The 92,118-nt window shown below is 62.2% G+C and carries 81 protein-coding genes, 1 tRNA gene and 2 pseudogenes; 56 read left to right on the top strand and 28 right to left on the bottom strand.

What is annotated here, in order from left to right:
• Positions 1 to 501 precede the first annotated feature (501 nt).
• Positions 502 to 1,455: a hypothetical protein gene (locus LHU53_RS17290; RefSeq protein WP_227334034.1), complete on the bottom strand. Its 954-nt coding sequence runs from the start codon at positions 1,453 to 1,455 to the stop codon at positions 502 to 504.
• A 287-nt stretch (positions 1,456 to 1,742) separates the two neighbouring features.
• Here LHU53_RS17290 and LHU53_RS17285 point away from each other — a divergent pair.
• The 8 genes and pseudogenes from LHU53_RS17285 to LHU53_RS17250 form a co-directional block, all read left to right on the top strand.
• Positions 1,743 to 1,871 (top strand): annotated as a pseudogene (locus LHU53_RS17285) (integrase); the annotation flags it as partial.
• 195 nt (positions 1,872 to 2,066) lie between these two features.
• Entirely contained in the window at positions 2,067 to 3,308 is a 1,242-nt protein-coding gene (locus LHU53_RS17280) for an ATP-binding protein (protein ID WP_227334033.1), read from the top strand.
• Positions 3,272 to 3,928 carry a TIGR02281 family clan AA aspartic protease gene (locus LHU53_RS17275; protein ID WP_227334032.1) on the top strand — a complete coding sequence of 219 codons (657 nt, stop codon included), beginning with the start codon at positions 3,272 to 3,274 and terminating at the stop codon, positions 3,926 to 3,928. The genes LHU53_RS17280 and LHU53_RS17275 overlap by 37 nt, the downstream gene beginning before the upstream one ends.
• 68 nt (positions 3,929 to 3,996) lie before the next feature.
• Positions 3,997 to 4,920, top strand: coding sequence for an MBL fold metallo-hydrolase (locus LHU53_RS17270; RefSeq protein ID WP_227334031.1), 924 nt, complete (start codon positions 3,997 to 3,999; stop codon positions 4,918 to 4,920).
• Positions 4,921 to 4,978: 58 nt separating this feature from the next.
• On the top strand, positions 4,979 to 6,367 hold the full coding sequence (trkA, locus tag LHU53_RS17265; RefSeq protein ID WP_227334030.1) for a Trk system potassium transporter TrkA: 1,389 nt from the start codon (positions 4,979 to 4,981) through the stop codon (positions 6,365 to 6,367).
• 6 nt (positions 6,368 to 6,373) lie between these two features.
• Complete coding sequence (locus LHU53_RS17260; RefSeq protein WP_227334029.1) at positions 6,374 to 7,834, top strand: TrkH family potassium uptake protein; 1,461 nt, start codon at positions 6,374 to 6,376, stop codon at positions 7,832 to 7,834.
• 15 nt (positions 7,835 to 7,849) lie between these two features.
• Positions 7,850 to 9,238 carry a patatin-like phospholipase family protein gene (locus LHU53_RS17255; RefSeq protein ID WP_227334028.1) on the top strand — a complete coding sequence of 463 codons (1,389 nt, stop codon included), beginning with the start codon at positions 7,850 to 7,852 and terminating at the stop codon, positions 9,236 to 9,238.
• A 79-nt stretch (positions 9,239 to 9,317) separates the two neighbouring features.
• On the top strand, positions 9,318 to 9,977 hold the full coding sequence (locus LHU53_RS17250) for an HAD family phosphatase (protein WP_227334027.1): 660 nt from the start codon (positions 9,318 to 9,320) through the stop codon (positions 9,975 to 9,977).
• A gap of 182 nt (positions 9,978 to 10,159) precedes the next feature.
• Here LHU53_RS17250 and LHU53_RS17245 read toward each other — a convergent pair whose 3' ends face one another.
• Complete coding sequence (locus LHU53_RS17245; protein ID WP_227334026.1) at positions 10,160 to 11,248, bottom strand: AraC family transcriptional regulator; 1,089 nt, start codon at positions 11,246 to 11,248, stop codon at positions 10,160 to 10,162.
• A 149-nt stretch (positions 11,249 to 11,397) separates the two neighbouring features.
• Between LHU53_RS17245 and LHU53_RS17240 the strand changes: the two genes are divergently transcribed.
• The 9 genes from LHU53_RS17240 to LHU53_RS17200 all read left to right on the top strand — a co-directional run bounded on the left by LHU53_RS17240 (position 11,398) and on the right by LHU53_RS17200 (position 20,073).
• Entirely contained in the window at positions 11,398 to 13,020 is a 1,623-nt protein-coding gene (locus LHU53_RS17240; RefSeq protein WP_227334025.1) for a carboxyl transferase domain-containing protein, read from the top strand.
• A gap of 29 nt (positions 13,021 to 13,049) precedes the next feature.
• Positions 13,050 to 13,832, top strand: a complete 783-nt coding sequence (locus LHU53_RS17235; RefSeq protein ID WP_227334024.1) for an enoyl-CoA hydratase/isomerase family protein — start codon at positions 13,050 to 13,052, stop codon at positions 13,830 to 13,832.
• 35 nt (positions 13,833 to 13,867) lie between these two features.
• A complete protein-coding gene (locus tag LHU53_RS17230; protein WP_227334023.1) occupies positions 13,868 to 14,587 on the top strand; it encodes a DUF4126 domain-containing protein in 720 nt (239 codons plus the stop codon).
• Positions 14,588 to 16,633 carry an acetyl/propionyl/methylcrotonyl-CoA carboxylase subunit alpha gene (locus LHU53_RS17225; RefSeq protein WP_227334022.1) on the top strand — a complete coding sequence of 682 codons (2,046 nt, stop codon included), beginning with the start codon at positions 14,588 to 14,590 and terminating at the stop codon, positions 16,631 to 16,633. It begins immediately after the preceding gene.
• A 164-nt stretch (positions 16,634 to 16,797) separates the two neighbouring features.
• Positions 16,798 to 17,718, top strand: a complete 921-nt coding sequence (locus tag LHU53_RS17220; protein WP_227334021.1) for a glyoxylate/hydroxypyruvate reductase A — start codon at positions 16,798 to 16,800, stop codon at positions 17,716 to 17,718.
• Between the two features lie 60 nt (positions 17,719 to 17,778).
• Complete coding sequence (locus LHU53_RS17215) at positions 17,779 to 18,690, top strand: hydroxymethylglutaryl-CoA lyase (RefSeq protein WP_227334020.1); 912 nt, start codon at positions 17,779 to 17,781, stop codon at positions 18,688 to 18,690.
• Positions 18,687 to 19,202: a YbaK/EbsC family protein gene (locus LHU53_RS17210; RefSeq protein WP_227334019.1), complete on the top strand. Its 516-nt coding sequence runs from the start codon at positions 18,687 to 18,689 to the stop codon at positions 19,200 to 19,202. The genes LHU53_RS17215 and LHU53_RS17210 overlap by 4 nt, the downstream gene beginning before the upstream one ends.
• The gene (locus tag LHU53_RS17205) at positions 19,199 to 19,450 is read left to right on the top strand and encodes a DUF1289 domain-containing protein (protein WP_227334018.1); all 252 of its coding nucleotides are present in this window, start codon (positions 19,199 to 19,201) and stop codon (positions 19,448 to 19,450) included. Before LHU53_RS17210 ends, LHU53_RS17205 begins: the two co-directional genes overlap by 4 nt.
• The gene (locus tag LHU53_RS17200; protein ID WP_227334017.1) at positions 19,447 to 20,073 is read left to right on the top strand and encodes a 2-hydroxychromene-2-carboxylate isomerase; all 627 of its coding nucleotides are present in this window, start codon (positions 19,447 to 19,449) and stop codon (positions 20,071 to 20,073) included. The genes LHU53_RS17205 and LHU53_RS17200 overlap by 4 nt, the downstream gene beginning before the upstream one ends.
• Before the next feature lie 110 nt (positions 20,074 to 20,183).
• On the opposite strand, the gene LHU53_RS17195 is transcribed toward LHU53_RS17200, so the two are convergent.
• Entirely contained in the window at positions 20,184 to 21,197 is a 1,014-nt protein-coding gene (locus LHU53_RS17195) for a 23S rRNA (adenine(2030)-N(6))-methyltransferase RlmJ (protein ID WP_227334016.1), read from the bottom strand.
• Between the two features lie 211 nt (positions 21,198 to 21,408).
• Here LHU53_RS17195 and rplM point away from each other — a divergent pair, with 211 nt between their 5' ends.
• From rplM to erpA, 3 genes are all read left to right on the top strand, one after another.
• A complete protein-coding gene (gene rplM, locus LHU53_RS17190; RefSeq protein ID WP_227334015.1) occupies positions 21,409 to 21,837 on the top strand; it encodes a 50S ribosomal protein L13 in 429 nt (142 codons plus the stop codon).
• Between the two features lie 9 nt (positions 21,838 to 21,846).
• Positions 21,847 to 22,239, top strand: a complete 393-nt coding sequence (gene rpsI, locus LHU53_RS17185) for a 30S ribosomal protein S9 (protein ID WP_078366577.1) — start codon at positions 21,847 to 21,849, stop codon at positions 22,237 to 22,239.
• Positions 22,240 to 22,416: 177 nt separating this feature from the next.
• The gene (erpA, locus tag LHU53_RS17180; protein ID WP_227334014.1) at positions 22,417 to 22,782 is read left to right on the top strand and encodes an iron-sulfur cluster insertion protein ErpA; all 366 of its coding nucleotides are present in this window, start codon (positions 22,417 to 22,419) and stop codon (positions 22,780 to 22,782) included.
• Positions 22,783 to 22,843: 61 nt separating this feature from the next.
• Here erpA and LHU53_RS17175 read toward each other — a convergent pair whose 3' ends face one another.
• Together LHU53_RS17175 and LHU53_RS17170 are read right to left on the bottom strand one after the other, a co-directional pair.
• A complete protein-coding gene (locus LHU53_RS17175) occupies positions 22,844 to 23,983 on the bottom strand; it encodes an anhydro-N-acetylmuramic acid kinase (protein WP_227334013.1) in 1,140 nt (379 codons plus the stop codon).
• A 144-nt stretch (positions 23,984 to 24,127) separates the two neighbouring features.
• The gene (locus LHU53_RS17170) at positions 24,128 to 25,465 is read right to left on the bottom strand and encodes a M23 family metallopeptidase (protein WP_227334040.1); all 1,338 of its coding nucleotides are present in this window, start codon (positions 25,463 to 25,465) and stop codon (positions 24,128 to 24,130) included.
• Positions 25,466 to 25,637: 172 nt separating this feature from the next.
• On the opposite strand from LHU53_RS17170, the gene tyrS reads away from it, so the two are divergent.
• From tyrS to LHU53_RS17145, 5 genes are all read left to right on the top strand, one after another.
• Positions 25,638 to 26,882 (top strand): tyrosine--tRNA ligase, encoded by a 1,245-nt coding sequence (tyrS, locus tag LHU53_RS17165; RefSeq protein ID WP_227334012.1) that lies wholly within the window; start codon positions 25,638 to 25,640, stop codon positions 26,880 to 26,882.
• Positions 26,883 to 27,204: 322 nt separating this feature from the next.
• On the top strand, positions 27,205 to 27,663 hold the full coding sequence (gene dtd / locus LHU53_RS17160) for a D-aminoacyl-tRNA deacylase (RefSeq protein WP_227334011.1): 459 nt from the start codon (positions 27,205 to 27,207) through the stop codon (positions 27,661 to 27,663).
• A 28-nt stretch (positions 27,664 to 27,691) separates the two neighbouring features.
• Complete coding sequence (gene rodA / locus LHU53_RS17155) at positions 27,692 to 28,846, top strand: rod shape-determining protein RodA (RefSeq protein WP_227334010.1); 1,155 nt, start codon at positions 27,692 to 27,694, stop codon at positions 28,844 to 28,846.
• A 55-nt stretch (positions 28,847 to 28,901) separates the two neighbouring features.
• Complete coding sequence (gene tldD / locus LHU53_RS17150) at positions 28,902 to 30,362, top strand: metalloprotease TldD (RefSeq protein WP_227334009.1); 1,461 nt, start codon at positions 28,902 to 28,904, stop codon at positions 30,360 to 30,362.
• A gap of 276 nt (positions 30,363 to 30,638) precedes the next feature.
• On the top strand, positions 30,639 to 31,781 hold the full coding sequence (locus tag LHU53_RS17145; RefSeq protein WP_227334008.1) for a 3-deoxy-7-phosphoheptulonate synthase: 1,143 nt from the start codon (positions 30,639 to 30,641) through the stop codon (positions 31,779 to 31,781).
• 91 nt (positions 31,782 to 31,872) lie between these two features.
• On the opposite strand, the gene mpl is transcribed toward LHU53_RS17145, so the two are convergent.
• A complete protein-coding gene (mpl, locus tag LHU53_RS17140) occupies positions 31,873 to 33,330 on the bottom strand; it encodes a UDP-N-acetylmuramate:L-alanyl-gamma-D-glutamyl-meso-diaminopimelate ligase (RefSeq protein ID WP_227334007.1) in 1,458 nt (485 codons plus the stop codon).
• Between the two features lie 84 nt (positions 33,331 to 33,414).
• On the opposite strand from mpl, the gene LHU53_RS17135 reads away from it, so the two are divergent.
• The 6 genes from LHU53_RS17135 to LHU53_RS17110 all read left to right on the top strand — a co-directional run bounded on the left by LHU53_RS17135 (position 33,415) and on the right by LHU53_RS17110 (position 38,588).
• Positions 33,415 to 34,008: a hypothetical protein gene (locus LHU53_RS17135; RefSeq protein ID WP_227334006.1), complete on the top strand. Its 594-nt coding sequence runs from the start codon at positions 33,415 to 33,417 to the stop codon at positions 34,006 to 34,008.
• Positions 34,005 to 34,553, top strand: coding sequence for a TlpA disulfide reductase family protein (locus LHU53_RS17130; RefSeq protein ID WP_227334005.1), 549 nt, complete (start codon positions 34,005 to 34,007; stop codon positions 34,551 to 34,553). Before LHU53_RS17135 ends, LHU53_RS17130 begins: the two co-directional genes overlap by 4 nt.
• A 120-nt stretch (positions 34,554 to 34,673) precedes the next feature.
• A complete protein-coding gene (accB, locus tag LHU53_RS17125; protein ID WP_227334004.1) occupies positions 34,674 to 35,129 on the top strand; it encodes an acetyl-CoA carboxylase biotin carboxyl carrier protein in 456 nt (151 codons plus the stop codon).
• 15 nt (positions 35,130 to 35,144) lie between these two features.
• Positions 35,145 to 36,497: an acetyl-CoA carboxylase biotin carboxylase subunit gene (gene accC / locus LHU53_RS17120; protein ID WP_227334003.1), complete on the top strand. Its 1,353-nt coding sequence runs from the start codon at positions 35,145 to 35,147 to the stop codon at positions 36,495 to 36,497.
• 11 nt (positions 36,498 to 36,508) lie between these two features.
• The gene (prmA, locus tag LHU53_RS17115) at positions 36,509 to 37,396 is read left to right on the top strand and encodes a 50S ribosomal protein L11 methyltransferase (RefSeq protein WP_227334002.1); all 888 of its coding nucleotides are present in this window, start codon (positions 36,509 to 36,511) and stop codon (positions 37,394 to 37,396) included.
• A gap of 34 nt (positions 37,397 to 37,430) precedes the next feature.
• Positions 37,431 to 38,588, top strand: coding sequence for a zinc-ribbon and DUF3426 domain-containing protein (locus tag LHU53_RS17110; protein WP_227334001.1), 1,158 nt, complete (start codon positions 37,431 to 37,433; stop codon positions 38,586 to 38,588).
• A 170-nt stretch (positions 38,589 to 38,758) separates the two neighbouring features.
• Here LHU53_RS17110 and LHU53_RS17105 read toward each other — a convergent pair whose 3' ends face one another.
• The 6 genes from LHU53_RS17105 to LHU53_RS17085 all read right to left on the bottom strand — a co-directional run bounded on the left by LHU53_RS17105 (position 38,759) and on the right by LHU53_RS17085 (position 44,471).
• Entirely contained in the window at positions 38,759 to 39,220 is a 462-nt protein-coding gene (locus LHU53_RS17105; RefSeq protein ID WP_227334000.1) for a histone, read from the bottom strand.
• 446 nt (positions 39,221 to 39,666) lie between these two features.
• Positions 39,667 to 40,275 carry a 1,6-anhydro-N-acetylmuramyl-L-alanine amidase AmpD gene (gene ampD, locus LHU53_RS17100; protein WP_227333999.1) on the bottom strand — a complete coding sequence of 203 codons (609 nt, stop codon included), beginning with the start codon at positions 40,273 to 40,275 and terminating at the stop codon, positions 39,667 to 39,669.
• Positions 40,262 to 41,740 (bottom strand): sigma-54 dependent transcriptional regulator, encoded by a 1,479-nt coding sequence (locus tag LHU53_RS17095; protein ID WP_227333998.1) that lies wholly within the window; start codon positions 41,738 to 41,740, stop codon positions 40,262 to 40,264. Before LHU53_RS17095 ends, ampD begins: the two co-directional genes overlap by 14 nt.
• Positions 41,737 to 43,434, bottom strand: a complete 1,698-nt coding sequence (locus LHU53_RS17090) for an ATP-binding protein (RefSeq protein ID WP_227334039.1) — start codon at positions 43,432 to 43,434, stop codon at positions 41,737 to 41,739. The genes LHU53_RS17095 and LHU53_RS17090 overlap by 4 nt, the downstream gene beginning before the upstream one ends.
• A 15-nt stretch (positions 43,435 to 43,449) precedes the next feature.
• Positions 43,450 to 43,668, bottom strand: a complete 219-nt coding sequence (locus LHU53_RS19755; RefSeq protein ID WP_370632340.1) for a PP0621 family protein — start codon at positions 43,666 to 43,668, stop codon at positions 43,450 to 43,452.
• On the bottom strand, positions 43,665 to 44,471 hold the full coding sequence (locus LHU53_RS17085; RefSeq protein WP_227333997.1) for an inner membrane protein YpjD: 807 nt from the start codon (positions 44,469 to 44,471) through the stop codon (positions 43,665 to 43,667). Before LHU53_RS17085 ends, LHU53_RS19755 begins: the two co-directional genes overlap by 4 nt.
• A 77-nt stretch (positions 44,472 to 44,548) precedes the next feature.
• Here LHU53_RS17085 and ffh point away from each other — a divergent pair, with 77 nt between their 5' ends.
• Positions 44,549 to 45,922, top strand: coding sequence for a signal recognition particle protein (ffh, locus tag LHU53_RS17080; RefSeq protein WP_227333996.1), 1,374 nt, complete (start codon positions 44,549 to 44,551; stop codon positions 45,920 to 45,922).
• Positions 45,923 to 46,001: 79 nt separating this feature from the next.
• On the opposite strand, the gene LHU53_RS17075 is transcribed toward ffh, so the two are convergent.
• The 5 genes from LHU53_RS17075 to LHU53_RS17055 all read right to left on the bottom strand — a co-directional run bounded on the left by LHU53_RS17075 (position 46,002) and on the right by LHU53_RS17055 (position 50,914).
• Positions 46,002 to 46,427, bottom strand: coding sequence for a hypothetical protein (locus LHU53_RS17075; RefSeq protein ID WP_227333995.1), 426 nt, complete (start codon positions 46,425 to 46,427; stop codon positions 46,002 to 46,004).
• A gap of 117 nt (positions 46,428 to 46,544) precedes the next feature.
• A complete protein-coding gene (locus LHU53_RS17070) occupies positions 46,545 to 47,369 on the bottom strand; it encodes a hypothetical protein (protein WP_227333994.1) in 825 nt (274 codons plus the stop codon).
• A 132-nt stretch (positions 47,370 to 47,501) separates the two neighbouring features.
• The gene (gene miaB, locus LHU53_RS17065; protein ID WP_227333993.1) at positions 47,502 to 48,857 is read right to left on the bottom strand and encodes a tRNA (N6-isopentenyl adenosine(37)-C2)-methylthiotransferase MiaB; all 1,356 of its coding nucleotides are present in this window, start codon (positions 48,855 to 48,857) and stop codon (positions 47,502 to 47,504) included.
• 179 nt (positions 48,858 to 49,036) lie between these two features.
• Complete coding sequence (locus tag LHU53_RS17060; protein ID WP_227333992.1) at positions 49,037 to 49,480, bottom strand: hypothetical protein; 444 nt, start codon at positions 49,478 to 49,480, stop codon at positions 49,037 to 49,039.
• A 174-nt stretch (positions 49,481 to 49,654) separates the two neighbouring features.
• Positions 49,655 to 50,914 (bottom strand): DEAD/DEAH box helicase, encoded by a 1,260-nt coding sequence (locus LHU53_RS17055; RefSeq protein ID WP_227333991.1) that lies wholly within the window; start codon positions 50,912 to 50,914, stop codon positions 49,655 to 49,657.
• A 177-nt stretch (positions 50,915 to 51,091) separates the two neighbouring features.
• Between LHU53_RS17055 and LHU53_RS17050 the strand changes: the two genes are divergently transcribed.
• Positions 51,092 to 51,418: a DUF6172 family protein gene (locus LHU53_RS17050; RefSeq protein WP_227333990.1), complete on the top strand. Its 327-nt coding sequence runs from the start codon at positions 51,092 to 51,094 to the stop codon at positions 51,416 to 51,418.
• A 17-nt stretch (positions 51,419 to 51,435) separates the two neighbouring features.
• On the opposite strand, the gene LHU53_RS17045 is transcribed toward LHU53_RS17050, so the two are convergent.
• The 9 genes from LHU53_RS17045 to LHU53_RS17005 form a co-directional block, all read right to left on the bottom strand.
• A complete protein-coding gene (locus LHU53_RS17045; protein WP_227333989.1) occupies positions 51,436 to 52,566 on the bottom strand; it encodes an ABC transporter permease in 1,131 nt (376 codons plus the stop codon).
• The gene (locus LHU53_RS17040) at positions 52,566 to 53,753 is read right to left on the bottom strand and encodes an ABC transporter permease (protein ID WP_227333988.1); all 1,188 of its coding nucleotides are present in this window, start codon (positions 53,751 to 53,753) and stop codon (positions 52,566 to 52,568) included. Before LHU53_RS17040 ends, LHU53_RS17045 begins: the two co-directional genes overlap by 1 nt.
• Before the next feature lie 22 nt (positions 53,754 to 53,775).
• On the bottom strand, positions 53,776 to 54,759 hold the full coding sequence (locus LHU53_RS17035; protein ID WP_227333987.1) for an HlyD family secretion protein: 984 nt from the start codon (positions 54,757 to 54,759) through the stop codon (positions 53,776 to 53,778).
• Positions 54,756 to 56,156 carry a TolC family protein gene (locus LHU53_RS17030; RefSeq protein ID WP_227333986.1) on the bottom strand — a complete coding sequence of 467 codons (1,401 nt, stop codon included), beginning with the start codon at positions 56,154 to 56,156 and terminating at the stop codon, positions 54,756 to 54,758. Before LHU53_RS17030 ends, LHU53_RS17035 begins: the two co-directional genes overlap by 4 nt.
• A 183-nt stretch (positions 56,157 to 56,339) precedes the next feature.
• Positions 56,340 to 56,416: transfer RNA gene (locus LHU53_RS17025), tRNA-Met, on the bottom strand.
• A gap of 55 nt (positions 56,417 to 56,471) precedes the next feature.
• On the bottom strand, positions 56,472 to 57,251 hold the full coding sequence (locus LHU53_RS17020; protein ID WP_227333985.1) for an enoyl-CoA hydratase: 780 nt from the start codon (positions 57,249 to 57,251) through the stop codon (positions 56,472 to 56,474).
• 81 nt (positions 57,252 to 57,332) lie between these two features.
• Complete coding sequence (locus tag LHU53_RS17015; RefSeq protein WP_227333984.1) at positions 57,333 to 59,156, bottom strand: M61 family metallopeptidase; 1,824 nt, start codon at positions 59,154 to 59,156, stop codon at positions 57,333 to 57,335.
• Positions 59,153 to 59,881, bottom strand: coding sequence for a DsbC family protein (locus LHU53_RS17010; RefSeq protein ID WP_227333983.1), 729 nt, complete (start codon positions 59,879 to 59,881; stop codon positions 59,153 to 59,155). The genes LHU53_RS17015 and LHU53_RS17010 overlap by 4 nt, the downstream gene beginning before the upstream one ends.
• Before the next feature lie 29 nt (positions 59,882 to 59,910).
• Positions 59,911 to 61,023 carry an FAD-dependent monooxygenase gene (locus tag LHU53_RS17005; RefSeq protein WP_227333982.1) on the bottom strand — a complete coding sequence of 371 codons (1,113 nt, stop codon included), beginning with the start codon at positions 61,021 to 61,023 and terminating at the stop codon, positions 59,911 to 59,913.
• A 112-nt stretch (positions 61,024 to 61,135) separates the two neighbouring features.
• Between LHU53_RS17005 and ychF the strand changes: the two genes are divergently transcribed.
• The 10 genes and pseudogenes from ychF (at position 61,136) to cobA (ending at position 74,750) form a co-directional block, all read left to right on the top strand.
• The gene (gene ychF, locus LHU53_RS17000) at positions 61,136 to 62,230 is read left to right on the top strand and encodes a redox-regulated ATPase YchF (RefSeq protein WP_227334038.1); all 1,095 of its coding nucleotides are present in this window, start codon (positions 61,136 to 61,138) and stop codon (positions 62,228 to 62,230) included.
• Between the two features lie 177 nt (positions 62,231 to 62,407).
• The gene (locus LHU53_RS16995) at positions 62,408 to 63,055 is read left to right on the top strand and encodes an ANTAR domain-containing response regulator (RefSeq protein ID WP_227333981.1); all 648 of its coding nucleotides are present in this window, start codon (positions 62,408 to 62,410) and stop codon (positions 63,053 to 63,055) included.
• A gap of 299 nt (positions 63,056 to 63,354) precedes the next feature.
• Positions 63,355 to 64,599: a CmpA/NrtA family ABC transporter substrate-binding protein gene (locus LHU53_RS16990; protein ID WP_227333980.1), complete on the top strand. Its 1,245-nt coding sequence runs from the start codon at positions 63,355 to 63,357 to the stop codon at positions 64,597 to 64,599.
• Between the two features lie 9 nt (positions 64,600 to 64,608).
• Positions 64,609 to 65,541: a nitrate ABC transporter permease gene (ntrB, locus tag LHU53_RS16985; protein WP_227333979.1), complete on the top strand. Its 933-nt coding sequence runs from the start codon at positions 64,609 to 64,611 to the stop codon at positions 65,539 to 65,541.
• A 139-nt stretch (positions 65,542 to 65,680) separates the two neighbouring features.
• Entirely contained in the window at positions 65,681 to 66,517 is an 837-nt protein-coding gene (locus tag LHU53_RS16980) for an ABC transporter ATP-binding protein (RefSeq protein WP_227333978.1), read from the top strand.
• A gap of 115 nt (positions 66,518 to 66,632) precedes the next feature.
• Entirely contained in the window at positions 66,633 to 69,110 is a 2,478-nt protein-coding gene (nirB, locus tag LHU53_RS16975; RefSeq protein ID WP_227333977.1) for a nitrite reductase large subunit NirB, read from the top strand.
• 255 nt (positions 69,111 to 69,365) lie between these two features.
• Positions 69,366 to 69,740: pseudogene (gene nirD / locus LHU53_RS16970) on the top strand (nitrite reductase small subunit NirD); the annotation flags it as partial.
• 140 nt (positions 69,741 to 69,880) lie between these two features.
• The gene (locus LHU53_RS16965; protein ID WP_227333976.1) at positions 69,881 to 72,916 is read left to right on the top strand and encodes a nitrate reductase; all 3,036 of its coding nucleotides are present in this window, start codon (positions 69,881 to 69,883) and stop codon (positions 72,914 to 72,916) included.
• A gap of 35 nt (positions 72,917 to 72,951) precedes the next feature.
• Positions 72,952 to 73,866 (top strand): DNA-binding protein YbiB, encoded by a 915-nt coding sequence (gene ybiB, locus LHU53_RS16960; protein ID WP_227333975.1) that lies wholly within the window; start codon positions 72,952 to 72,954, stop codon positions 73,864 to 73,866.
• Positions 73,863 to 74,750: a uroporphyrinogen-III C-methyltransferase gene (gene cobA / locus LHU53_RS16955; RefSeq protein ID WP_227333974.1), complete on the top strand. Its 888-nt coding sequence runs from the start codon at positions 73,863 to 73,865 to the stop codon at positions 74,748 to 74,750. The genes ybiB and cobA overlap by 4 nt, the downstream gene beginning before the upstream one ends.
• Here cobA and LHU53_RS16950 read toward each other — a convergent pair whose 3' ends face one another.
• Positions 74,751 to 75,221, bottom strand: coding sequence for a YqaA family protein (locus LHU53_RS16950; RefSeq protein WP_227333973.1), 471 nt, complete (start codon positions 75,219 to 75,221; stop codon positions 74,751 to 74,753).
• A gap of 210 nt (positions 75,222 to 75,431) precedes the next feature.
• On the opposite strand from LHU53_RS16950, the gene dusB reads away from it, so the two are divergent.
• The 7 genes from dusB (at position 75,432) to LHU53_RS16910 (ending at position 83,239) form a co-directional block, all read left to right on the top strand.
• On the top strand, positions 75,432 to 76,472 hold the full coding sequence (gene dusB / locus LHU53_RS16945; RefSeq protein WP_227333972.1) for a tRNA dihydrouridine synthase DusB: 1,041 nt from the start codon (positions 75,432 to 75,434) through the stop codon (positions 76,470 to 76,472).
• A complete protein-coding gene (locus LHU53_RS16940; RefSeq protein ID WP_227333971.1) occupies positions 76,469 to 76,705 on the top strand; it encodes a helix-turn-helix domain-containing protein in 237 nt (78 codons plus the stop codon). Before dusB ends, LHU53_RS16940 begins: the two co-directional genes overlap by 4 nt.
• 86 nt (positions 76,706 to 76,791) lie before the next feature.
• Positions 76,792 to 78,390, top strand: coding sequence for a bifunctional phosphoribosylaminoimidazolecarboxamide formyltransferase/IMP cyclohydrolase (purH, locus tag LHU53_RS16935; RefSeq protein ID WP_227333970.1), 1,599 nt, complete (start codon positions 76,792 to 76,794; stop codon positions 78,388 to 78,390).
• 625 nt (positions 78,391 to 79,015) lie between these two features.
• Complete coding sequence (locus tag LHU53_RS16925) at positions 79,016 to 79,426, top strand: type IV pilin protein (protein ID WP_304621939.1); 411 nt, start codon at positions 79,016 to 79,018, stop codon at positions 79,424 to 79,426.
• Positions 79,426 to 79,977 carry a Tfp pilus assembly protein FimT/FimU gene (locus LHU53_RS16920; RefSeq protein WP_227333969.1) on the top strand — a complete coding sequence of 184 codons (552 nt, stop codon included), beginning with the start codon at positions 79,426 to 79,428 and terminating at the stop codon, positions 79,975 to 79,977. The genes LHU53_RS16925 and LHU53_RS16920 overlap by 1 nt, the downstream gene beginning before the upstream one ends.
• A gap of 469 nt (positions 79,978 to 80,446) precedes the next feature.
• Positions 80,447 to 81,124, top strand: coding sequence for a PilW family protein (locus LHU53_RS16915; RefSeq protein WP_227333968.1), 678 nt, complete (start codon positions 80,447 to 80,449; stop codon positions 81,122 to 81,124).
• A 6-nt stretch (positions 81,125 to 81,130) separates the two neighbouring features.
• Positions 81,131 to 83,239 (top strand): hypothetical protein, encoded by a 2,109-nt coding sequence (locus LHU53_RS16910; protein ID WP_227333967.1) that lies wholly within the window; start codon positions 81,131 to 81,133, stop codon positions 83,237 to 83,239.
• 346 nt (positions 83,240 to 83,585) lie between these two features.
• Here LHU53_RS16910 and hemL read toward each other — a convergent pair whose 3' ends face one another.
• Entirely contained in the window at positions 83,586 to 84,896 is a 1,311-nt protein-coding gene (hemL, locus tag LHU53_RS16905; protein WP_227333966.1) for a glutamate-1-semialdehyde 2,1-aminomutase, read from the bottom strand.
• A 261-nt stretch (positions 84,897 to 85,157) separates the two neighbouring features.
• Here hemL and LHU53_RS16900 point away from each other — a divergent pair, with 261 nt between their 5' ends.
• From LHU53_RS16900 to LHU53_RS16875, 6 genes are read left to right on the top strand one after another with little or no spacing between them, the layout of a single operon-like run.
• A complete protein-coding gene (locus tag LHU53_RS16900) occupies positions 85,158 to 85,310 on the top strand; it encodes a rubredoxin (protein ID WP_227334036.1) in 153 nt (50 codons plus the stop codon).
• A gap of 47 nt (positions 85,311 to 85,357) precedes the next feature.
• Complete coding sequence (locus LHU53_RS16895; protein ID WP_370632339.1) at positions 85,358 to 85,759, top strand: PleD family two-component system response regulator; 402 nt, start codon at positions 85,358 to 85,360, stop codon at positions 85,757 to 85,759.
• Positions 85,756 to 86,121: a PleD family two-component system response regulator gene (locus LHU53_RS16890; RefSeq protein ID WP_370632338.1), complete on the top strand. Its 366-nt coding sequence runs from the start codon at positions 85,756 to 85,758 to the stop codon at positions 86,119 to 86,121. Before LHU53_RS16895 ends, LHU53_RS16890 begins: the two co-directional genes overlap by 4 nt.
• 13 nt (positions 86,122 to 86,134) lie before the next feature.
• Positions 86,135 to 86,665, top strand: coding sequence for a chemotaxis protein CheW (locus LHU53_RS16885; RefSeq protein WP_227333964.1), 531 nt, complete (start codon positions 86,135 to 86,137; stop codon positions 86,663 to 86,665).
• A 21-nt stretch (positions 86,666 to 86,686) separates the two neighbouring features.
• Entirely contained in the window at positions 86,687 to 88,948 is a 2,262-nt protein-coding gene (locus LHU53_RS16880; protein WP_227333963.1) for a methyl-accepting chemotaxis protein, read from the top strand.
• A 36-nt stretch (positions 88,949 to 88,984) separates the two neighbouring features.
• Positions 88,985 to 91,981, top strand: coding sequence for an Hpt domain-containing protein (locus tag LHU53_RS16875; protein ID WP_227333962.1), 2,997 nt, complete (start codon positions 88,985 to 88,987; stop codon positions 91,979 to 91,981).
• The last annotated feature ends 137 nt before the right edge of the window (positions 91,982 to 92,118 follow it).

Here is a 92,118-nt window from a genome sequence, read left to right as displayed (position 1 = left end):
TACCGCCAGCGGGTCTTGCACAACCTCGCCCAGCGTGCCAAGACCATGGGGATGCAACTCGTGGCTACTGAAAATCCCGTTTGAAAACACCATGCAAATCAATCAGTTGTGTGGTGTTTCTTGAGAGTGGTCACCCTGGATTGGGTCAACCCAAGTCCGCGCGACACCATTCGCCCCGGTGCCATCGGTCGCCAGCGGGCACATACCGCCGCGGAAGGCCGGTGACGGGAAGTTCAGTTCAGTGACCTGCCGACTCACCCGTTGACTTCACTTTGATTTGTGAATCAGTTGATGAACACAACGGCCCCTAAAGTGTTGTTCTGGAGAATGGCTCCGTTGTGCCAAGAAATCGGCCGTTTGATAGAAGCTATTTCGACGAGAACTTTGACCAACTTAGGTCAACAATAGGCTGACAGCGGTCAGATGTTCCGCTACACACCAGTCACTCAAAAGCAGCTTAACGTTTGAGCTACGGTCGATGCGCAATTCTTCGCTTGAATACTAATTGCCCAGACAGACCCGGCAGTGTCCGCCGAACCCTGCGCGCCCACCAGGCGCGGAATGAGTGAACTGTCCGCTGTCCTTGAAGCCAGAAGGGCATGCGGGAGCTGCAGGGCGCGGAAACCAGCCGTCACCGCTGCACTGCGCGATGATCTTTTGCGTGGCAAGGTTGGTTTCTACTGACGTCAGTTTCTTGGAGAGAGCGGCCGTTTCACTGCGGAGTTCTGAGGCCCAGGCGCCGGCGGCGTAGTCGATCTGCGGAAGTGATATCGGAAGTGCACCTGATGTGGTTGTAAGAATCAGTTGGACTGGCCCGTAAGTCCGATTGCCATTTTGATCCACCGCTGGCTTTCTTGTGCATACAAGTGACCATTGTGCTTCGCTCTGCGGAAGTTGAAAACCAACAGCATTGAACGCCTTTTCGAAGGACTGAATCTGTCCGTTGTTCTGTGAGTTACAGGTGACAGTTGTGGGGTCAAAAGCCAACGAATCTATGGTTTGCGGTACCGAACTTCGACGTTGCACACTGATTGAGAAGACAGTGGGTGTATCGCTTGGAGGCAGCGTTACTGAGGTTGCAACGCCCTTAGCGCTTAGCGCGCGGCAAGCAACGTAAGCATCTAGCGAATTTCGAACGACTACACTCGAATCAGCTTGGTTGTAGGTTGTGCTTGTGTCGAATGACTGCTCGGCTTTGCAATAGTCGTCTTTTGAGGAGTAAGAAAGTCCAAGCGCGGATGCCGCATCCTTGTAATCAATTCCAAATCCGGAACTAGAGGATTTGCAAACTTTCTGGTAGTAGTACTTTCGTTGATCGGAGAAGGATACGTCGCGACGGACGTCCCGCGAGGCATATCGAAGAATATCTCCACAGGACTCCGCCTCTTGGGCTGAGGCGGGTGATGTGATACCGCTCACCACTGTAGCGACAACTAGTGCAAAAGTGAACTTCATGAATTTCTCCCTCTATTTAACTGTGCGTGTGTTGAATAAAGCTGCGGGCTAACTTTGATGTATCCCGCAGATTTGCGGGATAACAGGACAGCCAGTCAGATAACGTGTTTCATTTTTCATAAAAGAAGCTCTTGTTTTCATAGACTTACAACAATATACTGTTTTTATGCACAGTTATATTGAATCTGACAAAGTCGCCACTCCCGTTTTGCGCTCTGTTCGGCTGCTTGACCAGCTCCGCGAGCGCATACGCTATCTGCACTATAGCCTTCAAACTGAAAAGGCTTATTCGAACGGTGCAAGGGCTTTTGGGTCATAGTGATGTCAGTACGACCGTGATCTACACCCACGTACTGAAAGTTGCTGCAGGTGGAGCTGAAAGCCCGCTCGATGCGCTCACTGGACTGACGGGTTGAATGTCAGCTCCCGCTGCGTTGGAGTCAGAAGTCGAACAGCCCCCCCCCCCGCTTGCCTTGACATAAACCCGTCGTATCAGCCGGGTCTGTCAAAACCAGCACGCAATGCCGACTGTCTGTACGGCGCATTGGTTTGAAAAAATAGGTTGAAATTCGATCATCGCATGGTTGATTTTCAACCACTAGAATGAAGCGATGTACATCCGTCACATCACACCTTTGCTGGCCGAAGCCTTGTCTGACACCCCGGTGGTGGTGGTCAATGGCGCCCGACAGACCGGCAAAAGCACGCTGGTGCAAAGTCTGGGTGGCTTGAAGGCCGCGCCGCGCCGTTACCTGACGCTGGATGACCCTGCCATCTTGAATGCGGCCAAATCCGACCCGGCGGGGTTCATCAATGGCTTGCAAGGCCCCGTCACACTGGACGAGGTGCAGCGCGCACCTGAGCTTTTTTTGCCAATCAAAGCAGCTGTTGACAGAAATCGGCAACCGGGCCGTTATTTGCTGACGGGCTCTGCTGATGTGATGCTGCTGCCTGGCATGGCCGATTCACTGGCTGGGCGAATGGAGGTGTTGTCGCTGTTGCCGCTGTCTTGTGCTGAAGTGGTTGACAGCCCGGCCATCAACCGGGCCGATGCCTTGTTTTTGGGTGACTGGGCGGCCTTGTCTGTGCCACCTTGCGACCGGCAAACGTTGATCAAACACTTGCTGGCTGGGGGATTTCCTGAAGTGGTCGCGCGCGGCAGTGCTGCGCGGCGCGCGGCCTGGTTTGATGCCTATGTGCAAGCCATGCTGCAGCGCGACGTGCGTGACTTGGCCAACATTGAACAACTGACCGAGATCCCCAATCTGCTGCATTTGCTGGCCACGCGCAGTGCCACGCTGCTCAATTTTGCGGAGCTGTCTCGCACGGCAGGCCTCGCCCAGAGCACGCTCAAGCGCTACTTTGCCTTGTTGGAAATGTTGTTTTTGGTGACGCGGGTGTCGCCCTGGGAGCGCAACCCTGGCAAGCGGCTGGTGAAAGCGCCCAAGGTGTTTTTGCCAGACAGTGGTTTGTTGTGCCACTTTGTGGGTGCGACGCCTGACAGCTTGGCCGCCAGGCCCGGTTTGCCCGGTGGTGTGGTGGAGACCTTTGTGTTGTCCGAACTGCTCAAACACGTGGCCTTTTCACGGCAAGCTTTGTCGCTTTGGCACTACCGCACCCTGAGCAATATCGAGGTTGATTTTGTTCTGGAAAATCGGCTGGGCCAGATCACCGGCATCGAGGTCAAAGCCAGTGCCACGGTCGATGCCAAAGACTTCAAGGGCTTGCGTCATTTGCAAGAAACCGAGGGCGCCATCTTTCAGCACGGCATCGTCTTGTACGCCGGGCGTGAAGTGGTGCCCTTTGGTGACAACCTATGGGCCGTGCCGCTGTCGGTCTGGTGGGCGACCTGACCATGGGGGTTGACGACCAAGACGCGCAGCGCGAGCGCGACAAGCAGCGCCAGCTGGATGACACCCGCAACAAATTTGCCGCGTTCTCCCGTCAAAACCTGGGTCGTGAAACGCCGCTGAAGTCGACCAAACCAGCGGAAGGGCCACGCCAGACCGGGCTGATCCCGATGCTGCTGTTCTGGCTGGCGGTGATGGGTTTGTTGTATGCCTTGATGACGCACTACCTGAAGCCGAAGCAGCCGCAGGTTCAGGCCAATGGTGACTTGATCATCGCCCGCGCCCAGGACGGCCACTTTTACACCCCCGGCCGCATCAACGGGCGCGAGGTGCTGTTTCTGGTGGACACCGGGGCGTCGCTGGTGAGTGTGAGCGAGCCACTGGCGCAGGCCGCCGCCATGCACGGTGGTGTGCCCACCACCTTTCAAACAGCCAACGGCCCACGTGCTGGCCGCGTGGTAGACGGCGTGACGGTGGCCATTGGCCCGCTGCGGGTCACCAACGTCAAAGTGGGCGTGGGTTTGAGCCTGGGTGACGACACGCAGGCGCTGCTGGGGCAGTCTTTTCTCTCAAAATTCGACATCACCCTGCGCCAAAACCAGATGGTGTTGCGGGCCCGGTGATGGCTGGGTGATAGGACAATGGCTGGTTCTGACATCTGTTTCACGAGGGGCTTTTGGCCGGTTTGTTTATGAATTCCCAACCAACGCTGCCCCCCGGCCTGACGGTGCTGGAGCGCGGCTGGCTCTCCAGCAACAACATCCTGATCCAGGGTGCGACAGGCACCGCGCTGATCGACAGCGGCTACTGCACCCATGCGCCGCAAACGCTGGCGCTGGTGCAGTCGGTTTTGAACGGCCAGGCGCTGGACCTGCTGCTCAACACCCACCTGCACAGCGACCACTGCGGCGGCAATGCCGCGCTGCAAGCGGTTTACCCGGCACTGCGCACGCTGATTCCGCCGGGCCAGGCGGCCAGTGTGCGCGACTGGAACCCCTACGCCCTGAGCTACACCCCCACCGGGCAAGACTGCCCGCGCTTCACGTTTGACGACGTGTTGCAGCCCGGCACAGCGCTGCGCCTGGGTGACGCGGTGTGGCAGGTGCATGCCGCGCCCGGGCATGACACCCATTCGGTGATTTTGTTTGAGCCGCAAAGCCGTTGCCTGATCTCGGCCGACGCCTTGTGGCAGCGCGGTTTTGGCGTGGTGTTTCCCGAGCTGGACGGCGCCGATGCCTTTGACGAGGTGGCCGCCACGTTGGACGTGATCGAGGCGCTGTCCCCGCGCATTGTGGTGCCCGGCCACGGCGCGCCGTTTACTGATGTGGCGCAGGCGCTGGGCGTGGCACGCCAGCGGCTGGCCGGGTTTGTGGCCAGCCCGCGCAAACACATCCAGTACGCCGCCAAGGTCATGCTCAAGTTCAAGCTGCTCGAAGCACAGCAGATGCCGCGCGATGCCTTGCTGGCCTGGGTGCACGGCACGCCGTACCTCACCCACCTGTTCGAGGCGCAGTTTGGCGACTTGCCGTTTGCGCAGGGGCTGGATCTGCTGGTGGCCGATCTGGTGCGATCAGGGGCGGCCAGCCTGCACGGCACGGTGGTGTGCAACGCCTGAAGCCCCGTTCTGGCCGGGCCGCGCAGCTATCATCCTGCCCAACTGAAAGTCACCCTTTATGCGAATCATCATTCTGGGCGCTGGGCGCGTTGGCGAGAGTGTGGCGGAAAGCCTGGTGTCCGAGCAAAACGACATCACTGTCATCGACCCTGACCCCGAGCGTCTGCGTGCGCTGGAAGACCGGCTGGACCTGCGCGGCGTGCCGGGCAACGGCATCCAGCCCTCGGTGCTGCAGAGCGCCGGGATTCAGGACGCTGACTTGTTCATCGCCTGCGCCTCGCTTGATGAGACCAACCTGGCCGCCTGCAAGGTCGCCAAAAGCCAGTTTGGTGTGCAGACCACCATCGCCCGCCTGCGCTCTGAAGAGTTTGAAGAGGGCTCCGACTTGCTGGGCGCCCAGGGGTTTGGTGTGGACCACGTGATTTGCCCCGAAGAATCGGTGATGCAAACCGTGCACCAGCTCATTGAATACCCCGAGGCCCTGCAGATTCTGAAGTTCTCGGAAGGGCTGGCCTACCTGATTGCGGTTCGGGCCGAATACGGTGGCCTGCTGGTGAACCACACCATTGGCGAATTCAAGTCGTTGTTTCCCAATCTTCAGATGCGGGTGGTCGCCGTTTACCGGCAAGACACCGAGGTGGAACTCAACTCCCAGACACAGGTGCTGCACGGCGACGAGGTGTTTGTGCTGGCCGAAAAAAGCACCATTCGCCATGTGTTGCGCGCCATTCACAAAGACGACCGACAGGTGCTCCGGGTGATGATTGCCGGTGGCGGCAAGGTAGGCCTGCGGCTGGCGCGCAGCCTGGTGGGCAAGTGCGAGGTGAAGATCATCGAGCGAGACCGCAAGCGCTGCACTTACATTGCCGGTGATTTGCCCAGCAGCACGCTGGTGCTGGCTGGTGACGCCACCGACGAAGACCTGCTGACCGACGAAAACGTGAAGGAGATGGACCTGTTCATCGCCCTGACCAACGATGACGAGGACAACATCCTGGCCTCGATGCTGGCCAAGCGGCTGGGCGCACGCCGGGTGATTGCGCTGATCAACCGGCGAATTTACGCCGAAATGATGCAGGGCGGCGCCATTGACATCACCTTCTCGCCTGCGCAAACCGTGATTGGTGAGCTGCTGGTGCATGTGCGCCGGGGCTCCGTGGCGGCGGTGCACAGCTTGCGCCGTGGCGCGGCCGAGGCCATTGAAGGCGTGGCACGGGGTGATGCCCGCTCAAGCAGGCTGGTCGGTAAACGCGTTGAGCAGATTGAGCTGCCCGAGGGCGCGCGTTTTGGCGTGGTGGTGCGTGGTGAGGGCGAGGCAGCCCAGGTGCTGATGCCGCATCACGACTTGCTGATTGAGCCCGAAGACCACGTCATCATCTTTGTGCCCAACAAGCGCCTGCTGCGTGCGGTGGAGCGGCTGTTTGAGCTGAAAGCCACTTTTTTCTAGGCCGAGATGGATTTTTTCGCTCCTGTTTTGAATGTGCTGGCGCGCATCATGGTGGGTTACGCCGCCATGTTTCTGGTTCCTTATGCCTGGGCGCGGGCGCTGGATCCGGTGGAGATGCAAGGGATCTGGCTGGAATCGATGGTGCTGACGCTGCTGCTGGGGCTGGCTTTGTGGGCGCTAACGCAGCGCCAGCGCCGGGAACTGCAGCCGCGCGATGGGTTTTTGCTGGTGAACCTGGTGTGGTCGGTGCTGCCCGCCCTGTCTGCCGTGCCGCTGATGCTCGCGATTCCGGGTCTGAGCTGGACCGATGCCTACTTTGAGGCGGTGAGTGGCTTCACCACGACCGGTTTCACCATCTTGTCGGGGCTGGACACGCTGCCGGTGTCGGTGAATGTGTGGCGTTGCCTGCTGCAGTTTGTGGGTGGCCTGGGCATCATCCTGCTGGTGGTGGCGGTGCTGCCGCTGCTGGGGCTGGGCAGCGTGCAGCTTTACAAAGCCGAAGCGGCCGGCCCGATCAAGGACGACCGCCTGACCCCGCGCATTGCCGAGACGGCGCGCGGGCTGTGGAGCGTTTACTTCGTGTTTTCTGCGGCCTGTTTTCTGGCTTACCGCTGGGCTGGCATGAGCTGGGCCGATGCCTTCATGCACATGTGCTCCACCATGGGGCTGGGTGGTTTGTCGTCGCACGATGCGAGCTTCGCGTTTTTCAACTCGCCGCTGATTGAAGGCGTGGCCGTCGTCTTCATGACCCTCTCGGGGGTGAGTTTTGCACGCTACTTTGTGGTCTGGCGCACCCGTTCTTTTCGTGCCCTGGTGCGTGACACCGAGGTCCGGGCGTACCTGGTCGCGCTGGTCGGGTCGGTGCTGGCTTTGACGGTGATTCTGTGGCAAGGGCAAACCTACGACTCACTTTTGCACACCCTGCGCGCAGTGGCGTTTCATGTGGTGTCGTTCGCCACCACCACCGGTTATTCCAGCCAGGATTACTCGCAGTGGCCGGTATTTGCGCCGCTGTGGATGCTGGCGCTGGGCAGTTTTGCCACCTGCGCAGGCTCTACTGGTGGCGGCATGAAGATGGTGCGAATGATCCTGCTGTTCAAGCAGGCCAAACGCGAGCTGGTGCTGGCCATCCACCCGCGTGTGGTCAACCCGGTGGTGCTGGGGCGCACGGTGATCGGGCCGCAGGTGATGGCTTCGGTGGTGGCTTTTATGCTGATTTTTCTGGCCACCCACATCGGGCTGACCATGCTGCTGCTGATCAGCGGCATGGATCTGGTCAGCGCCATGTCGGCGGTGGTGGGGGCGGTCAACAACATCGGACTGGCACTGGGCAGCGTCGGGCCAACGGGCAGTTTCGCCTCACTCACTGACTTCCAGACCTGGGTCTGCACCGTGGCCATGTTGCTGGGGCGGCTGGAGCTGCTGGCGGTGATGGTGCTGTTTTTGCCCCGGTTCTGGCGCAAGTGAGCGGGGGGACACGCGATGACAGGGTTTGACCACGCCGTACGCCACGGGCCCCGCGTGCTGCTGCTGGGCTTGGCGCTGCTGCTGTCGGCCTGCTCCAGCGTGCGGCCTTGGCAAAACCTGCCCGCCAAGCTCTTGGACAACCGCACCGAGGCGCAGCAGCCCCTGCCCGCCAGCCAGGATAACCAGATGCTGATGGTGGTGAGCCTGTCGGGCGGCGGCGCGCGGGCGTCCGCGTTTGGCTACGGCGTCCTCAATGCGCTGCGCCAGACCCAGGTGCCCGGCCCCAACGGGCCGATGAGTCTGCTCCATGAGCTTGACGTGATCAGCGGTGTGTCGGGCGGCAGCATCACCGCCGCTTACTACGCCGCCTTTGGGGCGGACGCCTTTCCCGCGTTTGAAGAGCAGTTTTTGCGCAAGAATTTTCAGGACAACCTGATCAGTTATGCCCTCAAACCCGGCAACCTGTACGACCTGACCTCGCCCTGGCTGGGGCGCACGCACCTGCTGGAGCGGCGCTTGTTTGAGCTCTTCAAGGGCAAGACATTCGGCGATATCGCACAGCAGCCAGGCCACCCCAGCCTGCTGATTTCGGCCACTGATTTGTCGCTGGGCGCCAGTTTCGAGTTCACCTGGCGGCAGTTTTCGCTGATCTGCTCCGACCTGGACAGTGTGCCGCTGTCGTTTGCGGTGGCGGCCTCCAGCGCGGTGCCACTGGCGCTGTCGCCCTTGACGTTGAAGAATTACAACCACCACTGCGCCCAGCCGGTCAACATGGATGCCTCGGACGCGGGTGCCTACCGGGTGCGCCTGCTGCGCGACAGCCAGCGCTCTTACCTGGATGCCAGCGACCGCCCCTATATCCATCTGGTGGACGGCGGCCTGGCCGACAACCTGGGCCTGCGCAGCCTGCTGGACCGCTCCCAGGCCGAGGGGGGCCTGCGCCGCGCGGTGCGCCGCATGAGTGCCACGCCGATCCAGAAGCTGGTGATCATTGCCGTCAATGCCGAGCGCGACCCCAACGAACGTATCGACACCCAGGACGAGGTGCCCAGCACCTTGCAGGTGGTGGATGCGCTGCTGTTTGGCACGGGCGCCCGCGCCACCCAGGAAACGCTGGAACTGCTGCGCGACACCGCGCAGACCTGGCGGCGCGAGTTGCGCGGCAGCAGCGGCGGCGCGCCAGACCCGTTTGCGCCAGACGCCCAAATCCACGTCATCAACGTCAACCTGCGTGATGCACCCGAGCTGGCCGAGCGCCAATTTCTGCTGAAAATTCCCACCGCGTTCTCCATACCGGCGGCCGATGTGAGCCGACTCATCGACGCGGGCGCGCGCGTGCTGCGCCATTCGCCCGAGTTTCAGGCGCTGCTCAGATCGCTGGGTGCTGCGCCTGCAGCACCGTGAGTGCCAGCCCGCGCCGGGCGCCCACTTTCCATGTCAGACCGACTACCCCCAAGAGATGAAAGACGAAAGACAAAACGCCATGAAATTCAAAGCCATCCTGTTTGACTGTGACGGTGTGCTGGTGGACAGCGAAGCCATCACCTGCGGCGCCTTGCGCGACCTGCTGGAAGAATCTGGCTGGTCCATGACGCTGGCCGAATGCATGGATCGCTTCATCGGCAAAACCGTGCGCGAAGAGCGCGCCGCCATCGAGGCCCACACGGGCAAGCCGCTGACCGAGGCCTGGATGCAGACGTTTTACGAGCGGCGCAACCAGGGTTTGCGCGAGCGGCTGCAGATCATTCCCGGCGCAGCGCTTGCCGTGCAGGCCGCCTTGGCGCATACCGGTGGGCAGATTGCCTGCGCTTCGGGCGCTGATCGGTTCAAGGTGGAGATGATGCTGCGCCAGGTGGGGCTGCTGGACGCTTTTGCGGGCCGTATCTTCAGCGGTCACGAGATGCCACGCTCCAAGCCTGCCCCCGATGTCTACCTGGCTGCTGCTGCCCACCTGCAGGTGCCGGGTTCAGACTGCTTGGTGATTGAAGACACCACCGTGGGGGTGACGGCCGGCGTGGCCGCTGGCGCGACCGTCTGGGGCTATTGCCCGGACCCAGCCGCCGGTGCGGCGCTGCTGCAAGCCGGGGCCCAGCGCCTGTTTCCTACCATGACTGAGTTGGCTGGCTTGCTGGGGACAAGCTGATATTTTTTTATTAATTTTCAGCACTTGTTCATGTTGCCTATTTTTTTGGCAATGCGTTGCAAGCCGCACCAGATAAGGCTTTGCCGGGTTGTCCTTGTACTGTTGCACAAAGTTATCCACAAAATTTGTGAGTTGCTAGCAGAAACGGTTGTGGTAGCACATTTCTGTTGCGCGGCGGCTTTTCATGGGGTGAGGTGGGCGCTGAGCCGAAACTCGGTGGGCCGTTGCCCCGTCCACCCCTTGAACGCCCGGATAAAGCTCTTTTCGTTCTGAAACCCGGCGGCCTGGGCCACCTGCTTGATCGGGCGGTTGCTGCGCAGCAGCAGGTCGATGGCACGGGCCTGGCGCACCTCGTCTTTGAGCGTTTGCAATGACGCGCCTTCGTCCTTCAACTGCCGGTGCAGCGTGCGCGCGGACAAGTTGAGCAGCGCTGCCAGATCGTCGGCGCTGTGGGTGTCTTGCGGGTGGTTGACCAGGGCTTGGCGCACGCGCTGCACCAGCAGGCGGTCCCGGCGGTAGGGCAGCACCGTGAGCGGCAGGGCGCGCTTGAGCATCTGGCGCAGCGCCGCTTCGTCCCGGCGCAGTGGCAATGTCAGGTAGCGGCTGTCCCATTCAATCGCGGTCCGCCCGGCCTGGAAAACGGCGGGCGCCGAAAAAAGCACGTGGTAAACGTCCTGATGCGCTGGCGCCGCAAAAGCAAACCGCGCACCGGTCAGCGCGATGCGTGAGTCGATCAGCCAGCACGCCAGGCCGTGGATATTGCGCAGCACCGACACCAGGCAGAACTCGCGCAGCGCGCCCAAGTCGCGGTGCTCGGTGATCGTCAAGGTGGCTGTGGGGCCGTTGACGGCCAAATCCAGCGTGATGTCATCGGTGATCAGTCGGTGGTGGCGGCACCAGCGCCTCAGTGCCACGCCCAAGTTGGGGGCGCTGATGCTGGCGCGCGCCAGCATGCCGTAACTGCCCCAGGGCAGGCGGCGGCTGAACCAGCCCAGGCCTTCGTCATCGAGCTCCTGCATGGCCGCGCCGGAAATGCGCTCCATCTGCGCGGCGGTGATGCGCGCCGTCGGGTTGGTCAAGAGTTCTGGCGCTATTTGTGCTGATTCCAGCGCCTTGGCAGGGTCATTGCCGTGTTGGGCATAAGCGCGAACGATGGCGTTCACAAACGCGATGGGGGTGACAGCCGGGCTCTTGCGCGTCCCAACGGCTTCGCGGATCGCCTTCGGGGATGATGTCGGCACGGGATCAGCGGGACTGGAAGGGGGTGTCATCTGGGGTCTGGCGGGTGGGGCGCTCAGTGTGCCTGTTTGTGGCGCCATTTGCAACCTTGCTGGCCCGGTCCATCCCGCTTGTGGTTCTATGCTTGGTCCATCACAATGGCGCACAGGTTTTGCCGCCCCTGACCTTTAGAAAGCATCCCATGCCTGTTCTGGACACCCAACTCAACGCCCGCTCCGCCGACTTTCAGCACAACGCGGCCGCCATGCGCGGGCTGGTGGCTGATCTGAATGCCCAGATCACGCAAGTGGAACTCGGTGGCGGCGAGGCAGCGCGGGCCAAACACACCGCGCGCGGCAAACTGCTGCCGCGCGACCGCGTGCAGATGCTGCTGGACCCCGGCACGCCGTTTCTGGAACTCTCGCCCTTGGCCGCTTTGGGCATGTACCCGGACCGCGATGGCACGGACAGCGCACCGGGCGCGGGCATCGTCGCCGGTATTGGCCGCGTGAGCGGGGTGGACTGCATGATTGTGTGCAATGACGCCACCGTCAAGGGCGGCACCTATTACCCGATGACGGTTAAAAAGCACTTGCGCGCGCAGGAAATTGCCCAGCAAAACCGGCTGCCCTGCATCTATCTGGTGGATTCAGGCGGCGCCAACCTGCCGAACCAGGACGAAGTGTTCCCCGACCGCGACCACTTTGGCCGCATCTTTTTCAACCAGGCGCAAATGAGTTCGCAGGGCATCGCTCAGATTGCGGTGGTCATGGGCAGTTGCACTGCGGGCGGTGCCTATGTGCCGGCCATGAGCGACGAGGCGATCATCGTCAAGAACCAGGGCACCATTTTTCTGGGCGGCCCGCCGCTGGTGAAAGCTGCGACCGGCGAGGTGGTGACGGCCGAAGATTTGGGCGGTGGCGACGTGCACACACGCTTGTCCGGCGTGGCCGACCATCTGGCGCAAAACGACATGCATGCGCTGGCGCTGGCGCGGCAATCGGTCAAGAATTTGTACAAAAACAAGCCGCTGTCCCTGCTGGACCATGCGCCGATCGCGCCCAAATACGCCGCAGACGAGTTGTACGGTGTGATCCCGGTTGACACCCGCAAACCGTTTGATGTGCGCGAAATCATTGCCCGCATCGTTGATGACTCGGACTTTGACGAGTTCAAGTCACGCTTTGGCACCACGCTGGTCTGCGGCTTTGCGCGGGTGGAAGGCATGCCGGTGGGCATCATTGCCAACAACGGCATTCTGTTTTCCGAATCGGCCCTGAAAGGCACCCATTTCATCGAGATGTGCTGCCAGCGCAAGATCCCGCTGGTGTTTTTGCAGAACATCACCGGCTTCATGGTCGGGCGCAAGTACGAGAACGAAGGCATTGCCCGCAACGGCGCCAAGATGGTGACCGCCGTGGCGACCGCCGCTGTGCCCAAATTCACCATCATCATCGGCGGCAGCTTTGGCGCAGGCAATTACGGCATGTGTGGCCGGGCGTTTGGCCCGCGGTTTTTGTGGATGTGGCCGAATGCACGCATCAGCGTCATGGGCGGCGAGCAGGCGGCCAGCGTGCTGGCCACGGTGCGCCGCGACGGCATTGAAGGCAAAGGCGGCGCCTGGAGCATGGAGGAAGAAGAAGCCTTCAAGGCCCCGATCCGCCGCCAATACGAGGAACAAGGCCACCCGTATTTCGCCACTGCGCGCCTGTGGGACGACGGCATCATCGACCCCGCCGACACGCGCCGGGTGCTGGCGCTGGGGCTGTCTGCCAGCCGCAATGCGCCCATTGAAGACACCAAATTCGGTTTGTTCCGCATGTGACCTGTGCCAGCATCAGGAAGACAAGCAAGATGAGCACACTCAAGATCGAACCCGGCACGGTGGCCACGGTTACCCTGAATCGCCCCGAAGTCCGCAACGCCTTCAACGACGCGGTGATTGCCGAACTGACCGCCGCCTTCACCCAGCTGGGACAAGACCCGCAGGTGCGGACCATCGTGCTGGCCGCTTCAGGACCGGCCTTTTGCGCCGGTGCCGACCTGAACTGGATGCGCCGCATGGCCGACTACACCCACGCTGAGAATCTGGCCGACGCCGCGCAGCTGGCCGAGATGCTGCGCGTGATCTACACCTGCCCGAAACCCACCGTCGCACGTATCCAGGGTGATGTCTATGCCGGTGGCATGGGCTTGGTGGCGGCGTGTGACATGGCGGTGAGTGTGGACACAGCCAACTATTGCCTGAGCGAAGTCAAGCTCGGCCTGTACCCCGCCACCATCAGCCCCTACGTGATCCGCGCCATGGGCGCGCGTGCGGCGCACCGCTACTTTTTGACGGCCGAGCGTTTTGATGCTGCCGAGGCCTTGCGCATGGGCTTTGTGCATGCCGTGGTGAGCGCCGACCAGCTTGATGCCAAGTTGAGCGAGCTCACCCAGGCCGTGGCCAGCACCAGCCCGAATGCGGTCAAGGAATGCAAAACCTTGCTGCATGATGTGGCCGGGAAAGATATCGACGCGGCGCTGATCGCCCACACCGTTGATGGCATCGCCAGCATTCGGGCCAGCGCAGAGGGCAAAGAGGGTGTGCAATCCTTTCTTCATAAGCGCAAGCCGTCCTGGTTGGCCCAGGGCTGAGCGCAACCCACCTCGCACCTTGCACCGCACCCTTGATGGACGCACTTTGGCACACCCTGACCGGCTGGCTGCAAGCCATGGGCTTGTCGCTGGGGGATCACCCGCTGGCGCCAGTCGGGCCGGTGGCAGCGCAGGCGGCAGGACAGATGGACATGCCAGGGCTGTTGGCGCTGGCCGCCGCACTGGGCTGGGCCAGCGGCTTCAGGTTGTACGCGGTGGTTTTCCTGGTCGGGCTGGCGGGTGCGGTGGGCTGGATCGCTTTGCCTGCCGGGCTGACGGTGTTGCAACACCCGGCGCTGTTGGCTGCCAGCGGCTTCATGCTGTTTGTGGAATTTTTTGCCGACAAGATTCCCGGCCTGGATTCACTGTGGGACCTGGTGCACAGCGTGATTCGCATCCCGGCGGGCGCCGTGCTGGCCGCTGGCGCGCTGGGTGCGGACAGCGCCACCATGGGGTGGGTCGCCGCCCTGTTGGGCGGTTCGCTCGCGGCCACCAGCCAGGCCGCCAAAACCACCACACGCGCGGCCATCAATACCTCACCCGAACCGTTTTCCAACATCGGGGCCAGTCTGCTGGAAGACGGGCTGGTGGTGGGCGCGGTCTGGCTGGCCACCACGCACCCGCTGGTGTTTGGTGGGGTGCTGGTTGTCACCGTGGTGCTGATGTGGGTGGTGACCGTGTTGCTGTTCAGGTTTTTGCGCGCCGTTTTTCGACGTTTCTCGATGGTTTTTGACAGTTCTCAGAAGGTGGTTTGAATGTTTACCAAGATATTGATTGCCAATCGGGGGGAGATCGCTTGCCGCGTCGCCGCCACCGCCTGCCGCCTGGGTATCCAAACCGTGGCGGTGTATTCCGATGCGGACGCCTGTGCCAAACACGTGGCCGCCTGCGACGAATCCGTCCACATCGGCGGCAGCGCCCCGAAGGACAGCTACCTGCGCTGGGAGCGCATCATCGAAGCCGCTTTGGCCACTGGCGCACAAGCCATTCACCCGGGCTATGGGTTTCTGAGCGAAAACGAAGACTTTGCCAAGGCCTGCACGGCGGCGGGGCTGGTGTTCATTGGCCCGCCCGCATCCGCCATTCAGGCGATGGGCTTGAAGGCTGAATCCAAACAACTCATGGAGAAGGCCGGCGTGCCGCTGGTGCCGGGCTACCACGGCGCCGCCCAGGGCGCGGCGCTGTTGCAGCATGAGGCCGACCGCATTGGCTATCCCGTCTTGATCAAGGCCAGCGCGGGCGGCGGCGGCAAGGGCATGCGCGCGGTCGACAAGCCCGAAGACTTCATGGCCGCACTTGAATCCTGCCAACGCGAAGCCATCAACAGTTTTGGCAGTGACGCGGTGCTGATTGAAAAGTACGTGCAGCGCCCGCGCCACATCGAGATCCAGGTGTTTGGCGACGCGCTGGGCAACTATGTGTACCTGTTTGAGCGCGATTGCTCGGTGCAGCGCCGCCACCAGAAGGTGCTGGAAGAAGCCCCGGCGCCGGGTATGACCCCCGAGCTGCGCCGCGCCATGGGCGAAGTGGCCGTGGCGGCCGCGCGCGCAGTCAACTATATCGGCGCGGGCACGGTGGAATTCATCGTCGAGCAGCCTGGCGGCTACGAGCGGCCCGAGGAGATGAAGTTCTATTTCATGGAGATGAACACCCGCCTGCAGGTGGAGCACCCGGTCACCGAGGCCATCACCGGCCAGGATCTGGTGGAGTGGCAACTGCGCGTGGCCAGCGGCGAGCCACTGCCGCTGCGCCAGGACCAACTCACGATCACCGGCCACGCCATCGAGGCCCGCCTCTGCGCCGAGAACCCCGATAACAACTTCCTGCCCGCCACCGGCCTGCTTGCGGTGTATGCCAAACCCGCGCATGTGTCGTTCCAGCCCCCGGTCAACGCGCCCGATGGCAGCCGCGCGCGTGACTCGCAGAGCGTCCGCTTTGACGACGGCGTTCGCCAGGGCGATGCCATCAGCCCGTTTTACGACTCGATGGTGGCCAAACTCATCGTGCATGGCGACACCCGCGCGCAGGCGCTGGCACGGCTCGATGCCGCGCTGGCGCAAACCCACATCGTTGGCCTGACCACCAATGTGTCCTTTTTGCGCAACGTGGTGCAGAGCAACTCGTTTGCCCAGGCGCAGCTGGACACCGGGCTGATCCCGCGCGAAGCAGCCGTCTTGTTCAACCAGGAGCGCGTGGGCCTGGCGCTGGCCGCCGCGGCGGATGTGGCGCAAACCTTGATCGACGAGCGCGCCAACCAAACCGCCGACCCGTTCAGCCGCACCGACGGCTGGCGCAGCCACGGTGTGTTCACCCGCCAGTTTGCGTTTGAATTTGGCGGCCAGCACGTGCAGGCGGGGCTGACCTATCTGCACGACGGTGCGCTGTCGTTCAAGGTGGGCGAAACCGCTGGTGTGCTGAGTTTTGCCGCCACGCCGCAGGGCATTGACCTGCAGTTTGCGGGTCAGCGTGCGCTGGTGAATGTGTACCGAAAAGGCGAGGTCGCCCATATCTTCACTGCAAAAGGCGCTACACAAATCATTGCCATCGACCTGCTGTTACACGCCGGGGAAGCGCCCGCCGAAGGGGGCCGGCTGACCGCGCCGATGCCGGGCAAGGTGGTCTCGTTTGCCGTACAGGCTGGTGATGTGGTCAAAAAAGGCCAGCCGCTGGCCGTGATGGACGCGATGAAAATGGAGCACACCATTGCCGCGCCGATGGATGGCGTGGTGGCCGAGCTGCTGTATGCGCCGGGGGATCAGGTGGTGGAGGGGGCAGAGCTGCTCAAACTGACGGCGCAGTGAAAACCGTCATGGATGGCGGATTCAGTCCGCCATGCCAACCGGATGCCATGACAGCCGGGTTCCGTCACGCTACGGCTGTCATGCCGGATCTGACCTGGCTTCCACGGTCAGTCCCCAGCATGTCACCCGCCTGCTTCCATTCGTGCCACCGGTAACATGCCGTCATGAACATCACTTTTTGCTGCACCAACACCGACCCCGGGCCCTGGCTGGCAGGGCTGCGCACGGCCTTCCCTCAGGCTGACATTACCGTCTGGCAGAGCGGCGCGCCGCCTGCCGACTACGCCGTGGTCTGGGCGCCGCCGCAGCAACTCTTTGACGAACAGCCGCAGCTCCGAGGCATTTTCAACATCGGCGCTGGCGTTGATGCCTTGCTGAAGCTGCGCCTGCCGCCAAGCGCCGTGGTGGTGCGGCTGGAAGACGCCGGCATGGCAGTGCAAATGGCCGAATACGTCTGCCAAGGCGTCATCCGCCACTTTCGCGACCTCACTGCCTATGCCGAGGACGTTCGCGCCGGGCGCTGGACGTCTTACACACCGCGCCAGCGCAGCGACTTCCCCGTGGGCGTGATGGGCCTGGGCGTGCTGGGCGCACGGGTCGCGCAGGCGCTGCAGCAGTTTGAGTTCCCGGTCAACGGCTGGAGCCGCACGCCCAAACGGCTTCCCGGCGTGCGTGGCTTCACCGGCGCAGCGCAGTTCCATGACTTTCTGGCCAGCAGCCGCGTGCTGGTGAACCTGTTGCCGCTCACGCCAGACACGGCCAACATTCTGAATCAAGAGACGCTTGGCAGCCTGCAGCCCGGTGGTTACGTGATCAACGTGGCGCGCGGCGCGCATCTGGTGGACGAAGATTTGCTGGCGCTGCTCGACAGCGGTCACTTGGCCGGTGCCTTGCTGGACGTGTTTCGCACCGAACCGCTGCCAGCCGATCACCCATTCTGGCGGCACCCCAAAATCACGATCACCCCGCACACCTCGGCGCGCACCCTGCGCAGCGAGAGCATCGCGCAGATTGCCGGCAAGATCGCGGCGATGCAGCGCGGCGAGGCCGTCACCCGCATCGTTGACGTGGGGCGCGGCTATTGATACCCAAAATTGTGGCATTCTTGCCAAGAAGCCCCCAATCAACGCCCCCAGGAGCACCGCTTGAACCTGCCTCACCAAGTCAAACTCGTTGAAGTTGGCCCGCGCGACGGCCTGCAAAACGAAAAACAGACCGTGCCCGCCGCCGTCAAGATCGAGCTGGTGAACCGCCTGCAGGCCGCTGGCCTGAAAGAGATTGAGGTCACCAGCTTCGTCAGCCCCAAATGGGTGCCGCAAATGGCTGACAACGCCGAGGTCATGGCGGGCATCACCCGGCTGCCCGGCGTGCGTTACTCGGTGCTCACGCCCAATCTCAAAGGTTTTGAGGCGGCGCTGTTGTCCCAACCCGATGAAATCGTCGTCTTTGGTGCGGCCAGCGAAGCCTTCAGCCAAAAAAACATCAACTGCAGCATCGCCGAGAGCATCGAGCGTTTTGCGCCGGTGGTCGCTGCCGCGCGCGCTGCGGGCATCTCTGTGCGCGGCGCCATGAGCTGCACCGTGGGCTGCCCGTATGAGGGCGACATCGCCCCGGAGCGCGTCGGCAGGTTGGCGCGGCTGATGAAGGAGATTGGCGTGCAACGGGTGGACGTGGCCGACACGATTGGTGTGGGCACGCCGCTCAAGGTGCAGCGCGCCATCGAGGCCACGCAGGCGCATTTTGATCTTGACCACATCAGCGGCCATTTCCACGACACCTATGGCCAGGCCCTGAGCAATACCCTGGCGGCGCTGCAGATGGGCGTGTGGAACTTCCAGTCGTCAGTCGCGGGTTTGGGCGGCTGTCCGTATGCCAAGGGGGCAACCGGAAACGTCGCGACCGAGGACGTGGTGTACCTGCTGCACGGCATGGGGATTGAGACCGGTGTGGATCTGGACAAACTGATCGATGCGGGTCAGTTCATCAGCGACTTTCTGCAGCGTCCCACCCACTCGCGTGTGGCCAAGGCGCTGTTCACCAAGCGCACGGCATCATGAGCCACACGCACAATAAACCGCTGCCCGAAGGTGTGTTACGCGTGGCCCAAGTGCTGCGCGACAAAGGCCATCCGCACGCGCCGCGCATGCTGGATGACGCCGCCCGCACCGCCCAACAGGCGGCGGACGCGCTGGGCATCGGGCTCGGCCAGATTGCCAAAAGCATCATTTTCAAGCGCAAGCCCGACGCGGTGGCGGTGCTGGTCATCACCTCGGGTGACCGGCGTGTGGATGAGAAAAAGGTCCAGGCGCTGGTGTGTGCCCAGGGCCAAAAGCTGGGCCGCGCTGATGCCGACTTTGTCAAGGCCAGCACGGGCTTTTCAATCGGTGGCGTGTCGCCAGTGGGCCACTCGGTGGCACCAGTCACCCTGATTGACCGCGACTTGCTGCGTTTTGATGAAATATGGGCCGCCGCAGGTCATCCGCACGGCGTTTTCAAATTACATCCGGATCACTTGACGCACCTCACGGGTGCGCCTGTGGTTGACGTCACCGAACAGGCGAACCCATGACACTCAACGCCAAAGCGATGGTTTTTTTAGCGGCCACAGCCAGGGACATCCAGGCTGGCGGTCCAAAGTATGACCAGGGGGTGCCGTCGCCCTGCATGTCGGTGTGCCAGATGGACGACGACACGGCACTGTGCCAGGGCTGCCTGCGCACGCTGGACGAGATCCGCCAGTGGGGCAACGCCAGTGACACGCAGCGCCGTGCCGTCTGGCAAGCCATTGCGGCGCGCACGCTTCACTACGCACCATGAAACACATCACTTTTTACCTCGATGTCATCTCGCCCTACGCCTATCTGGCGTTCGAGAAATTGCCCGAGGCGCTGGCCGGGCACAGCTACAGCGTCAGCTACAAACCCATCCTGTTTGCGGCCCTGCTCAAGCACCATGGCCAGTTGGGGCCGGCTGAGATTCCTGGCAAACGCGAATGGACCTACCGGCAGGTGGCGTGGCTGGCGCGGCAAAACGGCATCGACTTGCAGATGCCGGCGCAGCACCCGTTCAACCCGCTGAGTCTGCTGCGGCTGGCGCTGGCCTGCAGCACGTCCGGCTTGCCCAACCGTTATGTGTGCGAGACCATCTTTCGGCATGTCTGGCTTGGCGGTGGCGACGCCGCAGATGCGCAGCGCCTTCAGGCCTTGACGACCCAACTGGCGCCGCCGCGTGATGTGAACGATGAACTGGCCAAAATCCAGTTGCGCGCCAACACCGACGATGCCATCGCCCGCGGTGTGTTTGGTGTCCCCACCTTCGAGGTGGACGGCAAATTGTTTTGGGGATTGGACGCGCTACCGATGCTCAAAGCCTACCTGGACGCAGATCCGTGGTTTGGAAGCGGCTGGGGCCTGGCTGATCAAGTTGGCAACGGTCCGTAAGGGGAACGGGCGGGTTTGTCATGTCGGGCCGCGGACTGGCACCCAGTGCATTCTGGCGACATGGCTGGCGGATCGGGTCCGCAATAACCGCCGTTTGGCAGCGCAAAAAACTACCCGCCTGACTCCACCTCAAACGCCTTGTGTTTGCCCTGGGCCAGAAAAGTCGCTGCCTGGGCCAACGCCGCTGTCAAAGACACTTTCAGCGTGTGCGGCGGGTTGATGACAAACACACCGCTGGCAGGCAGGCCGGGGCGCACCACCTCACCGGCGTCATCGTGGCCCAGCTTGCTGGATTTGACGGTGAGCGTAGCGTTGAGCCACGACAACTTGTCGCGGTTGGCCAGGGTTTTGAGCTTGCGCGGCAGATCATGTGCCTCGGGGCGCGGAATGATCGGGTACCACACCATGTAGGTGCCGGTTGAAAAGCGCTTGACCGCATCGGTCAGCATGTCCACCACGCGCCCATAGTCACTCTTGATTTCATAACTGGGGTCACACAGCACCAGCGCACGGCGCGACGGCGGAGGCAAAAACTTCTTGATGCCTTCAAAACCGTCTTCCTGCAACACCGCAATGGATCGGCCCGCGTTCAACTGTGCAATGTTGGCGCCCAGTGTCTTGGCATCGGTCGGGTGAATTTCAAACAGCTTGAGGCGGTCACGGTCACGCGTTTGCAGCAAGTGGTGGATGATGAACGGCGAGCCCGGGTACACCTTGTGACTGCCGGTTTTGTTGAAGCTGGCCACCAGGTCCAGGTAGTCCTGCAGCGCGGGTGCGAGTGGGGCGGCCGGGGCTGGTTTCCTGGCAGTTTTGGCGACGGCGGTTGTTCTGGATGCCGCACTATCGGCCGCTGCCTGTCCTGGGTGGGGGGCGGCTGTCGCCTTGGTGTCGGAAGAAGCCGCTGGCGCGATGGCGGCCAGCAACTTCAGGTAACCGTCGGCCGCCTCGCCGCTGGTTTGCGCGTAATCGCCATCCAGTCGGTACAGGCCCGCGCCAGCGTGGGTGTCGAACACATTCAACGCGGTGTCTTTTTGCGTCATGTGGCGCAACACGGCGATCAACGCGGTGTGTTTGAGAACGTCGGCATGGTTGCCGGCATGGAAGGCGTGGCGATAACTAAACATCCAGCGATGTTACCCGGTCGCGCCTGATCTTTGTATAATGTTAGGCTTCGCAGCGCTTTTGTGGCTTCGCGGCGAAGCAACTCCAACACGTTCCAATGGTGTCCCAACGGGCCGTGTGCCGAGTGAACCCTACCTAAGAGATTCCCGTTAGAAGGAGCGCCGACCGTAGAAAAAAGCCCGCCAAACCCTCCCTTTTTAAAAGAGAAATCTCATGTCAACTTTCAGCGCAAAACCCGCTGAGGTCGTGCACGAGTGGTTTGTGATTGACGCGACCGACAAGGTCCTCGGACGAGTAGCCAGCGAAGTTGCTCTCCGTTTGCGCGGCAAACACAAGGCCATTTACACGCCTCACGTCGATACCGGCGACTTCATCATCGTGACCAACGCAGCACAACTGCGCGTGACCGGTGCCAAGTCCCTCGACAAAATGTATTACAGCCACTCCGGCTATCCGGGTGGCATCAGCTCCACCAACTTCCGTGACATGCAAGCCAAATTCCCTGGCCGCGCTTTGGAAAAAGCCGTCAAGGGCATGCTGCCCAAGGGGCCCCTGGGCTACGCCATGATCAAGAAGCTCAAGGTGTACGGTGGTGCCGAGCACCCGCACACTGCCCAGCAACCCAAAGTGTTGGAAATCTAAGGAGCTCACATGATTGGTGAATGGAACAATGGTACCGGCCGTCGCAAATCCAGCGTCGCCCGCGTTTTCCTGAAGAAGGGCTCCGGCCAAATCGTCGTCAACGGCAAGGACATTCAAAAGTTCTTTGGCCGCGAAACCTCGATCATGATCTGCAAGCAGCCCCTGATGCTGACCAACCACGCCGAAACCTTTGACATCATGGTCAATGTGGCCGGTGGCGGTGAGTCGGGTCAAGCCGGTGCAGTGCGCCACGGTATCACCCGTGCCCTGATCGACTACGACGCAACGCTGAAGTCTGAGCTGAGCAAAGCCGGTTTCGTGACCCGCGATGCCCGCGAAGTGGAACGTAAGAAGGTCGGTTTGCACGGTGCTCGCCGTCGCAAGCAGTTCTCCAAGCGTTAATTTCCGCTTCGATCACAACAGCCGCCTGGATGCAAGTTCTGGCGGCTGTTGGCTTTTTGGCACCCTGGTACGCCAGCAGAATCAAAGCCCACACGCCCACTGACGGCATACCGACGGCGGTCTTGTTGGCGATCAACTTGTTGTAGTATCGCGTCATTCAATTTTTTGGAGACCCGTATGAGCGCCGTTGCTGAAGCCATTCAAACCGAAATGCCCGCCCCGATTTTGTTCACCGACAGCGCTGCCGCCAAAGTGGCTGACCTGATTGCCGAAGAAGGCAATCCGGACCTGAAACTGCGGGTGTTTGTGCAGGGCGGTGGTTGCTCGGGTTTTCAGTACGGTTTCACGTTTGACGAGATCACCAACGAAGACGACACCACCATGACGAAAAACGGTGTCTCGCTGTTGATCGACGCGATGAGCTACCAGTATCTGGTGGGCGCTGAAATCGACTACAAGGAAGACTTGCAAGGCGCCCAGTTTGTCATCAAAAACCCCAATGCGAACAACACCTGTGGTTGCGGCTCCAGCTTCTCGGCCTGAGTCGTCGCCATCCCAATAAAAAACCGCCTCATGAGGCGGTTTTTTTATTGGCGTGGGGTGTTTATGCCGGGTAGATCGCACCCAGAATTCGCGGGCCAAGCGCCCCGGTGACCGAGGCCAAATTGCCGGGCTGACCAGTGACTGTCTGGCGTGCCAGCCAGGCGAAGGCAGCGGCTTCCACCTCAAGGGCTGGCAGCCCGTGCTGGTCGGAGGGGCTGACCTGGATCTCTGGCAGGCGAGCCTGCAGGCGCCGCATGAGGTCATGGTTGAAGGCGCCACCGCCGCACACCACCAATGATTTGGCATCTTTGGCATAGATGTTGACGCTGTCCGCACAGGCGTGGGCGGTCAATTCTGTCAACGTGGCTTGAACATCCTGCGGCTGGGCTGCGGCAAAGCTCTGCAACTTGTCTTGCAGCCAAGGCCGGTTGAAAAGATCGCGGCCGGTGCTTTTGGGTGGCGGCAGGCTGAAGAAGGGCTCATCCAGCAACAGCGCCAACAGATCGGGCAGACATTGCCCGCTGGCGGCCCAGGCGCCATCTGCGTCAAACGGCTGGCTGGTATGTTGCAGGCACCAGGCGTCCATCAAGGCGTTGCCAGGGCCACAGTCAAAACCCAACACCGGCTCGGCCGGGTTGTCAGGCAACACGCTCAGATTGGCGATGCCGCCCACATTCAGCACCGCCACCGTCTGACCGGGCTGGCCAAACACATGCTGGTGAAACGCAGGCACCAGCGGCGCACCTTGGCCACCCGCCGCCACATCACGGCTGCGAAAGTCGGCCACGACCGTCACGCCAGTGAGTTCGGCCAGCAGGGCCGGGTTGTTGATCTGTAGTGTGTAGCCAACGCCTGCCGGGCCATCTGCCCAGCGTTGCGGTTGGTGACGCACGGTCTGGCCATGAGCGCCAATGGCGCGGATGCCTGCAGCGTCGCCCCCTTGTTGGATAAGTTGGTGGCGCAGATCGGTCACAACTTGAGCGTAACTTGCGGCAATGTGGTTGCCCGCCAGCGCTGCCCGGTGCAACTCATTGTCGGACGGGCTGTTGAGCGCGAGCAACTCGGCCCGGAACCCGGCGTCAAACGCCAGCGTGGATGTGGCCAGTACCTGCAGTTTGGGGCCGTCAAAATGCACCAGGACGCCGTCGACGCCGTCCAGCGAGGTGCCCGACATCAGGCCGATGTAATAGGCGGGTGGCATGGTGGCATCGTCTGAGGCGGTATCGGCGGGACAGCCGTAGCGTGGGTCAATGCAGGCTGGTGCTGTTGATCAGGCGTCGTGACGAGGGGGTGATGCAGAGGCGCCCGCCGCCGTGCGGATTTCACCGGGCTGGGCAAGCTGCTGTCACTCGAATCGGGTGGGCTGGATGCTGGCTGCTGCCTGCAAGGCGGTCTTGACGCTGTTGGCTTTTTGCTTGAACAGGGGCAACACCGCTGCGGGTACCGGCACGGTCTCACTTGTTTGAGCCATCCTCATCGGGTCATGCTGGACGCCGTTGACACGCACTTCAAAATGCAGGTGCGGCCCGGTGGCCCAGCCGGTGGAGCCTACCAGACCGATGGTCTGGCCCTGCGACACGTTCTCGCCGCGCTTGACCATGAGTCGACTCAAGTGGGCGTAGACCGTTTCGGTGTGGTTGCGGTGCTGGATGAAGACCACGTTGCCGTAGCCGTTTTGCACACCGGCAAAGGTCACCACGCCATCACCCACGGTGCGTGCTGGCGTGCCGGTCGGGGCTGCAAAGTCGGTACCGAGATGTCTGCGCTGCTGCTTCAAAACCGGGTGAAAGCGCATGGCAAAACCGCTGCTGACCCGCGAGAACGCCACGGGCGCGCTCAAAAAGGCACGGCGCAGGCTTTGTCCATCCAGCGAGTAGTAGCCTCCGCGGTGGGGTTGCCCGGCGCTGTCGGTGCCCGGTGGTTGGAACCACATGGCCTGAAACACCTTGCCGGCATTGACAAATTCGGCGCTCAACACGCGGCCGGTTCGCAGGCTCTCGCCGTCACCTTCGAGCACCTCGTACACCACGTTGAACCGGTCATCTTTGCGCAGGGACCGGCGAAAATCAATGTCACCCGAGAACAACTCAGCCAGTTGTGTTGCGATGCTGTCGGGTAAACCCGCATCATCCGTGGCTGCGAACAGCGACGTTTGGATGGTGCCGCTAGCCAGCCGCGAGGTGGACACCAGTGGGGCGGATTCCAGTCGCGCGGTGAAACCCGCCGCGCCGCGCTCGACCACCAGGCGTTTGAACTCCAGGCTGTCGTCCTGGCTCCAGCGCGCGCTGAGCTTGTCCAGTTGATGGGTGTCGAGCGTTTCTGCTGTGACATGGCGGCCACCGCGGCCAAACAAGGCTTGCCGTGTCAGGTTGTTGGTGCGCAAGAATTGGGCGGCTTGCGGGTCATCCACGCCCAGACGTTTGAGCAGCGTGTCGGCGGTGTCCGTGCTGCGGGTGATGTCGGAGCGAAAAAGGTTCAGTGCCGGTGCGCTGATGTCATTGTCTACCAAGGACGCTGTTGGCTGGACCGCTTCCAGCACCATTTGCACCGGCAGTTGCGACACATCGGGCCCCAGCGAGGCCAGTGCCCAGGCGCCGCCGCCGCCTGCCAGCAGGGTGGCAGTGACAATGGCGCTCAAGTGTTTGGGGTATTGGGCCAATGTGTTGACAGTCGTCACAAACATGGCTTGGCCACGATTCAGGGCGGAGTTGATCAAGGGAGCATCCTCTGTGGCGACCGTGGATGGCATGCAACAGACGCTGCCCAAACCCCGCGAAACACCCACTTAAAATCATGAAATTAAACAACTATCTAGTATAAACCCGCCCTCCAAAGATGGATACGGGAAAACCCTTATGACTGAGCAGAAAACCATCGAGTCCCCCGTGTCTGACCGCGTTCGTGAAGCCCTGGCGGTGACGCTGCGCGGCTGTGAGGAACTGATTCCGCAAGACGAGTGGATCAAGAAGCTGGCGCGTTCGGAGGCGACCGGCACGCCATTGCGCATCAAGCTGGGGCTGGACCCCACCGCGCCCGACATCCACATTGGCCACACCGTGGTGCTCAACAAGATGCGCCAGCTGCAGGATCTGGGCCACACGGTGATTTTTTTGATCGGTGACTTCACCGGCATGATTGGTGACCCGTCAGGGCGCAACAGCACGCGCCCGCCGCTCACCCCCGAGCAGATCAAGATCAACGCCGAAACCTATTACCGCCAGGCCTCTCTGGTGCTGGACCCGAGCAAAACCGAGATTCGTTACAACAGCGAATGGAGTGACCCGCTCGGCACGCGTGGTTTGATCCAGCTGGCCAGCCGTTACACCGTGGCGCGCATGATGGAGCGCAACGACTTCCACGACCGCTTCAAGGCCGGTACGCCGATTGCCGTGCATGAGTTCATTTACCCCTTGCTGCAAGGGTATGACAGCGTGGCGTTGAAGAGTGATCTGGAGTTGGGCGGCACCGACCAGAAGTTCAATTTGCTGATGGGGCGCACGCTGCAGGCCGAATACGGCCAGGAGCCGCAATGCATTTTGACCATGCCGCTGCTTGAAGGCCTGGACGGCGTCGAGAAGATGTCCAAGAGCAAGAACAACTACATCGGCATTTCCGAAGACGCCAACACCATGTTTGCCAAATGTCTGAGCATTTCCGACGTGTTGATGTGGCGCTGGTACACCCTTTTGAGCTTCAAGTCCGAAGCCGAGATTGCGGCACTCAAGGCCGAGGTGGCAGCCGGGCGCAACCCCAAGGATGCCAAGGTGGCGCTGGCCAAGGAAATCACCGCACGCTTTCACAGCGCCGCTGCTGCCGACGCCGCCGAGCAGGACTTCATCAACCGCAGCAAAGGCGGTATCCCGGATGAGATCCCCGAAATCAGCCTGCCGCTGGGTGAAGGTGGTGCGGCGCTGGGGATTGGTGCTTTGCTCAAATCGGCCGGGCTGGCCGCATCGAGTGGTGAAGGCAACCGCCTGATCGACGGTGGGGGTGTACGCATCGACGCCAATGTGGTCAGCGACAAGGGGCTGAAGCTGGGTGCCGGCACCTACGTGCTGCAAGTGGGCAAACGAAAATTCGCCCGGGTGACACTGGCCTGATGGCTGAGCATGTTGGCGCCTGGCCTGCGCGTACGGCCGCCAACCTGTGGCCCCACTGGCCGTGTGCCACGCGTTTGACGAATGCCAGGCCTGGAGCCGCTCCTTGTCAATCAGCAGGCCAGCAGCAACCAAACCGTCCCGACCACATACCGGCCATGGGCCAGTGAGGCTGAGTGCTGTTTTTGCAAGAAAGTGAAGAGATGGCTGACAACAGAAACCATGGCATGTGCCACCGGCCGCATGGAGAAAGGCTTATGCCACGTGCCTGCTCGGCAACCAAGCCAGGCCAGGGCGCACGAAGCGATGACGGACAGCGCGCACCATGATGGCGCTGCTGCAAAGGGTGCGCTGCGCCCGGGTCGAGGTGGCCGGGCAGGTGATGGGTGCGATTGACGCCGGTTTGTTGGTGCTGCTGTGTGCCGAGCGGGGGGACACGGCGGCGGTTTGTGATCGGATGCTGGCCAAGATGTTGAAGCTGCGCATCTTCAGTGATGCCGCCGGAAAAATGAACCACAGTGTGCAGGACATGGACGGTGCCGGTCAGGCGGGCGGGTTGCTGCTGATCAGCCAGTTCACGCTGGCGGCTGACACCTCGGGCGGCAACCGTCCCGGCTTTACCAACGCTGCCTCGCCTGAGGAAGGTCGCCGCTGGTTTGATTACCTGGTGGCGCAAGCGCGCCGGGCGCACCCGGTCGTGCAGACGGGTGAGTTTGGTGCCGACATGCAGGTGCATCTGGTCAACGATGGCCCGGTGACGATCCCGCTACGCATGACGGCCTGAGACGGCTGCGCACCGGATAATCCGCCCCATGTCTTTTGTTTTTGAGCGACCCTCGCTGTGGCGCCGTCTGTTGCCATGGGTGCGCGGTTTTGACGCGCCTTTGGCGCTGGCGGTGTTGCTGCTGGTAGGCGCCGGGATGATCACCATGTACTCCGCGGGTTTTGACCACGGCAGCCGATTCCAGGACCACGGCCGCAACATGCTGATCGCCGGCGCCATCCTGTTCACCGTGGCGCAGATCCCACCGCAACGCCTGATGAGTCTGGCGGTGCCGCTCTACATTTTGGGGGTGGCGCTGCTGATTGCGGTGGCGGTTTTTGGTATCACCAAAAAAGGTGCCACGCGCTGGCTGAATGTGGGCGTGGTCATCCAGCCCAGCGAAATTCTCAAGATTGCCATGCCGTTGATGCTGGCCTGGTGGTTCCAGAAACGTGAAGGGCAGTTGCGCCCGCTGGACTTCTTGGTGGCCACGGTGTTGCTGGCGCTGCCGGTAGGCCTGATCATGAAGCAGCCGGATCTGGGCACCTCCTTGCTGGTGTTGGCTGCCGGTTTATCGGTGATCTTTTTTGCCGGTTTGAGCTGGAAACTGGTGGCGCCACCGCTGTTGCTGGGGCTAGTGGGCATCACCCTGCTGGTGGTGTTTGAGCCCGAACTGTGCGCGCCGGGTGTCGATTGGCCGCTGCTGCGTGAGTACCAGCAACAGCGCGTGTGCACCCTGCTGGACCCCACGCGTGACCCGTTGGGCAAGGGGTTTCACATCATCCAGGGCATGATCGCCATCGGCTCGGGCGGTGTCTGGGGCAAGGGCTTCATGCAGGGCACCCAAACGCACCTGGAGTTCATCCCCGAGCGCACCACCGACTTCATCTTTGCAGCGTTTTCCGAAGAGTTTGGTCTGGTGGGCAACCTGCTGCTGATTGCCGCCTTCATCTTCCTGGTGCTGCGCGCGCTGGCGATTGCGCTGGAGGCGCCCACCGTGTTTGCGCGCCTGCTGGCGGGGGCGATGGCGACCATTTTCTTTTGCTACGCGTTTGTCAACATGGGCATGGTCAGCGGCATCCTGCCGGTGGTGGGGGTGCCGCTGCCGTTCATCAGTTACGGCGGCACGGCCATGGTCACGCTCGGGCTGGGGCTGGGCATTTTGATGTCGATCGCTAAGTCCAAGCGACTGGTGCAGTCCTGAGGTCAAGCGCCCGGGGCACCGGCCCCAAAACACCCCAAGCCCTAGAATCGCGGGCATGATTTCACGCGAACCCACCCTTGAGCGCCTGGCCGTTGCCAAGGCCCTGCTGCTGACCCCTTTTGGCCTGGACGAGACCCACCTGAGCCGCGCGCTCGCGGCCATTACTGCACATCAGGTCGACGAAGCCGACCTGTATTTCCAGTACACCCGCAGCGAGGGCTGGAGCCTGGAAGAGGGCATTGTCAAAACCGGCTCGTTTTCCATCGACCAGGGCGTGGGCGTGCGCGCCGTCAGCGGCGAAAAAACCGCCTTTGCCTATTCGGACGACATCTCCGAGGCCTCACTTCTGGATGCCGCGATGACCGTGCGCACCATTTCGGCGGCAGCCCAAGGCCGCAAAGCCCGGGTAGCGTCCAGAAAAATCGCGTCTTCGCGCTCGCTGTACGGCGGCCTGGACCCGATCGGCAGCCTGGACAGCACCGCCAAAGTGGCCTTGCTGGAAAAGGTGGAGAAACTCGCCCGCGCCAAAGACCCACGTGTGGCGCAGGTGATGGCCGGCTTGGCGGCCGAACACGACGTGGTGCTGGTGGCGCGTGCTGACGGTACCTTGGCGGCTGATGTGCGCCCGCTGGTGCGCCTGAGCGTGACGGTGATTGCCGAGCAGAAAGGCCGTCGCGAAGTGGGGTCGGCCGGTGGTGGCGGTCGGTTTGGCTTTGCTTATTTTGACGACGCCCTGATTGAAAAGTATGTGGACGAGGCGGTCAGTGCCGCGTTGACCAATCTGGACGCCAGGCCGGCTCCGGCGGGCGAAATGACCGTGGTGCTGGGCCCGGGCTGGCCGGGCATCCTGCTGCATGAAGCCATTGGCCACGGGCTGGAGGGTGATTTCAACCGCAAGGGCTCCAGCGCTTTCAGCGGCCGCATCGGCCAGCGGGTGGCGGCCAAAGGCGTGACCGTGCTGGATGACGGCACGATAACCGACCGGCGGGGCAGCCTCAACGTGGACGACGAAGGCAACGCCAGCCAGCGCAATGTGCTGATTGAAGACGGCATCCTCAAGGGGTACATCCAGGACGCGATGAACGCGCGCCTGACCGGTGTGGCGCCCACCGGCAATGGGCGGCGCGAAAGTTACGCCCACGTGCCGCTGCCGCGCATGACCAACACCTACATGCTCGCCGGTGACAAGTCGCCCGAGGAAATTGTCGCCAGCATCAAAAAGGGCTTGTACGCCACAAACTTTGGCGGCGGGCAGGTGGACATCACCTCGGGCAAGTTTGTGTTCTCGGCCAGCCAGGCGTACTGGGTCGAAAACGGCAAGATCCAGTACCCGGTGAAAGGCGCCACGCTGGTGGGCAGCGGCCCGGAGTGCCTGAAACACGTCAGCATGATCGGCAACGACATGAAGCTCGACAGCGGTGTGGGCACCTGCGGCAAAGAGGGCCAGAGTGTGCCGGTGGGTGTGGGGCAACCCACCTTGCGTATTGACGGGCTGACGGTGGGTGGCACGGCCTGACGCTGTGGACAGATCCCGTTTGTACCGCAACCAAAACACACCCGCGTGCCGAAATTTGTCAGCTGGTCCCGTCAGTTTGACGTGAAATGACTGTGCTACATTCTCCTTCCATGAATTCCGCGACTTTTTTCTTTGGATACTTTTGGTTCTCAAGCGCCGCTGGCGGTAGAGAGTTCTGAACGTACCCAAGTAAAACGTCCTGATTCCTCCAAACCGCCGGCACCCCCGGCGGTTTTTTTATGTGTTTTTGATGTCCACCCTGCAAGGAAACTGTCCATGAACGCCAAAGCTGTTGCCGCCGTTGATCAAGATGCCTGGAGCCCTTCTTTGAATGCCAATGCCCCTGACCGCACCGGTCAGACCGACAACGAACGCATCAAGGACATCACCGTGCTGCCACCTCCAGAGCATCTGATTCGCTTTTTCCCGATCAAGGGCACACCGGTTGAGTCGATGATTGGCGCCACCCGGCGCAGTATTCACAACATCATGGCGGGCAAGGACGACCGCCTGCTGGTGGTGATTGGCCCGTGCTCCATCCACGACCCTGCCGCCGCCCTGGAGTACGCGCGTCGCCTCAAGGTACAGCGCGACAAGTACGCCGACTCACTGGAAATTGTGATGCGCGTTTACTTTGAGAAGCCGCGCACCACCGTGGGCTGGAAAGGCCTGATCAACGACCCCTACCTGGATGAGAGTTACCGCATCGACGAAGGTCTGCGCATGGCGCGTCAGCTGCTGATCGAAATCAACCGCTTGGGCCTGCCTGCAGGCAGTGAGTTTCTGGATGTGATCTCGCCGCAATACCTGGGCGACTTGATCAGCTGGGGCGCGATTGGCGCACGTACCACCGAGAGCCAGGTGCACCGCGAGCTGGCCTCTGGCCTGTCCGCACCGATTGGCTTCAAGAACGGCACCGACGGCAACATCCGCATTGCCACCGATGCCATCCACGCCGCAGCGGGCGGGCATCACTTTTTGTCGGTGCACAAAAACGGCCAGGTTGCCATCGTCCAGACCAAGGGCAATAAGGACTGCCATGTGATTTTGCGTGGTGGCAAAACCCCCAATTTTGATGCTGCCAGTGTGGCTGCTGCCTGTGCCGAGCTGGACAAGTCCAAGTTGCCGCCCACGTTGATGGTGGATTGCAGCCATGCCAACAGCAGCAAGCAGCACGAAAAGCAGATCGACGTGGCGCGCGACATTGCCGGCCAGTTGGCCGCCGGGTCCAAGCAGGTGTTTGGCGTGATGGTGGAAAGCCACCTCAACGCCGGGGCGCAGAAATTCACCCCCGGCAAAGACAAGACCAGCAAACTGGCTTACGGCCAGAGCATCACCGATGCCTGCCTGGGTTGGGACGATTCGCTGCAGGTGCTGGAGGTGCTGTCGCAAGCGGTGTTGACCCGTCGGGCGCGCTGACAAGGTGTGTACCTGCTTGGGCCTTGGCGGGCCAAGCAGGCGGTCACTGGGCGTTGATGTTCTTGGCGGGTGCCATCCGCAACGGGGGGCGTCAAGAGGTCTGAGTTGCAGCCAAGAGCTTTGGCGGCTCGGCCAGTGACTTGTGTTTCAGTGACTGCAACAACTTGGCGTGAACCCCGCCAAAGCCGCCGTTGCTCATGCAGACGATGTGGTCACCCGGGCGGGCGGCCTGTGTCACGGCGGCAACGAGGGTGTCCAGCTGGTCGCTGACCAGCGCTTTGTCTCCCATCGGCGCCAAGGCGCCCGCGGCGTCCCAGCCCAACCCGGCGCTATGGCAAAAAGACAGGTCGGCGCTCTCCAGGCTCCAGGGCAATAAGGCCTTCATGGTGCCCAGTTTCATGGTGTTGGAGCGTGGTTCAAACACCGCCAGAATCCGTTCGCCCGCTCTCAGCGTGTGGCGCAGGCCGTCCAGTGTGGTGCGGATCGCGGTAGGGTGGTGCGCAAAATCGTCATAAATGGTGACCTTCCCGCTGGCTTCGCCAGGGCCCAGCTTGACCGTACCGCGAACTTCCATGCGACGCTTGACGTTTTCGAAGCTGCCCAGCGCCGCCGCCGCAACGGCTGGCGCCACACCCAGGTGTTCTCCTGCGGCGATGGCGGCCAGCGCGTTGAGCTGGTTGTGAATGCCTGTCAGGCTCCATCGCACCTGCCCCGCAACTTGGCCTTGGTGGTGGACCTCAAAATCATGTGCCGGGCCCACCGCCGTGAAGTCACTCACCGCGGCGCCAAAGCTGCGCACCTCGCTCCAGCAGCCTTGGTGCAACACGCGGGCCAGGCTTTCTTCCAGCCCGTTGACCACGATACGGCCGCTGCCATGGGGCCCGCTGCCAGGGACGGTGCGCACCAGATGATGGAATTGGCGCTCAATAGCGGCCAGATCATCAAAGATGTCGGCATGGTCAAACTCCAGGTTGTTCAAGATGGCCGTGCGTGGCCGGTAATGCACAAACTTGCTGCGTTTGTCAAAAAACGCGGTGTCGTACTCGTCGGCCTCGATCACAAAGGCTTTGCCTTGCCCCAGCCGGGCCGAGATGCCAAAGTTCAGCGGCACCCCGCCCACCAGAAAACCGGGCTGCAGACCCGCGCATTCCAGAATCCAGCTGGTCATGGCGGTGGTGGTGGTCTTGCCGTGGGTGCCTGCCACAGCGACCACATGGCGGCCCTGCAAGAGGTGTTCACTGAGCCATTGCGGGCCGCTGGTGTAGGGTAAACCAGCGTCCAGAATGGCTTCCATCAACGGAAATTTGGCGCTGCCGTCGGGCAAGCGCGAGCGGCTGATCACATTGCCAACGACAAACATATCGGGTTTCAGGCTCAACTGGTCGGCGCTAAAGCCTTCCATCAGGTCAATGCCCAAGGCGCGAAGCTGGTCGCTCATCGGCGGGTAAACCCCGGCGTCGCAACCCGTGACCTTGTGACCCGCCTCGCGTGCCAACGCGGCCAACCCGCCCATGAAAGTGCCGCAAATACCCAGAATATGAATGTGCATCGCTCGATTTTAGAGAGCCCGTTTGGCGCAGCAGGTGGCCCCACGCCCCGGCGTCAGGCTGAATAGGGGCAAAATCCGCGCACGATGACTGATTTACAGCTTGAAATTGCCGCACAGGCCGCCCGCTGGGTGGTGGATGAAGGGCTGGAGTACGGTCCGGCCAAACGCCGGGCGGTCAAGGCCCTCGGTTTGCCCGGGCGTACACCGCTGCCCGGCAACGACGTGGTCGAAGATGCCGTGCGCGATTACATTGCGGTGTTTTGCGCCGACACCCAACCCCGGGAACTGCTCGCGCTACGGCAATTGGCCTTGGTCTGGATGGAACGGCTGCAGGCGTTTCGCCCGTATTTGGGCGGGGCGGTGTGGCATGGCACGGCCACCCGCTTGTCGGATATTTATCTGCAACTCTTTTGTGATGACAGCAAATCTGCCGAGATCGCGTTGATTGACAAAAAGGTGAGTTACGTGCCGCGCAGCGTGACGGGTTTGCATGGCGAGACTGTGGACGCCTTGAGTGTTCATGCGTTTTGTCCGGATTTAGACGAGGAGGTGGGTGTGCATTTGATGATTTACGACCGGGATGATGTGCGTGGCGCACTGCTGCCCGATGCCCGCGGGCGTGTGCCGCGTGGTGACATCCGCGCGTTGCGCGCTCTCCTGGATGAGGCGCGGGCATGAGCGCGCCGCTGGCCGGTGGCTCGCGCCGTACCTGGCTGGCGGCGACCGGGCTGGCGCTGGTCGCTGGCGGCGCGGCTTACACCTTGCGCCGCACCGGGGCAGGTGAGGGTGAGCTTGGGCCGGTTGAGGCGGCATTCTGGCAGCAGACGTTCAGCCAGACCGATGGCAGTCTGCTGCGCATGATGGCTTTCCAGGGCAAGCCGCTGCTGGTGAATTTCTGGGCCACCTGGTGTCCGCCTTGTGTGGAAGAATTGCCGTTATTGAGCGCCTTTTTTACCAATCACCAGGCCAAAAGCTGGCAAGTGTTGGGTTTGGCGGTTGATCAACCCAGTGCTGTGAAGCGTTTTCAGGCGCAAAATCGCCTGTCTTTTCCGGTGGCTTTGGCCGGTTTTGAGGGGACGGACCTCAGCCGTTCACTCGGCAATACCAGCGGCGGATTGCCTTTTACCGTGGTTTTTGGTGCAGCCGGCCAGGTTCGACAACGTAAAATCGGCCGCGTGTTGCCCAGTGACCTGGCGGCGTGGGTCCGGTTGGAGCAGGTTTAGCGGTTTGATTTTTAGCTGTAAAATGCCGCGTTTTGGGTTGATTTGAAAGCTATTTGCTATCAATTAATAGAAATTCAAGCGATCTCGACCCGATTTTCCTCACTGTTCGTTGGAGATCTTATGGACCTTAGAAAACTCAAAACCCTGATCGATCTGGTCTCGGAGTCAAATGTCTCGGAGCTGGAAATCACAGAAGCCGAGGGCAAGGTACGGATTGTCAAAGGTGGCGGTGCCATGGTTCCCCAGTATGTTCAATCGGTGCCACCTGCGGCTACCAACCCTGCGCCGTCTCCCGCCGTGGCGGTAGCGGAAGCCGCCGAACCCGCGGTGGCGGTCGAGACGGGTCATGTCACCAAGTCGCCCATGGTGGGCACCTTCTACCGTTCGGCCACGCCGGGCGCCAAATCGTTTGTAGAAATGGGCGATGCGGTCAAGGAGGGTGACACGTTGTGCATCATCGAGGCGATGAAAATTCTCAATGAGATTGAAGCCGACAAAACCGGCATCATCAAGCGTATCCTGGCGGAAAACGGTCAAGCGGTCGAGTACGGCCAGCCGTTGTTCATCATCGAATGACGCTGGGCGCTACCCATGTTTAAAAAAATCCTGATCGCCAACCGTGGCGAAATTGCCCTGCGCATCCAGCGCGCCTGTCGCGAGATGGGCATCAAGGCCGTCATGGTCTATTCAGAGGCGGATCGCGACGCCAAATACGTCAAGCTGGCCGAAGAAGCGGTGTGTATTGGACCGGCCCAGTCCGGCCTGAGTTATCTGAACATGCCCGCCATCATCTCGGCGGCAGAAGTGACCGATGCCGAGGCGATTCACCCGGGTTACGGTTTTTTGAGCGAAAACGCGGACTTTGCCGAGCGGGTTGAGCGCAGCGGTTTCCAGTTCATTGGCCCCACGCCAGAGTCGATCCGCATCATGGGCGACAAGGTGTCGGCCAAGCAGGCCATGATTAAGGCCGGTGTGCCGTGTGTGCCCGGTTCCGAAGGCGAATTGCCCGATGACCCGGTGCAGATCAAACGCATTGCCAAGACCATTGGTTACCCGGTGATCATCAAGGCTGCCGGTGGTGGTGGCGGGCGCGGCATGCGTGTGGTGCACACCGAGGCGGCGTTGATCAATGCGGTGGCCATGACCAAGAACGAAGCCGGTGCGGCCTTCAACAATGCAGCGGTCTACATGGAGAAATACCTGCAGAACCCGCGCCATATCGAAATTCAGATCATCGCGGACAAGTACAAAAACGCGGTGTACCTGGGCGAGCGGGACTGCTCCATGCAGCGGCGCCACCAGAAGGTGATTGAAGAAGCGCCTGCGCCGGGTATTCCGCGCAAGATCATCGAGCGTATTGGTGATCGCTGTGTGGCGGCGTGCAAGCGCATCGGTTACCGGGGTGCGGGTACCTTTGAGTTCCTGTACGAAGACGGCGAGTTTTACTTCATCGAGATGAACACCCGCGTGCAGGTGGAACATCCGGTGACCGAAATGACCACCGGCGTGGACATTGTCCGCACACAGATCATGGTGGCGGCAGGTGAAAAACTGCCGTTCACGCAGCGGCAGATCCAGATCCGCGGCCACGCCATCGAGTGTCGGCTGAACGCGGAAGACTCCTACAAGTTCATCCCGTCACCCGGGCGCATCACCATGTGGCACCCGCCGGGCGGTCCTGGCATCCGGGTGGACTCCCATGTGTACACCAACTATTTTGTGCCGCCCAATTACGACTCGATGATCGGCAAGCTCATCGCCCACGGGGATACCCGCGAACAGGCGCTGGCCCGCATGCGCACCGCGCTGGGTGAAACGGTGGTGGAGGGCATCAACACCAACATCGCGTTGCACCGCGAGCTGATGATCGACGCCAAGTTTATGGAGGGCGGCACCAACATCCATTACCTGGAAGGCTGGCTGGCCGATCACGCCCGCAAGTGAGGGCCAGCAGCATGTTTGAACTGCGATTGATGTGCCCGGAAGACCGGGTCGAGCCCCTGAGTGACGCGCTGGATGCGCTGGACGCCTTGAGCGTCAGTGTGGAAGACGCGGACGCCCAGACCGATGCCGAGCAGGCGCTGTTTGGCGAACCCGGCATGCCGCCGCCCAAGGATGGCTGGCAGCGTTCCCGCGTGCTGGCTTTGTTCCCGGACCAGGCGCTGGCGCAAAGTGCTTTGCAGTTGTTGCAGGCGCAAGACTTCTTTGATGGCTGCGAGGTGCTGGGTGTGATGGAGGTGCCGGAGCAGGATTGGGTCCGCCTGACGCAGTCGCAATTCGCCCCGGTGGAGATCACGCCTGATTTCTGGATTGTGCCGACCTGGCATGAGCCCCCGGCCCAGGCCCGTGTGGTGATCCGGCTAGACCCCGGTCTGGCGTTTGGTACCGGCACCCACCCCACCACCCGCATGTGTTTGCGCTGGATTGCCCGCCACGAAGGCAGTGCGGCCTTGTCGCGTGTGCTGGACTACGGCTGCGGGTCTGGCATTCTGGCCGTGGGGGCTGCCAAATTGGGCGCATCAAGCATTGATGCGGTGGACATCGACCTGGCGGCCATTCAGAGCACCGAGCTCAATGCGCAGGCCAACCAGGTGCAACTGCACGCGGGTCTGCCAGAGCTGGCATCGGGCACTTATCAGACGGTGCTGGCGAACATTCTGGCCACGCCCTTGAAAGTGCTGGCACCCTTGTTGTGGTCGCGCGTGGCCGAGGGCGGTCATTTGGTGCTGGCGGGTATTCTGGAGCGCCAGGCCGACGAGCTCAAGGCGGCTTACGCATCCTATTGCGCGTTGCAGGTCGCGGATCAGGAAGACGGCTGGATCTTGATGACGGCCAGGCGTTGAAGCGGCTAGACTCAGCGGCCGCCCCCTTCCGTTTATGAGTCTCCTGACACGCTGCCCCGCCTGCACGACCCTGTACAAGGTTGTGCCCGATCAATTGCGCATTTCGCAAGGGTGGGTCAAGTGCGGGCAATGTGGTGAAATTTTTGACGCGTCGCAGCACTTGCTGGAAGCCTCCACCGAGCCCGAAGAACTGGTGGTTGGTCCGGCGGTCGAACCCTCATCAGAGCCAGCTGACAGCCCTGTCGCTGATGACTTGACACCCCCCGCTTCGCTCGATCAGGGCTCTGAATCCAGGCAGGACACTCTTGCAGAGCCAGAGCCAGAGCCAGAGCCAGAGCCAGAGCCAGAGCCAGAGCCAGAGCCAGAGCCAGAGCCAGAGCCAGAGCCAGAGCCCGTCGTCGATCTGGCTGGCGCGTCGGGCACCGGTGCGCAAACGCTGGCGGCGACGGCAGAGCCCCCTGCCAGCCATGACCGTGCCGATTTCTCTCCGCCACAATGGGAGCCACTGAACCTCAATGCGGCCGCACCTGGCGACATCGGATCAGAGTCGCCCGCTAAGCTGGAACAGGCCCCACAGCCCCAACCAGAAACAACGGTTGATCCGGAACGCGCGCCAGCCATCGATCCGGTGCAGCCAAACACGCTTGACACCCCGGTCACCGCCACCGAGTCGCTGTCGTTCATGCGGGACGCGGCAAGCGTCTCCACCAAGCGGCGCCGCAGCACCCAGGTGATGCTGGGGGGACTGGCGGTCTTGCTGACGGCGGGGATGGCCAGCCAGTGGGTGTACCAGGAACGTGACCGGCTGGCCGCGGCACGACCGCAGTGGAAACCCGCGCTGGAAAGAATGTGCCTTGTTTTGCGCTGTGCGGTGGCGCCGTTGCAGCAAATCGAGTCCATTGCCATCGATTCCGCCGGGTTCGTCAACGTGGGTCCGGATCACTATCGCCTGAGCTTTGTGCTCAAAAATGCAGCGTATCTGCCGCTGGCGGTGCCCAGCATTGAGCTGACCCTGACCGATGTGCAGGACGGTGTGGTGCTCAGACGGGTGTTGTCACCACAGGCGTTGGCGGCGGCGTCTGATCAACTGGCCGCCTATGCCGAGTGGCCGGTGTCGGTCCATGTGCGCCTCACCGGCGAGCTGCCTGCATCGACCGTCGTGGGCTACCGGGTGCTGGCCTTTTATCCCTGATGCCACCTCCGTCGCCATCTCCATCCGATAGGTTGCTGCCACCCCCTGTGGTGCCACAGCACGGTCTGCGGCTGCGCGCCAAATGCCATATCGATCTGAAAATGGGATGACAGGCATAAAAAAACCCACTGCGGGTAGCAGTGGGCTGGCGGCACAGCCGGTGACCGGAATCAGGGTTTTTTGCCGGTAGGAAAAGGCCACGCTGCCTGCGGGTTGAGTTTGGTTTTGGATGCCGGTGCGACTTTGGGCGCAGCAGCTGGGGTGGCAGGTGCGGCGGCTTTTTTGGCCGCAGCCGTTTTGGTTGCCGGGGCAGCTGCCGTCTTGGCCGCAGCGGCCTTTTTGGCAGGCGCGGCAGCTTTTTTCGCGGGGGCAGGTGCCACCGCTACTTTCGCCGGTGCGGCAGCCTTCTTTGCTGCAGCCTTCTTGGCCGGCACCGGTGTTGGGGCGGGTGCAGCGGCTACCGGCTTCTTGGCTGGCGCAGCGGCAGCCTTCACAGGTGCGGCCGCCTTTTTGGCAGGCGTTACAACCTTGGCCGGGCTGGCTTTTTTGGCCGCGGGAGCAGCTGTTTTGGCCTCAGCGGCCTGGGGGGCGGGAGCCGCTTTCTTCGCGGCGGTTTTTTTTGCAGTTGCCATCATCTCTCCTTGGTCTGGCTACTAAAAGCACGGGATGTCAATGATTTGACATCCAGCGATCCAGGCTGTTGGGGCAGCCCCAGCGCCGTGAATGGGAACACACAAGTCCGCCGCAAAAAACGTTGGGGCATCGGGTTTGTGAAATCGGGGGTGTCACGGGTCATGCTGTTCAGCGGATGGCAGCAGCGCAGGGGTGGCTGACGACGTGTGATTCAGACAACCGCTTGACCGACAGGCCGTTTGGCAAGCGCGCAAGAGGGGAAAAGCTGGCGGGGGGTGTGACGTCTTGGTGCCGGGGCAGCATAGTTTTTTCCAATCCGGGGATTATGAGAGTTCGCATCCAAAATGGAAAGGTATTCCGGCGCCCTGATGATGATGACGTGACCAATGTTGCGCCGCTGCCGCAGCGTTGCGCTGCCTGAGGCGACATGCACGCGCTGACCCGATCAACTGCGTACCGCCGCTGGCAACTGGCGGGCATCGAGCGCCAGTGACCGCTGCAACCGCTGCCAGTCAAACCCGGCACCAGGGTCGCGCTTGCGGCCCGGCGCAATGTGTTCGTGACCGGCCAGATGGGCGATGGGGTAGCGCTGCAAAACGCTGGCGCACAAGGCGCTCAGGGTGGCGTATTGGGCGGGCTCGAACAGGTCGCCTTCGAGGCCTTCGAGTTCGATGCCGATGCTGTCGTCGTTGCAGTTGCTGCGCCCGCGGTAGCTCGATGCCCCGGCGTGCCAGGCACGTGCGTCGCAGCTGACAAACTGCAGCAGTTCGCCACCGCGACGGATGTAGAAATGGGACGACACGGTGAGGCCTTGGATGCCCTGGAAATACGGGTGCGCCTGCCAGTCCAGCTGGTTGGTGAACAGCTGCTGTACTTCGTTGCCGCCGTAACGGCCCGGGGGCAGGCTGATGGAATGCAGCACCAGCAGATCAATGTGATGCGGTGTGGGGCGCGGGCCAAAGTTGGGCGACGGCACATGGGCTGCAAACCGGTACCAGCCGTCTTGCCACAAGGCGCCCTCGGGCAGGGCATCTTGCGCTTCAGATGAGCTCATCCGCACTCTCGTCGGCGTTGGGGGCGTCAATTTTCAAACGGGCCATGCGGTAGCGCAGCTGGCGCAGAGTCAGTCCCAGACGCGCGGCAGCGGCCGTGCGATTGAACTGGGTGGCACGCAGGGCCTGCAGCAACAGCGAGCGCTCCAGCTGGTCCAGCTGCGCCTGCAAGTCATGGGCTACCGGCTCCGGGTTGGCCGGGCTGGATGGCTGTGGCGCATCGAACTCGGGTGCATCCAGCGTGGAGTCGTTCACCGCCAGGCCCGTGTTGACAGGGCGGTCTAGCTGCAGGCTGTGCCCGTCGCCCAGTGCCACGGCGCGGTACAGCAGGTTTTCGAGTTCGCGCACATTGCCGGGCAGCGGCAGTTGCGCCAGTTCTTTCAACACCTCGTTGGGCAGCGTTGGGACGGGTGTGTCTGACTCCTGCGCAATACGGGTCAGCAGGGCCTGGCACAACGCGGGCAAGTCTTGCGGGCGCTCGCGCAGTGGCGCAATCACCAAGTCAATCACATTGAGCCGAAAGAACAGGTCTTGCCGGAAATGGCCGTGTTGCACTTCCTGGGCCAGATTTTTGTGGGTCGCGCTGACGATGCGCACGTCCACCACTTCTTCCTGGTTGGACCCCAGCGGGCGAATGCGGCGCTCCTGGATGGCGCGCAGCAGCTTGGATTGCATCGGCAGCGGCAGGTCGCCGATCTCGTCCAGAAACAGCGTGCCGCCACGTGCCGCCTGAAAAAAACCCTCGCGGTCTTGGGTGGCGCCGGTGTAAGCGCCTTTGCGGGCACCAAAAAACTCGGATTCCAGCAGCGTCTCGGGAATAGCGCCGCAGTTCACGGCCACCCATGGGCCCTTGACCCGGTGGCTGTTGGCATGGATGGCGTAGGCCACCAGTTCCTTGCCGGTGCCAGATTCACCGGTCACCATGACGGGCGCCATGCTGGTGGCCACTTTGAGGATGCGCGCCTTGATTTGCTGCATGCATTCAGAATTACCGATCAGGCGGTCCAGCGCACGCTGGCCCAAGGCCCCCGCCACCACACCTTGTGCGCGTTTGATCTGCAAGGCGCTGTCATCGTGAGGCGTCTCGGCCACGCTGCGCAAGGCTGACGCCACCACGGCGCGAAACTGTTTCAGGTCGACCGGTTTGGTCAGGTAGTCAAAGGCACCGGCCTTGAGCGCCTCGACCGCGTTCTGGGCCGAGCCATAGGCGGTGATGACAATGCTGCGTTCCCCGCGGCCCTGGGCTTTGATGTCGGTGATGAGGGACATGCCCAGACCATCGGGCAGGCGCATGTCGGTGATCATCACATCAAAGCTGTTGGCTTCCAGCAGCGAGCGGGCCTGCTGCAGGTTTTCGGCGGTGTCGACCCGGTGACCTTCGCGCAGCAGGGTCAGCTCATACAGCGTGCGCAGGTCGGGCTCGTCGTCCACCACCAAAATCCGGGCGTGGCTGGCAGTGGCGTTCATGGTGTGGTCGGGTGGTCTGGCGCAAGCCTGAAAAATACACTGAATTCGTTGCCTGACACAAGTTGCTGTGCGAGCCATCGGTCGCTGCGGTCATACGAAATGGTGGCACCGTGACTTTCGCACAACTCGCGGCAAATATACAACCCCAGCCCGCTGGAGCGGCTCTCGGATGAAAAAAAGGGCTCGAACAAATGCTGCTCCACCGAGGGGTCCAGCGCGGCGCCATCGCTCCACACCCGCAGCGTTGCGCCGGGCGTTGACTGGCTTTCATCTGACGCGTCGATGCTGACCTGGATGCTGCCGGGCCGATCACTGGCAAAGCGGCGGGCGTTGTCCAGCAGGTTGACCAGGATGCGGCGCAAATGCTCGCCATCGAACCAGACGGTGAGTCGGGTCTGTGGCCGACTCAAGCGCATGTCACTGCCCGCACCGTGCTGGTTGATCCAGTCGCGGCAGGTGCGGTCGGTGCTCTCACCCAGGTCCAGGGGGCGCGCCAATTCGTCCGAGCCCCCATCGCCCGCGTGCGTCAGGTGCAACACGTCCTTGACGATATTTTCCAGGCGCAGCGCGTTCTGTCCGACCATGTGGGCCAGCCGCTGCTGCGCCGGATCGCTCAGGTCTTCGGTCAGCAGGGCGTTGGCCTGGGTGATGGCGGCCAGCGGGTTGCGAATCTCATGCGCCACGGCGGCAGACATGCGGCCCATGCCGGCCAGTTTCTCAGAACGGATACGGGCCTGAATCTCACGCTGGTCCTGCAAAAACACCACGCACAGGCCCAGCGTATCGCCGCGTTGTGAGCCGGTCAGCTGGGTGCGTGCACGCAGTTGACGGGCGCTGCTGCCAGCGAGGTCGATGGTGATGTCGGCCTGTTGCGGCGTTTGGCTGGCGAAGCTGGCGTCAATCAACGCCATCAGGGCTTGGCAGCCACGCCGCTCCCGCAGGTTGATCTCTACCAACTGCGTTGGTGTATTGAGCAGCAGGCAGGCCGCCGGGTTGGTGGAGCGCACCGTGCCCGCCCCATCCACCACCAGCACACCATCGGTCAGCGACTTGATCACCAGCTCATTCACCCGGCGCTGCTCGTTGGCGGCCAGCTGGTTGCGCTGGGCCCGTAATTCCATGCTGGCCAGGCGTGTGGCCAATTGGCTGCCCAGGAATGAGATGGCAAAACAACCTGCGCCCGTCAGGGCTGCCTGCAAAAAATTGGCAGTGACATCGCCCGTGTGCCGCGTCAGCAGCCAGCCAGCGTGGGCAAACATCAGCAGGGTGATGCTGGCCGCGGTGGCCATCGCCAGCAGCAGGGACCCCAGCACGCTGACCATCAGCACCGGCAGCGCAAACAAGGGGGTGTAATCAATGGCGCCACCTTGAATCACTTGCAGCGTGGCAAAGGCCAGCACATCCACCCCCACGGTGCGCAGCCACGGCGAATCAAAGCTTTGCCGCAGCCGCTGCGGCTGACTGGTCAGGCGCACCGTCAACGCAATGGCAAAGTAGGTCAGGCAAATCAGCAGGGGGGTGCCACCTTGCTGCGGCACCAAGGCGAAAATGCCGCCTTGAAAAATCGATAGCACCAGCCCCAATGTGACCCGAGCTGTCATGAACCCCAGCCACAGGCGTTCAAACTCCAGCGGGTGGTCACCAACGTCAGGGGTGGGCTCGCCGGACAGCGAAGAAGGCCAGATGGAGCTCACTGGCAAACAGACAACTCAGGATTCAGATGGGTGCCGGTGGTCGGCGCAGCAGTAGCTGCCGTGAGGACCCGTGATCGCATCTTTGGCCGGAAGATGCACCCCGCATTGGCTGCAACGCACCATCTCTTGCGGTTGGGCGGCCGGGGTTGATCGGTTGACCTCCCCCTGACCGCGACGATTTTTCCAGAGCCACACACCAGCCAAGACCACGGCCAGTATCAGCAGGGCTTTCACAGGGTGTGCCCCATCATGACCTCAAGTACAAAGCGCGAACCCGCATAACCCAGCAGCAACAGGCCCGAGCCGACATACAACATCCGCACCGCTTGCCGACCGCGCCAGCCAAAACGTGCGCGACCCATCAGCAGCACACCAAAGGTCAGCCAGGACAGCACGGAGAAAATGGTTTTGTGGTCCCATTTGATGGGGTGCGAGGTGCCATAAAGATGGGTGCCGAAGAAGAATCCGGCGATCAGCGTGGCCGACAGCAGCACGAACCCCACATCGACAAAGCGGAATGTCAGGCGCTCCATGGTCAGCAGCGGCATACCGGTGAAGCCGTCGGCCGCACTGCGAATACGCGCTTCGGCCCGGGTCATCATCCAGGCGTGCACCACCGCCACCGCAAACAGGCCGTACGACGCAATGCCCAGCGCCCAGTGCAGCGGCAGCCAGGCCGACAGTTTGGGGCTCAGGGCTTCGCCCGGGAAAATCAGCGTCAGCAGCACGGCAGCGGCGCCCAGACCGCCCAGCCCCCAAGGCGTCTTCAGTTGCGGGAACACAAAGCTCTCAATGGCGTACACCAGCCCCACCAGCCAGGCGGTGATGGACAGCGCTGGCGCAAAACCGAACAGCGGTTGCGCCCCGCCCCACAACCCCCAGGCCAGCAGACAACCGTGCAAAGTCCAGGCGAGCCACACCGCCACCCTGGAGAGCGTCTGGCTGACGCGTGACGCCCCCGTGGCCGACACCGCATAGGCAGCAGCAGCTGCCAGCGACAGCGTCAATGTCAGAGGAGAAGCACTGGGTAAAATCATGGCTACAGTTTAGCGTTTTGTCACCGGCCATTGTCCCATGGCTACAACACAGGTTCCGCTTGTCGGACACATCCCACATGGCTTCAGCTCTTACCGACAAACTTTCCCGCCTGGTCAAGGAAATCCGCGGTCAGGCCCGCATCACCGAGACCAACGTGGCCGACATGCTGCGCGAAGTGCGCATGGCCTTGCTGGAGGCCGACGTGGCGCTGCCGGTGGTGCGCGACTTCATTGCCCGCGTCAAAGAGAAAGCGCTGGGCCAGGACGTGCTGGGCTCGCTGACCCCGGGTCAGGCGCTGGTGAGCATTGTCAACAAAGAGCTGTCCGCCACCATGGGCGACGGTGTGGCCGACATCAACCTGGCGGCCCAGCCGCCCGCCGTGATTTTGATGGCGGGCTTGCAGGGCGCCGGTAAAACCACCACCACCGCCAAACTGGCCAAACACCTGATGGAGCGTCGCGGCAAGAAGGTGCTGACGGTGTCGGGCGACGTGTACCGCCCGGCGGCCATCGAGCAGCTCAAGACGGTGACCAAACAGGCCGGGGCCGAGTGGTTCCCCAGCACCCCCGACCAAAAGCCGGTGGACATTGCCCTGGCGGCGCTCGATTACGCCAAAAAACATTACTTTGACGTGTTGCTGGTCGACACCGCAGGCCGCCTGGCGATTGACGATGTGCTGATGCGCGAAATCAAGGACCTGCACGCCGCCATCCACCCGGTGGAGACGCTGTTTGTCGTTGACGCCATGCAGGGCCAGGACGCGGTCAACACGGCCAAGGCTTTCAAGGAAGCGCTGCCGCTCACCGGCATCATCCTGACCAAACTCGACGGTGATTCACGCGGCGGTGCGGCGCTCTCGGTGCGGCAGATCACGGGTGCGCCGATCAAGTTCGCCGGCACCAGCGAAAAACTCGACGGCCTGGAAGTGTTTGACGCTGAACGTCACGCCGGCCGCGTGCTGGGCATGGGTGACATTCTGGCGCTGGTGGAGCAGGTCACCGCGGGTGTCGACATGGCCAGCGCGCAGAAGCTGGCGGCCAAAGTCAAGAGCGGTGCCACTTTCGATTTGAATGACTTTTTGAGCCAGATCCAGCAGATGCGCCAGATGGGCGGTTTGAGCAGCCTGATGGACAAGCTGCCCACCGCCATGGCGGCCAAGGCCGGGCAGGTCGACATGGGCCGGGTTGAAAAAGACATCAAACGCAAGGAAGGCATCATCCACAGCATGACGCCGCTGGAGCGCCGCAAGCCGGAGTTGATCAAAGCCACCCGCAAGCGCCGCATCGCCATGGGCGCGGGCGTTCAGGTGCAGGAAGTCAACCGCATGCTCAAGGAGTTTGAGCAGATGCAGGACATGATGAAGAAGATGAAGGGCGGCGGCATGATGAAAATGATGAAGCGCCTGGGCGGTATGAAAGGTATGGGCGGCATGCCCAAGATGCCGTTCTGACCCGCCGCAGTATCAAATCGCCCGCTGGACGATTGACTGGCGTTAGGGTCTGCAGTCCTTGGCCCAAATAGGCTGGGCGCTATTTGTTTTCAGTGGCTGCAGCAGCTGTCGCCGTCGTATCTGCAGCAGTTGTAGCAGTGGCAGCAGGCTCTGTGGCTTCAGCCGCTTCAGCGGGTTGCTGAAAAATCTCGTGGAAGTGCTGGGACCCCAGGTACCCCACTGCGATCCAGAGTGCCGCCACCACCGCCCAGATGATATTTGACACCCGTTTGCTGGGGCCCCGGCTCATCGCCTTCTGCATGCGGATCATCGGGCTCACCGGGGTGTCGTCCGGCGGTGCGTCCACCTTGTTGGCATCGATGATCTTGTTGGTCTGTACCCGGCTGATGGCAATGATCTGCTCCATCACTTCCCGCACTTCACGGGTTTGCGGGGTGTGCAGCAGCCTTTGCGCTTGCTGGTTGATGGCTTTGAACGCTGCGAATTGCGATTCCGATAGGCTCATGGGGTGGCTCCGGGTGAAAAATTTGGTGCCATTTTCGAGGTGAATGTGGCGCTCGGACCTGTCCTGAATCAAGGAAATCCGCCGCGGCCCGCCCGGGCGTTGCGTCGTTGCGCCGGGTTAAACCGTCTCTTGCGAGTCCACTTGGGACCCTGATGCCGTGGCGCTGGCGTTTGGCGGGCGCGAACTGCTGCCGTGGCTGCGCCTGGAGGCGTGGCGTTGCGCACGGGCGATGCGCCGCTCGGCGCGCTTGGCTGATTTCCAGCGGATAAAGTTGTACAGCAGCTTGACCAGATAACCCACCACGTACAGCACCACCAGGCCGATCAGCCACGGTGTGACTTGATCAATCAGCTTTTCGCGCATCATGCTGGCCGTTTCGCGGTCCAGCTGGGCTTGTGCTGCGGTTTTGGGTGGGCCCGGGTCCTGGGTGGCGGGTACGTCCCACTGGCCAGGGCCCTTGGCGGAGGCGGCTTTGTCCTGGTCGCTCCATTGATTTTTATCCAGACCCAGATCGGTTTTCAAATCGTGCAAGGCTTCCACCGCACCAGATTCAACCAGCTGGTCGTACACCGGGCGAACACTTTCCTTGATGGCGCTGTGAATGGAGGTGTTGGTGCCCGGGGCGGCTGTGGTGCCGGGCGGTGCCTGCGTTGCCGGGCCTGCGGGTGGCGTCAGTGTGCGGTCAGTGGCTTGAGCGGGCGCTCGCTTCGGGTCAGCGGTGTTCGCTGTTGTCGGCGAAACCGACATGTCATGGATGGGGGGTGGTGCGGACTCCAGCGTGACCAGTTGGCTGGTGTCGGTGGTGGCCTCGGCGGTATGGGCGCCGTCATGCAGAACCACCGGCTCGGCATCTGCCGTGAGGGGTAAAACCAGGCACAGTGCACAGATTACGGCCAACTGCGCGCTGGCTGGCCGAATCCGACGTGATGATCTTTGGTGCATAACGCCAGTGAGGTTGCAGGACCATGAAAAACTGGAGCGTTAAGGCGCACACCGCATCCAGCCGCTGGTGGGTGTTGCCCGGGGGCCGGCAGACACCGCCATCGGAAATTCTAGCGTTGCGCCCGGGTCTTGTCAGAGCGTTTCACGGGTCAGCACCTCGCCGCGCAGCGTGTAGGTGCGGGTCTCAGAAATGGTCACGTCCACCATTTGCCCGATCAGACGCGGCTGGCCGATGAAGTTGACCACCCGGTTGCATTCGGTGCGGCCCATCAGTTCGCCACCATCGCGTTTGGAAGCGCCTTCCACCAGAATGCGCTGCACCGTGCCAACCATGCCAGCGCTGATGTGCGCCATGTGGGTGTTGATGTTGGCCTGCACCTCTTGCAGGCGGCGCAGCTTGACCTCATGCGACGTGTCATCCGTCAGGTTGGCAGCCGGTGTGCCTGGGCGCGGGCTGAAGATGAAGCTGAACGAGTTGTCAAAGCCCACGTCCTCCATCAGTTTCATGAGTTTGGCGTGGTCATCTTCGGTTTCACCCGGAAAACCGACGATGAAGTCGGAACTCAGTGCCATGTTGGGCCGGATCGCGCGCAATTTGCGCACCGTGCTTTTGTATTCCATGGCGGTGTAGCCGCGTTTCATGGCCATCAGGATCCGGTCGGAGCCGTGTTGCACCGGCAGGTGCAGGTGGCTGACCAGTTTGGGCAGCTTCTCGTAAGCGGCAATCAGTGCGGGGGTGAACTCGTTGGGATGGCTGGTGACATAACGCAGGCGCTCCACGCCAGGGATGTCGCAGACATATTCCAGCAGGGTGGCAAAGTCAGCCATCTCGCCCGTGCTGCCCGCCGCGCCCGCGTGGCAGATCATCTTGGCGCGCCAGGCGTTCACGTTCTGACCCAGCAGGGTGATCTCTTTGACGCCCTGGTCCGCCAGGCCCGCCACCTCCACCAGAATGTCTTCAAACGGCCGATGGATTTCCTCGCCGCGGGTGTAGGGCACCACGCAATAGCTACAGTATTTGGAGCAACCTTCCATGATGCTCACAAACGCGCTGGCGCCTTCCACACGCGCGGGCGGCAGGTGGTCAAATTTTTCGATCTCGGGAAAGCTGATGTCCACCTGCGAGCGGTTCAGGCGCGCACGTTCATCCAGCATCTGCGGCAGGCGGTGCAGCGTTTGCGGGCCAAACACCACGTCCACATAAGGTGCGCGGGCGATGATGGCCTCACCCTCCTGGCTGGCCACGCAACCGCCCACGCCGATGAGCGCACCCTTTTTCTTCAGGTGCTTGACGCGGCCCAGGTCAGAAAACACCTTCTCTTGCGCTTTTTCTCGCACCGAGCAGGTGTTGAACAGGATCAGGTCGGCTTCTTCGATGTTGTCGGTGGGCTCGTAACCCTGTGCGGCGCCGAGCACGTCGCTCATCTTGTCCGAGTCATACTCGTTCATTTGGCAGCCGTAGGTTTTGATGAAGACTTTTTTGTTCATGGTCGAGGAAGGGTCAATTTATTGGTTGGGAGAGCTGTCCGGCCTGATGGCCCCAGGGCACAAGGCCGATCTGGCGTCAAAAAAGACAGCTGACAGACTGGAGGCGGCTGCGGGTCATCGCCTTGGCAACCACCGTCGAGCCGACAGGTGATCTTCAGGCAACCCGCGGCAAAAGCGGCTTAGCGGGTGGCTGGGGGCTCGGGGGAGCGCCGCTGGTCGGCTGCCCGCTGCAGGTCAGATTCAAAACGGATGTTGGTCAGGGTGTCGAGCCCGGCGCGTTTTTGCTGTGCCTCGGCCGGGTTCAGGATCCATACTTCATGGATCAGCCCCTGCGGCTCGGTCACATAGTTCACCAGCAACTTTTTGCCGACCAGGCTGGCCGACATCACGATCAGGTTGTTGGTGCCTTTGATGCGCGCGCCCGGCGACAGGCGTTTCGGCTGGCCGTTGAGCAAAATGTTGGGTGGCGCCACCACCTCTAATTGGCCACGCAGCGCTTTGGGCGGAAACGTGCGCACCGCGCCTTGCGCGTCAGCCGCCGATGGCCACAAACAAGCAGCACCGGTCAGGCACAAGGTCAGAAGCAGCAGGGGAGTTTTCAGGGTACGGAGCCAGCGGTTCATGGTGTTCATCCAGAGGCTGTTTGAGGGAGCGCTAGTTTAACTGTCGTGGCTTGATTGAACGTCACGCAGCAGATTGGGTTCAACGTGTTGGACTGGCGTGGGCCACAGCCACTCACGGCAGGGCCACGGGGGCCGTGCGCGCGTGGCTACCGTCCAACCACAGACCGCATCGGATCAGTCGTTTTTCAGAACGGCAGCGGCGCGCAGCTTGTCCTTCTTGTTTGGGCGTTTGCCTTTGACGCCGCCACTTCCCTGGCCAGCAGGCGCATCCGGCGAAGTGGCTGCCGACGGTGCCACCTCTTGCGCCTCGAAACCGGGCACACTTTCCAGCGCCAGTTGCACCTGCTGCCGCCTCTCGATCAGCCGCCAGTGGGCTTGGGTCGCGGCGCTGACAAAACTCACCGCCAAGCCGGGCTCACCGGCGCGACCCGTGCGGCCAATGCGGTGGGTGTAGTCCTGGGTCGAACGTGGCAGGTCAAAGTTGACCACCACAGGCAGGCCCACAATGTCGAGCCCGCGCGCGGCCACATCGGTGGCCACCACCACCTGCAGGCGCTCTGCCTTGAAGTCGGTCAGCACCTGGCTGCGTTTGCCCTGGCTCAATTCACCATGGAAGGGCTCGGCGGTGAGCCCACCCTTGCGCAATTTGTCGGCGACGATCTCGGCGGCAAACTTGGTGGCGACAAACACCACGGTGCGCTCCCAGCTGTGTTGTTGGATCAAATGGCGCAGCAGCTGGGTGCGTTTGGGGGTGTCCACGGCGATGGCGCGCTGGACAATCTCCACGGGTTGTTGTTGGCTGGCATCCACCTCGACCCGCACCGCGTTGTGCAGCAGTGTGTGCGCCAGGGCTTGCACCGCTGGGCTGAAGGTGGCCGAGAAGAACAGGTTTTGCCGCTGGGTCGGCAACAAGGCCAGCAGTTGGGCCAGCTCCTCGGCAAAGCCCAGGTCGAGCATGCGGTCGGCCTCGTCGAGCACCAGCAGCTTGACCTGGTCGAGTTTGAGCGCGTTGTGTGCCACCAGGTCCAGCAGTCGCCCGGGCGTGGCCACCACCACGTCGGTACCTCCGCGCAAGCCCATCATTTGTGGGTTGATCGAAACACCGCCAAAAAACACCGACACCTTGACCCGCTGTGGCAGGTGCTGCGCGAGCGACTGGATCACCTCACCGACCTGGGTTGCCAGCTCCCGCGTGGGCACCAGCACCAGGGCCTGTGCTGGGCGCACCCGGCTGGTGCTAACTTGTAAACGCTGCAACAGCGGCAGGGCAAAGGCCAGGGTTTTGCCGGAGCCGGTCTGCGCCGAGCCCAGCACATCCTGCCCGGCCAGGGCAGGGGGGATCGCGCCTTGCTGGATCGGGGTCGGGCTGCTGTGGCCCAGTTGGGAAAGCGCGGCCAGCAGGGCGGGCGAAAGGCCCAGGGAGGGAAAAGTCATGGTGTGCTCAAAGAGTCAAAAAGGTGGCGGGCCGAGGGATGGCGCAGCATCAAGGGCGCAGGTGTAACACAAGCGGGCGGGGTTTTGGCCACCCATGTGGGGGCAAGCCGCATAATCGACCCCCTGCGAATCCTGTGAGCCTGTGAGGCTCGGGTTCAGATTGATGCAAAGGACACCGTGAAAAAAACATTCAAAATCAACATCGAAGGAAAAAACCGTGACCGCGTGCTGGACGCCACCAAACACGAAATTCGCCAGTACATGAAGCGCGAGCGCAACAAGGCCTTGCCCGAGGGTGTCGATTTCTGGGACTTTGACTGCCGCTTTGGCCGCAGCGAAGACAGCGCTGAGGCCGTGCATGTGGCCAACATCACGGCCCTGATCGACGCGGCAGCGTCAGACGGTGCAGATGCTTTTTACCTGGAGTTGCTGGCTAAACCCGGGGTGCGCAAGGCGCGTGATCCAGCGGGCCAGGGTGATGGCGAGTCGTCTCTGGACGATTGAGTCGTTGAAATAGCTGCTCAGGGTTGGCGCAGACGCGTGACCCGCAGCAGCCAGCCACCGCAACCCAGCGCCAACAGGCTCAACAGTCCCAGCAACCCGGCCACATCCGACAGCGGTGCCCCCATCTGGTTGAGTTTGAGCGAGGCCTGAATCCCGGCGGTGCTCGGAAACAGCCAGCGCAGATGCTGCAGAAGTGGGGGCAAGGACTCACTGGGCCACGAAAAGCCCGAGACAAAAATCACCGGCAGCGCGGTGAACAACAACACCTGTAGGGCCCGTTCGCGGTTGCCAAACCAGACCCCTAGCAAGGCGCCGAGGGTGCAGATGGCCGGTACATAACAGGCCAGCAGCACCAGGGCACCGCCAGGATTGCCACCACGCGGGAAGTCCTGCAACCAGTAGATCCAGCCAAAGTACAGCAGCCCATTGGCCCAGCCGACTGTGCAAAATGCTAGCAACCGGCCCAGCCAGGTGAAGGCGTCAGCACGGTTTTGACCCGTTTCACACCACAAGCCCACCAGCATGCCCACGCCCATCAGCAGGGTTTGTTGCAGGATCAGCAAGGCCACGGCGGGCACCACATAACTGCCATAGCCTTCGGTCGGGTTGAACAAGGCCACCAGTTGGGTGCTGATCGGGCTGCGGCTAGCCTGGGCCTGCAAGGCGCCTTGCCCTGCGGCCTCCAGTTTGGCGATCTCAACCCCGGCGGACACGGTGCCAATGGCTTCTGAAAACCCGTACGACACCGCTTTGTTGAGCAGCGCATAGCTGCCGTTGGCCTGCACCGTAACGACGGCCGGTGTGCCGCGCAACACGCTGCGTTTGAGATCTCGCGGCAGAACAGCAAAACCTTCGATTTCACCGACCCACAGGGCTTGTTGCGCGGTATGTTCGTCGCCTGTGATCAGGCGCACCTCAACACGTGGGCTGGCCTGCACATAACGCGTGATTTGGCGCGAGAGATTGCTGTGGTCCAGGTCCACCACCGCCACCGGCACGCGGGTCACGACCTGGGTGCCATAAGGCCAGGGGTAAAAAAAGCCATAAATCAGCGGCGCCAGGCCCAAAATCAGCACCACGCCTTTGTCGCTTGCTATGGTTTTTAGCGTGGCCAGCCAGGCCTGCCAGAGTCTGGACAAAGCACTCATCAGCGGCCACCCCAGCGCTCGGGTTGCCGCGCTGCCCGCACCAGCAGCAGCGCTGACAAAGCCCCCAGCACAGGCGTGGCCAGCCACAGCCCCGCCAAACTCAGGCTGCTGTAGCGCAGTGGCGCGCCCATTTGCAGCTGCTCCATTTGCAGTCGGATGTAGTGGGTGTAGGGCAGCATCTCAGCCCAGCCACGCGCCAGCACCGGCATCGACTGCAGCGGAAACCCGACCCCGCTGAAGGCAAAGGCGGGTGCGGTGATAAAGCCGGTGGCCGAAAGTGCAGTGCGTAAAGACAGCGTACCCGCCGCGACTGCCGCGCCCATCACCAGGGACAAGGCCAGCAGGCCCCACAAGCCCAACAGCACCCAGGCCAGAGAGCCGGTTGGAAACCAGCCGCGCCCCCAGGTCAGGCCCAGCAGGCTGGCCGTGCCCACCAGCCCGAGGCTGATGAAGGGCCAGGCCAGCTTGCCTAGCAGCGCGGCGCTGGCGCTTGGCCAGCCCGGTGAGTCACCCAGCCACTGTCCCAGCGTGGCATCACGCAGTTCACGCCCCACGGCCCAGGCCCCGGCGGTCATGGCCAAGATGTGCAACAGCGCCGGGATCAGCGCGGCGGCCAGAAACTGTTCGTAGTTGAGTGAGACGTTGAACAGTGTCACCAGCTGGGTCTGGATCGGCTCCATCGCCACCCGCGTGGTCAGCGCAGGCTGGCCGCGTTTGTTGCGTGCGCTCATCTCGACCCCAGCCGAGAGGGTGGCCACTGCGGTGCGCACATCACGCTGGATCAGGCCCGAATGGGTGCCTAGCTGGGCGTTGTGCAACAGGGTGACCTGCGCTGCCTGGCCGAGCTTGACTTGGCGCGAAAAGTCGGGTGGGATGCTCACCACCGCATAGACCTCGGTACGCCGCAGCGCTTGCGTGGCTTGGGCGGTGTCGTCGTAACTGGCCACCAGTTTCAGGCCCGGTGTGGCGTCCAGAAAACGACTCAGCTGGCGCGACAAGGCCGAATGGTCCTGGTCCATCACTGCAATCGGCAACTGCTGAGGCAGGCCAGCAGAGAATATCCAGCCCATGACCGCGCAGGCCAGCAGCGGCACCCAGGAAACCATGGCCAAGTCCCACGGGCAAGCGCGCAACCGTCTGGCCTCGCGCCGGGCGCTGTTGACCAGGGTGCACCAGAAGCTTGTCATGCCACGCTGCTGGGCAGGCAGATCACTGCACCAGCACACTCATTCCGGGGCGCGCGCCTTCGATGCGCGCCAGCGGCCGGGCCTTGACTTCAAAGGTGCGGGCATCAAAACCTTGCCCGGCGCGGGTGGCGCGCCAGGTGGCGAAATCGGGCAAGACCGCGGTGTAGAACACCTTGAAGCGCACCTGCTGCTTGCCCAGCGCGGGCAACACCGCGTCAAACTCACTGCCGTTGGCAAAACGCTGTAGGCGGTCTTCACGCACATTGAGCACCACCCATTGGTCGGCCAGGTCCACCACCGTGACCACCGCCACACCCTGGGCGGAGAGTTCGCCCACCTTGGCCAGCACCTTGGCCACCTCACCGGCCACCGGGCTTTTCAACGCGGTTTCGTCCTGGGCTGCTTGCACCTCGGCCACCACGCCGGTGACCTGTTGCACCTGTGCCTTGGCGGCGGCCTTGTCTTCGGCCCGTGCGCCCGCGCGGGCCAGCTCGTACTGGGCTTTGGCGGCCAGCGCCTGGTCGCGTGAGGTGCTGAAGTTGGCATAAGCCTCGTCGCGTTTCTGGTCCGCCACCAAACCTTCTTTGGCCAGACCGGCCACACGTTTGTACGAGACCTCGGCCAGTTCAGCGGCTGACTGGGCACGTTGCCACTGCAGCCGCGCCATCTCGATCTCCTGCGGGCGGGCGCCGTTCTGGGCTTTGTCAGACAGGGCCTGGGCCGCCTGTTGGGCACCGGTAGCCTGGGCCAGCTTGGCGCTCACTTCGGGGCTGTTGGTGCGCATCAGCGTGCTGCCTACCTGAACCTGGTCACCTTCCTGGACCAGCACCTCGGCGATGCGGGCCGTGACTTTGGGCGCAATGTCGGTCTCATGCGCCTCCATCTGGCCTTGAAACACTTCCGGTGCGGGCTGGCTGGCTTGCCAGAACCCATAGGCCAGCAGGGCCACCACGGCAGCGGCTGCAAGGCCCAGTGCCACATTTTTCACGGGTCGGCTTGTTGTCATGATCCCTCTATCCTCACATCGGCACGGCTGGCATAACGGCTGAAGCTGTCAGACAGGCCGCAGCTCTCGAGCAAACTGGCCAGGGCCAGCACATAGTCGTAGGCTACCTGGGCGCGTTCGGTTTCCACCTTGGCCAGGTTGACGTCGGCATCCATCAGCTCCAGCACGGTGCCGGTGCCTTCGCGCAAGGCGGCGCGGCGCAGGCGCAGCACCTCTTTGGCCAGGGTCACACCGGGCTCGGTGGCCAAAAACTGGCGCCGTGTCTGTTCCACCTGGCGCCAGTTCTTCTCGACCAGCAGGCTGATGTCGCTGCGTGCTTGTTGCTCGGTGCGTTGAGCTTGTTCAATCTGCTTGGCTGAGGCGGCGGCCAGCAGGTCACGGTCGACCGCATCAAATAACGTCCAGCGCACGCCGACCCCGGCCACCCAATCGGCCTGGCCGGTTTGCAACTGACGCTGACCAAAGGCAAACACCTGGGGTTTGCGCAAACCTTCCTGGCCCTGGTGCAACTGTTCGGCCTGCGCCTGTTTGGCCGCCACCTTGGCCAGCCCGGGGTGGCGTGACAGTGCTTCGGATAAAAAATGGGTCAGCGGCTCCACCGGCTGGGTCAACACAAACAGCGGGGTGGCTGGTGTCACCAGCGCCTCCATCTGCAGCGTGCGTGCCAGGGCCACGGCAGCCAGTTCGGCATCACTGCGGGCTTTCTGGGCCTGGCGCCGGGCTTCTTCGAGCGCGACCTGCGCTTGCAGCCGTTCGACCCGCGAGATCACGCCTGAGGCCAGCATCTTGGCGGTCGCCGCATCGTGTTGACTGATGTCATCCAGTGCCGCCTGGCGCAAACCAGCCGCCCGGGCGCTGAGCTGGGCGCCAAAATAACGCTGCACCAGTTGGGTCATCAGCGTTTGGCCGGTTTTGTCGGCATCGGCACGGGCTTCGTCGCCTTGCGCCTGCACAAAACCACGCACCGAGTCGGCCACACCACCGGTGTAGAGCGGCCAGACGAAGGAGATGTTTTTGGTGGTGCCGGTGTCCGATCGGTTGTAGCTGTAGCTCGACGGCAACTGCGGCAGGCTGATGCCCATGGCGTGCAGTGATGGGGGCAGCTGCTGGCCGATCTGGGACAGGCTTTTGTTGACCGTGTCCAGATTCACATCCAGGTTCAGGTTGTAGGCGTACGCAGCGGCGCTCAGCTGCACCACCGGCCCGCCCAGGCCCTGGAGGCCTTGGGACTGCAGGGCTTTGCTGTCGACACCGGCTTGGGCCGCAGCCAGCTGGTCGGAGCCGGATTGGGCACGTTCCCAGGCTGACTCAAACGTCAGCGAAGGGGCTTGAGCCTGCGTCAGCCCACACAGGGTCGACAGCAGGCCAGCCAGTAACACACCAAATTGGGGCTTCATGTATCAGGTGCCTTTTTGGGTGGCGCGTGGCGTGCGCCCGAAGGGTTCAATCACCGCTGCTTGGCAAACATCGCCCGCCAGGGGGTGCAACTGCGCCAGTCATGTCATTGACTAGGTGTGAAGCAAGAAAAAAACCCGCCAGGCTGGGGAGCATGCGGGTTTTGAGTTTTGGGTAAAAATCTTTGGTGGTGATAGGTGGATTTGAACCACCGACATCAGCATTATGAATGCTGCGCTCTAACCAGCTGAGCTATATCACCAACGAGGCGAGATTATAGCGGGAAGAAATGGCCATTTGGCAAGGTGGGTTGTCCGTTATAGGTGACTGAAGTTGGCTTTGCGTTTGTTGACAAACGCGTCCATGCCCTCTTTCTGGTCGGCCGTGGCAAACAACGCGTGGAACAGGCGGCGCTCAAACATCACACCATCACTCAAGCTGCCTTCAAAGGCGCGGTTGACCGACTCCTTGGCCGCCATGACCGCGATCTGCGAGAACTCGCTGATCATCAGGGCCGCGCCCAGGGCCTCGTCCATCAGCTTGTCCAGCGGCACCACACGGCTGACCAGTCCGGCGCGTTCGGCCTCGACTGCGTCCATCATGCGCCCGGTCAGCGCCATGTCCATGGCCTTGGCTTTGCCCACTGCGCGTGGCAGGCGCTGGGTGCCACCGGCGCCAGGGATGATGCCGAGTTTGATCTCGGGCTGGCCGAACTTGGCGTTGTCGGCGGCGATGATGAAGTCACACATCATCGCCAGCTCACAACCCCCACCCAGCGCAAAGCCACTCACCGCAGCAATCACCGGTTTGCGCACGCTGCGGATGGCTTCCCAGTTACGGGTGATGAAGTCGCCCTTGTAGGCATCGGCAAAGCTGTAGCTGGCCATGGCACCGATGTCGGCACCGGCGGCAAAAGCTTTTTCGCTGCCGGTGATGATCGTGCAGGCAATGGCGCTGTCCGCGTCAAAGGCCTGAAGCGCGGCGCCCAGCTCGCTCATCAGCTGGTCGTTGAGCGCGTTGAGTTGTTTGGGGCGGTTCAGGGTGATGATGCCGACCTTGCCGGCTTCCACGCGCACATGGATCATTTCATAGCTCATGCTGGCTCCTTGACGTTGTTGAATTTTTGGACACGTGATGGGCGCCAGCGCGTCAGGACGTGGCGCTGGCCGTCATCAAAGTCACTTCGCGGCAGGGCGCAGCCATGCATCGATCCGGGTCGTGTCCCGGGCCGAGAGTTTGATCTGTTTCACGTCATCGGGCAAGCCAAGCTGGAGCGTGATCAGGCGCTGGTCCCGCGCCACCAGGGCTTGCAGGGTTTTGGCCGGGCCCAGGTACAGCGGCAGGTCATCCAGCTTGTTGAGCCGCCAGCCGGTTGCTGGCCGGCCCTGACCCGCACCGGCTTGCAGGCCGATCCACTCGTCACCCGCGGCAAAACCAGCCTGTTCCGCCGCGCTGCCACGTAGCACACTCTTGATGCGGATGCCGCCCGACTCAGACACCTTGATGCCCAGTTGCTCGGCCAGCCCTGCTGTGACCTGCTCGTAGTTCACGCCGTGCGAGGTCAACAGCTCTTGCAGGGGCAACTCGGCGGTGCTGTGCACCCACGTGGCGAGGCGCTCGGCATACGACGCACCCGACAGGTCTTGCAACACCGCCAGCAGGTCGGATTCCAGCATCGGGCCGCCGTTGCAGCGCTGCCACAGCGCCCGCATGACAGCGTCCAGGCTGGTTTGGCTGCCTTGGCGCAGGCTCAGGTCCAGGCACAGCGCCACCAGCGCGCCCTTGGTGTAGTAGCTGATGGTGGCGTTGGCGCTGTTTTCGTCCTGCCGGTAGTATTTGACCCAGGCGTCAAAACTGGCCTGCGCCACACTTTGCACCCGGCGGCCCGGGGTCTGCAACACGGCGTTGATGGTTTTGGCCAACAGCGTCAGGTAGGTGGCGGTGTCGATCAGTCCGGCGCGGCGCAGCAGCAGGTCGTCGTAATAACTGGTGAAACCTTCAAAAAACCACAGCAACTCGGTGTAGTTTTCGCTTCCATAGTCATAGCGAGCGAACTCGGCGGGGCGAAGGCGCTTGACGTTCCATGTGTGAAAGTACTCGTGGCTGATCAAGCCCAGCAAGCTGGTGTAGCCGTCGCCCGCGCCCAGGGTCTGGCTCTGTCCCAGGCGTGGCAAGTCGGCGCGTTTGCAGATCAGCGCGGTGCTGTGGCGGTGCTCCAGCCCGCCGTAGCTGTTGTCCACTGCGTTGAGCATGAAGACGTAACGGTCGTGTGGGGCGCGGCGTTGGGCGCTTTTGCTTTTGGCGCGCTGGCCGTGCCAGAAGTCGATTTCAGCCTCGCAAATGGCTTGTGTATCGGCCAGCAGGCGCGCGCCGTCAAAACTGGCGCTGGCGCCAGCCACCACAAAACGGTGCGGCACGCCACGGGCCACAAAGCTGCCGCTCCAGAAGGCGCCCATCTCCACCGGTGAGTCGACCAGTTCGTCGTAGTCAGCTGCCAGGTAGCTGCCGAAACCCCTGGCGTTGACTTTCTCGAAAGGCAAGGCGGTGGCGGCGTGCCAGTCTTTGGGCCAACCGTCGCTGGCCATCGTCAGGCGATGGGGTTGGTCTTCCTGGCCATGGACTTTGAGGCACAGGCTGGTGCCGTTGAAAAAACCGCGCTGCGTGTCCAGCCAGGCGGTGCGCACCGAGTTGTCAAAGGCATACACCTCGTAACGTAGCACCAGGGGTTGGTCTGGCGCGCAGGCCAGTTGCCAGGTGGCCTTGTCCAACTGGGTGACGGCCACTGCGGTTTGGCCTTGTTGCGCGCTCAAGCCCTGCAGGTGTTTGGCAAACTCGCGCACCAGGTAGCTGCCGGCAATCCACACGGGCAAGCTCACCCGCTGCTGTGCCGCCGGGCGGTGGATGGTCAGCGTGACGGCGTACAGATGGGCGTGCAGGCTGTGTGCACGCACCTGATAGTGCAGGCCAGGGCGTGTGCTGGCGCGTGACGCGGCGGTACTCATTGGCCAGCCGCCTGCGCCAGCCGCAGTTCCACCTGGTCGGCGTCAATGGCACCGGGCACGCGGCTGCCGTCGGCAAACACCAGGGTCGGTGTGCCGGTGATCTTGTGCTTTTTACCCAGCGCGATGTTGCGGTCCACCGCTGTGCTGTCACATTTGGCGGGGGCGGGCGACACGCCGTTGAGCATCCAGTCGTGCCAGGCTTTGGGTTTGTCTTTGGCGCACCAGATGGCTTTGGATTTGTCGACCGAGCCCGGCCCCAGCACCGGGTACAGATACAGATAAACGGTGACGTTGTCCACCTTGAGCAGGCTTTGCTCAAAGCGCTTGCAGTAGCCGCAGTTGGGGTCTTCAAACACCGCCAGCTTGCGTTTGCCGTTGCCGCGCACGATGGTGACAGCGTCTTTGACCGGCAGCGTGTCAAAGCGGATGGCGCTGAGCTTGTCGACACGTTCTTCGGTCAGGTTGCGGCGCTGCTTGGTGTCGATCAGGTTGCCTTGCAGCAGGTAGTCGCCCTGTGCGTCGGTGTACAGGATGTCGGTGCCGTTGAACCGGATTTCGTAAACCCCGTTGATCGGCGTTTTGCTGATCTCGTCAATCTTGCCCAGCTGCGGCAAGCGCTCAGCCAGGTTTTTGCGGATGGCGGTCTCCTGCGCGAAGGCGTTGCCCAAGCTGCAGGCGATCAGCAGCGCAGCACAGGCGATCAGGGGGGTATGAGTTCGTTTCATCGTCTTCCAGTTAAAAAACTTGCAAGGGCTCACAAGCCCATGGCGTAGCGCGCGGCCCATTGCTTGGCCAGGCCGCTGCGCTCAAAACCGTTCATGCCCCAGTTGCGCAGCGCTTGCCAGGTGGGGCTGCTCTTGGAAAACAGCTGTTGCAGGCCGTCCATGGCCAGCGCGGCGGCGCTCACCTCGGCGCGGCGGGTGCGCTCGTACTGGCGCATCAGCTTGGGGTCGTTGACGGGGCGCCAGGCGGCGCGCGTCTGCAGGATGCGCGCCAGCTCGGCCACATCGCCTAGCCCCAGGTTCAGGCCTTGTCCGGCCAGCGGATGCACGGCGTGGGCGGCATCACCGGCCAGTGCCCAGGTGGTGCCGTCGGGGGCGGTGCCGATCCAGCGGCTGGCTTGGGAGGCCATCAGCGGCCAGGCCACGCGCTCGCTGGCCAACTGCAGGCCGCCCAGGCAGTGGCCGCTGACCTGTGCCAGTTCCTGGCAAAAATCCTCGGTGCTGGCGTCCAGCAAGCTCTGCACACGGCTTTCCTTGACCGACCAGACGATGCCCACCGTGTGGCCGTGCTCGCCGTCCAGCGGCAGGAAGGCCAGAATTTCACCCTCCGTAAACCATTGGCGCGCGGTTTGGCCGTGGGCCAGCTCGGTGGTCAGGCGTGCGGCAATGGCGCGCTGCGGGTAGTGCGCCACGTCAAAGGCCACACCGAGTTCGTCGCGTGTGCGGCTGCTTTTGCCTTCACACACCACCGTCAGGGTGGCGGGCATGGGGTGGTCAATCACCTCAATCTGCGGCTGATAACGCACCGCCTCGGCCAGTCGCGCCTCCAGCAGCGGCACGTCCACAATCCAGGTCAGCGCATCCACCGCCAGGTCGTTGGCAGAAAAGTTGACCACGCCGCCGTCGTCACCCAGCACCTGCATCTGCGTCACTGCGGTGGCGTGCTGGGCGTCGGGCCAGCAGCGCACCGATGCCAGCAGGGTTTTGGATTTGGCATTGAGCGCATAGGCGCGCACGTCGGGCCCGTGAGCGGCTGGTCGGTGGGTCACCAGCCCGACGTTCAGCCGCTCACGGGCCAGCAACAAGGCCAGGGTGTGGCCGACAATGCCGCCGCCCCGGATGCAGATGTCATATGGGTGTTTCATGGCGGATGATTGTAGAAGTGCCCCGGTGGCCTCATGGATAATCCAGGGTTTAGCCAGACGCTCTCGCAGCGGCTACCGGCCGGCGAGCCAGCGCGCTCCCCAACTCGATAGGATTTGTATGAAATGTGGCATCGTGGGCTTGCCCAACGTCGGTAAATCGACCCTGTTCAACGCACTCACCAAGGCGGGCATTGCGGCGGAGAACTACCCTTTTTGCACGATTGAGCCCAATGTGGGCATCGTCGAGGTGCCGGACCCGCGCCTGGACGCGCTGGCAGCCATTGTCAACCCGCAGAAGATCCAGCGCGCCATCGTCGAGTTTGTGGACATTGCCGGCTTGGTGGCCGGGGCCAGTACGGGCGAAGGCCTGGGCAACAAGTTTCTGGCACACATCCGCGAAACCGATGCCACCATCAATGTGGTGCGCTGTTTTGAAGATGACAACGTGGTGCATGTGGCGGGCAGGGTGGACCCGATTTCCGACATCGAAGTGATCCAGACCGAGCTGTGCCTGGCCGACCTGAGTACGGTGGACAAGGCTTTGGCGCGTTATCAGAAAGCGGCCAAGTCGGGCGGTGACAAGGAGGCGATGAAGCTGGTGAGCATTTTGGAGCGCTGCCAGGCCGCCCTGAATGAAGCCAAGCCGGTGCGCACGCTGGATTTCACCAAGGAAGAACTGCCGCTGCTCAAGCAGTTGTTCCTGATCACCGCCAAACCGGCGATGTTTGTTGCCAACGTGTCGGAAGACGGTTTTGAGAACAACCCGTTCCTGGACCGGCTCACCGCCTACGCCCACGCGCAAAACGCGCCGGTGGTGGCCATCAGCGCCAAGCTGGAGGCCGAGATGGCCGAGATGAGTGACGACGACCGGCTGATGTTCCTCGAAGAACTCGGCTTGCACGAGCCGGGCCTGAACCGCCTGATCCGCGCAGCGTACGACCTGCTGGGCTTGCAGACCTATTTCACCGCTGGCGTGAAAGAGGTGCGCGCCTGGACCATTCACAAGGGCGACACCGGCCCGCAAGCGGCTGGCGTGATCCACACCGACTTTGAGAAGGGCTACATCCGCGCCCAGACCATTGCTTATGAAGATTTCATCAGCTTCAAGGGTGAGCAGGGCGCCAAGGACGCCGGCAAGATGCGCGCCGAAGGCAAGGACTACGTCGTCAAGGACGGCGACGTGATGAACTTCCTTTTCAGCTCCTAAGTCGTCCATCCCTTGCCCACCGCAGGCGCGTTTGTCGCCTGCCCACAGAGTCTGTTGGCCAGGCCAAGCCTCTGAACGCGTTGGCCGACGGACGCCACCGGGCAGAGATGTCATCTTGTCCGCTGCGACGATGTGCCGCGCTGTGGGGTGGTGGCGCATTTTTTGCGTGTAGCGAGCATGGCTGAGGCGCTTCGAATTGTTGTCATCGCACCTGACCTGGACACGACCGAGAGTTCAGGTGAGCAGGCGCTTGCCCTGGCAGAACGCTCGCGCAGCCTGCGCATCGGCCTGTTGCAAAGCGGCTTTAACCTGGTGGCCTCGATCCCGGCCGATGTGTTCTTGACGGAGCGCATCGCGCAATTGCAGCCTGATCTGGTGATTGTGGATGCCGAGAGCGAAGCGCGTGACGCGCTGGAGCATGTGGTGATGGCCACCCGTGACGCGCGCCGACCCATCGTCATGTTCACCAACGACAACGACACCACCCACGTGAAGGCGGCCGTGGCCGCGGGGGTGTCGGCTTACATCGTGGCGGGCTTGTCACCGGAGCGCATCCGCCCGATTCTGGATGTGGCGATCGCCCGTTTCCACCACGAAGAGGCTTTGCGCCAGGAGCTGGCTGATGCCCGCAGCGAGGTGCATGAACTCAGCGCCGAACTGAAAGACCGCAAGGTGATTGACCGCGCCAAGGCCTTGCTGATGGAGCGCCAGCACCTGGGCGAGGGCGAGGCTTATGCCCGTTTGCGCAAAACGGCCATGGACAAAAACCTTCGCCTGGTGGAGGTGGCACAACGCATCCTGGACGTGGCCGACCTGCTGGGTTGAATGGGTGCCTGATGTCAGGCCATCTGGACTGAGATGGTGCGTTGCACAAAAGTGGTGCCTTGTTTTTGGGCATTTCTAAGGCATTTGGTTGAAAAAGCCGCCGAAACGCCTGGCACATTCATTGCGTAGGTAAAAACAAGACCCGCAAGGGTTGTGACCAACACCCCGTCCAATGGCGGGCTGGGTGATGGCCACAAGGACAAAGGCGTCCCCACTGGCATGTTGCTCTTCATGAGCGATGTGCCATGTGAGGACGCCTTTTTTGTTTTCAGCTTTTGAAACCTTGAGAGGAATGTGCCATGACCGATCTTCTGAAATCCAGCCTCAGCCGCCGTGCGGTGCTGCAAACCGCCGCCGTGGGCGCCTTGGGCATCAGCCCGGCGCTGCGCGCCTCGGTGTATGCCGCTGGCTCCGACGCCCCGGAGAAAACCGAGATCAAGATCGGTTTCATCCCGCTGACCGACTGCGCCAGCGTGGTCATGGCGGCTGAACTGGGCCTGGACAAAAAGTACGGCGTCAAGATCATCCCCACCAAAGAAGCCAGCTGGGCCGGTGTGCGTGACAAACTGGTCAACGGTGAGCTGGACTTTGCCCACGTGTTGTACGGCCTGATCTACGGCGTGCACCTGGGCGTGGGTGGCGCCCAAAAAGACATGGCGGTGTTGATGACGCTCAACAACAACGGCCAGGGCCTCACCTTGTCCAAAAAGCTGGCTGACAAAGGTGCGGGCACGCTCGAAGGCCTGGTTGGCCTGATGAAAAAAGAGCCGCGCGAATACACCTTTGCCCAAACCTTCCCCACCGGCACCCACGCCATGTGGCTGTATTACTGGCTGGCCAGCGCCGGTATCAACCCGTTCAAGGATGTCAAAAGCATTGTGGTGCCGCCGCCGCAGATGGTGGCCAACATGCGGGTGGGCAACATGGACGGCTTCAGCGTGGGCGAGCCGTGGAACCACCGCGCCATCATCGACGGCATTGGTGTGAGTGCCGCCACCAGCCAGGACGTCTGGAAAGACCACCCGGAAAAGGTGCTGGGCACCACCGGCGACTTTGTCAAAAAGTACCCCAACACGGCGCGCGCCGTGACGGCGGCCATTCTGGAAGCCAGCCAGTGGATCGACGCCAACTTGTCCAACAAAAACAAGATGGCCGAAACCATTGCCGCCAAGAGCTACGTGAACACCAGCGTGGACGCCATCAACCAGCGCATTCTGGGGCGCTACCAGAACGGCATGGGCAAAACCTGGGACGACCCGAACCACATGAAATTTTTCAACGATGGCGCGGTGAACTTCCCGTACCTGAGTGACGGCATGTGGTTCCTGTCCCAGCACAAACGCTGGGGGCTGCTCAAAGACCACCCTGACTATTTGGCAGTGGCCAAACAGATCAACCAGATCGACATCTACAAACAAGCCGCTGCGGCCAGCAAAACCCCGCTGCCCAAGAGCGACATGCGCACCAGCAAGCTCATCGACGGCGTGGTGTGGGACGGCAAGGACCCGAAGGCTTACGCCGATGGTTTCAAAGTCAAAGTTTAAGGAGACACCATGGCCAGCGCCGTTTTTCATTCACCTTTGGAAGCCGCCGGGGCTGCCCCAGCAGCTTCTGTTGCACCGCACACCACCATGACATCAACCGCGACACACGCCCAGCCAGCCCATCAAGCCGCGGTAAAAAGCAGCCCCAAACCGACTTTTGAATGGCGCAGCCTGTGGCTGGCGGTGTTGCCGCCGGTGCTGGGTTTTGGGTTGCTGGTGGGCATCTGGGCGCTGGTCAGCATCAGCACGGCCAGCAGCATCCCCTCGCCCGCTGACACCTTCCAACAGGCCGTCACCATCTTCAGCGACCCGTTTTACCGCAACGGCCCGAACGACCAGGGCGTGGGCTGGAACATTCTGATGAGCCTAGAGCGTGTGGCCATCGGGTTTGGCCTGGCGGCGCTGGTGGGCATCCCCGCCGGGTTTGCGATTGGCCGTTTTGAGTTTTTGAGCCGCATGTTCAACCCGCTGATCAGCCTGTTGCGGCCGGTGTCGCCGCTGGCTTGGCTGCCTATTGGTCTCCTGGTGTTCCAGGGGGCGAATCCGGCGGCGATCTGGACCATCTTCATCTGCAGCATCTGGCCCATGATCATCAACACCGCCGTGGGCGTGCAACGCGTGCCGCAGGACTACATGAACGTGGCGCGCGTGCTGAACCTGAGTGAATGGAAGATCGTCACCAAGATTCTGTTCCCTTCGGTGCTGCCCTACATGCTGACCGGTGTGCGCCTGGCCGTGGGCACGGCCTGGCTGGTGATTGTGGCGGCCGAGATGCTGACTGGCGGCGTCGGCATCGGCTTCTGGGTGTGGGACGAGTGGAACAACCTGAACGTCAAAAACATCATCATCGCGATTTTTGTGATTGGTGTTGTGGGGTTGATCCTGGAATACGCACTGGTGAAGATCGCCACCGCGTTCACGTTTGAAGAAGTGAAGTCCTGAGACCTTGTGGGACAGACCAAGAATTTACACGCAGTGAAATTTTGCTCCGTCCCCAACCAATCGAATGCCTTGCGGGGCAGACCAAGAGTTACACGAAGTGAACTTTGCTCTGTCTCCAACTGATCAAAAGGAACCCATCATGCACGCCAACCAAACCACCAAGTTCATCGACATCGTGGGTGTCGAGCAAACCTTCAAGACCAAAAAAGGCCCGTTTTGTGCGCTGCAGGGTATCAACCTCACGGTGGCCAAAGGCGAGTTTGTCGCCCTGATCGGCCATTCGGGTTGCGGCAAATCGACCCTGTTGAACCTGATCGCCGGGCTGACGCTGCCCACCCAGGGCCACCTGCTGTGCAACAACCGCGAGATCGCCGGGCCAGGGCCGGACCGTGCGGTGGTGTTCCAGAACCACTCACTGTTGCCCTGGTTGACCTGTTTTGAGAACGTCTACCTGGGTGTGGAGCGGGTGTTTGGTGCGGCTGGCCGCTCCACCGGTGCCGTGTCAGAAACCAAGCCACAACTCACCGAGCGCACCCACGCCGCCCTGGACATGGTCGGCCTGACGCCCGCTGCGCACAAGCGCCCCGGTGAAATCTCGGGCGGCATGAAACAGCGCGTTGGCATTGCCCGCGCCCTGGCGATGGAGCCCAAAGTGCTGCTGATGGACGAACCTTTTGGCGCGCTGGACGCGCTGACCCGCGCCAAGCTGCAAGACGAGTTGCTGGAGATCGTGGCACGCACCCACAGCACGGTGGTGATGGTGACGCACGACGTGGACGAAGCCGTGCTGCTCTCCGACAAGATCGTGATGATGACCAACGGCCCCAGCGCCACCATTGGTGAGGTGCTGACGGTGGAACTGCCGCGCCCGCGCAGCCGGGTTGAGTTGGCCGACAGCGCCCAGTACCTGCACTACCGCAAGACCGTGATCGACTTTTTGTACACCCGGCAAGCGCATGTGGAGAAAGCGGCATGAAAAGCGGCCTGGCACTTTGTCGTCACGGTCTTTGGCTGTCATCCCGGACGCGATCCGGGATCCATGGATTGCGGGTCGAGCCCGCAATGACAACCCCAACACTCAGGAGAACCCCATGGACATGCGCGTAGAACCCAAAACCAGACTCAAACTCGTGATGGTCGGCAACGGCATGGCCGGGGTCCGCACGCTGGAAGAGTTGCTCAAGATCGCCCCGGACCTGTACGACATCACCGTGTTCGGCGCCGAGCCGCACCCCAACTACAACCGCATTTTGCTCAGCCCGGTGTTGGCCGGCGAACAGACGCTGGACGAAATCATCCTGAACCCGTTTGAGTGGTACAGCGACAACCACATCACGTTGCACGCCGGTTGGCGCGTGACTTCGGTGGACCGCGTCAAACGCATCGTGCACGCTGAAAATGCCGCCGGTGAAACCATCAGCACCGGTTACGACCGCCTGTTGTTGTGCACCGGCTCCAACCCCTTCATGCTGCCGCTGCCGGGCAAAGACCTGCAAGGCGTGATTGCCTACCGCGACATCGCCGATACCAATGCCATGATCGACGCGGCCAAAAACTACCAACACGCGGTGGTGATTGGCGGCGGCCTGCTCGGCCTGGAAGCCGCCAACGGCCTGATGCGCCGTGGCATGACGGTGAGTGTGGTGCATGTGATGCCAACGCTCATGGAGCGCCAGCTCGACGTGGTGGCCGGCAAGCTGCTGCAAAAGTCGCTGGAAGAGCGTGGCCTGAACTTCTTGATGGGTGCGCAGACCGAATGTTTCTTGCCCTCCGAATCGACCTCCAGCCCAGGCAGGGTGGGAGCTGTGCGCTTCAAAGATGGTAGCGTGGTGCCGGCGAATCTGGTGGTGATGGCGGTCGGTATCCGGCCGAATACCGAGCTGGCGCAAAGCATGCGCCTGCACTGCGACAAGGGCATTGTGGTCACCGACACCCTGCAAACTATCACCGACGCACGCATCTACAGCGTAGGGGAATGCGCGGCGCACCGGGGCACGGCGTATGGCCTGGTCGCGCCGCTGTTTGAGCAGGCCAAGGTGGCGGCGAACCACCTGGCGCAGTTTGGCATTGGTCGGTATGTCGGCTCACTGACCTCCACCAAACTCAAGGTCACCGGCATCGATTTGTTCAGCGCGGGCAACTTTGTCGGCGGCGAAGGTTTTGAGGAAATCATCATGAGCGACCCCAAGGGCGGGGTCTACAAAAAGCTGGTGCTCAAAGACGACAAATTGGTGGGTGCCTGCCTGTACGGCGACACGGTGGACGGCAGCTGGTATTTCAAGCTGCTGCGCGACGGCCGCCCGATTGCCGACATCCGCGACCGGCTGATGTTTGGTGAAAGCAATGTGGGTGACGTGGGTCACCAGGGCCAGAACAAGGCCGCGGCCATGCTTGATACCGACGAGGTCTGTGGCTGCAACGGTGTCACCAAAGGCACCATCTGCAAAACCATCCGCGAAAAAGGCCTGTTCACCCTGGATGAGGTGCGCAAACACACCAAGGCCAGCGCGTCGTGCGGCTCCTGCACCGGGCTGGTGGAGCAACTGCTGATGTTCACTGCCGGGGCGGACTACTCGGCCACGCCCAAGATGAAAGCCATGTGCGGCTGCACTGACCACGGCCACCAGGCGGTGCGCGACGCCATTCGCACCAACAAGCTGCTCAAGATTGCTGACGTGTTCAGCTTCATGGACTGGAAAACGCCCAACGGCTGCGCCAGTTGCCGCCCGGCGGTGAATTACTACCTGATCAGCACCTGGCCCAAAGACGCCAAAGACGACCCGCAAAGCCGCTTCATCAACGAACGCAGCCACGCCAACATCCAGAAAGACGGCACCTACAGCGTGATCCCGCGCATGTGGGGCGGCGAGACCACGGCGGACGAGCTGCGCCGCATTGCCGACGCCGTGGACAAGTACAACATCCCGACCGTCAAGGTCACCGGCGGCCAGCGTATCGACTTGCTGGGCGTCAAAAAAGAGGATCTGGTCAACGTCTGGAAAGACATCGGCATGCCCAGCGGCCACGCCTACGCCAAGGCCTTGCGCACCGTGAAAACCTGCGTCGGCAGCGAATGGTGCCGCATGGGCACACAAGACAGCACCCAGATGGGCAAAGACCTGGAGCGCGCCATGTGGCGTATGTACGCGCCGCACAAGGTGAAATTTGCCGTGAGCGGTTGCCCGCGCAACTGCGCCGAGGCCGGCATCAAGGACGTGGGCATCATCGGCGTGGATTCGGGCTGGGAGATGTATGTGGCGGGCAACGGCGGCATCAAAACCGAGGTGGCGCACTTTCTGGTGAAGGTCAAAACGTCGGCCGAAGTCATGGAGTTCACTGGCGCGTTTTGCGAGTTGTACCGGCAAGAGGGCTGGTACCTGGAGCGCACCGTGCACTACGTGAACCGTGTGGGTCTGGATTACGTCAAGAAACGCATCGTGGAAGACGCTGCGGGGCGTAAGGCGCTGTGGGAACAGTTGCAGTTTGCGCTGGACGGCGAACCTGACCCGTGGTTTGAGTTTGACAAGGCGGCGGTGGACACGCGGCAGTTTGCAGCGGTGAACGCGTGAGCCCAGGTTGATGCATACCACCGATATTCCCCGGAGCCTGGGCGGCAGCGGATTCTGCTCCGTGGACATGCCTCAGCCAGAGGCTACGGCTCTTCAATCCGTCCGAGCCTGCGCTGGCAGGCTCGGAGCCGCGGATTTCAGCCCCGCCCTGCGGGCTCCTCCTTAACCTGCGCAGAACCCACTGCCACTCAAGCTCCTGGCCCCGTATTTATTGCTAAAGAAGCTATAAAACATATAGTAAATTGAAAGAACATCATGAGCGAATGGAAAGTCGTCTGCCGCCTCGAAGACATCCCCGTGCTGGGAGCCCGCCGTGTCACCCGCACCCACGGGTTGGACGTGGCCGTGTTCCGCAACGACCAGGACGAGGTGTTTGCCTTGCTCGACCGCTGCCCGCACAAGGGCGGCCCGCTGAGCCAGGGCATCGTGTTTGGCAGCAGCGTGGCCTGCCCGCTGCACAACTGGACGATTGGGTTGTGCACTGGCCAGGCGGCGGCACCCGATGTGGGCTGTACACCCAAGTTCGCGGTGAAGCTGGAAATCGGGCTGGTGTTTCTGAACAGCGCCGAGCTGGCCAGCCACGCCACCGACCTGACGCGCCCGGTAGCCGGCCCCACCCGACACACTGTCGACCCCCACGCTCCGCCGCTACGTGGGTCGCTGCCCCCCGAGGGGGCACAGCCTTGCTTGGGGGGGCGGCCCGGTGCGGCGGCTGGCGCCTGCGCCTGAAGCCGTCACTCAAGCGTCTCCTTGCGCCAGAAAGATACGCCATGACGGAAACACGCTCGGTTTGCCCCTATTGCGGCGTCGGCTGCGGGGTCATCATCCAGTCGGAGGGCACGCAGATCACCGGTGTGCGCGGCGACCCGGACCACCCGGCCAACTTGGGCCGCCTGTGCACCAAAGGCGCCACGCTGGCCCACACCGCCGCCCCTGAGTTGGCGCGCCAGACCCGGCTGCTCATGCCGCAAATCCGTGCCAGCCGAGGTGCGGCGCCCCAGCCGGTCAGTTGGGCCAAGGCGCTGGATCATGCCACCGAGCGTCTGAGCAGCATCGTGCAGCAGCATGGCGCCGACGCGCTGGGCGTGTACGTCAGCGGCCAGTTGCTCACCGAAGACTATTACCTGTTCAACAAACTGGTCAAAGGCCTGCTGGGCACCAACCAGATCGACACCAACTCTCGGCTGTGCATGAGCAGTGCGGTGGCGGGCTACAAGATGACGCTGGGCGCCGATGCGCCACCAGCCTGTTACGACGACATCGGGCACGCGCAAACGCTGTTTCTTGCCGGCAGCAACACCGCCTGGGCGCACCCGATCCTGTTCCGCCGCATTGAAGACGCCAAGGCCGCCAACCCGGCCATGAAAATCATCGTGGCCGACCCGCGGCGCACCGACACCGCGGCCCAGGCCGACCTGCACCTGCCGTTGTTGCCCGGCACCGACATCGCCTTGTTTCACGGCCTGTTGCACATCATGTTGTGGGAGGGCTGGGTCGACGCGGCGTATATCGCAGCACACACCAGCGGTTTTGAGGCGCTCAAAGCCGCCGTGCGCGAGTTCACGCCTGAGCACGTGTCGGTCTTGTGCGGTTTGCCCAAAGCCGATTTACTGACTGCCGCGCGCTGGCTCGCCGGGCTGGATGTGACGAGTCTGGCGGCTGCGGCAGGCGACGCTACCGGGGCGGTGGTGGGTGAAGCAGCCGACAGCGTGCCACGTGGCACGTTCTTCACCGGGCGCGATGGCCGCGCGCGCACCCCCACGCTTAGCCTGTACTGCCAGGGCCTGAACCAGAGCAGCAGCGGCAGCGCCAAAAACGCCGCGCTCATCAATCTGCACCTGGCCACCGGGCAAATCGGCCGGGTGGGCGCCGGCCCGTTCAGCCTGACCGGCCAGCCTAACGCCATGGGCGGGCGCGAAGTGGGCGGCCTGGCCAATTTGCTCAGCGCCCACCGCGACCTGGCCAACCCGGTCCACCGCGCCGAAGTCGCTGCGCTGTGGGGCGTGCCCAGCGTGCCCGAAAAACCCGGACGCACCGCCATCGAGATGCTCCAGGCGGCGGCAGACGGCGAGGTGAAAGCGCTGTGGATCGTCTGCACCAACCCCGCGCAAAGCCTGCCCGACCAGACCACCGTGCGCCGCGCCTTGCAGCGGGCTGAATTTGTCATCGTCCAGGAAGCGTTTGCCACCACCGCCACCTGCGACTACGCCGACCTGCTGCTGCCCGCCACCACCTGGGGTGAAAAAGACGGTACCGTCACCAATTCTGAGCGCCGCATCAGTCGCATGCGCGCCGCCGTGCCCGCTCCGGTGCACCCGAATTTGCCGAACGACGGCCCACGGCCTGACTGGCGTATCGCCCAGCAGATCGGCCAGCGGCTCGAAGCGGCGTTGCGCCCTGGCCAGCCCACGCTGTTTCCGTACCGCAGCGCCGAACAAATCTGGCAAGAGCACCGCGAAAGCACCCGGGGCCGCGACCTGGACATCACCGGCCTGAGTTACGCGCTGCTCGACAGCCACGGCCCGCAGCAATGGCCGTGTACGGATCAGACGGTCGCGCGCCAAGTCAGGCTATCCACGTTGCCAAGTCCCCATCCGGTCAGAGGCGCGGAGCCCCTCGACGTGCGCACTGCCACAGCCGCAGGCGCAACGGTGGCACCAGCGTCGGGCTACCCAAACCTCGGCCAGGCCCGGCTCTACGAAGACGGTGTCTTTCCCACCCCCGACGGCCGGGCGCGTTTTGCCGCCGTGGCCTGGCAGCCGCTGGCCGAGGCCCGCGTCGCCGCCTACCCGTTTTCGCTCAACACCGGGCGCCTGCGCGACCAGTGGCACGGCATGAGCCGCACCGGCACGTTGGGCCGCCTGTTTGGCCATGTGCCCGAACCCGTGTTGCAAATGCACCCGCAGGATATGGCCCGCAAAAGTCTGGCGGACGGCGATCTGGTGCGCGTCGCCAGCCAACGCGGCAGCCTGCTGGTGCCGGTGCAGGCCAGTGACGAACTCGCGCCGACACAGGTTTTCATGGCCATGCACTGGGGTAGCGAGGTGCTGAGCGGGCAAGGCACCGACGGCCAGCCGCTGGCCGGGGTCAATGCGCTCACCAGCTCGGCCTGTTGCCCCAGTTCCAAACAGCCCGAGTTCAAACACGCCGCTGTCAAGGTGGACAAGCTTGACCTGCCCTGGACGCTGCTGGCGCTGGCCTGGTTGCCACCTGAATCCGCCCACACCGCCCGCCAAAAGCTGGTGGCGCTGATGCCGCAACTGGCCTTTGCCACCTGCGTGCCGTTTGGGCGTGAACGCACCGGTGTGTTGTTTCGCGCTGCCCACGCCACATCGCCGGGCGAAGGCTTGTTATGCCAAGTGGAGGCGGCGCTGGGTCTGGATGGCGTCGATATCTTGCGCTACTGCGACACCAAGCGTGGCCAGCGCCGCGCCCTGAACCTGCACCATGACGGCGCACAGACGCTGCTGCAGGGCTTCATGCTGGCGGGCGACACCGGCGCCGAGGCCTGGATCAGCACGCTGCTCAAAGACAGCTTGCCGACGCAGCAATTTGGCCAGGCGCTGCTGGCGCCGGGGCGCGTGCCGCCGGTGCCGGTGGCCGCCAACGGGCATCAGGTCTGCACCTGCTTCAACGTGACCGACGTGGCCATTGACCGCTTTCTGCGCACCTGTGATGCCGCGCCGCCAGACCGGTTGTCGGCGTTGCAGTCCGCGCTCAAATGCGGCACCAATTGCGGCTCTTGTGTGCCGCAGTTGCAGCGCCTGATGCGGCAGGCGTCGCCGCGCGCGCCCATAAACTCATAACGTATGGTTATCAACCGTCCCGGACAATCGCGCCCATGAGCATCAAAAATTACATCAAGGACATTGGCCGCGGCAGGGACGGCGCGCGTTCGCTGAACCGCGCCCAGGCCGCGGACCTGATGGGTCAGGTACTGGACGGCGCGGTGACGGACCTGGAGCTGGGTGCCTTTGTCATCGCCATGCGCATCAAGGGCGAAACGCCAGTGGAGATGGCCGGGTTTCTGGACGCGCTGGACACCCGGCTGCACAAAATTCCCAATGCTGCGGGCCCCACCGTGGTGCTGCCCAGCTACAACGGCGCACGCAAGCTGCCGGTGCTGACCCCGTTGCTGGCCTTGCTGCTGGCGCGCGAGGGCCTGGCGGTGGTGGTGCATGGTTGCAGCACCGAAGCCGGTCGCGTTTCAGCCCAAAGCGTGCTGGAAGCCTTGGGCATCGCAGCGCAGACCGCAATCGGCAACACCGTACCTGGCAGCGTGCAGTGGGTACCAACCGCGCTGCTGTGCCCGGGCCTGCAGCGCCTGCTGGATGTGCGCCAAGTGGTGGGCCTGCGCAACAGCGCCCACAGCCTGGTCAAACTGCTGAACCCCTGCACCCATCCTGCCGTGGTGGTGGGCAGCTACACCCACCCCGAATATGCGGTGTCGATGGCCGCCACGCTGGAACTGACCCAGGCCAACGCCTTGCTGCTGCGCGGCACCGAGGGCGAGCCGGTCGCCGATGCGCGCCGCACCCCGGCGATGACCGCCCTGCACCAGGGTCATGCCCGTCAGGTCGAAGACGTGCAGGCCGGTGCGCTGGCCGCACTGCCGAGCTTGCCCGCACCCGACGCCCCCACCACCGCGTTATGGATTCAAGCCGTGCTGGCCGGGCAACAACCCGTGCCAGAACCGATCACCCGGCAAGTGCGCCACATCGTGCAGCTCTGCCACACCCTGCGGACACCCTCATGAAGCCAACCACCCTCAGCATCGTCAACCGTGCAGCCCACCGCGCGGCGGCGTCCACCCCTTCGCCTGGGGCTGCTGCATGGCCGACATCTGCGGCCCATCCCGGCCGCTGCACCCTGGTTGGCGCCGGCCCGGGTGACCCCGAGCTGCTCACCGTCAAGGCCGTCAAAGCCATCCAGGGCGCCACCGTGCTGCTGGTGGACGACCTGGTCAGCGACGCGGTGGTGGCGTTGGCACCCAAGAGCGCCCGCATCGTGCGCGTGGGCAAACGCGGTGGCTGCCAATCCACCCCGCAAGCCTTCATCGACAAACTCATCCTGATGGCCGTGGCTGAGGGCGAACACGTGGTGCGCCTCAAAGGCGGCGACCCATTTGTGTTTGGCCGCGGCGGTGAAGAAGTGGAACACCTGCAAGCCGCAGGCGTCGCGGTCGAGGTGCTCAACGGCATCACCGCCGGACTGGCGGGCGCCACCTCATTGGGGGTGCCGCTGACCCACCGCGACCACGCCCACGGCGTGGTGTTTGTCACTGGCCACGCCAAACCCGGCAGCAGCGGCACCGACTTTGCCCTGCTGGCCCACACCGCCCAGGTGGCCCGCCTGACGCTGGTGATCTACATGGGCGTGCGTGGCGCCCGTGCCATCCAGCAGGCGCTTTTGCAAGGCCTGGGCCCGCACACCCCGGTCGCCATCATCCAGAACGTCAGCCTGCCCAGCCAGCGCCATGCCGTGTGCACGCTGGACCAACTCTGCAGCACCATCGAGCGTGAACAGCTTGCCAGCCCCAGCGTGATGGTGGTGGGCGATGTGATGCAGGGCTTGCTGTCGCTGCAGAAGTCAGAGCAGGCGCAGCAGCCTGGAAGTGCGTTAGCCGCACGCCGGGCCTGATCAGCCGCCAAACATCCCCAGCAGCGCAGCGGTCATCGTCAGGTAACGGGCGAACTTGCCGATCGCCATGTAGGCCAGGCAGGGCCAGAACGGCAGTTTGAGCCAGCCCGCCACCCCGCACAGCGGGTCACCCACCACCGGCAGCCAGGCCAGCAGACAGGCTTTGGGGCCCAGCTTTTCCAGCCAGACCAGCGCCCGCAGGTGATGCGGCGAGTGCTGGTAGCGGTCAACCACTTTGTGTGACGCCAGCCCCATCCACCAAGTGACGGCGCCGCCCAGCGTGTTGCCCACCGTGGCCACCCCCACGGCCGGCCAAAACAGGTGTGGGCTGAGCTTGATCAGGCCAAACACCGCTGGTTCGGACCCCATGGGCAGCAGCGTGGCCGACACGAACGACACCACAAACAGGCTGCTCAAGCCGAATTTTGGCAGGGCCAGCCAACTAAGAAGAGGGTCAAGCCAGACATCCATGGGTGCGAGAGTATAGGAATGCCCACCCGTCCCCAAAGTCCGTGAGGACAGACCAGACGATGGGTGCGCGACGAGGCGGACCGCGGTGCCGCTTTTTTGAGCAGCTAGAATGCCCCTCCATCCCGACCCATATCCCTTGCCCGCCTGCGCCGGTCAGTGAAGTGCGTCGGCAAAACGCTTTGATTCCACGGTACTTTTCCTTCCTCCTGCATGAACATCGGCCCTTATTTGTTGCCCAACGCCTATTTTGTGGCGCCCATGGCCGGTGTGACAGACCGCCCGTTTCGTCAGCTGTGCAAACGCCTGGGCGCAGGGTATGCGGTCAGCGAGATGGTGACCAGCCGGCCTGATCTGCAGAATTCCAGCAAAACCGTCCGGCGCGTCGACCACGCTGGCGAATCGGGTGTGATTGCGGTGCAAATCGCCGGCACCGACGCGCCCATGATGGCCGACGCCGCCCGTTTCAACATCGACCACGGCGCGCAGGTGATCGACATCAACATGGGCTGCCCGGCGCGCAAAGTGTGCAACAAGTGGGCCGGCTCGGCGCTGATGCAAGACGAAGCGCTGGCGCTGCAGATTGTCGAGGCGGTGGTGCAGGCCTGTGCCCCCCACGGCGTGCCGGTCACCCTCAAGATGCGCACCGGCTGGAGCGAGTCGCACAAAAACGCGGTGCAGATTGCCCGCGCCGCCGAATCGGCCGGGGTGCAGATGCTCACCGTGCACGGTCGCACCCGCGAGCAGGGTTACAAAGGCCAGGCCGAATACGACACCATTGCCGCGGTGAAGGCGGCGGTGCGTGTGCCGGTGGTGGCCAATGGAGACATTGACAGCCCGCACAAGGCGCGCGCGGTGCTGGACGCCACCGGCGCCGACGCGCTGATGATTGGCCGCGCGGCGCAAGGTCGGCCGTGGATCTTTCGCGAGATCGGGCATTTCTTGGCCACTGGCACCTTGCTGGCGCCGCCGCTGGTGGCTGAGGTCAAGCATTTGCTGCTGGACCACCTGCAGGACCACTACGCGCTGTATGGCGAATACCTGGGCGTGCGCACCGCCCGCAAACACATTGGCTGGTATGTGAAGGCGCTACCGGACGGCGAGGATTTCCGCGCCCACATGAACACGCTGGACGACAGCGACCTGCAACTGGCCGCCGTGGCCTACTTTTTTGATGCGCTGCATGCGCGCATGGACCGTCTGCCGGTGCAGGTGTCCAGCACCAACCCCTTGAACATGGAGACAACCCGATGAAACCCCTGCACATCGCAGAATGTGTGCGCACCAACGTGGAGGGCTACCTGAGCGACCTGGGTCATAGCGAGCCCGATGGCATGTACAACATGCTCATCAGCGTGGTTGAAAAGCCCTTGCTGGAAGTGGTGATGCAGCGCGCCGACAACAACCAATCCAAAGCGGCGCAATGGCTGGGTCTGAACCGCAACACCTTGCGCAAGAAACTGCTCGAGCACAAGCTCATCGATTGATAGCTGCCAGCCCTTTATTGATAAGGGTCGTAACCAGTTTTTATCTGTAGACCCAGGCCACTTTCCTTTCCAACCACCCCGACACCATGAACGCACTTCTTTCCGTCTCTGACAAAACCGGCATCGTCGAATTTGCCCAGGCCTTACACGCGCTGGGCATCAAGCTGATCTCCACCGGCGGCACCGCCAAGCTGTTGGCCGACAGCGGTTTGCCGGTGACCGAGGTGGCTGGTGTCACCGGTTTCCCCGAGATGCTCGATGGCCGTGTCAAAACCCTGCACCCCAAGGTGCACGGCGGCCTGCTGGCGCGTCGCGATCTGCCCGAACACATGGCCGCGCTCAAGGCCTATGCCATCGACACCATCGACCTGGCGGTGATCAATCTCTACCCGTTTGAGGCCACCGTGGCAAAACCCGGTTGCACGCTCGAAGATGCCATTGAGAACATCGACATCGGTGGCCCGGCCATGGTGCGCAGCGCCGCCAAAAACTGGAAAGACGTGGGCATCCTGACCGACGCGTCGCAATACCCGCAGGTGCTGGCCGAACTCCAGGCCGACGGCAAGCTGACCCTGGCCACCAAGTTTGCGCTGAGCGTGGCGGCCTTCAACCGCGTGGCCCAGTACGACGCCGCCATCAGCAACTACCTGTCCGCCATCACCTTTGACGAAGCGGTGACTGCCCCGGTGCCCGCGCTGTTCCCGGCCCAGGCCAACAGCAACTTCATCAAACTGCAGGACCTGCGTTACGGCGAAAACCCGCACCAAAGCGCCGCCTTTTACCGCGACCTGTACCCGGCACCCGGCTCGCTGGTCACTGCGGTGCAGCTGCAAGGCAAGGAACTCAGCTACAACAACATCGCCGATGCCGACGCCGCCTGGGAATGTGTCAAGAGTTTTGATGCCGCGAAAGACGGCGCCGCCTGCGTCATCGTTAAACACGCCAACCCCTGCGGCGTGGCCGTGGGGGTGGATGCGCTGCAGGCCTACAGCAAAGCGTTTCAGACCGACCCGACCTCCGCCTTTGGAGGCATCATCGCCCTCAACTGCACGCTGGACGAGGCTGCTGCGCTACAAATGTCGAAGCAGTTCATCGAGGTGCTGATGGCCCCGGACTTCACGCCCGAGGCACTCGCTGTGTTCAAGTCCAAGGTCAATGTGCGTATCCTCAAGATCGCGCTGCCGCCCGGTGGCGCCACCGACTGGGCCAATGGTCGCAACGCCATGGACATCAAACGTGTCGGCTCCGGTCTGCTGATGCAAACTGCCGACAACCATGAACTGACCCTGGCCGACCTGAAAGTGGTCACCAAGGTGCAACCGACCGCCGAGCAGTTACAAGACCTGCTGTTTGCCTGGAAGATCGGCAAGTTCGTCAAGAGCAACGCCATCGTTTTCTGCAAAGGCGGCATGACCATGGGTGTGGGCGCAGGCCAGATGAGCCGCCTGGACTCGGCCCGCATCGCCAGTATCAAGGCGCAGGCGGCTGGTTTGAGCCTGGCGGGCACGGCTGTGGCCAGCGACGCCTTCTTCCCGTTCCGCGATGGCCTGGACGTGGTGGTGGACGCAGGCGCCACCTGCATCATCCAACCCGGTGGCTCGATGCGCGACCAGGAAGTGATCGACGCAGCCAACGAACGTGGTGTGGCCATGGTGTTTAGCGGCGTGCGGCATTTCAGGCACTGAGTTGGTTTGTTGACGGCTTGATGCTGGCCTGAGTTTTGTGCTGTTGGCGCTTCTCAGGCTGGCATAGGCCTGGGGCGTTGCTGCGACGTGCGTGGGTGGCAGGCAATGGGTTGGGGCGGCGGCCTCCACCTGTCACAGGCCCAGAAAACGAAGTCTCGGCGCCGCCAAATCGGCCGCCATCCCAACCCATCTCCAGTTGGTGAGCGTGACGGGTGACGGCTCAAAGATACCGATTCAAGGCTCATTGGATGTCCAGTGTGCAGCGTTTGCCGACGGCTACCAATGCCCGTTTTCGGGCGAGCCAATTTCAAGAGCCAGACGACCTATCAAGCCTCGTGCAGTGATCAACTTTGTCACGCGGGGGTGCATAATCCCCGTTCCGCCCGACTGTCTCTAATTCATGGTACCGGATGGCAATGATCGAAAGCGAGCGTGCTGCAAATGGCTCAGACGTTGCGCCTCGACAGAAGTCGCCGGTAAAACGTTTCCAGTGGTGTGCCAGACTGGTTCTGGGCGAGCGACGCAGACCGCTAAAGCCATGTCGTGTCACAGAACATCAAGCCGCCCAATGGTCTGAGGGCTGGTCAGCTGAAGAGTAGAAATTTCAAAGCCACAGTTCAAATTCATGCAAAACAACAAAACGCGCGGTTTTACGCTCATTGAAATCATGGTGGTTCTGGCGATTGTTGCTATCTTGGCCGCTATTGCACTGCCATCGTACTCAAGCTATGTCAGGAAGCAAAAAATCCGCGCGGCGCAAGCCGATCTGGCCGCGCTTGTGTTGCAGATGGAAAACCACTACCAGCAGCAGTTGGCCTATCCTGCGGTGACAACGGACACAAGCACGACCAAGGCACGTTTTAGCGGTTGGGCACCAGCACAAAACAACTTCACCTACATCATCCAAAGCGTCTCAGGAAACACCTACACACTCAAGGCAACAGGCTCAGGCGACCTCTCAAGCTGTGAGTTGACCATCAACAGCGTCAATGACCGGACCTCTACAAACTGTGGTTTCGGTTCCTTGTGGATTTGATGTCAAACACATCTCTTGTTGACAAGGTGGGGTGGCCAACCCCGATCCGGGGCAAAACTTGGCCTATATCCTCACGCCGCTGCGTCGGCTACACCATGGTCGAGTTGATGGTCGGCTTGGCGCTGATGGCCGTCATTTTGATGGCTGGTGTACCCCTGACTTCCGGCTGGGTCGATGACGCGCGCATCAATGAATGCGTCTCTCAAATGGAGGCTGGATACGCTCAAGCACGCGCCATTGCCATCAGAAATTCCGAGGGCAGCGTAGATACGGCGGCGCCGGCCGCTGTGCTTTGCGTCAGCAACGGCGCGATCTATGTTCACGCGGGACTACCCAGTGCGTGCGGTGAAGATGCGTTGTGGCAAGCCAATGTGGCAGGAGGTTCCAACACGACGATCAAAACCGCTGACGCATCAGCGGCTTTTGTCTGTGTCGGGGTTGGCAACAGGGGCTACCCGATAGACGCTGTCCTAGCGGGTACCTCATGCACCACAGAAACTCAGGTAACCGTGAATCGAGGTGGCAAAAGTGTCCAGAAAAATCTGTTCTAAGCCGTTTGGCAAGGATGTTTCGCAACGCCACTTTCGACGCAAAGAGCGAGGTGATGCACTGATTGACGCCATGATGGCCATGGTGTTGGTCAGTATTGTGGGTATTGGGCCTGTCTATGTCTCAGCCAAGGCGACTGTGGTTCAGCGCCAAAGCGCCATGCAGCAAACAGCGTCCATCCAGTTAAGACAGCTCCTGCAAGGATCGGGCCCATCTCTGTGTCACACGGCCCCAGCCCCGATCACCGTCGCTAGCACATCGCTTGCGGTCACCGTCACTTGCACGAATCGAGTCAACAACAGCATAGTGATCAATGGTGTTGCCGTGCCAACCAATGGGACCGCAGCGGAGAAAGAAATCCGGCTCTCGGTGACTTCTGCCACGCTGTTTGGAGGATCGGGCACCGTTGCCGTTGACCAGGGTAGCGTTCATACCGGAGGATGATGCATGAATCCAAGCAGATGCCGGGGTATGTCGCTGATCTCGCTCATGGTGGGCCTTTTTATTGGCCTTTTTTCACTTCTGTCCATGGTGAATCTCTACAAGGTACAAGCCAAACAGACGGTTCAAACCAAGAGTACCAACCGCATTGACGGCCAGATTTCGCTTGGGCTGGTCGTGGCGCAAATGGAAATGCAAAAAGCCGGGTTCGGCGTTGAGGCCAACACGGATAGTTGCGAAGGTGCATCAACACCAGGGCGTGCTGGCACTGTGAATCGTGATTTTGTGATGCTGAGTGGTGCGGCCATCAGTGAGTCGGGGGTTCTCACGGGCACCGGGGTCACCATCAATACAGCGCTGGCCGCCGGCAATGCGTTGGTTTGGCGTTGGAAAGACGGCACAACCGACCAGTGTTCGGGGATCGTCAGCCAAGGCGGTGGTCTCAAACTGCTGCAAGAGGTTGCCTGTTCCGACGCAACGCAATGGAGCACGCTGACGTGGACGGCGGCCAAAATCAAGGATGTGGTTTCTGCAGGAACGCTCAACGCGGACAAGAAGTTCGGCTTCAGTGCCCAAATGGCGCCCTGCGCGCCCTATGGGCGAAGTGCACCTGCCGAGGTGCTCTTGGTCACCACAACAGTCGGGCAAAGCATGAACGCCGTGACCGTCACCAACGACGTGTGCATCCCCAATATCTGTAAAAACTGATCGACCATGGACATCAGAAAACAAGCCGGTGTTGTCAACACCCTGATGGTCGGACTGATGGCGGTTGGGCTGTTGGCCTCGACCGCGGTTGGTATCAATGCCATCCGATCGGCACAAAAACAGCAACTTGCCCTGCACGCCAACACCCAGGCCACCGCACGTGCATGGGACGGTGTCGAGATCATCCGACTCTATTTGACAACCCTGACTGCCACGCAACTGACCGCGCTGTCCACTGAACTCGCTGGTCTGCCCAATGGCAAAACACTGTCCATTACCGGTGTTGATCATCTGACGGCCAAGCTGGTTTCCATCGTGACGGATGCCAGTGCCAACCGTCGTATCACCGTCCATATCACCGGCAGCGGTGCAGATACCACGGCGACCATTCAGGCGATCTATACCCTCTTGGCAGCGAGTGGCGGTGGTGGCTCCACCCCGCCGCGGTTGGCCACAGTCAACGTCAACAGTCACCTGAAGATGACCGGAAACGTCACGGTGGTTGGTGGCACCAGCGCCAACTTTTTGGTAGATGGTGACGTGGATTTGTCTGGCTCGGTCTCGGGGGTCAATGAGATTTGTGCCACTGGCAATGTGGTGATCGGCAGCGCGATCACGGTCCATCGAATCTGCAGCAATGGCAATCTGACCCTGTCGGGCGCAGCCAACGTTGTAGAGATTGAAGTTGTCGGAGACGTGCTCCTCAAAGGCGGTGCTGCGTCGTCCATCGGTTCCATCAAAGCCAATGGGGATGTGTCACTCACGGGCGGCAGCGCCAGTGCCGGCTCAATCATCACGAAGGGCGATGTCTCCGTGACAGGCGGCAGCGCGACGGTCAGTGGTGTATTGAATACCGAAGGCGCCGTGAACTGGACCTCATCCAAGGGTGCGAGCACCATCAACGCCAATGGGAATGTGGTGTATCAAGGCAAGAATGGCCCCACGGTCATTAATTCACGCGGGACAACAACGCTGTCCGGAAATGGCAATGTGCAGACGCTCAATTCACTTGGGCAAATAGTGTTGAGCAGCGGTTATGGACTGGGCGTGCAGGGCGCTTTGACCGGTGGCAGCGGCCTCACCTATACGGGCCAGCAAAAAGTGGTGTCTGGTGTGGTTGTCGGCGCAATTTCAGGACCGGTTGTCAAAGCCTGGGATCCTGTGATGAACGTTACCAGGGACCCGAGCTACACGGTGAATATCCCCGTTGTCAATGCACCGGTCATCTCACCCGTCCTTGTTCCGTCCGCAATTGTTGACGTGTACACGCTCAAGAACAGCGCAAATTATGTCTTTGAGATTGAACCCGTCACCGGGAAAAAGGTCGTTACCGTCCGAAACGTGAGCACCATTGACAACGGGCGCTACTACATCGGCAACATTGGTTCTAACGGATACAAGGACTATTTGTGCAAAGCGGTCGATGCGTCCGGAGATTGCACAGAACCCGTGTCACCCTACAAGACTTTGTGTCAAGGCTACAGCGCGAACAACTCATGTTTCACATACGCCAATGGTGCGTGGTCAATTGGAGGTCAGACCATGGCCCCAGGGTTTGCCTACTTTGAGGGCGGGCTCAATGTGGGCAACGGGGTTTACATCAACACCTTTGCGGCAACCGGGAACATCACCACTTCAGGCAGTACCAAGGTCTATTCCCCCAACTATGCGGGTTTTACCGGAACCTGTACGGACAATCGAACAGCCCAGGGCATCACGACTGCGACACGGCTTTACGGTATCTATCCCTCCGATTTGTGCGACGGGTCAACTTATAAACCGTCCTCCATCGGGAATGTTGCACTTGTCGCGGGTGGGTATCTCAATGGAAATTACGTGGGAGGGGATATCAGTGTCGGCGCCTCCAATGAGATTTATGGCAGTGTCATCGCAGGCAATCTGTTATCGACCACCGGCAACACCACCATCGTTGGCAGGATACAAGTGGCCAACCAACGTGGGGGCACCAACGCCACGACGACGTGGACAGGGTCAACGACCATTGATCTGAGAAATCTGCCATCCGGTTTTGATCCAACGCAGACGCCTTGCATGAGCACAAGTTGTCAACCGGTAACGCCGATAGCTAAAACCTTTTGGACCAGGTATCTCTGATGTTGCACTAAATCCAACGGTTGACACCGAACGCCAATCTGACGGGCATTTCGGCGACCTGGCTGACAGCCATCAGCCTCAAGCTGCTCACGCGTCGTGGTCAAAACTGTTGAAGACGGGGTCTGGGCTGACCGGGTGCAGGCGCTTTTCGCTTGGCGAAGCAGGTGGCGCATCTAGTCAACCCACATCTTCACCCGCGGGCAAGCCGGAGAACGGCTACCCCACGATCTGCACGGCGCAGGGCAAGACGCAGGGTGATGGCGTGGACTCACAAAAAAAGCGGCCATCGACCGCTTTTTTGTATCAAATTTGTCTCCAGCCCCTATTCAAAAAGGGCTGGTTGCGATTACTTCGGAAGCAACTTGAAGATCTCTCGCGCCGCTGCCACCGTGTTGGCAATGTCCTCATCGGTATGCGCCGCGCTCACAAACCCAGCTTCATACAGCGCTGGCGCGATGTAGACGCCGCGGTCCAGCAGGCCGTGGAACAGCTGGTTGAACTTGGCGCCGTCGGTTTTCATGACCTGGCTGTAGGTGCTGGGCAGGGTGTCCAGCAGGAAGAAGCCCATCATGCCGCCCTGGCTGTCGCCGCTGAAGGCCACGCCTTCGGCGGCAGCCGCATCTTTCAGGCCACTGATCAGCGCCTGGGTTTTGCGGCCCAGTTCGTCGTAAAAACCGGGTCGGCTGATTTCCTTGAGCGTGGCCAGACCGCAGGCAGTGGCCACCGGGTTACCCGACAAGGTGCCGGCCTGGTAGACACCACCGAGCGGCGCCAGGTGTTCCATCACCGCGCGTTTGGCGCCAAAAGCCGCCAACGGCATGCCGCCACCAATCACCTTGCCCATCACCGTCATGTCGGGCTCAAAGCCGGGGATGGCTTGGGCGTAGACACTTTGGGCGCCACCCAGCGCCACGCGGAAGCCGGTCATCACCTCGTCCAGGATCAGCAGCGCGCCATGCTGGGTGCACAACTCGCGGCAGCGTTTCATGAACGGCACGCTGGCGCGCACAAAGTTCATGTTGCCGGCAATCGGCTCGATGATGATGCAGGCAATCTCGTTGCCGTGTTCGGCAAAGGCGGCTTCGATCTGCTCGACGTTGTTGTATTCGAGCACCATGGTGTGCTGCACCACCTCGGGTGGCACACCGGCGCTGGTGGGGTTGCCAAAGGTGGCCAGGCCCGAGCCGGCCTTGACCAACAGCGCGTCGGCGTGGCCGTGGTAACAGCCTTCAAACTTGAGGATGGTCTTGCGGCCGGTGGCACCACGGGCCAGGCGGATCGCGCTCATACCGGCCTCGGTGCCGGAGCTGACCAAACGCACCATGTCCATGCTGGGCATGATCTTGAGGATTTCTTCGGCCAGTTCCACCTCGCGTTCGGTGGGGGCACCGTAGGAGAAACCTTCCAGCACCGCTTTTTGCACCGCCTCCACCACCGCCGGGTGGCCGTGGCCCAGGATCATCGGGCCCCAGGAGCCGATGTAGTCGATGTATTTCTGGCCATTGGCGTCCCAGATGTACGCGCCCTGCGCCCGGCTGATGAAGCGCGGGGTGCCGCCCACGGCGCGAAAGGCGCGCACGGGTGAGTTGACGCCACCGGGAATCACATGTTTGGCGCGTTCGAACAGGGTCTGGTTGAGGTCGGTTGAAGTGGTCATGGAAAATGAACTTGAGTGAAACATCGGGGAAACGTCGCTGCGGTGCCGTGCTGCCAGCGGCAGATGGGGCACATCAGGTGACGCGAACCCCCATTGTCTCTCGGACGGGCTGGCTGACCGCGCCCGGTGAGGGTCCGAAAAGCGTGGTTGGGCAATTTTCTTGAGGCAGAATAGCGTGCAGGTGGCTGGCTGTATGGAATAGCAGCTCTGTATTTAACCCGTTTCAAAGGTGCCCAACCCGTGACCCCGTCGACAACCTGGATGTGTTTGATCTGTGGCTGGATTTATGATGAGGCGGTGGGTGACCCGGACAGCGGCATACCAGCGGGCACCCCGTGGGACCAGGTGCCCTTGAACTGGGCGTGTCCCGACTGCGGGGCACGCAAGGAAGATTTCGAGATGGTGCAGATCTGACCGTCGGTCCAGTACACGTTTCAACATCAACTCTGGAGATGCATCGGGTGAATACAACCGGATCGCCTTTGAAAATCCTGGTGGTTGATGACAGCAACACCATCCGGCGCAGCGCCGAGATTTTTCTGAAAGCGGGGCAGCATGAGGTGATGCTGGCCGAGGACGGCTTTGATGCCTTGTCCAAGGTCAGTGACTACCATCCCGACCTGATTTTTTGCGACATCCTGATGCCCCGGCTGGACGGCTACCAGACCTGCGCCATCATCAAGCGCAATGTCAAATTCAGCGGTGTGCCGGTGATCATGTTGTCGTCCAAAGATGGGGTGTTTGACAAGGCACGTGGCCGCATGGTGGGCGCGCAGGACTACCTGACCAAGCCGTTCACCAAAGACCAGTTGCTCAAGGCCGTGGCGCAGCATGCCGCTGCATTACAAGGGGATGCGGCGTGACCATTCGCGATGTGTTGATTGTGGATGACTCCAAAACCGAGTTGATGTTTTTGAGCAACCTGCTGCATGTGCATGGGTTGACGGTGCGCACCGCCGAGAGCGGTGAAGCGGCGCTCAAATGCCTGGCCGATGCCAAGCCGGACCTGATCCTGATGGATGTGGTGATGCCCGGGCAAAACGGCTTTCAGCTGACCCGTTTCATCCACCGCAAGCCGGAATATGCGGATATTCCGATCATCATGTGTACCAGCAAGAACCTGGAGACCGACCGGGTCTGGGGTTTGCGCCAGGGCGCCAGTGACTACATCACCAAACCCGTCAACGCCCAGGAACTGATGGAAAAAATCAAGGCGTTGGGCTGACATTCGCACCTCAATGACCAAGAAACAAGCCCTCAGAGACCTCCAAACCCGTCTGGCAGGCAGGCTTGCGTCGGTCCAGACCCAGGCGGTGGCGGTGGCCTGGCTGGCGGTGACCATGGCGGGGCGACCCTACCTGCTGCCGCTGTCGCAGTCGGGCGAGATTTTTCCGCTGAGCCCCATCACCCCGGTGCCTTACACCCAAGCCTGGTTTTGCGGCGTGGCCAACCTGCGCGGTGGCTTGTTCGGGGTGGTGGATCTGGCGCGGTTGATCGAACCGGCGGCCACGCCGGTTCGCCATGAGTCAGCCTGGGCGCAGGCGCGGCTGGTCACCCTGAATGCGGACGCCGGTGTCAATGGCGCGCTGGTGGTCGACCGTTTGATGGGGCTGCGTCGGCAAGAAGCCTTCCTGTCAGCCGAGCCCGCGCCGTCGGGTTCGCCGCCTTATTTTGGCCAGTGTTTTCTGGATAGGGAGGGCCGGCCGTGGCAGGAGATCGATCTGTACGCGCTGTCCCAGACGCCCGCGTTCCTGAGCATTGGCCGTTGAATTTCTCATTGGGGTGACCTTATGGCTGTCGTGGATGATTTGAAAAACCTGTTCAGGAAGAAACCGCAGGACTCGGTTCTGGATTCGGGCCTGAGTTTGGGGATGCCCGATCTGTCGTCCGAGCAGGCCGCGTCGCAGTTCCCGTCGGGGGTGACCCGCCAGGTGTCGCTGGAAGACCTCAGCCCGCGCGTCCCGCCGCCGGTCAAGGCGGATCTTGAGCCCATCGCCTTGCCGTTGCTGGGCCGCCAGACGGTGGCCCGGCACCAGCGGACCCTGTCGATTCTTTTGGGTCTGGCCTTGGTGCTGCTGGTGGGGGCGGCCTTGTTCGCCCTCCATGACAGCGATCGCGGCGCGCAGCAACTCAAGTCCACCGGCCAGTCCCTGATGCAGTCCCAGCGGCTGGCCAAGTCGGTGTCGCAAGCGCTGGTGGGTGATGCCAAGGCGTTCCCGGAGGTGGCCGAGAGTTCAAACGTGCTGACCCGCTCGGTGCGTGGTCTGGTCAACGGTGACGCCGAGCTGCAACTGGCGCCGGTGCGTGCGCCCTACCAGGACACCCTGAGCAAAATCACGCCCTTGGTGGACCGCGCTGAAAAGAACGCTGCCACGGTGATGGCGCAGCAAAAGACACTGACCCAGACCAGCACCTCGTTGCGTTTGATCAACCGCCAGTCGTCAGAACTGCTGGACCTGGCGGAAGCCGTGTCGGCCCTGACGTTGCAGCAGAATGCGCCGGCCACCGAAGTGGCTGCCGCAGGCCAACTGGTGATGCTGACGCAGCGCATTGGCAAGTCTGCCAACGAGTTTTTGACCCTGGACGGGGCGAGTGCCCAGACCGTGGCGCTGCTGGGCCAAGACCTGGAGGCGTTCAAGCGCCTGGCCAGCGGTCTGCTCGATGGCAATGCCGAGCTGCGGCTGAGCGCCTCGGGCGATGCCCAGACGCGTGAGCGACTGAGTGCCTTGCTCAAGCTGTTTGAAGACACCCAAACCCAGGTCAGCACGGTTCTGGGCAACCAGCCGGGTCTGGTGGCAGCGCGCCAAGCGCAAGTGGCTATCGTGGCCGACAGCGATGCGCTGCGCAAGGAACTGGAGTTGTTGCAGGGCGACCTGTCGTCACAAGCTGGCCTGGGCACCCTGGCCTTGGGCGCGCTGGTATTGGCGGCCTTGCTGGCGCTGCTCAGTGCGGTCGGCCTGTCTTATGTGCAGCTGCTTGACAGCCGCCAGCGGCAGGCGGGGGCCGACGCGTTGCGCCAGGAAGCGCAGCGCCAGGAGCAAGACGCCAAACGTGTCAACGATGCCAACCAGGCCGCCATTTTGCGGCTCATGAACGAGCTGCAAGCCGTGGCTGAGGGTGATTTGACGCAGGAGGCCACGGTCACCGAAGACATCACCGGCGCCATTGCCGACTCGGTCAACTACACCGTGGAAGAACTGCGCTCGCTGGTGGGCAACGTGCAAAACACCGCCGCCAAAGTGGCCAGCACCACGGCGGAGGTGGACCTGACCTCCACCGAGCTGCTGGCCGCGTCGCAAGAGCAGTTGCACGAAATCCGTGAAACCGGCCAATCGGTGGTGGACATGGCCCAGCGCATCAACCTGGTGTCGGCCCAGGCCCAGGAGTCGGCCAGCGTGGCGCGTCAGTCCCTGCAGGCGGCCGACGTGGGCCTGCAGGCGGTGCAAAACGCCATCGGCGGCATGAACGCGATCCGCGACCAGATTCAGGACACTTCCAAACGCATCAAACGCCTGGGTGAATCCTCGCAAGAGATTGGTGAAATCACCGAACTGATCTCCGACATCACCGAGCAGACCAACGTGCTGGCGCTCAACGCGGCCATCCAGGCGGCCTCGGCCGGTGAGGCCGGGCGTGGCTTCTCGGTGGTGGCCGAAGAAGTGCAGCGCCTGGCCGAGCGCTCGGCCGACGCCACCCGGCAGATTTCGGCGTTGGTGAAAGCCATTCAAACCGACACGCAGGATGCGGTGGGCGCCATGGAGCGCTCCACCCAGGGTGTGGTCGAGGGCGCCAAGCTGTCCGACCGTGCGGGCACGGCGCTGTCCGAGATCGACCAGGTGTCGCGGCGGCTGGCCGAGTTGATCGAACAGATTTCCGGCGCCACGTTGCGCGAGGCCAACATGGCCAACGAGGTGGCTGAGAACATCCAGCACATTTTTGCGGTCACCGAGCAGACGGGGGAAGGCACCCGTTCCACGGCGGCGCAAGTGCGTGAGCTGTCCAAGGTGGCTGAGGAATTGCGGCAATCGGTGGCGCGTTTTCGCATTGCCTGATGGGCATCATCTCCATTTCATTTGACGGGTTGAGCCATGCCATCTGCTGAAACAACGGTTGACAACGCCACCCTTGCGCACGATCTGGGGCCACTGGCCTGGGTGCTCGATGAGTTGCGCAAATCCCTGGATGGCGCCACCCAGGCACTGCGGCGTTTTGTGCGTGACGCCGAACTGTCCCGCGGCTCCGACCTGGCCGCGCTGGACGCCAGCCACCTGCGCATTGCCCGCCAGCAACTGCACCAGGCCGTGGGGGCGCTGGAAATGGTCGGCCTGGAAGTGCCGGCGCGGATGCTGCGCGCCATGGAGGCGCTGGTCAACAAGTTTGTCCAGCGGCCCGAGTTTTGCAGCGACGAGGCCGCGCTCAAGGTCGAGCGCGCCAGTTTTGCCCTGACCGACTACCTGGAAGCGGTGCTCAAGGGCAAGACGCTGTCCTCGGTGGCGCTGTTTCCGCAATACCGCGATGTGCTGGCGCTGACCAACGACGACCGCATCCACCCGGCTGACCTGTGGGCCTTTGACTGGCGCTGGATCGATGTGGCGGTGCCGCCCCAAGCGCGGCGCTTGCCGTATGACTCGGCGGTGCGCTCACGCATTGACGGCTTTATTCTGAATGTGGTGAAAACCGCTCACCCGCCGTCGGCTTTGGCCATGCGCGAGATCAGTCTGGGGTTTGCCGCCAACCAGACCGAGCTCAACCCGCGCGTCTGGTGGATGGTGTGTGCCGCCTACTTTGAGGTGGTGGCCTTTGGCCTGTGTGCCAGCGACGTGTACGAGAAGCGCGCGGCCAGCCATGTGCTGCTGCAGTACCGCACCCTGGCCCGGGGCGAGGCCAACATTTCCGAGCGGCTGGTGCGCGATTTGCTGTTTTTCTGCGCCCAGGCGGTCTTGTCGCCCGTGCATGACACACCGGCCCTGCGCGCGGTGCATCAGGCCTACGGTTTCACCGCGCCGGTACGTATCGACTACGACAAACCGCAGTTCGGTCGTTTTGACCCGGCCGTGCTGGCGCAGGCCCGCAAGCGGGTGGCTGCAGCCACCGAAACCTGGTCGGCCTTGAGCGGCGGGGACGTCAACCGCCTCAAGGCGGCGTCTGACCAGTTTGGTCTGGTGGCGGACTCGATCGTCAAATTGCACCCGGACAACGGCGAATTGGCTGCGGCCCTGGTGCGCGCCATGGATTTTGTGACGCGCTCAGGCCAGGCCCCGGCCACCGCCCTGGCGATGGAAGTGGCCACCGCGGTGCTGTACCTGGAAGCCGCCTACGAAGACCTGGACCCCGACAGCGCTCAGACCGTGCAGCGCGGCAACCGCTTGGCCCAGCGGCTCGATCACGTGCTCGCGGGCGGCCCATCCGAGCCGCTGGACGCCTGGATGGAGGAGCTGTACCGCCGCGTGAGTGACCGCCAGGTCATGGGCAGCGTGGTCGATGAGTTGCGCACCACGCTCGGTGAGGTTGAAACCGCGCTGGACGGATTTTTCCGCCGCCCGGACGACCAACTTCCGTTGCACGAGGTGCCGGGCCGCTTGGCGCAAATGCGTGGTGTGTTCTCGGTGTTGGGCCTGGACCAAGCGGCGCTGGCCGCCTTGCGCATGCGCGACAGTGTGGAGCGGTTCCTGATCAGCCCGGTGGCGGACCCGCAGGCGCACAAGGTGGTTTTTGACAAACTGGGCAACAGCCTGGGCGCCTTGGGTTTCCTGATCGACATGCTGAGTTACCAGCGCGAGTTGGCCAAAAAGCTGTTTGTCTACGACGAGCTGGACGGTGAATTCCGCTCGGTGATGGGGCGGCAAAAGACCCCGCTGCCAGAGCTGACTGAGCCCGTCAGTGCGCCGGTGACCGCGCCGCAGGCGACTGAGGTGCCAGAGGTATTGGCAGCGCCCGTGGTGGCACCTGAACCGGTCCGTGTCGCCGTACCGGTGGCTGCGCCAGCGGTGGTCGCCGCTGCGGATGAGGAAGAAGAGGATGACGCCGAGTTGCGCAGCATCTTTCTGGACGAAGCGCGTGAGGTGACCCAGACCGGTCTGGGCGCGGTCAAGGCCTTGCGGCAGAACAGTGCCGACATGGCCCAGCAGACCAGCCTGCGACGCGCGTTCCATACGCTCAAGGGCAGTGCCAGAATGGTCGGCCTGAACGAGTTTGGCGAGGCCGCCTGGGCTATGGAGCAGCTGCTCAACGCCTGGCTGCCGCAGCAATTGCCAGCCAGCCCGGAACTGGTTCGGCTGGCGCAGCAGGCCTTGCAAGGCTTGGGTCAGTGGATTGATGCCATCGAAGCCGGTCAGGATGTGCCTTGGCGCGCCTTGCCGTTCCGTCGCGCGGCGGACAGTTTGCGTGTGGATGGCGTGGCGCTTGATGTGGCGCTGCCGGGGGCCGGTGCACCGGCCGAGGTGCCTGCCCCGGCGCAGTGGGTGGCTGTGGAACCACCAGAACCGCGGGTTGAGCCGGTTGAAGCGACCGAGCCGGTAGAAGCCGCCGAACCGGTTGAAGATGTGTTGCAGCCTGCGCCGCTTGCCCCTGCGGCCCCGGCCGACACGTTGGCCGACGGCGACGTGCTGCGTCCGGTTGCCGAGTCTGCCGACTTCATGGCGACACAAATCAACGATTTCAGTGACAAGCGGATGCTTGATTTCCGCGAAACGCTGCTGAGCAACTTTGGTGACTTCCTGGCGCCTGCTGCCGAACCCGCCACGGAGACTGCCGCCGAACCCGCTGCTTTGGCGCCGCCGACCCAGGTCGAGGCGCCCGAACCGGTGCCAGAGTTGCAGGACGACCCCTTGGCCTCATGGGCGTTGGAAGATGAGGATGTGCTGGCGCACAGGCAAGCTGCTCCGCCAGCGCAGGTTGAAGAAGAGACGGAAGATCCGATTGAACTGTTGCTGCCGGATGTGACACTTGATTTGCCAGAGCCAGAGCCAGAGCCAGAGCCAGAGCCAGAGCCAGAGCCAGAGCCAGAGCCAGAGCCAGAGCCAGAGCCAGAGCCAGAGCCAGAGCCAGAACCAGAGCCAGAGAAGAACGGAAGAGCACAAGACTGAACTACAATAACGAGAATCCATCTCGTATGCCATCTACGGCTCGAAAAAAAAAAACACAAAACAAATCGTAAAAGTGATAAACCAATGTAGCAAAAACAACAACAAAGACACGAACAAGAAATAAAGCGAAAAAAGAA

It is taken from the genome of Rhodoferax sp. U2-2l (assembly GCF_020594515.1).
Taxonomy (GTDB): Bacteria; Pseudomonadota; Gammaproteobacteria; order Burkholderiales; family Burkholderiaceae_C; genus Rhodoferax.
The sequence above is the reverse complement of the archived record's forward strand: the minus strand, read 5'-3'. Positions and strand labels throughout refer to the sequence as shown.

What these genes read in the sequence shown, in the direction of transcription:
- LHU53_RS17015 (WP_227333984.1), bottom strand. Translation starts at nt 59,156, where the DNA reads ATGAGTACCGCCGCGTCACGCGCCAGCACACGCCCTGGCCTGCACTAT.
- LHU53_RS16885 (WP_227333964.1), top strand. Translation starts at nt 86,135, where the DNA reads ATGACCAAGAAACAAGCCCTCAGAGACCTCCAAACCCGTCTGGCAGGC.
- rodA (WP_227334010.1), top strand. Translation starts at nt 27,692, where the DNA reads ATGTCTTTTGTTTTTGAGCGACCCTCGCTGTGGCGCCGTCTGTTGCCA.
- LHU53_RS17045 (WP_227333989.1), bottom strand. Translation starts at nt 52,566, where the DNA reads ATGAGTGCTTTGTCCAGACTCTGGCAGGCCTGGCTGGCCACGCTAAAA.
- LHU53_RS16900 (WP_227334036.1), top strand. Translation starts at nt 85,158, where the DNA reads ATGTGTTTGATCTGTGGCTGGATTTATGATGAGGCGGTGGGTGACCCG.
- LHU53_RS17275 (WP_227334032.1), top strand. Translation starts at nt 3,272, where the DNA reads ATGGGCCGTGCCGCTGTCGGTCTGGTGGGCGACCTGACCATGGGGGTT.
- LHU53_RS17070 (WP_227333994.1), bottom strand. Translation starts at nt 47,369, where the DNA reads ATGCACCAAAGATCATCACGTCGGATTCGGCCAGCCAGCGCGCAGTTG.
- LHU53_RS17135 (WP_227334006.1), top strand. Translation starts at nt 33,415, where the DNA reads ATGACTGATTTACAGCTTGAAATTGCCGCACAGGCCGCCCGCTGGGTG.
- LHU53_RS17240 (WP_227334025.1), top strand. Translation starts at nt 11,398, where the DNA reads ATGCCTGTTCTGGACACCCAACTCAACGCCCGCTCCGCCGACTTTCAG.
- LHU53_RS17235 (WP_227334024.1), top strand. Translation starts at nt 13,050, where the DNA reads ATGAGCACACTCAAGATCGAACCCGGCACGGTGGCCACGGTTACCCTG.
- LHU53_RS17130 (WP_227334005.1), top strand. Translation starts at nt 34,005, where the DNA reads ATGAGCGCGCCGCTGGCCGGTGGCTCGCGCCGTACCTGGCTGGCGGCG.
- ybiB (WP_227333975.1), top strand. Translation starts at nt 72,952, where the DNA reads ATGAGCATCAAAAATTACATCAAGGACATTGGCCGCGGCAGGGACGGC.
- LHU53_RS16925 (WP_304621939.1), top strand. Translation starts at nt 79,016, where the DNA reads ATGCAAAACAACAAAACGCGCGGTTTTACGCTCATTGAAATCATGGTG.
- mpl (WP_227334007.1), bottom strand. Translation starts at nt 33,330, where the DNA reads ATGCACATTCATATTCTGGGTATTTGCGGCACTTTCATGGGCGGGTTG.
- LHU53_RS17040 (WP_227333988.1), bottom strand. Translation starts at nt 53,753, where the DNA reads ATGACAAGCTTCTGGTGCACCCTGGTCAACAGCGCCCGGCGCGAGGCC.
- LHU53_RS17175 (WP_227334013.1), bottom strand. Translation starts at nt 23,983, where the DNA reads ATGCCACCCGCCTATTACATCGGCCTGATGTCGGGCACCTCGCTGGAC.
- LHU53_RS16915 (WP_227333968.1), top strand. Translation starts at nt 80,447, where the DNA reads ATGTCGCTGATCTCGCTCATGGTGGGCCTTTTTATTGGCCTTTTTTCA.
- LHU53_RS17060 (WP_227333992.1), bottom strand. Translation starts at nt 49,480, where the DNA reads ATGAACCGCTGGCTCCGTACCCTGAAAACTCCCCTGCTGCTTCTGACC.
- LHU53_RS17020 (WP_227333985.1), bottom strand. Translation starts at nt 57,251, where the DNA reads ATGAGCTATGAAATGATCCATGTGCGCGTGGAAGCCGGCAAGGTCGGC.
- purH (WP_227333970.1), top strand. Translation starts at nt 76,792, where the DNA reads ATGAACGCACTTCTTTCCGTCTCTGACAAAACCGGCATCGTCGAATTT.
- miaB (WP_227333993.1), bottom strand. Translation starts at nt 48,857, where the DNA reads ATGAACAAAAAAGTCTTCATCAAAACCTACGGCTGCCAAATGAACGAG.
- LHU53_RS17010 (WP_227333983.1), bottom strand. Translation starts at nt 59,881, where the DNA reads ATGAAACGAACTCATACCCCCCTGATCGCCTGTGCTGCGCTGCTGATC.
- dusB (WP_227333972.1), top strand. Translation starts at nt 75,432, where the DNA reads ATGAACATCGGCCCTTATTTGTTGCCCAACGCCTATTTTGTGGCGCCC.
- LHU53_RS17085 (WP_227333997.1), bottom strand. Translation starts at nt 44,471, where the DNA reads ATGATTTTACCCAGTGCTTCTCCTCTGACATTGACGCTGTCGCTGGCA.
- LHU53_RS17255 (WP_227334028.1), top strand. Translation starts at nt 7,850, where the DNA reads ATGACAGGGTTTGACCACGCCGTACGCCACGGGCCCCGCGTGCTGCTG.
- LHU53_RS17230 (WP_227334023.1), top strand. Translation starts at nt 13,868, where the DNA reads ATGGACGCACTTTGGCACACCCTGACCGGCTGGCTGCAAGCCATGGGC.
- LHU53_RS17005 (WP_227333982.1), bottom strand. Translation starts at nt 61,023, where the DNA reads ATGAAACACCCATATGACATCTGCATCCGGGGCGGCGGCATTGTCGGC.
- LHU53_RS17245 (WP_227334026.1), bottom strand. Translation starts at nt 11,248, where the DNA reads ATGACACCCCCTTCCAGTCCCGCTGATCCCGTGCCGACATCATCCCCG.
- LHU53_RS16950 (WP_227333973.1), bottom strand. Translation starts at nt 75,221, where the DNA reads ATGGATGTCTGGCTTGACCCTCTTCTTAGTTGGCTGGCCCTGCCAAAA.
- LHU53_RS17075 (WP_227333995.1), bottom strand. Translation starts at nt 46,427, where the DNA reads ATGAGCCTATCGGAATCGCAATTCGCAGCGTTCAAAGCCATCAACCAG.
- ffh (WP_227333996.1), top strand. Translation starts at nt 44,549, where the DNA reads ATGGCTTCAGCTCTTACCGACAAACTTTCCCGCCTGGTCAAGGAAATC.
- accB (WP_227334004.1), top strand. Translation starts at nt 34,674, where the DNA reads ATGGACCTTAGAAAACTCAAAACCCTGATCGATCTGGTCTCGGAGTCA.
- LHU53_RS17105 (WP_227334000.1), bottom strand. Translation starts at nt 39,220, where the DNA reads ATGGCAACTGCAAAAAAAACCGCCGCGAAGAAAGCGGCTCCCGCCCCC.
- LHU53_RS17205 (WP_227334018.1), top strand. Translation starts at nt 19,199, where the DNA reads ATGACACTCAACGCCAAAGCGATGGTTTTTTTAGCGGCCACAGCCAGG.
- LHU53_RS16940 (WP_227333971.1), top strand. Translation starts at nt 76,469, where the DNA reads ATGAAACCCCTGCACATCGCAGAATGTGTGCGCACCAACGTGGAGGGC.
- LHU53_RS16990 (WP_227333980.1), top strand. Translation starts at nt 63,355, where the DNA reads ATGACCGATCTTCTGAAATCCAGCCTCAGCCGCCGTGCGGTGCTGCAA.
- LHU53_RS16880 (WP_227333963.1), top strand. Translation starts at nt 86,687, where the DNA reads ATGGCTGTCGTGGATGATTTGAAAAACCTGTTCAGGAAGAAACCGCAG.
- LHU53_RS17290 (WP_227334034.1), bottom strand. Translation starts at nt 1,455, where the DNA reads ATGAAGTTCACTTTTGCACTAGTTGTCGCTACAGTGGTGAGCGGTATC.
- trkA (WP_227334030.1), top strand. Translation starts at nt 4,979, where the DNA reads ATGCGAATCATCATTCTGGGCGCTGGGCGCGTTGGCGAGAGTGTGGCG.
- LHU53_RS17030 (WP_227333986.1), bottom strand. Translation starts at nt 56,156, where the DNA reads ATGAAGCCCCAATTTGGTGTGTTACTGGCTGGCCTGCTGTCGACCCTG.
- tyrS (WP_227334012.1), top strand. Translation starts at nt 25,638, where the DNA reads ATGACTGAGCAGAAAACCATCGAGTCCCCCGTGTCTGACCGCGTTCGT.
- hemL (WP_227333966.1), bottom strand. Translation starts at nt 84,896, where the DNA reads ATGACCACTTCAACCGACCTCAACCAGACCCTGTTCGAACGCGCCAAA.
- LHU53_RS16980 (WP_227333978.1), top strand. Translation starts at nt 65,681, where the DNA reads ATGCACGCCAACCAAACCACCAAGTTCATCGACATCGTGGGTGTCGAG.
- dtd (WP_227334011.1), top strand. Translation starts at nt 27,205, where the DNA reads ATGATGGCGCTGCTGCAAAGGGTGCGCTGCGCCCGGGTCGAGGTGGCC.
- LHU53_RS17250 (WP_227334027.1), top strand. Translation starts at nt 9,318, where the DNA reads ATGAAATTCAAAGCCATCCTGTTTGACTGTGACGGTGTGCTGGTGGAC.
- LHU53_RS16995 (WP_227333981.1), top strand. Translation starts at nt 62,408, where the DNA reads ATGGCTGAGGCGCTTCGAATTGTTGTCATCGCACCTGACCTGGACACG.
- LHU53_RS17110 (WP_227334001.1), top strand. Translation starts at nt 37,431, where the DNA reads ATGAGTCTCCTGACACGCTGCCCCGCCTGCACGACCCTGTACAAGGTT.
- LHU53_RS17280 (WP_227334033.1), top strand. Translation starts at nt 2,067, where the DNA reads ATGTACATCCGTCACATCACACCTTTGCTGGCCGAAGCCTTGTCTGAC.
- LHU53_RS16875 (WP_227333962.1), top strand. Translation starts at nt 88,985, where the DNA reads ATGCCATCTGCTGAAACAACGGTTGACAACGCCACCCTTGCGCACGAT.
- LHU53_RS17270 (WP_227334031.1), top strand. Translation starts at nt 3,997, where the DNA reads ATGAATTCCCAACCAACGCTGCCCCCCGGCCTGACGGTGCTGGAGCGC.
- LHU53_RS16910 (WP_227333967.1), top strand. Translation starts at nt 81,131, where the DNA reads ATGGACATCAGAAAACAAGCCGGTGTTGTCAACACCCTGATGGTCGGA.
- LHU53_RS17225 (WP_227334022.1), top strand. Translation starts at nt 14,588, where the DNA reads ATGTTTACCAAGATATTGATTGCCAATCGGGGGGAGATCGCTTGCCGC.
- accC (WP_227334003.1), top strand. Translation starts at nt 35,145, where the DNA reads ATGTTTAAAAAAATCCTGATCGCCAACCGTGGCGAAATTGCCCTGCGC.
- LHU53_RS17055 (WP_227333991.1), bottom strand. Translation starts at nt 50,914, where the DNA reads ATGACTTTTCCCTCCCTGGGCCTTTCGCCCGCCCTGCTGGCCGCGCTT.
- LHU53_RS17170 (WP_227334040.1), bottom strand. Translation starts at nt 25,465, where the DNA reads ATGTTTGTGACGACTGTCAACACATTGGCCCAATACCCCAAACACTTG.
- ntrB (WP_227333979.1), top strand. Translation starts at nt 64,609, where the DNA reads ATGGCCAGCGCCGTTTTTCATTCACCTTTGGAAGCCGCCGGGGCTGCC.
- rplM (WP_227334015.1), top strand. Translation starts at nt 21,409, where the DNA reads ATGTCAACTTTCAGCGCAAAACCCGCTGAGGTCGTGCACGAGTGGTTT.
- LHU53_RS17220 (WP_227334021.1), top strand. Translation starts at nt 16,798, where the DNA reads ATGAACATCACTTTTTGCTGCACCAACACCGACCCCGGGCCCTGGCTG.
- LHU53_RS17260 (WP_227334029.1), top strand. Translation starts at nt 6,374, where the DNA reads ATGGATTTTTTCGCTCCTGTTTTGAATGTGCTGGCGCGCATCATGGTG.
- LHU53_RS17200 (WP_227334017.1), top strand. Translation starts at nt 19,447, where the DNA reads ATGAAACACATCACTTTTTACCTCGATGTCATCTCGCCCTACGCCTAT.
- nirB (WP_227333977.1), top strand. Translation starts at nt 66,633, where the DNA reads ATGGACATGCGCGTAGAACCCAAAACCAGACTCAAACTCGTGATGGTC.
- prmA (WP_227334002.1), top strand. Translation starts at nt 36,509, where the DNA reads ATGTTTGAACTGCGATTGATGTGCCCGGAAGACCGGGTCGAGCCCCTG.
- ampD (WP_227333999.1), bottom strand. Translation starts at nt 40,275, where the DNA reads ATGAGCTCATCTGAAGCGCAAGATGCCCTGCCCGAGGGCGCCTTGTGG.
- LHU53_RS17095 (WP_227333998.1), bottom strand. Translation starts at nt 41,740, where the DNA reads ATGAACGCCACTGCCAGCCACGCCCGGATTTTGGTGGTGGACGACGAG.
- LHU53_RS16920 (WP_227333969.1), top strand. Translation starts at nt 79,426, where the DNA reads ATGTCAAACACATCTCTTGTTGACAAGGTGGGGTGGCCAACCCCGATC.
- LHU53_RS17195 (WP_227334016.1), bottom strand. Translation starts at nt 21,197, where the DNA reads ATGTTTAGTTATCGCCACGCCTTCCATGCCGGCAACCATGCCGACGTT.
- erpA (WP_227334014.1), top strand. Translation starts at nt 22,417, where the DNA reads ATGAGCGCCGTTGCTGAAGCCATTCAAACCGAAATGCCCGCCCCGATT.
- cobA (WP_227333974.1), top strand. Translation starts at nt 73,863, where the DNA reads ATGAAGCCAACCACCCTCAGCATCGTCAACCGTGCAGCCCACCGCGCG.
- tldD (WP_227334009.1), top strand. Translation starts at nt 28,902, where the DNA reads ATGATTTCACGCGAACCCACCCTTGAGCGCCTGGCCGTTGCCAAGGCC.
- rpsI (WP_078366577.1), top strand. Translation starts at nt 21,847, where the DNA reads ATGATTGGTGAATGGAACAATGGTACCGGCCGTCGCAAATCCAGCGTC.
- LHU53_RS17035 (WP_227333987.1), bottom strand. Translation starts at nt 54,759, where the DNA reads ATGACAACAAGCCGACCCGTGAAAAATGTGGCACTGGGCCTTGCAGCC.
- LHU53_RS16965 (WP_227333976.1), top strand. Translation starts at nt 69,881, where the DNA reads ATGACGGAAACACGCTCGGTTTGCCCCTATTGCGGCGTCGGCTGCGGG.
- LHU53_RS17145 (WP_227334008.1), top strand. Translation starts at nt 30,639, where the DNA reads ATGAACGCCAAAGCTGTTGCCGCCGTTGATCAAGATGCCTGGAGCCCT.
- LHU53_RS17210 (WP_227334019.1), top strand. Translation starts at nt 18,687, where the DNA reads ATGAGCCACACGCACAATAAACCGCTGCCCGAAGGTGTGTTACGCGTG.